Consider the following 112,871-nt stretch of genomic DNA (forward strand, 5'->3'; position numbering starts at 1 on the left):
CGAGGAGAAAAATCTCTGGCAGACTGTATGTAAAGGCACGATGAGGTCTCTTCTGTTTTGTTGGCGCAATCAGTAGATCACACTTCATCGTGCTTTTCATTTTTCTGGGGATTCCTCAGCCCTGTGGGAGAGGGCCGGGGCGAGGGCATCAGGCCGCACGTGCTCAACGATCGTAATCGTCTTCCAATCTGCGCTCATCTTCCTCTAACTGCCGCCGATCGTCGTCCAGCTGGCGCTGACGTTCGTCCAGACGGCGGCGTCTCTCCTCAAGCTGCCGACGACGATCGTCATACTGACGGCTGTCCGCGCGGCGATTATCGTCATAGCGGTCATCATCATCATTGCTGCGGCTGCTGCCGGGATTATAGGCATCGTTGATCGCCTGCTGGATGTTGCCGATGGCATCATCAACAATATCGGCGTGCGCCAGCTGGCTGGTGAGCGACAGCAGGCCAAATAACAGAGCGGTAGAGTAACGTTTCATAAAGCCAGTCTCACAGGGGGGCTGGCGTTACGGTAATAGAGGGTGAAATTGGGGTGTAGCGGAGAAATCTCAAATTTCCCGTCTCAGGATTCCGGCATCCATTGAACGAACCACGCATAAGATTGCCGGAAGCGCGGGGTTGCTGGGAAACGGCTGGAATTTACTCTGGAATGCCGCGAGAGCGTAATTCAGATCGGTCAATCAACGGTTCTAAGGTGTCCAGGTTATTCGTGGCGATTCACACCGTTGCAGTAGCTGTTCCGGATTTATTTCGTGCATCATCTTTCAGATAAACATAAATCGGCTTAATCCCGGAGTCCGCCGGGAACACCAGAATGTAATAGTTAAGATCCCTCTCTTCCGGCACCGGGAATAGCGGTGTCGTGTATTCATCTTTTCCGTCTGATATTGGCGTGACCAGAATTGTAGCCTGGTCAATGGGCCTGATATAGCTGCCCGTATGCGACGGAATGTTGCCGTTTTCCGGCCTTTCCGGCGTCCAGGTTATCAGCGGGCCATCAGTACCGTGAGCGGGGGTAAACTCATAGCGGCTATTTTTACCCACTTCATTTCAGCCGTGCGCACACCTTCATACGGCGTACCTTCACCCGTATGAACGCCGTAGACCCGCATGTTGCCCTGTTCGTCCTGCCGCCAGAAGAACCTGACCCGGGTCGTCGCTTTAGCCCCGGTTCCCGCTTTCTGCCGCAGTTCTTCCTCGTACCAGAATTCATCCCGTCCGGGCACATTGCCGCTGCCTTCACCCGCAGACGGGACATACAGCGCGGACATCATTGCCCCCACATACGGAATACCCCGGGCGGCGCCCAGTACGCCGGTTAAGGACCACTCTCCCCATACCTGCGTCATAACGCCAGTTGCCGCTCCCAGTGCAAGCGGTGCGGTGGATGCTTCGGCGGGGGCTTTTTCGCCTCCGGTGTCAGACTTACGTTTTTTGGCTGACTGGGCATGCTGAACAACTTCTTCATCTTCGGCAGGAGCATGCTGATGACCGTACCCACAGCAGTCATCTTCAACCGGCTGGGCAAAAATCGTCATCTGGCCGAAGTTTTCTACAGGCTCTTCTGTGGTACCGGCATCAGTACAGCCTTTCTCTTTCAGACAGGATTTTGCATAGACCGGCGTCACCCAGGGAGTCAGCGTTTCGGGGTTAAACTCCCGCATGGTGGCCGGAGGAGGGAGTGGGGAGGTCTGCGGTGGTGGAAAGCCATTCCAGGCTGGTGACGATGCCGTGAACGTTTTTGCCGTTGCGCATCCGGAAGGAGGCATACTTCATCAGCACCTGTTCCGGGGAAATATTCCCCTTCGGCGTGGTGAACTCGATATCCCGTCTGAACGGCTCGCTCAGCGCTTCCCGGCCGCGAAAGCGCAGGACGTCCGGCTTTACCGGGCTGTCATTAATTTCCAGAAAGTAGCGGGTCTGTCCGTCGAAAGCATTATACAAAAATTTAACTATCCACCAATTTTATATAAACACTCCCACCATCATCACGGTGTAAAAGACTCCATACCGCAGGAAGATGAATTTCTTCTGCATACATATTGCTCTGATATTTGGTTGCTTCTGGCATCAACTGCCCGGCCTGAATATCAATAAACTGCTGATGCCCTCCGGCTATGGTCGCCCAGTGGCCTGAATGCGGACAAGGCTCCCCGCTCGGGCAGGTAATGCGTTTGCCTGACGCGTCATCCAGAAAGTATTCTGATTCATCTGGAATAATGCCGTCACAGTAGCGAGTATCTTCCCAGACCAGACGCCAGTGAACATCCCGGTAACGGATTGGATCGTCAGGGATAACCATTTCTGTATCACTTTCAATTAATACGTCGTAATAGACCTGGCGGGGAGCATTCATTCCGCGAATAAAATAATTATAAGCGCCGAGGTTTTTAAATCCACTGATGCCGCCTTTAAAAATTAATAGTTTATGGTTGTAATGAATCTTTACCGGTTCCCAGATGCCGTCGCAGGGCACCGAGTCATCGGTTTTAATAATAATATCGCTGCGTTCTGGAACAGTAGAGAGATATTCTGGAAAAGTCGGATACACTAATTCATTAAAATTATATTCATAATTATCTAATTCTAATAAATATGCAGCATCGAAAAAGTTGCATACATTGTCATGTGGTGGATACATGATATAATCACCATGTATTTTTGCTGCAATCTTTAGTTTATTAAGTTTTTCCACTTCTGGCGGATAAGGTTCTTGCTGAGCTCCTCGTTCATGACAAAGAGGGTAAAAAAAGCTTTCGATCAATCCAACTGGACGGGCTAATTGATGAAATGCCCCTGTCTGACGCTGCCACACCTGTCGGTTTCCCATAGCCAGTTCAGCGAGTCCTTCGTCATAGAGACGCAGTGCATCGTAAGACCAGATAATGTTTTTCGGATGAAAGCCATCAGATTTATCTTCCGGCCATGTCTTTAACGCTTCTTCATACTTCTGCACAAAATAGGCCCAGGCATCCCGTTTACGCTGCCAAAGGGTATAGCTACTCAGTCGCTGTAACAGCCAGAACAGTTTGCGACGCACTCGTTCATCTGTCATTGGATACTTTGTTTTTTCAATAGTTATCATTGCTCATTCCCTGTAGTCGTCTGGTGTTCAATGCGGGCTGCATTAATCATCGCCCTCTCTTTCACCTTGCTGCGCAGTTCATCATCATGCAACTCTCGTGTGGTCGTGGCATAGGGTGGGTCTATTCCTTCTGGTTTGCTGTAGCCATGCACGCCATTAGCATCCTGCCAGTTTGTTGGATAAAATTCGGCCTTCACACCGTTAATTTCAACGCTAGTAGCCAGTCCGCTGGCTTTTACCTGATCACCAACATTGTTCAGCTCCTTTTTCAGCATCTCATCCAGATTAATAATTACCTGCTCGCCACCACCTTTCAGATATTGAGCTGGAATTGCGCTACCGAACTGTTCAGCTATTTTTCCGTGCCAGGCATTACTTCCCGGCATGCGTGTTGCCAGATCTTCCGGCAGATGCAGCACCACCAGAAAGCCGTTGCCGTTCCACTCATCCAGTACTGCCGATAACTGACGCCATTCCTCCGCACTCCCCGGTACTTTCTGATATCCCCAGAATCCTCCTGCAGCCAAGGAACCATTGGGTGCCAAATCTGTCGGATTACCAAAGGCGCGAAAAATGGTGCTGCCTGCCATCTCGCGGGCACTTCTGGCTGTAATATTTCCGCTGAAAGAAGCAATGTCTGTAAATACGTCCTTATCACCAAAAGCAGGACTTTTACCTTTATATCGCATTAAATTCGGATATCCACCCTTCGAATATTTTCGCTGCAATGTTGTTTTATGCCATTCCTCCGCATGCAGACTAGGATAGCGCCCGTGCCCGTCCAGGTGCGCGTAGATATCATTCTTCTCCCGGCTCTCAACGCGGGCAGGCAGGGTGCCGTGGATTTCAGGGCGCGGGATTTCCGTCGGGCGGAAGCACCAGCGTTCGGTGTAGGGCATGCCCCATACCGACACGTGCAGACGGGAATCCCGGGCTCCCCGAAAGGTCACGAGCGTGAGAAGGACCCCCTCCTTCAGGGCAGTAATAACGTCACCCTGCGGCTCCAGCACCTGTCCTGGCGTGAGGCCAGAGGCATTGCTGAACAGGTGCACACGGGCCGTCGCATCCATCGGCGTGGTGGCAGTGCGATAGTTGTAGTCTCTGGTGGCGACCGTACCGGTCACAACCTTGTGCCAGGTCCGCACGTCCCACACCGACTCTGCCGCGCCGTCGAACAGACCCGACGGCTCGCGGTACGGCAGGCGCACATCAAACCGGTAGTGAAGCTGGCTGTCGGCGAAGATGTAGGTATCCAGCTCGCGGCTGTTATCCATCTCCGTGCGCCAGTAGATACCCACCTCGGACAGAATGCGCCGGATGAACTGCAAATCCGTTTCCCGCCACTGAGTGATAATTTCATGCGGCGGATAGGTACGTTCCAGGCGAAACTCAAAGTCCGGCCCCTCCAGCCCGTGGCAGCGCAGCACCTGCTCCACCACCTCCGGCACTGACCGGTTCTGAAAAACACGGCACTGCCGCGTGTGCTCCAGCAGCGCCAGGCGGGAACTGAGCGTCAGCCGGTAGTGGGACTGGTCTGCGATGGTGGAGAGCCATTCCAGGCGGGTGACGATGCCGTGTACGTTTTTGCCGCTGCGCATGCGGAACGACGCATATTTCATCAGCACGTCTTCCGGAACGAGGTTACCCTTCGGCGTGGTGAACTCGATATCCCGTCTGAACGGCTCGCTCAGCGCTTCCCGGCCGCGAAAGCGCAGGACGTCCGGCTTTACCGGGCTGTCATTAATTTCCTGAAAGTAGCGGGTCTGTCCGTCGAAAGCATTATACAAAAATTTAACTATCCACCAATTTTATATAAACACTCCCACCATCATCACGGTGTAAAAGGCTCCATATCGCAGGAAGATGAAATTCATCTGCATAAATATTGCTCTGATATTTGGTTGCTTCTGGCATCAACTGCCCGGCCTGAATATCAATAAACTGCTGATGCCCTCCGGCTATGGTCGCCCAGTGGCCTGAATGCGGACAAGGCTCCCCGCTCGGGCAGGTAATGCGTTTGCCTGACGCGTCATCCAGAAAATATTCTGATTCATCGGGAATAATGCCGTCACAGTAGCGGGTATCTTCCCAGACCAGACGCCAGTGAACATCCCGGTAACGGATTGGATCGTCAGGGATAACCATTTCTGTGTCACTTTCAATTAATACGTCGTAATAATCCTGGCGGGGAGCATGCATTCCACGAATAAAATAATTATATGGCCCGAGATTTTTAAACCCACTAATATCGGTTTTTATCACCAGCAGTTTATGATTATACTGAATTTTTACCGGTTCCCAGATACCATCGCAGGGCACCGGGTCATCGGTTTTAATAATGATATCGCAACTTTCTGGAACAGGGGGGAGATCTTTAGGGAATACCGGATAAGGCAGCGTTCTGAAATGATGGCGATAATTTTCAGGGTTCAGTAAATATTCCGCGTCAAAAATATTACAAACATTATCATGCGGCGGATACAGCAGATTATCGCCTTTGAATTCTGCTGCGATTTTTAATTTATTCAATATTTCTATTTCAGGGGGGTAAGCTTCCTCTTGACCACCGCGCTCGTTATGGCAAGGATAATAAAAATAAGTTCTAATTAAACTCACTGGCCTAAAAAGCTGGTGAAAGGCTCCTGTCTGGCGTTGCCACACCTGCCGGTTGCCCACGGCCAATTCAGATAACCCTTCCTCATATAGACGTAATACTTCATATGCCCTAATAATTCCTTTTGAATAAAATCCCTTCGTTATCTCTTCCGGCCAGGTTTTCAGAGCCTGTTCATACTGCTGTGTAAAATACGCCCAGGTATCTCGTTTACGCTGCCAAAGGGTATAGCTACTCAGTCGCTGTAACAGCCAGAACAGTTTGCGACGCACTTGTTCATCTGTCATTGGATACTTTGTCTTTTCAATCGTAATCATTGCTCACTCCCTGTGGTCATCTGGTGTTCAATGCGTGCTGCGTTAAGTATCCCCCGGTCTGTAACTTTGCTGCGCAGTTCATCATCATGTAACTCTCTTGTGGTCGTGGCATAGGGTGGGTCTATTCCTTCTGATTTACTGTAGCCATGCACGCCGTTAGCATCCTGCCAGTTTGTGGAATAAAACTCGGCCTTCACACCGTTAATTTCAACGCTAGTAGCCAGTCCGGTAGCTTTGACCTGTTCCCCGATGCGGTTCAACTCTGTTTTCAACGTTTCGTCCAGATTTATAATCACCTGTTCGCCACCGCCCTGCAGATATTGGGCAGGAATTTCGTTTCCGAACTGCTCTGCAATATTACCGTGCCAGGCATTGCTACCCGGCATACGTGTTGCCAGGTCTTCCGGCAAATGCAGCACTACCAGAAAACCATTACCGTTCCACTCATCCAGTACAGCTGAAAGCTGACGCCATTCTTCAGCACTGCTTGGCACTTTTTGATACCCCCAGAATCCGCCAGCCGCCCAAGAACCGTTGGGCGCTAATTCTGTAGGATTACCAAAAGCGCGATAAATTGTACTTCCCCCCATATCACGGGCGCTTTTAGCGGTAATTTCACCGCTAAAAGAAGCGATATTGGCATAAACCAGCTTTGCCCCAAATGCCGGACTTTTCTCCGGAAGCCGCGCAAATAAATCCGGATAACCAGCTTTTGAATATTTCAAGCGTAATCTCTTTTTATAACGTTCCTCCGCATGAACACTCGGATACCGCGTCCCCTGCTTCGGTGCTTCCCTCAGAGGACGTTCAATCAAATACGCCTCAGCCTCACGTCGGACTTCAGCGCGTCCTGTTCCCGTCGCTATCGTATGAATTTCGCCTTTATACACCAGCGCCTGTAACACTCGCAGTTTCGCATCCAGCTCTTTCAGCGCCTGCGGGATCATTCTCGCCGCCAGCTGTTGCAGCGCCACAAAACCATCCCGTACCCGGAGTAAGTCCGCCTGCCATTTCTCCGGCAGCATCCGCCCGACCCGGGCTTTCAGGATTTGATTAATGGCGGTGATCATCGTGTTGCAGAAATCACTCATCTTTTCAATCAGCTGCGCCTGATACTCAACGACATTCAGCTTATTCAGCCACTTCACCGCATCGCCTTCGCCTATACGGTTCAGAAACTTAATCACATCTCCGAGGGTTTCCACATTCTCTGCTGCTTTTGTTGTCACACGCAGAGCCAGACGTCCGACGCCTTTTATCACGCCACCAATTACCGGGATTAGCGCAAACAACAGGATCACCAGGAATACCCATTCAGTGACGCTTTCCCGTTTCTTCGGTTCTTTTGCCAGTCCCATCGAAACAGCAATCAGATCGCGGACTGCCGTTACATCGCCGACCAGGGGGATCATGCCGATCGCCGCATCAACAATGATCTGCCCGAAGGTCTGTTTTTCATTAAATGCCCCCTGAAGCGTACCCCAGATCCATTCTCCGGTTTCCAGGCTGGTTTCCTTAAACCAGGCAACGCTCACCCCACTCATCCCACACCTCCGCTGTGCTTCGCTATCAATGAGTCAATGTCTGCATCGCTGAGCGATGCCCCAACAAACGACTGATTATCGGTCTTATTTTTACGTAAATAATTCCGGGTATCCGGCCCGAACTCAACCTGCACACTCCCCGGCGGGACGTTTTCCAGATGCAGATATCCCGCACCGTCAAGGTTACCTTTCCGGACAGTGCCATCAGCGAGAGTCGCGTTGAAAGGCGCGCCTACTACCGGCACATCGTCGTGATACAGATACTGCATCAGCGCACTGGCAGAGGATTTAACCGGGTCGGCAAGCCAGGGCATTTCCGGCTGCTGTGGCGTAGCTCCCGCCGCCATCGTCCTTTTCGTCCTGCGCAGATACATCGCCGTCGTACCATACTCGACCTTCCCCGCCTCCAGCCGCAGGTAGCTCCCGCCACCTATCAGCGTGATGCGTTTTTTCCCGGCAAAGGAGATGTCACTCGCCGAGCTCATCGTCAGCTTCTTTTCTGCAAACAGCCGCATATTTGCGTTCTGCGCCTGCAGCTCCACCGGGCCTTCACTTGCCTTCAGGCTCAGCTGGCCGGTACGCGCAAACAGCCCGAGCTTTTCTCCGGCCAGCGCGGTCATGTTGCCCATGACGCCTGCACTGATATCCCCGCCTGCATTGATGGCGACGTTTTTGCTGGCGGCCAGTTGCAGATGCTCCCCGCTGGTCAGCGCCATCCCTTCCGGAGCGGACATCAGCAGCGCCTCGTTGAGCGGCTTCAGCCGCTGCTCAAACATCGCTATCTGGCTGTCAACATCCGCCTTCAGCGCCTGCGCCTGTTCTGCCGCCATTTCCAGCTGCTGCAGCTGCTGGTTGAGCCGGTCGATTTCCTCCAGGGCAGCATCCATGTCCAGTGCCTCGCCCTGCGCTTTCGGCTGCGCATCCGCGCTGACAAACAGCCCCTTTCCGGCGCGGATAGCCCCGTGTTCATCAGTGCGCAGCTCGGCCCCCTGACCCCGACGCTGCCCCTGTGCGTCCACCAGGTGCCCGCTGTTGAGCTGCGTCTTGCCGTACTCCGCGGCGAGCTTGACGTGCCCCTCCCCGCGCTTATCCTCCATCCGCAGCTTGTTGTTCGCAGGCGTGCGCAGCACGTTGCGGGTGTGATTGTCGCGGCTCACGTGGTCCGGGTGCTCAGAATCGTGCAGCGCGTACGCGATGTACGGCAGGTCGATGTCGCCGTTGCTGTAGGCAATCGCCACTTCCGTCCCGTCGGTGAGCGGCGCGTGCCAGCCCAGCGTATCGCCTGCGGTCGGCTTCGCCATCCGCAGCCACAGATAGCCGTATCCGGGCTCCGTGCCTTCGCGGTCGAAGTCGAGCCTGACCCGGTAGCGCCCGTGTTCGTCCAGGTGCGCGTAAATATCGTTCTTCTCCCGGCTCTCAACGCGGGCAGGCTGGGTACCGTGGATTTCAGGGCGCGGGATTTCCGTCGGGCGGAAGCAGTAACGTTCGGTGTAGGGCATGCCCCATACCGACACGTGCAGACGGGAATCCCGGGCTCCCCGGAAGGTCACCAGCGTGATAAGCACGCCTTCCCTCAGGGCAGTAATGACGTTACCCTGCGGCTCCAGTACCTGCCCGGGCTCGAGGCCAGAGGCATTACTGAACAGGTGGATTCGGGCCGATTTGTTGAGCTCCCGCTCGTGATGAAGTCGCGCATAAAACGCGCCGGATTCGGTTTCCGGCTCCGGGCTGGTGTCGTCACCCGCCTCGCGGTATGGCGCGGCGTAGCGGTAGTGCTCCCCTGTGGTGACCGCATCACTGCGCACGCTGACAGTTGCATCCATCGGCGTCGAGGCGGTGCGGTAGTTGTAGTCCCGCGTGGCGACGGTGCCGGTCACAACGTTGTGCCAGGTCCGCACGTCCCACACCGATTCCGCCGCGCCGTCGAACAGGCCCGATGGCTCGCGGTACGGCAGGCGCGCGTCAAACCGGTAGTGAAGCTGGCTGTCGGCGAAGATGTACACGTCCAGCTCGCGGCTGTTATCCATCTCCGTGCGCCAGAAAATGCCCACCTCAGACAGAATGCGCCGGATAAATTCGAGGTCCGTTTCCCGCCACTGAGTGATAATTTCACGCGCCGGGTAGGTACGTTCCAGGCGAAACTCAAAGTCAGGCCCCTCCAGCCCGTGGCCGCGCATCACCTGCTCCACCACCTCCGGCACCGACCGGTTCTGAAAAACACGGCACTGCCGCGTGTGCTCCAGCAGCGCGAGGCGGGAGCTGAGCGTGAGCCGGTAGTGGGACTGGTCTGCGGTGGTGGAGAGCCATTCCAGGCGGGTGACGATGCCGTGTACGTTTTTGCCGCTGCGCATGCGAAACGATGCATACTTCATCAGCACGTCTTCCGGGACGATGTTGCCCTGCGGCGTGGTGAACTCGATATCCCACCTGAACGGCTCGCTCAGCGCTTCCCTGCCGCGAAAGCGCAGGACGTCCGGTTTCACCGGGCTGTCGTTGATATCCAGAAAATAGCGGATCTGTCCGTCGAAAAGCGCCAGCCAGTTATCCATAACAAAGACCAGAATAAATTTGAGGTTAATCAGGATGGTTGCATGGGGGCATAGCGCTGTAAATAGCTGAAACAGGAGTTAAATTCTGAAAAAAGCGGAGAAATCTCATATCCCCCTCACCTTACGCAGCGCCTGCGCCAGCTGCGCGCGGGTGAACGGTTTGCGCAGCAGCGCCACGTCCGGCAACCGGGAGTTAGGCGTCGGCCGTAAATCCTGGCCGCTGATCAGCAGCACCGGAAGCTGCGGGTAATGGCTGCGCACATGGTTAATCACCTCCGCGCCGCTGAGGCTGCCGGGGAGCATCAGGTCGCTGATCAACACGTGGATATCCGGGGACGCGGCCAGCAGGTTCAGCGCCTGCTCGCCGCTCCCGGCTTCCAGCGTCAGGTAGCCAAGCTGATGGAGCTGCTCGCACAGCGTCTGGCGAACGTCAGGCTCATCTTCCAGCACCAGCACAAGCTGTTCGCTCTCTGTAGACGCGGCCGCAGCCAGCGCCTCGTCGCGCGGGACGGGGAGCATCGTCGCGCGCGGCAGATGCAGCCGCACGGTGGTGCCCTGCCCCGGCGCGCTGTCGATTTCCACGCGCCCGCCGGACTGGCGCACAAAGCCATACACCATCGACAGGCCCAGCCCGCTGCCGCTGCCGGGCTGCTTGGTGGTGAAGAACGGTTCGAAGACCCGGGATTTCACCTCCTGCGTCATCCCGCTACCGCGATCGATGACCTCCAGCGCCACCATATCCTGCCTGCGCCCGTCGCTGCGGGTGACGCGCTGGTTCCAGGTGCGAATTTTAATCACGCCGCTTTGCCCTTCCATCGCGTCGCGGGCGTTCATCACCAGGTTGATAATCGCATTTTCCAGCTGGCTGACGTCAATCCACGCGGGCCACGCCGGGGACTGCGCCTCAATCTCCAGCGCAAGAGCCGCAGGTAAGGAGTGACGCATCAGCTCGCTGAGGTTTTCCAGCAGCGGCTTCATCTCCACGGCGTGCGGGTTCAGGGACTGCTTGCGGGAAAACGCCAGCAGGCGCTGGGTGAGCGTGGCGCCGCGCTCGGCGGCCTTGCGCGCGCGGGCAATGCGCGGCGCGTCCGGCGACTGCGGATCGGTAAGCTCCAGGCTGCCGATAATCACCGCCAGCAGGTTGTTAAAATCATGCGCCAGCCCGCCCGTCAGCTGGCCAACGGCCTTCATCTTCTGGCTGTGCAGCAGCGCCTCTTCCAGCCCCTGTCGCTCAACGCGGTCAATCTCCATCTGGGTGGTTTTTTGCTTCAGCAGCCGCGTGGTGTGTTCCAGCGAGGCGGTATTGCGGGCGAAAACGTTAAACGCGCGCGCCAGCTCGCCCAGCTCGTCGCGCCGCTGCAGCGCGGGCACCGAGACGTCCTGCTCCCCGTGGGCAAGGCGCGACATCGCCCGGGAAATGGCCGTCAGGTTGGTGCCGAGATTTCGGTAGATGTACCAGCAGGCGCAGCCGGTGATGATCAGCGCCAGCAGGGCAAATACGCTGATAAACACGCTGATGGAGCGCAGCTCCCGGTGGCTCTGGGCCATGCGAAGCCGTGAGGCCTGCGCCACCTGCTCAACGTACTGATTGATATCGCTGTTTAAAATCGCCACCAGCGCCTTGATGTGAAACATATACCAGCTAATCGCCAGCTCGCTCTCCTCCAGCCGGTTGGCCAGCGGCGCGAGCTTGCGCAGCTCGGTGATAAAATCAGGAAGCACCTCGCTCGCCGCCCGCTGGTCGGCGCGCGGGGGCAGCATCGCCGTGACCTCATCCAGCTGCTGGACCGTGGAACGTGGGGACGGCGTGCCAATCGCGGCAAGGATCAGCCGGTCCATCTCCGCAAGCTGGCGTCCGTCCGGCACGTTGCTGCCGTCGCGGCGGTTAATATCCTGCAAATGGCGCAGCTCGCTTTGGCTCTGGTAAAGCGAGCTGAGCAGCGCGTTGCGCTCAAGATGGCGCCGCTGCCCGCGCTCCAGCATCCCCGTGACGCTCTGCTGTAATTCATTGCTGCGGCGAATAATACGCGCCACCAGCGCCGGCTCCTGCTGCGCCAGCGGCGCGTCGGCGAGCTGCTCCAGCGAGCGGCGCAGCGCCGTCTGGGTCTCCTTCAGCCGCTCCGCTTCCCCCTTGTATTCCAGCGCACCGACCACCTGCGACAGGCGCACCGCCGAGGTTGCCACATTCGACGTATCGCGCGCGAGGTTCATGCTGCCGGTCATGTCATCCAGCGTTTGCTGCTGCACCTGCTCCTGAATGCGGCTGGCGTGACGAAAGCCGAGCACCGCCACGCCGCTGACCATCAGCGTGACCGCCACCACCAGCAGATTGAAGATCAGCAGGCGGCCGCGGGCGCTGGCGAAGAACGGGGGGCGTGCTGGCATGTGGTTGGGCTCCTGTGCGGTTGGGTGTCCCCTCACCCTGGCCCTCTCCCCAAAGGGGCGAGGGAATGATTTGCTCCCTCTCCCTTCCAGGGAGAGGGCTGGGGTGAGGGTAAAATGCGATCCGCGTTAGCTATTCATCACTATGACAAATATGAACGGCTTCTGACATTTTGCATTTACGCGCCTGTGATGAAGTGCAGATATCGACGTTCACAGGAGATCCGCCATGAGCAGAACCCCGGTTTTAGAGATGCGCGGCATAGCCAAAACCTTTGGCCATTTTCACGCGCTCAAGGGCGTGGATTTGACGGTTTTCCCCGGTGAGATCCACGCGCTGATGGGAGAAAACGGCGCGGGAAAGAGCACGCTGATGAAGATCCTCGCGGGCGCCTACACCGCCACCGGCGGCGAGATCCGCATCGACGGCCAGCTGTTTCACATCAGGGGGCCGAAGGACGCGCTGGCGGCGGGCATTACCCTGATCTACCAGGAGATGCAGCTCGCGCCCAACCTCACCGTTGCGGAGAACATTTTTCTCGGCAGCGAGCTGTCGCGCGGCGGGCTGGTGCAGCGCAAGGAGATGGCCGCTCAGGCGCAGGCGGTGATTGACCGGCTGGGCGCGCAGTTCAGCGCGACCGACCTGGTGATGAAGCTGACCATCGCCGAGCAGCAGCAGGTGGAAATTGCCCGCGCGCTGCACCGCAACAGCCGCATTCTGGTGATGGACGAACCCACCGCCGCCCTCTCCTCCCGCGAAACCCACCGCCTGTTTGAGCTGATCCTGCGCCTGCGCGACGAAGGCATGGCGATTATCTACATCAGCCACCGCATGGCGGAGGTGTATGAGCTTTCTGACCGCGTCAGCGTCCTGCGCGACGGGCAGTACGTCGGCAGCCTGACGCGCGACAGGCTCAACGCCTCCGAGCTGGTAAAAATGATGGTTGGCCGTCCGCTCAGCGACCTGTTCAACAAGGAGCGCGATATCCCGCTCGGCAGCCCGCGCCTTAACGTCCACCACCTCACCGACGGCAAAAAAGTGCAGCCGTGCAGCCTGCAGGTGCGCTCCGGCGAAATCGTCGGGCTGGCGGGGCTGGTCGGTGCCGGGCGCTCCGAGCTGGCGCAGCTGATTTTCGGCGTGCGCAAAGCCACCGGCGGGATGATTGAGGTCGACGGCGAGCCGGTGGTGATCCACTCCCCGCGCGCGGCGATTGAGAACGGAATCGGCTTTCTCACCGAGAACCGCAAGGAGCAGGGGCTGTTTCTCGAGCTGGCGGCGCAGGAGAACATCACCATGGCGACGCTCGAGCGTGACGCCACCTTCGGCATGCTCAATCGCAAAAAGGCGCAGTCGATTTCCGATGACGCCATCGCCCTGCTCAACATCCGCGTGCCGCATTCCCAGGTGCGCGCGGGCGGGCTCTCCGGCGGCAATCAACAAAAGCTGCTGATCTCCCGCTGGGTGGCGATTGGCCCGCGCATTCTGATTCTGGACGAACCGACGCGCGGCGTGGACGTCGGCGCGAAAAGCGAGATCTACCGCATCATGAACCAGATGGCGCGCAAGGGGGTGGCGATTTTGATGATCTCCAGCGAGCTGCCGGAAGTGGTGGGCATGAGCGACCGGGTGTACGTGATGCGCGAAGGCAGCATTGCGGGCGAGCTTCACGGCCGCGACATCTCTCAGGAAAGCATTATGACGCTGGCAACCGGCGTGAACGACACTCATCACCAGGCGGTATAACCATGACGCAGACAACCAACCCGCAGCAGGCGGCGAAATCCGCCTCGGCCAAAAAAATGCTGATGAGCGATCTGATGCAAACGGTCGGCATTTTGCCGATTCTGATCCTGATCGTGGCGGTATTTGGCTTCATCGCCCCTAACTTCTTCACCGAGAGCAACCTGCTTAATATCACCCGTCAGGCGTCGATCAACATCGTGCTGGCGGCGGGGATGACGTTCATCATCCTGACCGGCGGGATTGACCTCTCCGTCGGCTCGATTCTGGGCACCACGGCGGTCGCGGCGATGGTGGTGTCGCTCATTCCCGAGTTCGCGATGCTCTCTATTCCGGCGGCGCTGATGCTCGGCATGGTGCTGGGGCTGTTCAACGGGGCGCTGGTCGCCTTTGCCGGGCTGCCGCCGTTTATCGTCACGCTCGGCACGTACACCGCCCTGCGCGGCGCGGCCTACCTGCTGGCGGACGGCACCACGGTGATCAACTCCAATATCAGCTTCGAGTGGATCGGCAATAACTATCTCGGCCCGGTGCCGTGGCTGGTGGTCATCGCGCTGGCGGTGATTGCCCTCTGCTGGTTCATCCTGCGCCGCACCACGCTCGGCGTGCACATCTACGCGGTCGGCGGCAACATGCAGGCGGCGCGCCTGACGGGCATCAAGGTCTGGCTGGTGCTGCTGTTCGTTTACGGCATGAGCGGCCTGCTCTCCGGCCTGGGCGGCGTGATGAGCGCCTCGCGCCTCTACAGCGCCAACGGCAACCTCGGCACGGGCTACGAGCTGGACGCCATTGCGGCGGTGATCCTCGGCGGCACCAGCTTCGTCGGCGGGATCGGCACGATCACCGGCACGCTGGTGGGCGCGCTGATCATCGCCACCCTCAACAACGGCATGACGCTGATGGGCGTCTCCTACTTCTGGCAGCTGGTGATCAAAGGGGCGGTGATCATCATAGCGGTGCTGATCGACAAATACCGTACCCGACACCACCAAAGTGCATAACAACAATACCCTACGTGAGGAAGACAAGATGCGTTTAAAACCGTTAGTGACCGCGCTCTGTGCTGGCGCGCTGCTTGCCGCGACGCCGTTCGCGCAGGCGAAAGACCTGAAGTCCATCGGCGTCACGGTGGGCGATTTAGCCAACCCGTTCTTCGTGCAGATCACCAAGGGCGCGGAGCTGGAAGCGCGCAAGCTGGCGGGGGACAACGTGAAGGTGACGCTGGTCTCCAGCGGTTACGATCTGGGCCAGCAGGTCTCGCAGATCGATAACTTTATCGCCGCCAAGGTGGACATGATCATCCTGAACGCCGCGGATTCGAAGGGGATCGGCCCGGCGGTCAAGCGCGCGAAAGAGGCCGGGATCGTCGTCGTCGCGGTTGACGTCGCGGCGGAAGGCGCGGACGCCACCATCACCTCCGACAACACCCAGGCGGGTGAAATGGCCTGCAAGTACATCACCGACCGCCTGAAGGGCAAAGGCAGCGTGGTGATCATCAACGGGCCGCCGGTCTCTGCGGTGCAAAACCGCGTGGAAGGCTGCCAGACCGAGTTCAAGCGCCACCCGGACATTAAGGTGCTGTCGGACAACCAGAACGCCAAGGGCAGCCGCGAAGGCGGGCTGGAGGTGATGACCTCCCTGCTGGCCGCCAATCCGAAGATCGACGGCGTGTTTGCGATCAACGATCCGACGGCGATCGGCGCCGATCTGGCGGCGAAGCAGGCCCAGCGCAGCGAGTTCTTTATCGTCGGCGTGGACGGCTCGCCCGACGGCGAAGAGGCGCTGAAGCGCGAAAACTCCCTGTTCGTGGCCACCCCGGCGCAGGACCCGCAGGTGATGGCGGCGAAGGCGGTGGAGATCGGCTATGACATTCTCCAGGGCAAGCCCGCACCGAAAGAGCCGGTGCTGATCCCGGTGACGATGATCGATAAAAAGAACGTTGGCAGCTATAAGGGCTGGACGGTGAAGTAACGGCCGCACGCGGTTTTCATGCCCTCTCCCCTTTGGGGAGAGGGCCAGGGAAAGGAGAATAGGCGCCAACAAATTAACAATAATTGCGATTTTTTATTACAGTTCTATTAATTTTTCATCCCCGAACTACACTCTCTTCGTCTGGCATCTTCGGTACGCGCGGCGCGGTATGCGCTCGCTTTCCGGAATGAGAAAATCAATACAGGACAAGGGAAAAATGTTCGCAGCCATTATTATCGGTATTTTCATTATTAGCGTTATCTATGCGCATTCGCGCGGCAAAGAAAAACAAACGCTCTCGCGGCAGCTATTCGATCACTCCACGTTCATGGCGCCGATCAATATGTTCATGACCGCGTTTTCAACGCTTCCTGCAAAGCAGCCCTTCTTTGAAACGGAAAACTTTCCGGAGCTGAAAAAGCTCACCGACAGCTGGCCGGTTATTCGCGAAGAAGCCCTGCGCCTGCAGGATCATATTAAGGCGGCACAGAATAACAATGACGCCGGTTTTAATACGTTTTTTAAGCGCGGGTGGAAACGTTTTTATCTGAAGTGGTATGCCGACGCGCACCCGTCGGCACAGGCCCTGTGCCCCGTCACGACGAAGCTGGTTAATGAGATCCCCTCGGTGAAGGCCGCCATGTTTGCCGAGCTCCCGGCGGGCGCCTATCTGGGCAAGCATCGCGATCCTTACGCCGGCTCGGTGCGCTACCATCTGGGCCTGTTTACGCCGAACGACGACCGCTGTTTTATCGAGGTAGACCAGCAGCGACACAGCTGGCGCGACGGAGAGGCCGTCATTTTTGATGAGACCTACGTACACTGGGCGGAAAATAAAACGGATCGGACGCGCATCATCCTGTTCTGCGATATTGAACGGCCGATGAAATGGCGCTGGGCGCAGGCGGTTAACCACTGGGTGGGCACGACGCTGATGTCGGCAGCCAGCTCGCCCAATGATGACGGCGATCGTACCGGCGGCATAAATCGCCTATTCAAGTACGTTCACGCAGGGCGCGAGCGCGGACAGCGCCTGAAGAAGAAAAACCGGCGCCTCTATTACGCGCTGAAATATCTGGTCATCATTGCGATTTTCGCGGCAATTATCGTTCCAGCCGTGGTGTGATCGCCCTACGCCGCCCGCTCGGGAAGGTTAACGTCGGCGGCAAAAACGTACCCCAGCCCGCGGATGGTTTTGATCAGCGCGGGCTGGTGCGGGTTGGCCTCGATTTTACGCCGCAGGCGCATAATCAGCACGTCGATGGTGCGGTCAAAGACGTCGGCGCTTTCGCTGTGGGTCAGCTCCAGCAGCTGCTCGCGGCTCAGCACCCGGCGGGCGTTTTGCGCCAGCGCCAGCAGCAGGCCGTACTCGCCCTGGGTTAACGGCACGGCGTTGCGCTGCGGATCGCTCAGCTCGCAGCGGGCGGTATCAAGCGTCCAGCCGTTGAAGGTCACACCCGCCGCGCGCGGTGCCGGGGCGTCGGCCGCCAGCGCGCCGCTGCGGCGCAGCACGGCTTTCACCCGCGCCACCACCACGCGGGGGTTGAACGGCTTACCGATGTAATCGTCCGCCCCCATCTCCAGCCCGACCACCACGTCCGACTCGCTCCCCAGCCCCGTCAGCATCACCACCGGCAGCGCCGGGCGCTGCTTTTGCAGCTGCAGCAGCACCTGTAAGCCATTGATATCCGGCAGCATCATGTCCAGCAGCACCAGGGCGATGCCCGGCTCCTGCTGGATCCGGTCAAGGGCGTCCTGGCCGTTATGGCAGACCAGCACCGTAAAGACGTGCTCGTTAAGCACGTCTTTTAACAGCTCGCACACTGCCGTATCGTCATCTACCACCAGAATCGCCGGTTTCATCATCTGCTTCCGTCGGGAAATTATGTTAAGTCTGAACCATTCTGCCGATGGCTCCAGCCAATGTGTTTATTCAGTGACGGAATTACAACCCGCGTCACATCCGCTCCCTTTTCGACACGTCAATTTTGACGATTGCCTGTTTTTCGTCAGCGTTTTTTCCCGCAGGGAGCCGTAAAGTCAGCGAATACCCACATCAAAAACATGGCATAGAAGCTGCATAGTGGCTGCGTAAGAATTGACTAACGGGAGCAGACTGATGAAAAAAGTCGTCACGGTATGCCCGTATTGTGCCTCAGGTTGTAAGATCCACCTGGTGGTCGATAACGGCAAAATCATCCGGGCGGAAGCGGCACAGGGGAAAACCAACCAGGGAACCCTGTGCCTGAAAGGCTATTACGGCTGGGATTTTATTAACGATACGCAAATCCTCACCCCGCGCCTGAAAACCCCCATGATCCGTCGCGAGCGCGGCGGCAGGCTGGAAGCCGTCTCCTGGAGCGAGGCGCTGGACTACGTCGCGACCCGCCTCAGCGCCATCAAGGCCAAGTATGGCCCGGACGCGATCCAAACCACCGGCTCCTCGCGCGGAACGGGGAATGAAACCAACTATGTGATGCAAAAATTCGCGCGCGCCGTTATTGGCACCAATAACGTCGACTGCTGCGCACGCGTCTGACACGGCCCTTCGGTTGCAGGTCTGCACCAGTCGGTCGGTAACGGCGCAATGAGTAATGCGATCAACGAGATAGATAACACCGATCTCGTCTTTATCTTTGGCTACAACCCGGCGGATTCGCACCCTATCGTCGCGAACCACGTGATTCGCGCCAAACAGAACGGGGCGAAAATCATCGTCTGCGATCCGCGTAAAATCGAAACCGCGCGCATTGCGGATATGCACATCGCGTTGAAAAACGGCTCGAATATCGCGCTGCTGAATGCGATGGGTCACGTCATCATTGAGGAGAACCTCTACGATCAGGCCTTTATCGCCACGCGTACGGAAGGCTTTGAAGAGTATCGGAAAATTGTCGAAGGCTACACGCCGGAGTCGGTCGAAGCGATAACCGGCGTCAGCGCGCAGGAGATCCGCCAGGCCGCGCGGATGTACGCGGAGGCCAAAACCGCCGCCATTCTGTGGGGCATGGGCGTGACCCAGTTCTATCAGGGCGTGGAAACCGTGCGCTCCCTGACCAGCCTCGCCATGCTGACCGGCAATCTCGGGAAGCCGCACGTCGGCGTGAACCCGGTGCGCGGCCAGAACAACGTGCAGGGCGCGTGCGACATGGGGGCACTGCCGGATACCTATCCGGGCTATCAGTACGTCAAGTTCCCGGAAAACCGCGAGAAATTCGCGAAGGCCTGGGGCGTGGAGAGCCTGCCGGAGCACACCGGATACCGCATCAGCGAGCTGCCGCACCGCGCGGCGCACGGCGAGGTGCGGGCGGCCTACATCATGGGTGAAGATCCGCTCCAGACCGACGCCGAGCTTTCTGCGGTGCGTAAAGGGTTTGAGGATCTGGAACTGGTCATCGTCCAGGACATCTTTATGACCAAAACCGCGGCGGCGGCGGACGTGATTTTACCGTCGACGTCATGGGGCGAGCATGAAGGCGTCTACACGGCGGCGGACCGCGGCTTCCAGCGCTTCTTCAAAGCGGTCGAGCCGAAGTGGGACCTGAAAACGGACTGGCAGATCATCAGCGAAATCGCCACCCGCATGGGCTATCCGATGCACTACAACAACACCCAGGAGATCTGGGACGAGCTGCGGCACCTGTGTCCGGACTTCTACGGCGCGACCTATGAAAAAATGGGCGAGCTGGGATACATCCAGTGGCCGTGCCGCGAGGAGTCCGACGCCGACCAGGGCACGTCGTATCTCTTTAAGGAGAAGTTCGACACCCCGAACGGGCTGGCGCAGTTCTTCACCTGCGACTGGGTCGCGCCGATCGATAAGCTCACCGACGAGTATCCGATGGTGCTCTCCACCGTGCGTGAGGTGGGCCACTACTCGTGCCGTTCGATGACGGGCAACTGCGCCGCGCTGGCCGCGCTGGCGGATGAGCCGGGCTATGCGCAGATCAACACCGCCGACGCGGAGCGGCTTGGCATTGAGGATGAGGCGCTGATATGGGTGAACTCGCGTAAGGGCAGGATCATTACGCGCGCCCAGGTCAGCGACAGGCCCAACAAAGGGGCGGTCTATATGACCTACCAGTGGTGGATTGGCGCCTGTAACGAGCTGGTGACGGAGAACCTCAGCCCGATAACCAAAACGCCGGAGTATAAATACTGCGCCGTGCGCGTCGAGCCGATTGCCGATCAGCGCGCCGCGGAACAGTATGTGATCGACGAATATACGAAGCTGAAGGCCCGGCTGCGCGAAAGCGCAATGGGTTAAAGCCGTTAATTAAACGCTGAATAAAGGGGATGAGCTATTCATCCCCTTTTTATTTATAAATTTATCATTTATGAGTTTTATATTTATTCTGGAAGGCGTCTCGCAGGAAAAATGTAATTAGCGCGGAAAAGAATTACATCTTTGCATTTTACTTCAGAGGGATAAGATGTGCGGCGGGTGCTTAAGACTTTCTGTCTTGAGCATTGTTGAGGGACAGAAAGTGGAAAGCCCCGGGAAATTTGCATTCACCCGAGGCTACCCCCTCAACAACCAACAAGTTGAGGGTAGCCTCTTATTCTTTTTTTGACAAGGAGTAAAAGGCATGACGCCATTAAAAGCTGTGTTAGGCATAGTTTCAATTATATGTCTGACCATAGTGATATTCGCCTTTATTAATCGCGGGAAGTTATGCGAGCTCACAATAAAAAGCGAACATCAGGAGGTGGCGGCGAAATTAGCCTGTATTTCGGGCTAACCTCATCGGGCGGAACGGCCGTTCCGCCCGGCTTGTAGGATGCTGAGGTCTTAATGCACCCGTTTTTTTCTTCTGCGACCGCGATTATACTGCGCGGCACGTACCCTAATGATAAGAATCCATGAGACACATTTTACTGTTGTTGTTCGTTTTCACCTCGCTGGCGCGCGCCAACGCGATTGGCAGCCAGTATCAGGAACAGGCCGACGCGGGCGACGCGCGTGCGCAGTACTATCTGGCCGACACGTATTTTAGCTCCGGAGACAGCCAGAAGGCCGCGCAGTGGGCGGAGAAAGCGGCCAAAGGCGGCGACGTCGACGCAATGGCCCTGCTGTCGCAAATCCATTTTACGCAGGGTGATTACGTGCAGGCGAAAGCGCTTGCCCAGCAGGCGAACATTGCGGGCAGCAAGCGCGGTGCGATCATGCTGGCGCGCGTGCTGGTCAATACCGAGGCAGGCAGTACCGACTATCCAAAGGCCATTGCGCTGCTGCAAACCGCCACGGAGGATCTCGACAGCGATTCGGCGGTCGATGCGCAATCCCTGCTGGGGCTGATCTATGCCAACGGCGTTGGGGTTGCCCAGGACGATGCAAAAGCCGCCGCGTGGTTTAAGCGCAGCTCGTCGCTGTCGCGCACGGGATACGCGGAATATTGGGCGGGCATGCTGTTCCAGCAGGGTGAAAAAGGCTTTATCACGCCGAATAAGCAGAAGGCGCTGTACTGGTTGAACCTGAGCTGTACCGAAGGGTTTGATACGGGGTGTGAGGAGTTTGATGCGCTGAGCGGGGAGTAAAAATCCCCTCACCCTAACCCTCTCCCCAAAGGGGAGAGGGAATAGGCTTTTTACACTACTGGTCGGCCGTCTTATCAAAACGACCCAGCACCTCGCGCTCGTACGCCAGCGCTTTCTTGCGGTCGAACTTGTGCTCCCACTTGGCAATCACCAGCACCGCCAGCGCGTTACCCACCACGTTCAGCGCGGTACGCGCCATGTCGAGGATACGGTCTACGCCCGCGATAAATGCCAGCCCTTCCAGCGGAATGCCCACGCTGCCCAGCGTCGCCAGCAGCACCACGAACGACACGCCCGGCACGCCCGCGATCCCTTTCGAGGTCACCATCAGCGTCAGCACCAGCACGATTTCCTGCCACAGGGAGAGATCGATGCCGTACAGCTGGGCAATAAAGATGGCCGCAATACTCTGGTACAGCGTCGAGCCGTCGAGGTTAAAGGAGTAGCCGGTCGGCACCACGAAGCTGGTGATTGACGCAGGCGCCCCGTAGGCCTCCATCTTCTCGATAATACGCGGCAGCACGCTCTCAGAGCTTGCCGTCGAGTAGGCCAGAATCAGCTCGTCCTTCAGGATGCGGATCAGGATCCAGATGCTCAGCCCGCACAGACGCGCCACGAGGCCCAGCACCACCAGCGCGAAGAACAGGATCGCGAAGTGAACCAGGATAACCAGCTTCGCCAGCGGCCACAGGGAGGCAAAGCCGAAGTTAGCGACGGTTACCGCAATCAGCGCAAATACCCCGACCGGTGCGTAGCGCATCACCATGTGGGTCACTTTGAACATGGTTTCAGAGATAGAGCGGAACACGGTCACCAGCGGCTCGCGGTGGGTCGCCGGAAGGGAGGACAGGCCCAGGCCGAACAGCACCGAGAAGAAGATGATCGGCAGCATTTCGCCCTTCGCCATGGACGCGACGATGTTGGTCGGCACCAGCGAAAGAATCGTCCCCATCAGCCCGTGCGCATGGCTTTGCACGTCAGCGGTTGTGCTTTGGTATTTCGAAATATCCACCGTTGCCAGCTGCGACATATCGATCCCGGAACCGGGCTGGAACACGTTCGCCAGCGTGATGCCGAGAATGATGGCCACCGTAGTGATCACTTCGAAATAGATAATGGTTTTCGCGCCGATACGCCCGAGCTGCTTCGCATCGCCCACGCCGGCAATACCAACCACCAGCGTAGCAATCACGATCGGGACGACAATCATCTTGATAAGGTGAATAAAAATATCGCCTGCCGGAGAAAGCAGGTTCGCGATCAGCCATTCGCGGCTGTCGCTATGATAGTGGAGGTAACTGCCCAGTAAGATGCCCAGCACAAGGGCCAGCAGGATTTGCCAGGCCAGGCTGATTTTCAAATTTTTCATAAAAACTAACTTCCTCAATGAAATCTCCGCACCACCGAACTGCATGAATAGGGAGACATACTGAAAGGGTATGTATTGTGTTGCGTTGGTTTATGGGATTTTTTAACGCGGCGTATGAGTATCATTTGCACGGCATGCTGCGCAAGCCTTAAAGAACGAGGCATTTCACTGCCAAAAGGGGCTATGACACGAATTTGTAATAATTCTTATAAATAACCATTTGTTATAAAAACGCTTTTTTTCACCTAAATGTGAATAATCGTCCGCATAAATTATTTCCCTTCAAAGTTTCATTCGCTCATTTTTCAACCTGTTCAGACAATGCGTGATCTGCCGCCCAAAACCTAAACAAAGCTTGTAAAGCCCCTACTCTTAACGTTTTTGCGACATATTATTAACATCTTACAAGGAGAAAAAAAGCCATGAGCCAAATCCATAAACACGACATTCCCGCAAACATTGCGGACCGTTGCCTGATAAACCCGGAGCAGTATCACGAGAAGTATCAGCACTCCATCTCCAGCCCGGACGCCTTCTGGGGCGAGCAGGGACAGATCCTTGACTGGATCAAACCGTACCAGAAGGTGAAAAACACCTCCTTTGCGCCGGGCAACGTCTCCATTAAATGGTATGAAGACGGCACGCTGAACCTGGCCGCAAACTGTCTGGACCGCCATCTTGCCGAGCGCGGCAACGAAACGGCCATCATCTGGGAAGGCGACGACGCCTCTCTAAGCAAGCACATCACCTATAAAGATCTGCACCGCGACGTGTGCCGCTTCGCCAACGTCCTGCTGGAAAGAGGCATTAAAAAGGGCGACGTCGTCGCTATCTATATGCCGATGGTGCCGGAAGCCGCCGTGGCGATGCTGGCCTGCGCGCGCATCGGCGCCATTCACTCGGTGATTTTCGGCGGCTTTTCGCCGGAAGCGGTTGCCGGGCGAATCGTCGACTCCAGCTCGAAGCTGGTGATCACCGCCGACGAAGGCCTGCGCGCCGGGCGCGGCATTCCGCTGAAGAAAAACGTCGACGAAGCGCTGAAAAACCCGAACGTGAAGACCGTCAGCAACGTTATCGTCCTCAAGCGTACCGGCGGCAACGTTGACTGGCACGAGGGGCGCGACCTCTGGTGGAGCGACCTGATCGAAAAGGCCAGCGACCAGCACCAGCCGGAAGAGATGAACGCGGAAGATCCGCTGTTTATCCTTTATACCTCCGGCTCAACCGGCAAGCCCAAGGGCGTGCTGCACACCACCGGCGGCTATCTGGTCTACGCGGCGACCACGTTCAAATACGTGTTCGACTACCATCCGGGCGACATTTACTGGTGTACCGCCGACGTCGGCTGGGTCACCGGCCACAGCTACCTGCTGTATGGCCCGCTGGCCTGCGGCGCTACCACGCTGATGTTTGAGGGCGTGCCGAACTGGCCGACCCCGGCGCGCATGTGCCAGGTGGTCGATAAGCACCAGGTCAATATCCTCTACACCGCGCCGACCGCGATCCGCGCGCTGATGGCGGAAGGCGACAAGGCCATCGAAGGCACCGACCGTTCGTCCCTGCGCATCCTGGGGTCCGTGGGCGAGCCGATCAACCCGGAAGCGTGGGAGTGGTACTGGAAGAAGATCGGCAACGAAAAATGCCCGGTGATGGACACCTGGTGGCAGACCGAGACCGGCGGCTTCATGATCACCCCGATGCCGGGCGCGACGGAGCTGAAAGCCGGTTCGGCAACGCGTCCGTTCTTCGGCGTGCAGCCCGCGCTGGTGGATAACGAGGGCAATCCGCAGGAAGGCGCGACCGAAGGCAACCTGGTAATCGTGGATTCCTGGCCCGGACAGGCGCGCACGCTGTTTGGCGATCACGAGCGCTTCGAGCAGACCTACTTCTCGACCTTTAAGAACATGTACTTCAGCGGCGACGGCGCGCGTCGCGATGAGGACGGCTACTACTGGATCACCGGGCGCGTGGACGACGTGCTGAACGTCTCCGGCCACCGCCTGGGCACGGCGGAGATAGAATCCGCGCTGGTGTCCCATCCGAAGATTGCCGAAGCCGCCGTAGTCGGCATTCCGCACAACATCAAGGGCCAGGCGATTTACGCCTACGTCACGCTAAACCACGGCGAAGAGCCGTCGCCGGAGCTGTACGCGGACGTGCGAAACTGGGTGCGTAAGGAAATCGGCCCGCTCGCCACGCCGGACGTGCTGCACTGGACCGACTCGCTGCCGAAAACCCGCTCCGGCAAAATTATGCGCCGCATTCTGCGCAAAATTGCGGCGGGCGATACCAGCAACTTCGGCGATACCTCAACGCTCGCCGATCCTGGCGTGGTGGACAAACTGCTCGAAGAGAAGCAGGCCATCGCAATGCCTTCGTAATTTTTTCTCCCTCTCCCCGTGGGAGAGGGCCGGGGTGAGGGCATCAGACCGCTCCTTCCTTCACCCTCACCCTAACCCTCTCCCTCAGGGAGAGGGAATTAAAACAACCCTCCCCAAAGGATTTCGCGTTGCAGGAAGGCGGCAAGCGAGAACATCCCCAGGAGCATAGTTTACTATGTGACTGGGGTGGTCGAGTGCGGCCAACGCACCTGCGGCGTGAAAGACGAAGGGGAACTTCTGGAGACTCTGTGATGAATGACCATATTTGTCAGCAGATAGAGAACAGTGCGCACTACAGGGAGCTCGTCGAAAAACGGCAACGGTTTGCCTTCTTACTTTCCATCATCATGCTGGTCATCTACGTCGGCTTTATTCTGCTGATCGCCTTTGCCCCGCACTGGCTCGGCACGCCGCTGCACGCGGGAACCAGCGTCACGCGCGGCATCCCGATTGGGATCGGCGTGATTGTGATTTCGTTCGTGCTGACCGGCGTCTACGTCTGGCGCGCCAACGGCGAGTTCGATCGTCTTAACAGGGCCGTTCTGCAAGAGGTAAAAGCATCATGAAGCGAGTTCTGACGGCGCTTGCCGCCGCACTGCCTTTTGCAGCCAACGCTGCCGACGCCATTACAGGCGAGGTTCAGCGCCAGCCCACCAACTGGCAGGCGATCATCATGTTCCTGATTTTCGTCCTGCTGACGCTGTACATTACCTACTGGGCCTCGAAGCGCGTGCGCTCGCGCAACGATTACTACACCGCGGGCGGCAACATTACCGGCTTCCAGAACGGGCTGGCGATTGCGGGCGACTTTATGTCCGCGGCGTCGTTCCTCGGGATCTCCGCGCTGGTCTATACCTCCGGCTACGACGGCCTGATCTACTCTCTCGGCTTCCTCGTCGGCTGGCCGATCATCCTGTTCCTGATTGCCGAACGCCTGCGCAATCTGGGGCGCTATACCTTCGCGGACGTCGCCTCCTATCGCCTGAAGCAGGGGCCGATTCGCACCCTCTCCGCCTGCGGCTCGCTGGTGGTGGTGGCGCTGTACCTGATTGCGCAGATGGTCGGCGCGGGCAAGCTCATCGAGCTGCTGTTCGGCCTGAACTACCACGTTGCGGTGGTGCTGGTCGGCGTGCTGATGGTGATGTACGTCCTGTTCGGCGGCATGCTCGCCACCACGTGGGTGCAGATCATCAAGGCGGTGCTGCTGCTGTTCGGCGCGAGCTTTATGGCCTTTATGGTGATGAAGCACGTCGGCTTCAGCTTCAATAACCTGTTCACCGAAGCGATGGCGGTACACCCGAAAGGGGAAGCGATCATGAGCCCGGGCGGGCTGGTGAAAGACCCGATATCCGCGCTCTCGCTCGGCCTGGGGCTGATGTTCGGCACGGCGGGCCTGCCGCACATCCTGATGCGCTTCTTCACCGTGAGCGACGCGCGCGAAGCGCGGAAGAGCGTCTTCTACGCCACCGGGTTTATGGGCTACTTCTACATCCTGACCTTCATCATCGGCTTCGGCGCGATCATGCTGGTGGGGGCGAATCCGGCGTTCAAGGACGCGGCGGGCGCGCTGATTGGCGGTAACAACATGGCGGCGGTGCACCTGGCCGACGCGGTGGGCGGCAACCTGTTCCTCGGCTTTATCTCCGCCGTGGCCTTCGCCACCATCCTCGCGGTGGTCGCCGGGCTGACGCTGGCCGGGGCCTCTGCGGTCTCGCACGATCTCTACGCCAACGTGATCCGCAAAGGGGCGAGCGAGCGCGACGAGCTGAAGGTGTCCAAGATCACCGTGCTGGTGCTGGGCGTGGTGGCGATCCTGCTGGGGATATTGTTCGAGAAGCAGAACATCGCCTTTATGGTGGGGCTGGCCTTCTCGATTGCGGCGAGCTGCAACTTCCCAATCATCCTGCTTTCGATGTACTGGTCGAAGCTGACCACGCGCGGGGCGATGATTGGCGGCTGGCTGGGGCTGCTGACGGCGGTGATCCTGATGGTCCTCGGCCCGACGATTTGGGTGCAGATCCTCGGTCACGAGAACGCCATCTTCCCGTATGAATACCCGGCGCTGTTCTCCATTGCCGTGGCGTTCATCGGCATCTGGTTCTTCTCGGCCACCGACAACTCGCCGGAAGGTAATCTGGAGCGCGAGAAGTTCCGCGCCCAGTTTATCCGCTCGCAAACCGGCCTGGGCGTTGAGCAGGGCCGCGCGCACTAAGCATCACTCCCCGGCCGCAGGGCCGGGGAATTAAAACATCACCCACGCCACCAGCGGCGCAATCAGCACCATCACCACGCCCGAGAGCATCATCACCAGGCTGGCGACCACGCCCTCCTGCTGGCCGAGCTCGTACGAGCGCGCCGTGCCCGCCCCGTGCGACGCCGCGCCAAACCCCGCCCCTTTCGCCATCCCTTCGCGAATGGAGAGCCGCAGAAACAGCACGTCGCCCACCGCCATGCCAAACACCCCCGTCACCACCACAAACAGCGCCACCAGATCAGGCTGGCCGCCGAGCGGTTTTGCCGCCGCGAGGGCAAACGGCGTGGTGACCGAGCGCACCGCCAGGCTGCGCTGGATCTCATCGGAGAGGGTAAACAGCCGCGCCAGCCAGACCGAGCTGCACACCGCCACCACCGTGGCGGTCATGACGCCCGCGCTGAGCGACATCCAGTGGCGCCTGATGATTGCCAGGTTGTCGTAGACCGGCACCGCAAAGGCGATGGTCGCCGGGCCGAGCAGCCACAGCAGCCAGTGGGATTCACCGATGTAGTTCTGCCAGGAGATATGCCCGAAGACCAGCATCAGCACCAGCAGCACGGGCGTGAACACCAGCGGCATCAGCGGCAGGGCGTGAAAGCGGCGGTAAAGACGCTTGTTGGCAAAGTAGATCGCCAGCGTGGCGAGCAGGCACAGGACGCTAATCTGGAAGTTAGTCATGCTTCTGCCTGCTGATTTCAAACCGGTACACTTTATCCACCACCCAGGCGGTGGTGCCGAGCACCATCAGCGTGCTCAGGGCGATCACCGCGAAGATGCGCCAGCCGTCGACCATCAGCAGCTGGGCGTAATTCACCACCGCCACCACGGCGGGCACGAAAAACAGCAGCATCTCCGCCAGCAGCCAGCGCGCGCCCGCGCGCACCCAGCTCAGGGGAACGATGCGGCACAGGATGAGCGTGAGCATCAGCACCATCCCCACCAGGTTGGCGGGAAGCGGCAGGTGCAGCCAGCTAACGAGATATTCAGCGAAGACGAACAGCCCTGCATAGAGCAGAACCTGAACCGGGACCTGGAGTCGTTGCACAACGGCAGGCGTAACACGACCTAACGCCACGGCCATGGATGATTTCCTCAAAAGTGAGACGGAGCGCCAGTATAGAGAGCGCACGTCGGTGAAAGAAATGAATTAAAATCATCGAAGGTATAGTTCCGAGGAATAATCATGGACATAAGAACGCTGCGCTATTTTGTCGAGGTGGTTCGCCAGCAAAGTTTTACCCGCGCAGCGGAGAAGCTGTTTGTCACCCAGCCCACCATCAGCAAGATGCTGAAAAACCTCGAGGATGAACTGAACTGCACCCTGCTGATCCGCGACGGGCGCAAGCTGCTGCTGACCGATACCGGGCGCGTGGTGTTTGAGCGCGGCCTGGCGATTCTGGCGGAGTTTCGCCAGCTCGAGGCGGAGCTGGGCGACATCAACCACCTTAACAAAGGGCTGCTGCGGCTCGGCATTCCGCCGATGGTCGGCATGATGATGGCCGGGCCCATCAGCCTGTTTCGCCAGCGCTACCCCGGCGTTGAGCTGAAGATTTCCGAATTTGGCGGCCTGACCGTGCAGCAGGCGGTGATCAACGGCGAGCTGGACGTGGCGATGACCGCCCTGCCCGTCGAGGAGGAGAGCGGCCTGGCGACGCTGTCGCTGTTCAGCCATCCGCTTTGCGTGCTGGTGCCGCGCGCCGGCGACTGGATGCAGATCGACTCGGTGAAGCCGGAGGTGCTCGCCGGGCATCCCCTGCTGATCTACAACGAAGATTTTGCCCTCAGCCGCCAGCTGATGGCGCTGTTTAGCCAGCACAGCGTGAAGCCGCGCATTGCGGTGCGCAGCGGCCAATGGGATTTCCTTGCGGCGATGGTGCAGGCGGGCGTGGGTATCGCGATCCTGCCGCAGCCCATCTGCGAGCGGCTGGATAAAAACACGCTGCGCTGGATCCCGCTGGAGAGCGATTTGCGCTGGCAGCTCGGCATGATTTGGCGCGAAGGGGTCTATTTATCGCACAGCGCGCAGGCGTGGTTACAGTGTTGTGAGGGGTTTTGGGTGCGGCCTGAATAGCCGGGTGGCGGCTTCGCCTTACCCGGCCTACAGGTTTTGTAGGCCCGGTAAGCGCAGCGCCACCGGGCAAAAACAGCGCTACTGATTCTCTATCAACAGCGCTTCCAGCAGGTCCAGATCGTGCAGCAGCTTTTGCAGCGTTTCGTTGCTGATCTGGCGCGTGGCGCGCAGGTGATAAAGCTCGGCGCGCTCCGAGCGCAGCGCCGCCAGGCGGAAGCGGCGCTCGAGGTTCTCTTCCTGCAGCGAGCTTTCCGCGTCGTTACGCCCGTCGGCACGGCGGCGCAGGTTACCAATCACGCGGGAGCTGACTTCCTTCAGCAGCTGGTTATCGATGTTCTCTTCGGCATCCGCCGCCAGGCGCTCCTCCATCTTCTCGATCGCCACAATCGCCACTTCAGCCGTGGCGGCGCGGGCAATGCGCTCCTCCTTATGCTGCTGGGTGTGGTCGCCCACCTCCAGGTGCTGGAGCAGAATAGGCAGCATCACCACGCCGACAAACAGCGAGAACAGGATCACGCCCGCCGCCAGGAACACCAGCTCGTAGCGCGCCGGGAAGACGTCCCCGGTGGGCAGCAGCAGCGGAATCGAGAGCACACCGGCAAGGGTAATCGCCCCGCGCACGCCCGCGAAAGAGGCGATAAGCAGCTCGCGCGTGGTCCATGAACCAAACTCCATCGGCTTTTTCTTCAGGAAGCGTTGGCTCAGGTTTTTCATCGTCCACAGCCAGCCGAAGCGCATCAGCATCAGCGCCATGTAGATCAGCACGATGTCGGTGAACAGCATCCAGGTTTCCACGTTCGGGTCCGCTTCCGCCGCCACCAGCGAGGACTCCAGAATGCCCGGCAGCTGCAGGCCCAACAGCAGGAACACCATGCCGTTAAAGACAAATTCCAGCATCGCCCAGGTGCTGTTGGCGCGCAGGCGCATCGCCAGCGGCGCGGTGCGCATCACGCCGGAGCGGGTGATGGTCATCCCCGCCGCGACGGCCGCCAGGATGCCCGACACGCCGATGTGTTCGGCAATCAGGTACGAGGCAAACGGCAGCAGGAACAGCAGCACGATCTGCGTGGCGGGCTCATCGCCGCCCCAGCGGCTGAGGAAGCGCAGCGAACGGCCGTACAGCCAGCTGACCACAAACCCGGCCAGGATGCCGCCAATCGCGACCTTGAAAAATTCCAGCGTCGCGCCGCCAATGGTAAACACCATCGTTCCCATGGCGACCGCCACGGCAAACTTCAGGGCCACCAGGCCGGAGGCGTCGTTCATCAGCGCCTCGCCCTGCAAAATGCCCATGATTTTCTTCGGAATGCGCCCCTCGCCGACGATGCCGGAGAGCGCCACGGCGTCGGTTGGCGACAGCACGGCGGCCAGCGCGAAGGCGGGTATCAGCGGAATGCCCGGCACCGCCCAGTAGATCAGGTAGCCAATCCCGACCACGGTGACGATAACCAGCGCCAGCGCCAGGCCGAAGATCTCCCGGCCGTGCTCCAGGAACTCGCGGGTGGGCGTTTTCCAGCCGTCGGCAAACAGCAGCGGCGGAATGAACAGCACGAGGAACAGCTCGGGGTCGAACTCAACGTGCAGGCCAAACGTCGGCCACGCCAGCAGCGCGCCGATGGCAATTTGCATGAGCGGCAGGGGTAACTGAAAGGGCAGTACGCGTGTAACTACCCCGGATAATGAGACCACTAAGGTCATGATGAGTATTGTGAAGAAGATTTCCATGCGTTCCCTGTTTGCAGCGTTTCTTATGTACTTCGAAAGGCGTCGTGCCTTTGATTATATCTTCCTCAGAGTAACGCAAAAGGCAACCGGATGGGGGCTGAAAATAAAAAACGGGCGGCCTGAGCCACCCGTTTTCGCATTAATCGATAAGTTAAATCGCCCAGCCGCCCGCGTAGAACGCCACCAGCGCGACGGCAATCACCACCGTGCCAACGTTCAGCTTGCGCCACTCGCCGGACACCAGGCGGCCAATCACCAGCGAGGCAAAGCCGATCATGATGCCGGTCACGATGTTGCAGGTCAGCACGATAAAGACCGCCGTGATCAGGCCAGACATCGCGTCCACAAAATCGGCAAAGTCGATTTTCGCCACGTTGCTCAGCATCAGCAGGCCGACGTACATCAGCGCCGGGGCGGTTGCGTAGGCAGGCACCAGGTAGGAGAGCGGAGAGAGGAACAGGATCAGCAGGAACAGCACACCGACGGTGATCGCCGTCAGGCCAGTTTTGCCGCCTGCCGCCGTACCCGCCGCGGATTCAATGTAAACCGCGGCAGGCGCTGCGCCCACCAGGCCAGAGAACACGCTGCTCAGGGAGTCGGTGGTCAGCGCTTTGCCGCCGTCGATAATCTGGCCGTCTTTATCCAGCAGGTTGGCCTGACCGGCCACCGCGCGGATGGTGCCCGTTGCATCGAACACCGCCGTCATCACCAGCGCCAGCACGCTTGGCAGAACCACCGGGTTCAGCGCGCCGACGATATCCAGGCTGCCGATCAGGGAGTTGCCTTTGTCATCGCTCAGGGACGGCATGGCGAAAATGCCGGAGAAGTGGACGGTCGGGTCAAAAATCAGCCCCACGATCGAGACGCCGATGATGGTCAGCAAAATGCCGCCGGGCACCTTCAGCTTCTCGAGGCCGATAATCACCGCCAGGCCAATCAGCGACATGATCACCGGGAAGCTGGCAAAGTCGCCGAGCGCAACCGGCAGGCCGTCGAGCGGGTTCTTGATCACCAGGCCCACGCCGTTTGCGGCAATCAGCAGCAGGAACAGGCCGATACCGATGCCGGTGCCGTGCGCCACGCCCTGCGGCAGGTTGCGCAGGATCCAGCTGCGGATGCCGGTGGCGGAGATAATGGTAAACAGCACGCCCATCAGGAAGACCGCGCCGAGCGCGACCGGCACGCTGATGTGCTGCCCCAGCACCAGGCTGAACGCGGTGAAGGCGGTCAGCGAGATGGCGCAGCCAATCGCCAGCGGCAGGTTAGCCCACAGGCCCATTACGATGGAGCCGACGCCCGCCACCAGGCAGGTGGCCACGAAGACGGCCGCAGGCGGGAAGCCCGCCTTGCCCAGCATGCCCGGCACAACGATCACCGAGTAGACCATCGCCAGAAACGTTGTCAGACCGGCAACGACTTCCTGGCGCACGGTGCTGCCGCGAGCGGAAATTTTAAACATGGCGTCAAGCGAACCGCCGGTACGCGCAGATGGCGTAGACATAGAGAACATCCCCTGAGAGTTTTTATAGGTCGTTGGTAAGCGTGGTGGCGTCTCCGCTGCCAGCGAAACGTCAAATCCATGTACTGCGTTTGCGACGAAAAGGGCGTCACAAAAAAGCAAACGTTTAGCTCCGCGCTTACAAAACGGGTGGTCAATTTAAGGCAAACGATTATCTAGCCGAATCCCTGCCCTTTTCAACTTAACTTTCGCCTTTTTCGCCAAAATTCTCTCAGGGCGACGAAGAAATAATCAGAGGATGCGCAAACGTTATCGTCCCTGCGCAATTTCGTTGCATTTTGTGCTATCCAGGAATATTCAGCGGCCCGCCCTGCTCGAGGGTTCGCTGCCAGCCGGGACGCATTTCCACCTTTTTCTTCCAGGCGTGGGTATGGGGCAGGTTGTCAATGCCGCCCCGCGCCAGCAGCGCAAAAATCGGAAAGCTCATCTGGACGTCGGCCATGCTGAGCGTTTCGCCGGCAAACCAGGCGTTTTGCGCAAGATGCGATTCGATAAAGCGCGCGTGCGTTTCAAGCTGGCGATCGAGATACGCCTTCTGCACACCCTTGCCGAGCGCCTTGCCCAGCGTTCTCAGGCCGAACGGCACGGGCGGTTTTCCGAGGCTGTTAAACACCAGCTTCATTAACAGCAGCGGCATCAGCGAACCTTCGGCGTAGTGCAGCCAGAAGCGATACTGGATTTTATTGGCGGGGTCCTGCGGCTTGAGGTGAAAATCGGGATCGTAGTTTTCCTGTAAATACTCCAGAATCGCCCCGGATTCGGCGAGGATCAGCCCGTTATCCTCCACCACCGGCGATTTGCCCAGCGGATGCACTTTCTTGAGCGATTCGGGGGCGAGCATCGTTTTCTCGCGCTGGTAATGCACAATCTCATACGGCACGGAAAGTTCTTCCAGCGCCCAAATCGCGCGATGCGAGCGTGACTGGTTAAGGTGGTGGACCGTTATCATCGTTTTCTCCTGAGCTTCATCCTTTTAACTATAGAAAATCGAACAAGATCGCGAAAAAAATTTGGCGAAAAAGTAGCCTTCGCCGCTGGCGTAAAAACGGCCTTTGCATACACTTAAAGTGTCAGCACAATCCGGAACCTCATCAACCAGCTCGACACGAGGTGTGCGGACGTCGGGGGAAACCCTCCTGTGAACCAGCGGGATAGAGAGAAAGACAAAGACCGGGAAAAACTAAAGCGCCCAATTGTAGCGCTTTAGTTCTTTTTGCGGCATGGGTTTTGCCGGGTGGCGGCTGCGCCTTACCCGGCCTACGTTCGGGAATGTGGTTTTTTGTAGGTCGGGTAAGGCATAGCCGCCACCCGACGCGCGGGCCGCAGAGGGCTACTCTTCCTCCAGCAGCCGCGCCCCCGTTCCCTGCTCGCCGAGCCGGTCGCCCGGGTTACGCAGCGGGCATTCGCTGCGCGACAGGCAGCCGCAGCCGATGCATCCGTCAAGCTCGTCGCGCAGCGCCACCAGGGTATGAATGCGCCTGTCCAGCTCGTCGCGCCACTGGGAGGAGAGCTGCTTCCACTCTTTTGCGCTCAGCGTATGGCCTTCAGGCAGCACGCCGAACGCGTCGCTGATGGTGGCCAGCGGAATGCCGATCCGTTGCGCAATTTTGATGATCGCCACGTAGCGAAGCACGTCGCGGGTGTAGCGCCGCTGGTTCCCCGCGTTGCGGATGCTTTTAATCAGCCCTTTGCTTTCATAGAAGTGGAGCGCCGATACCGCCACGCCGCTGCGCTTCGCGACGTCTCCGGGCGTCAGGAGCGCTTTGATCCGCGGTAATCTCTTTTCCATAAAACCTCTTTACCTCAAGTTAACTTGAGGAATTATACTCCCCCGCAGAGAAAACGACGAATCAACAGAGACAGTTGTATGTAAAGAGGGGCAACCTTATGTCGCATCAGCAAATTATTCAGACGCTTATTGAATGGATTGATGAACATATCGACCAACCGTTGAACATCGATGTGGTCGCTAAGAAATCGGGCTATTCGAAATGGTATTTACAGAGAATGTTCCGCACCGTCATGCACCAGACGCTGGGCGAGTATATCCGCCAGCGCAGGCTGCTGATGGCGGCTCAGGCGCTACGCTCCACGCAGCGGCCTATTTTTGATATCGCCATGGATCTGGGCTACGTCTCACAGCAGACGTTTTCCCGGGTGTTCCGCCGCGAGTTTGACCGCACGCCGAGCGACTATCGCCACCAGCTTAACTAGTGCGCTGAGAGTAAAGGCTGCTGCTGCCAGGTCATAAACTCCTGCGGCGGCATCGCTTTCGCGAAGTGCCATCCCTGACAATACTGCACGCCGCGCTTCAACAGCCAGCTGACCTGCTCCGCCGTCTCTACCCCTTCCGCGATGGTTTTAAGCCGCAGGCTCTGGGCCATCTCGATGATGTGCTCGGCAATCAGGTGGCTGGTGCTGTTGGTGGTCAAGGTATCGACAAACGATTTGTCGATTTTCAGGATATCCACGTTCAGCGAGTAGAGGTTATGCAGGTTCGAATAGCCGGTGCCAAAGTCATCGATCGCCACCTCGTAGCCCGCCTGGCGAAACGCCTGGATCACCGGCGTGGTTTTCGGCACGTCGATAAACCCGCGCTCCGTCACCTCGATTTTGATCTGCTGCGCGCGCACGGCGAAGTGCCTGGCCTTGTCCGATATCATGGCGATCAGGCGCGAGGAGTGGAAATCGGAAGCCGAGAGGTTAATGGAGATATAGAGGTGCGGGTGAGCCGCCAGGAACTCCCCGAGATCGCTAAACACCTCTTCCACCACGTAATCCGTTATCCGCTCGATCATCCCCTCTTTTTCCGCCAGCGGAATAAACTCGGCCGGGCTCATGACTTGCCCGTTAAAACCGGGCCAGCGCAGGAGCGCCTCCGCCCCAACGCAGCGGTTGTTCTTGATGTCGATAATGGGCTGATAATGCACGCGCAGCTGGCGACGGGTAAGCGCCCGATGCAGCAGACGCCCCGGCGAGTTAAGCTCGCGGCGGGTGCGCGACCACACCAGCAGGATAATAATGCTGCAAATCATCCCCAGCGGCAGCGTCAGCGTGGCCTGATGATAAAGCGTTTCATAAAAGCGTTTATTCGACGTTGAGACGATGGCGGCAATAGGACGTTTATCCGATTTAACCACCGTGTAAAAACGGTCATCTATTTGAAATGACGCTTCCTTATCCCGAATCATCGAATTTAATAAGGGAACGTTGGCCTTTGAACTGACGGAGAAGAAGGCATTTGTCACCGTGTCGTAGACTCCCCACGACAGGGAATTATCCGAAGACATCACTTCGCTGTAGGAAAGTGGATTAACCACCACAACATAATTCCCGCGCTGCATATACGTCATTTTATAGCCGTTGAAAAAGGGCGTATCGCGATAATAATAGATAGCAACGTCGGGCTTACGCGTGTAATTGGCGGTGGGGATCGCGTAGGGATGTTCAGGGGTAAAAACAGTAGAGCAAAGAAAATTCTGACCTTCGGCGTAAATTAAATCAGCGATGAACAGGCGGCCACGAACAACGTTTAGCATATATTGACGGTGCGCGGGGGTGCACAGCTGCCCCTGATATTTTTCCGCATCATCCCGCGCTAAATCAACTTCTTGTATAACCAGTTCAGTTTTGTCTAAAGCCAGGTCGGCAAATGTGCGTAACGCCGCGCTGGTTTCCGATACGGCGCGCAGCTGGGCAAACCATAGCGCAAGCATCACGGGTAGCATAACTACCATGATAATCCCTAATCCCCCGAGCACCTTGCGCCGTGCGCTACGATTCATTTTACGCTCTATATCCCTGCAAGTTGTATGCCTGTAGTAATGAAGGCCGGGTGCTTCGATAAACAGGTGATTACGTTGCATGAATCATGCGAAGTTAGCAACTGACTTTTCGTATTAAAAATCTGATTTTTTGTTATGCCGATAATATTTTTCCGTAAGCTAAACTAAAAGTATTCATTCAGTTTCAATTAAGGAAAATAAATATCCAGCCCGCCCGTTGATTTAAAGATAATCTGCCGTTGAAATTTTCTTTATCGCCCGCCTCTCGCCGCCTGAAAAAAGTACAAGCGGCCCCCGCTAATTCGCGCGTTTGATTGCGCATATTTTCCGCGTTAATTTATTAATAATCCGCTGCGCTTTACCTCCCCCCTTCTCCCTTTGGGCGATAACGCGCTAACGGTGGGCGTGGCAAAGAGGGATACTTCGCCTGCGAAGATATATTCTTCTACCGAGCTTCGCCGCCCTTTCCCGAGGGTAAACCGGCCATTTTTCACCCCCTGACACTGGCGAATAAAAGAGCAATCGTGATATAGTTCACACTTATCATGTAACGAAAAACATTGTTTCATTGTAGTGCATCTGCTCTGTCGAGGATGGGTTTATGGCAACCATTACCACCAGCATGGTTCTTCTGCGCTGGCCGTTGTTGAGTGCGGTTTTGATGTTTTTAGCCAGCACGCTGAATATTCAATTTCGTAAATCTGACTATGCGGGTCTGGCGGTGATCAGCACCCTGCTGGGGCTCGGGGCCGCCTGCTGGTTCGCGACGGGCCTGCTGGGCATTACCCTGCTGGATATCGCCGCTATCTGGGAAAATATGAAAGTGGTGATGGTGGAAGCCATGAGCCATACCCCGCCGGACTGGCCGGTGGTCATTACCTGATCGGCCTTTCCCCTTGCGCAGCAAAGGGGAAGTGCGTCAAAAAATACCCTTCTGCCGGACCTTCTGCATTTTCTGCGTCGGCGCGTCCACGTCGCTGAGCGCCACCTCCTCCTGGCCGCTTCCGCGCTCCGGTGCAGGCGGGCTGGCGGTTTTCGCCGCCACGCGCAGCTGCTGAAGGGCGAGCTTTTGCTGTTCCATCAGCGGCCTGAGCGCGGCAATCTCTTCGCGGATCTTCTGCAGCTCCGCCAGCGGCTCCGGCGCGGCATCGCTCTGCGGCTGCGGCTGAACCTCCGCCAGCAGCGCCGCCAGCGTCAGGTTTTCACGCCCGAGCGATTCCGCCACGTGCCGACACAGCGTCGGGTCCAGCAGGTGCAGCTGAAGCCCCGCGAGATAGACGTTGCGGTGAAACGCGCGAATTTCCATATTCGTATCGTCGACGCTGTCGGACTGACTCATCGACTGGTGCCACGCCTGCAGCTGCTGCATCGCGCGCAGATCCGCGCGCGACTGGTCCGGCGTCAGGTGAAGGGAGAGATTGACGCGGCGGATTTGCCCCTTACGCATTCTCGCCCACCTCGGCCATCAGCGGCTCGTCGACCGCCTCCGCGCCCGACTCGGAATGATACAGGCAAATCTCGCGCGACAGCGCGCTCTGCGGGTTATCGATGCTGACCACGCGGTCGCCGAGGGTCGCGTAGGCCTCGCGGATCGCCCCTTCAATCAGGTGCGCGCCGCCGCCCACCAGGTACACGCGGTTCGGGTTTTTGGCGAATTTTTTCGCCTCGTAGGCCACCTGGTCGCCCAGCTCCTGAATCTTGATCTCAATCTTTGCGAGGATCTCGTCGATGCGCGATTCGTCGTTCACCACGCTGCGCACGAAATCGGCGTCGTGGCGGCGCTTGATAAGCTCATTCGCCACCAGATAGCTGGAGTCGCTGTCCGCCGCCGCCAGCAGCTTGCGCGTGGCGTCGGTGACCATCGCCACGCCGATCTCGTTGTTGCCGTAAATCGCCGACACGTCGTCAAACTCGCCAACCACCACGCCCATATCCAGCGTCGTGCCGCCGCAGTCGATCACCAGCGATTTGGTAAATTCGTTGACGCTGGAGTTCAGAAGATGCGACAGCGCGGCGGGCAGGCTCTCCGGCATCACCTGAACGTCGACGATGCGGAACAGCTCGCCCTTGTTGAGGCTGATGTCGCGCATCAGGTTCTGGCGCTTCGCGTCGATACGCTCTTCGTTGCGCTGGCAGTCGTCCGGGTTGTAGAACTGGGTGATCGGCAGGGTGACAATCACCTCCACGTCGCACGGCGCAACGCCGGTTTGCAGCAGCGCGTGGTGCACCGCCAGCAGGTTTAAATCGTCGTACTGATAGTCAATGTGCGTGGTGGAGAGCGCCTTGTCGGAGGTGGCGTCGTAGGTGTATTTGGTGGTGCCGATGGTGTAGTTATGCACCGCCTGGCCGCGCAGCAGCGCCGCGCTTTTCCAGTCCTTGCGGAAGGAGTTAGGCGAGACCACGGTTTTCAGCGTGCCGTTCTCAATCCAGCTGATTTTGACGTTGGTGGAGCCATCGTCGATGGCAAATTTTTTACGCATCTGGTTCATAAAAGGTTTCTCAGTCACTCTTTTAAAAATAAGGGGGCCATCCCTGGCGGCGCATACCTTGAGGGGGTATTCAGCGTCAGGCCGTTACAGCACGGCCTCTTCTGTTAATATCCGGCGGGCACCGAGGTAGTGGTCCTGCCAGAAGCTGTCTGAAAGCTGGCTCACGCGGATGTTCAGGCCGGTTCGCGGCGCTTCGATAAATTGTCCGTCGCCGAGGTAAACGCCAACGTGGTCGGCTCCCGGGCGCGCGTTGATGTTGAAAAAGACCAGGTCGCCGCGGCGGAGCTTTTCCTGCCGGACGGGGCGCAGCGTGCGGTCCTGGAACATGCCGTTAGCGGTGCGCGGCAGGCTGCGGCTCAGCACCGGGTTAAAGGCATAAAACACCAGGCCGCTGCAGTCGAACCCCTGCTCGGGCGTCTGGCCGCCCCAGACGTAGGGCCTGCCGATCTGCTCCTGCAGCAGGCGAATAACCTGCTTGAGCGAGGCCTGAAGGCGCGGGCTGATCCGCTCGCCCGGCAGCGGCGCCCAGATCATGTCCGTGGAGAGCGCTCCCGGCTGCCAGCGCTTGTGCATCGCCAGCAGCTCGCGGTTTTCCGCCCGCTCAAGGCGGCGCTTTTCGCTGTCGCGCCGCTTCTGCTCCGGCGTCACGGGCACCACGGCGAGGCGGGTACGCGACGTCTTAAGCAGCAGCTCCCGGTTGCGCATCCTGGCCTTTGCCGCGCGCTCCTTCTCCGCGGCGGTCATGTTTTCGGCGCGCGGCGCGGCTTGCGCGGGCACGCTTGCCATCACGAGCGCGGCGGCAAGCGCGAGTCCCGCGGCTTTCTGAAAGTGGGTAAGGATGAACATCGTAAAACCGTTTATTTCTTCTGCGAGAGTTTATCCACGATCGGCTTAATGACCTTTTCACCGTGCTGGCCAAAGAACTGATACAGCGAGTCGCTGGCCGAGTGGGTCAGCACCATGATCTCAATGCGCCTGTTCGACGAGCTGAGCGGGTTAGCCGGATCGAGCAGCATCTGGTCCGCCATGCCGCTAACCTGCAGCACCTTGTCCTGCGCCAGCCCGGCGTTGGTCAGCACCTTCCGCGCCTGCATCGCGCGCTCGCCCGAGAGGTTGTAGTTGTTGTACAGATCCTGATCGCGAAAGCGGGTGGCGTCGGTGTGGCCGGTAATGATGATCTTGTTGTCGATCTTGTTCAGCGCCGGGGCAAATTCCGTGAGCAGCCGCTTGAAGAACGGCGTCAGGATCGCGCTGCTGCGCTGGAACATTTCGCGCTTTTGATCGTCGGTGATCAGGATGCGCAGCCCCTGCGGCACAATCTCAATTTTCAGGTTCGACTGCGCGTCGTAGGCCGAGGTGATTTTCATGATGATCCGCGCCAGATCCTCAATTTCACGCTGCGAGCGCGTGTTGACGTCGTCCAGGCTTTCGCCCTTCGCGACCGCGGTCTCGATGTTTGCCGCCTCCTGCTTCGACGACGGCGCCTTATGATCCCCGCGATCGCGCTTTTCGGTCACCGCAATTTTGCCGCCCACGCCGTTCGGCTGGGTAACAGGCGATAGCGACTGGCCGTCGAAAATCGACTCGCCGTTGAGCTGAGAAACGATCTCTTTTCGCTCCTCTTCCGTCACCGCGCCCATGATCCACAGCACCATAAACAGCGCCATCATCGCCAGCGTAAAGTCGGCAAAGGCCACCTTCCACGCGCCGCCGTGAAACGCGTCGTGGCTTTTGCGCGATGATCGCTTGATGATGGTGGTATGTTCTTTCCCACGAGCGTTGCGCATCAGGACTCACCCGTCATCTGGTTCACCCAGCCGTCCAGCGTCGCGAAGGTCGGCTTTGAGTCCAGCGGCAGCATTTTGCGCCCGGCGTCCACCGCCAGCAGCGTAGGCTTACCGGCCACGTGGTTGACCAGCACGGTGCGCACGCACTCGATCACCGCCATCTGCTTCTTGGTGCGCTGCTCCATGGCGTTCGCCACCGGATCCATCAGGCAGTAGCAGAAGAATACGCCGAGGAACGTCCCCACCAGCGCGGCCGCGACCTTCACGCCGATCACCGCAATCGAGCCGTCGATCGACTGCATGGTGATGATGATCCCCAGCACCGCCGCGCAGATCCCGAAGCCCGGCATCGCTTCCGCGGTACGCTGCAGCGAGCGGGACGGCTGAAGCAAGTTCTCTTCCATCGCCACCAGCTCCTGCTCGAGAATGCCTTCCAGCTCGTGCTCGTTGATTTTGCCCATCGCCATCAGGCGGAAGTTATCCGCGATAAAGGTGATGATGGCTTTGTTCTGCAAAATCAGCGGATATTTCTGGAACAGCGGGCTGCTCTCCGGCACTTCGATATGCTCGTCGAGCACCTTCAGGCCGCCGTCCTGCACCAGCTCAAGCAGCTCGTACAGCAGCATCAGCAGCTGGCGCTGATACTCGTCGGTGTACTCGTTTTTACGCATGATGCCGCGAAACTGGCGGTACATCTCTGCCAGCACCGGCTTCGGGTTCGCCAGCACCATCGCGCCCAGGCCCGCGCCCAGAATGATAATAATTTCGCCAGGCTGCCAGAACGACGCCAGCCGCCCGCCGGACATAAGAAAACCGCCGACTACGCAGGCGAAGATGATGAAAATACCGAGAAACTTTTGCATATACCTTTCACTTCTGGAAAAAACACTGGATCTTTTGAGCGATCTTTTTATTGAGCTGACACACGCGCGCCTCGGTTAAATCGAGGACGAGCGCGATCTCTTTCAGGCTCATTTCCTGCTGGTAATAGAGGGTGAGAATCATCTGCTCACGCTCATCAAGGCTTGCCAGCGCAGCCCTTAACGTCCCGCTGGTGACCATTTCGTCTTCCAGCGAACGGCTGTTCAGCGTTCCGTTCAGGGCATCCCCGCCCAGCAAATCATCGAGACTCTCCAGCGATTTGGCGCAATCCAGCAGTAAATATTCGTGATACTCCTCCGCGGTGATGGAGAGATGGTGGTTGAGATCCTCAAAGCTCGGCGTTCTGCCAAGCTTGCGCGTGACGTCCCGTATCGCGTCGTTGATCTTGTGGCTCTTCTGGCGCAGCCTGCGCGGACGCCAGTCCAGCTCGCGCAGTTCGTCCAGCACCGCGCCGCGGATGCGCTGGGCGGCGTAGGCGCCAAACTGCTCGTCCGGGTGCCCGTAGCGGCGCAGAGAGGTGAGCAGCCCCATCAGGGCAATCTGCTCCATATCTTCTCTGTCCATGACGCTGCTGGTCTGCCAGGCGAGCTGCTTAACGACTTTGTGCACCAGCGGCAGATAGGCGTTAACGTATTTCGCCTCGTCTGCCGGCGTGAGGGCGTCGTCAGCGATAAAATCCATCATGTCCTTCAGCGACCGTCACTTACTGGAAGACCATCTTGCTGATGATCACGTCCTTGAAAGGCATCCGCGTTTTCAGGCTCTCGAACCGAGCGGCGTAGGCGCCCATCAGCTGTTCGCGCAGCGCCTCGACGCTCATTTCGCGCACCGCGTCGTAGTCCTTCGACGACAGCAGGTTGACGGTGGCGCCGCGAATGGCGGGAGACATCTCTTCCGCGCGGCGCGTGTCGGCCGCGGAGTTGGTCGCCAGCGCCAGTTCGAGCAGCAGGTAACGCTCAGAATCACCGCGGCTTTTTAACGTCACGACCACGTTTTTGATTTCAACGAACTCCACGACGTTCTCTTCCGACGAGGAGAACAGGTCGCGGATAACCGAGCTTTTATGCTCGTCCTGGCTCAAAAACTGGGTGCCGACGACGGTGAGTACGGCGGCAAATACCGCGGCAATGAGGGCAATCACCAGCCCTAAGGAGAAAGTCTTAATGGTCATAATGGGTGTGTTTTAAACCGTAAGTAGTACTGAATCGTCTCTGTCAGCGGTCGACAGGGTGTTCTCGGGGGCAATTTCCGCCCCGGCTGCCGGGCCGTCGTCCGGAGCAAACATGCTGCGCGGCTGCCCCTGCTGCTGCTGTTGGCCGGACTGGGAAGAGACCTGCACGTTTACCTGCATCACGTTTTGCTCGGTCAGGCTCTGGCGCAGCTCGCTGCTGATCTGCTGAAGCGCGCGGTAGGTTTCCCCGCTGCTGGCGCTGATGTGCACCTGCATGCGCCCGTTTTCTATTTGCAGCGAAATCTCCACCTTGCCCATCTCCGGCGGATCGAGGCGGATGGTGGCGTGCTGCACCTGGTTGCGGACCTGAAGCTGCAGGCGATCGTTTAGCGCGCCGTGCAGCTGCTGGGCCCACTTCGCCTCGTCGGCGTCCATCTTGATCGGCGGCAGGTTCACCGTCTGCTTATCCATCGCGGCGGCAAACGTCGGGCCGCCCGCAGGCGCTGCCGTACCCGGCAGCGTCGCCACCAGCGGCTTAACGAGATCGTGCAGCTCCGGTTTTACCGGCTCCGCGACGGGCGCTGGCGCCACGTTCAGCAGCTGCGGCTGCGGTCCCCGGTTGAGCGTTTCGGCCATCGGCTGCGGGCCTGCGCTGAGGTTTTTCATCTGCAGCGCGTCGCCCGCCAGCGGCGCGGCCGCCTGGGTGACGTTCAGCGTTTTCACCGGCATCTGGCTTGCCGCCAGCAGCGCGTCCAGAAGGCGCTCTGGCGAACCGATGATGCTGTTCGCCAGCGCCTGCGGATCGTCGCGCTGCGCGTTGTGCTCGTCGCTATCGTCTTTGGCGCTAACGCCCGCCAGCACCACAGGGGTCTCGCGCGGCAGCTCGACGCCCATCAGGGTGTTGATCGTGTGTAACAGCGCATCGTTAAACGCCGGGGTCGCCTGGTCAGCATCGTCCGTCGCCGCGGGCGTCGCGCTGTCGCCCGCAATAGCGGAAGGCAGCGGCGCGGCGTCGACTGGATCGGCGGCAACGGGAAGCTGCGTCAGCTGTGAAAGCACCAGATTCATCGGCCTGCGTCCTCCGCCTCGGTAAACAGCGCATAGGCGGTCGCGCCTTCCCGGTTGCGGCGGGCCTTCGCCATCTTCTGTTCAAGCTCCTCGCTCTGCGCCTGGCAGAACAGGCTGACCTTCGCGTGCGTCTGCTGCAGCTCGGCCAGCGCCTCGCGCGCGGCGTCGCCCAGCGTCTGGCCTTTGAGGGCGGTCAGCAGGGCGGCAATCTGCGCGTCAACGTCCTGAAGCGTCGGCCAGTCGTGCTGGCTGGCCGAATGGGCCAGGGAGCGCGCCAGGAAACGCATCACCTGTACGTCATCCATGCTGCTGCGTTCCCATTTTTTCCCAGCCGTCCTGCAGGTTGGCCAGAATCACCTCAACCTCTTCGATATGCGTCACCGAAAGCTTGTGGCTGGCATCGTAGAGGCGATAGACGCAGTAGTCGTAAAGGTTGGCGAGGCTCAGCGCCAGCTCGCCGCCCTTTTCGAAATCCAGCGAGCTGGTGAGCGCGTTGAGAATATCGATGCACTTGTTGATGCTTTGCGCCTTGCGGTCAAAGCGGCGCGCGGCGATATGGCTCTTTGCCCGCACCAGTTCGTCCATCAGGCCGTTAAACAGCATGAGCACCAGCTGGTGCGGATTGGCTGCCGCGGCCTGAATCGCCAGGTCGGACTCCTGATAGTGGCCGAAGCCGTGCTGCTCGTTCCCGTACATAAACGCGGTTATTTCCTTAAGCTAAACCAAACATACTCATGGTGTTGTTCATTTGCGACATCGCCTTCTGCAGCTGCGTGAACTGCTTCAGATAGCGGTTATACGAGCTCTCGTAGCGCGCGTTCATCGCTTCAGTTTTGGTGTCAATATCGCTCTGCTGACGATCCAGCACGTCCTGACGGCCCTTCAGTAAGCCGTTGGTCGAGTTCAGATAACGGTCGAGGGACTTGTCCATTTTGCTCAGCATCCCGTCCTTGCCGTTGAACAGGTCGTTGAGCTTTTGCGGGTCGGCCTTCAGCGCGGCGTCCAGCTTTTTGTTATCAACTTCAAGCTTGCCGTCTTTGTCCGCGGTGATGCCAAAATCGGACATCCGCATGCCGCCGAACACCTGGCGCATCACGTCGTTCAGCTCGCGGTCGAGCGAAGACATGGTGGCATCACCGGCAAAGGCGCCGCGGGTTTCATCGTCACCGCTGCCGCTTTTCGTCAGGTTGCTGAGTGTGTCCTGCAGCGTGTTGTAGGCATTTATGAAGGTTTGCAGCTGCTCTTTGGTGCCTTCGCTGTCGGTGCCCACGGAGAGGGTCAGCGGTTTCCCGGCCTCGGTTAAGGACGTCAGCTCAATGGTCACCCCATCAATCAGCTTATCCAGCGTGTTGGAGCTGTTGGTGAAGGTCATGTCGCCCATCTTGATTTCAGAGTCAGAGGCGTCAGAAATCTTCTTCGCGTTTTTCGAGTCAAAGCCGGCCGTACCGCCCACGGTGATGGTGTTTTTCGCGCCGCTTTCATCGCTGCTTAACATCAGCGTCACGCTGCCGTCGGTGCGGATCAGGGACGCCGTCACGCCGGGGTTATCTTTATCGCCGTTGATCGCCTTGGTCAGATCGCTCAGGCTTTCCATATCGTCGAGGTTAACGGAAATGGTTTTACCGCCCAGATCGATGTCCATGGTGCCGGTGGCATTTTTGATGCTCTCGTCGGTCATGCCTTCGAAACCGATCTGGTGGGCAGACGCGAGCTTCGTCACCTCAATGTTGTAGGTGCCCTTCAGCGCGTTGGAGTTCGCGGTAACGTTCGCAATCCCCTCCCGGTTCATGCTGACGGCGTTTTTCAGCATGCCGCTGCTGGTGCCGTTGAGCCCGGACATCGCGGTGCGGAAATCGCCCAGCGCGGTTTTCAGCGCGTCGAGGGCCTTCTTCTGCGCGTTCATGGTCGACGATTTGGTTTTCAACTGGTTTTGCAAAGACATGATGTCGTATGTCGCCAGCTGCTGAGCCAGAGTCTGGGGATCAATGCTGCTAAAATCTGCCATGTTGAGGTTCTCCGTTCGCACCTGTTGCTAAACCATGCCCGTTTAATGCAACCATCGTGCCAATTTTTAAGTTATTAAATTTCAGGTAGTTAACATCAGGAAGGAAGGCATTCTTCCCCTGAAAGGAAATAGAAAGGGAAGCGCCGCAAACAAAAACACCGCCTTACAGCGGTGTTTTTTGCAACGGTGAGATGGATTAGCCCAGCAGGGACATCACCATACCGGACATGCTGTTGGATTGCTTCAGCATGGACATGCTGGTTTGCGCCAGCATCTGGTTGCGGGTCATGCTTGACGCTTCGGATGCAAAGTCAGCGTCGCGGATGTTGCCCAGCGCCAGGTCGGTGTTGTCTTTCATGTTCGCCAGGTTCGCCGCGGTGTGGCCCAGACGGTTGATGTTCGCACCCAGTTTAGAACGCAGGGTACCAACCTGAGAGATGGCATTTTCAACTTTGGTGATCATGCCCTGAGCGCCGGACACGGTCAGCAGCGCGCCGGATGCGCCGGAAGCGGTCTGCAGGCCCTTCAGGCCGCTTGCGCCTTTCACAGCAGTCAGATCTTTGCTGACGTCAACCTTCAGGCTTTCACCTTCGGATGCACCGATCTGGAAGTTCATCGCTTTGGTGAACTTGCCGCCGCTCGCGAACAGGCTCTCACCCGCATACTTGGTGTTACCCATGATGTTGTCCAGCTCGCTGTTCAGCTCATCCATTTCGGACTGCAGCGCCTGACGATCTTCCGGGCCGTTGGTGTCGTTCGCCGCCTGGGATGCGAGGTCTTTCATGCGGTACATGATGTTGCTTACTTCATCAAACGCGCCTTCAGCGGTCTGCAGCAGCGCGGTGGCGTCGGAGATGTTGCGCTGGGCAACGGTCATACCGTTAGACTGGCCCTGAAGGCGGGTTGCGATCTGCAGGCCCGCGGCGTCATCTGCCGCAGAGTTAATGCGCTTACCGGTGCCCAGACGCTCCATCGCGGTGGACAGCATGCTGTTGGATTTATTCAGCGCGTTAACGGAAGCCATGGAAGAGGCGTTGGTAAAAATAGAAAGTGCCATGTTCGAATTCTCCTTTTGAACCTGTCTGTCAGGTTCTTCTCTCTGGTACTCAGGTAAAACGACACGTCACGACGAAGAATTAAATCGAAAATGAAAAAAAAATGAATTTCCACAGCGGAAATAAAATGACGGTTAATAGTCACCGCGGTCATTAAATGCAGAATAAAAAAGAACATAAAGCGACACGGCGACATTCAAACTTAAGCATCCATTACATTTGCTTACGTTTTTTATCTCTCACCTGAAAAGAGTCTCATTTACCCGGCGCCGAATGAAAACATCCCTGCTACATCCCTAAACAAATTATAAATAAAACGATCAAAAACCGATGTGCATTAACGTTTAACGAAAAGCGTTAATACGACCGGGGTGAGATCGTTCAATAATTTGTTGCATATCACACTTTTATCGCGTAAAAATGTGCCACGGAAGAGAAACTTCCTAAACACGTCTAAGAAAAGACCTATAACGCCGGATGAAACTTCCCGTCCCTAAGTGGGATTTTTTCGCATTTTTCATCTTCGCGACGCGTCTTTTTGCATATTTCCGCAGGCAAGCGGCAATTCTCAGTGAATTTTAAACGGAATTAATGATTAATTTACATTAAGCGTTTTGCACACATATTGTGCAGCGCCTGAAAATTTAATCTTTATGGAGTGGGTAACCACCATCACTTGCCATGAATAAAACATATTATGCGGTAAACAACTGGCTCGTTGATTTACCCTCGGGCTCAATCATTAGCCTCATATCGGGTGAAAGAAAGCGCCTTGGTGAGTATCAATTAAAACTGCTGGACGTCCTGGTCACAAATGCCGGGAAAATACTTACCCGTGAAGAACTTACTAATCTCGTCTGGGAACGCCGCGTTATTGGCAATAATAGTTTGCCGAATGCAATTCATGCATTACGCACGGCGCTGGAAGACGATGGAAAAACGCAGAAAATAATCAAAACCATCCCTAAAAAGGGTTATCTCCTGGAGCAGGCCTGGTGCCGTTCCGTGGAGCGCGAAAGCGAAGAGATCGATCTCCCGGCCACGCTGCCCGCAGCCCAGCCGGAAGACGAGGTGGCCGACACCGCGGAGCTCCTCCCGGCTCCCGCGCAGGAGCTGATTCAGGCCAAAGCGGACGCCATTCACGCCCGCGCGTTTCCCCACCCGAAAGCCCCGCGCTTCAGGCTGCCGCCATCGCTGGTGGCCCTGTTGCTGCTCATTGTGGTGGTCATCGTCAGCGGCACCGCTGGCTGGCAGTACGCCAACTCCAGGGGATCGCGGCTGGTTGCGACAGAGCAGGAGGCGGGCGTTTACAGCAACATCCGCATCTATGAGATCTCTGAAGCGAACCGCCCGACGATGAATAAAGAGGACTTTTACAGCAAGATCAAAGACACCCTGTATGCCGTCAACCAGCAGATCAAAACCCAGTCGATCGACATGTCGGTCTACTACCAGAGCGTTGACCAAACGCTTAACTACACCTTTGCGCTGAAAAGCCGCTGCGATAAAAAGCAGCTGGTGATGGCGATTTACCACTGGCGCATTGATACCACCCAGCTGAACAACCTGATACTTCGAGAGACGAGGAGGAAAATCAGTGAGATGGAAACCTGTGCTTAACGTGAAATGGCTGCTGGCCTGTGTTCTGGTCGTCGCTGCCGCGCTGGCCGCCGTGCCTATCATTCAGACGCAAACGTCTCCGCAGACCCGGGTTGAGGGATTTTTGCAGCTCGGCTTTTACGATCTGATGTCGCAGCGAAAGGAAGTCTACGATTCGCACATGCAGACCGCGAACAACGCGATCCTGACGACCATCACCAACCCGAACGACAATCGCTTCGTGCTGAAGGGGAAGTTCACGGAGATTAACCAGCAAAACGGCAAGCAGTTCTTTTCCTACACGCCGATTTACTACAGCACGATGCAGAAAGGGCTGATGATTGATGGCCTGGTGGACATGCTGATGCACGTCGATTTCTGGATGCAGCCGATTTTTGTGGATGCGCAGCCGCTGGTGGTAGGGCAAAGCGGGGCAATATTTTTATATCCGTTGAGGAAGTAGCCTTGCAGGCTGAGGGAATACTCCCTCTCCCTTGAGGGCTGAGGGATCCCCACAAATTTCAGACAGGCACAGATTACTCCCTCTCCATTCAGGGAGAGGGCTGGGGTGAGGGGGAACATACGGCTGTGGTGGTAATTCCGTTCACCTTAAGTTCTGCACTTCTCTGTATGCAGCGTTACCCGTGAACGTGTGAAGGGGGCTCGCCGCCGCCCCCTTCACAATCCCGGCTCCCGGCAAAGAAAATCGCCGCTTCGCGGTGCCTTCGGCTTATTCCCTTCGGCTATCGGGTCGGGCGTGATCCTACATCCATGTAGGTCACGCCCTCTCGGCGCATCCGTGCGCCTCGCCCCGGCCTACGGTCAACGCCTCAGCGATTTTCAGCCGGACCAGGGGACCGCTGTAAGTCTTTTATTATCCTGTAATTTTTTCATTGCTTTAAGAGCAAAAAAATTACTGGGGATCCCTCAATCATTCAGAACGCTAGCCCAGCAAATTCTTCACCGTCGTCAGCGACACGTTCCCCTGCGCGGACAGCGCTTTCGCCAGCACGCCGTACTGCGTTCCGCTGTTGGCTAACGCGCTGCCCAGCGCCCGCGCCGTCTCCAGCGCCTCGCCCGGCGTATAGGCCGCCGACATATCCTGAATCCGCGCCGACACGCGCTCCTGGTGCTGGTGCAGCTTGCCGCGTTCGCGGGTGATTTGCTCCAGCGTTTGCTGCATCCTGCCGCTCGCGCCGGGCGTCCACTGGCTGGCGAGCTGGCCCACCTCATCTTCGCGGCTCGGCTCCGCCGCCGGTGCCAGCAGGGTAAAGGCGTCCGCCGGGAACTGCTGGCCTTCGCCGCGCACGCTGAAATTCTGGCTCACCCGCGTCCAGCGGTCTTCCGCCACCTGAAAACGCACCTGGCCTTCACCGCTCAGCGCCGCGTGAATGCCGAGCTTGCCCAGCCCGACGTTCAGCTGCATCAGCGCCTGACGCGGCGTTGCCTGCGGCGGAATGGCCACCGCGGTAAGCTCGCGCCTGCCGCCGCCGAGGGCAAACACCAGCGTCTCGCCGGATGACGGCTCAAGGATTTTTTCCATGCCCGGCAGCGTGAAGCTCACCTGGCTTTTCTGCTGCAGCGTCACGTTGAAGTTGCGATCGACCGTCCCGCCGGAGAGCGCGCCGCGCTGCTGAAGCATCGTGTTCACGGCCTTCGCGCGCTCCGCGCCGCTGCCGCGCGTCGCCTGGTGGCGCAGCATCAGCAGCTGCGTCTCCGCTTCGCTGAGGTAGCTCTCGGCTTTCTGCACCGACGTCAGCTGCTGGTTAAGCTGAACGTTATAGCGCAGCGGCCGCCGGGAAAGCAGCGCCGATTCCGGAAACGGCGGCGCGGCGGGCCGGGCGTTTGCCAGCGCGTCAGGACGCGCAACGGATGTTGCCGCCCCCGGCGCGGTTCTGACGGGCGCGGGCGTGGTCGCAAGCGACGTTGTTTTTAAACCAACCTGCATGGCGATTACATCATGCTAAAGAGCGAAAGCTGACTGATCATGCTGTACGCTTTGTTGGTGATCTGCACGGAGTTGGTGAACAGCTGCAGGTTAATGCTGGTGGTTGCCCAGTCGGTGTCGGACAGATCGCGCACCACCTGATCGTTCGCCATGCTGACGTCGGTGTGCGCGTCGCTCAGCATCGTCAGGCGGTTCTGACGGCCGCCGAGATCGGTAAAGATGGCGGCGACCTTATCGCGAGCGTTGCCGGAGAGCGAAATCATCTCGTTAAGCTCGTCCTGGTAATCGCCCGCGGGAACGTTCGGATCCTGCATTTTATCGCTCAGCGCCTTCAGCTTGTTCAGCATCTCCAGATCGTCGCCGCTGCCGGAGAACGCGCCCACCACGTGGGTGTTTTCGGTCACGTTCACGCCGTTAGCCACCGTGGTTTCGCGCGAGCCGCTGTTGCCCTGATAGACATATTTCCCCTGCGTCTCGTCCCAGACCACCGGCTTGGTGTCGGTTTTGGTGCCGGAGAAAAGGTAGCCGCCGCTCTCGTTCTGGGCGTTGATCGACGCCACCAGCGAATCGAGCATTGAGGAAAGCTCGGCCCCGAAACCAGCCATATCCTCGGTGCTGTGGGTGCCGTTTGCCGCCGCCAGCAGCTTGTCGTTCATCGACAGCAGCTGGTTGCTCATGGCGGTCACGTGCGCCTCCTGGCTGGAGAGCGCGCCGCTCAGCCCGGTGATGTTGCTCTGATACTGCTTAATCGCCGCCTGCTCGCGGTTAAGCTGGACCAGGCGCGTCGCGGCGACCGGATCGTCAGACGGCACGTTGATCCGCTTCTGGGTGGACATCTGCTCCATGAGCTTGCTCATTCGGGTGCCGTTGACCCCGAGCTGCGCCAGCATGGCGTCGGAATTATAAAGACTACTGATTCGCATAACTTTTCCTTAGCGCCGGTTAAAACATACTTAACAGGTCGCTGAAAATCTGGTTGCCGGTGGCAATCACCTTGACGTTGGCCTGGTAGGACTGCATGTAAATCTGCAGGTTCATGGCCTCTTCGTCCTGGTTGACCGCGCTGAGGTTGTTGCGCTGCAGCTGCGCCTGATCGTAAACGCCCTGCGCCGCCTCAAGCTCGCTCTGGGATTTTTTACTGGCGATACCGATATTCGAGATAATCGCCGCCGCCCCTTCGTTCAGGCTCATGTTGCCCATGCCGCCGATATCGACCTTTTTATTCTTGAGGTCGATCAGCGCCTGCAGGTTGCCGCCGTTCCCCTGCTCGCCCGCGGTGTCGGACAGCGCAAGATCGTTCGGTTCCAGATCGTTGACCTGCAAAATCCCGGCGGGGTTTTTAAGGTCAAAGCTGAACAGCGGCTTGCCCGGGTTGCCGTTCTTATCAAAGCCCTTCGCCAGCTGGTCGTTGAAGAGCGTCGCCACCGCTTCCGCCATCCCCTGCACCGAGGCCTGCATATCCGCCAGCTCGCCGGTTTCATAGTCGTACAGCGCGCCGAGCTGCCCGCCCGTGGACGGGTTCAGGGAGAAGGTGGTGTTGGAAAAGTTCAGGCTTAACACCGGGTTGCCGCTGCCGTCCAGGCTGCTGCTCAGCTCGCCCGCCACCTTTCCGCTCACCAGCGGCTGGCCGTTTTTCATGGCGACGGAGTAGCTGCCGTTGCTGTCTTCCGTCACCTTCACGTCGGCGTAGGTGCTGAGCTGCTTCACCAGCTCGTCGCGCTGATCGCGCAGCACGTTGCTGTTGCCGCCCGTGGAGTCCATCTCCATGATTTTCTTGTTGTAGTCGGCAATGCCCGCCGTCAGGCTGTTGATCTGCCCGACCATGGTGTCGCGCTGGTTCGCCACCGACGTCTTCTGGCCGTTGATGAAGTCGTTCATGTTGTTAAAGCGCGTCGCCAGCGAGTCGGCCTGGTTCAGCAGCTGCTTGCGGGTGGCTTCGCTTTCCGGCTCTTTGGTCAGGGCGTTCAGCGCCGAGAAGAAATCGTCCAGCCCGGTGCCCAGGCTCGTAGAGTCGGTGCCGATGACCTTCTCCAGCGAGCTCAGGTACTGGTTGTTGATGCCGTAGTAGTTCGCCTTGCTGTTGCTCTGCCACACCTGGTTGGTCAGGTACTGATCCGAGACGCGGCGAATGCTGTCAACCTGCACGCCCGCGCCCGCCGACATGCCGCCCTGCCCCAGAGTGGCAACCGAGCTCTGGATAATGCCCTGGCGGCTGTAGCCCGGCGTCAGCACGTTGGAGATGTTCATGGAGGTCACGCTCATCCCAAACTGCGCCGCCTGCAAACCGCTCCAGGCAATGTTGAACATATTCATGGTTTACTCCTGCCCGCGACGCATGACCGGCACGACGGGGGTGTTTAATTCCTGTGGATGTTCATTTAAAGCGGCCACAGGCTGCGCATTCTTAAGCGCGGCGCTCTCCTGCGGCCCCAGCTGGGCGATAATCATCTGCGCCAGCCCCGTGCTGCGCTGCGAGGCCAGCTGAGAGGTGAGCTTATCGTCGTAGAACTCCTGCATCATGCGCTGCTGCTTGCTGTCGAACGGGTTATCGTCCACCAGCGCCTGCGACGCTTTGCGCATCTGCTTCATCAGCGAGCGCAGAAACATCGCCTCAAACTGCTCCGCCGCCTGCTCAAGGTTTTGCGGTTTCACCTGCCCGGTCACGTCGCCGGGCATGATGCTGGTGCGGGAGTGAATCGCGTCTACCATCGTCATTGCTTAAATCACCACCAGTTCGGCATCGAGCGCGCCCGCTTCGTGCAGCGCCTGGAGGATCGCCATGGTGTCGTCCGGCGCGGCGCCCAGGCTGTTGAGCGTGTTGACGATGCTGCGCAGGCTGGTGCCCGCCGAAATCGTCACCATCTGGCCCCGCCCGCGGTCGACGTTGACGTCGCTTTCCGGCGTGACCACGGTTTGCCCCTGGCTAAACGCGCCCGGCTGGCTGACGTTGGAAGATTCGCGGATGGTCACGGTCAGATTGCCGTGCGACACCGCCGCCGCGCGGACCACCACGCCGTCGCCGATCACCACCGTGCCGGTGCGGGCGTTAAACACCACGCGCGGCGGCTGCTTCGCGGCGCTCACCTGCACGTCTTCCAGCATCGACATAAAGGCCACGCGCTCGCCCGCCGACAGCGGGGCGTTGACCACCACGTTGGTGGCGCTCTGCGCCGTGGCGGTGCCGGAGCCAAAGGCGCTGTTGAGCGCCACCGCCACGCTGTTGGCGGTTTTAAAGCTCGGGCGCTTGAGGTTGAGGATCACCTGCTGGTTCTGCTGAAAATCGGAGGGAATTTCGCGCTCGACCGACCCGCCGTTCGGCACGCGGCCCACGGTCGGGGTGTTGATCGTCACGCTCGACCCGCTGTTGCCCTCGGCCTTTACGCCGCCGACCACCACGTTCCCCTGCGCCAGGGCGTAGACTTCGCCGTCGGCTCCGCGCAGCTGGGTCAGCAGCAGCGTGCCGCCGCGCAGGCTTTTGGCATCGCCAATCGACGAGACGGTGACGTCAATCGCCTGGCCGCGCGCGTAGCCCGGCGGCAGCGTGGCGCTGATCGCCACCGCGGCGACGTTTTTCACCTTCGGATCGATTTTGGCCGGCAGCTGCACGCCGAACTGGCGCAGCATGTTGGTCACCGACTGGCTGGTGAATTTCACCTGGTTTTTATCGCCCGTCCCGTCGAGACCGACGACGAGGCTGTAGCCCACCAGCTGGTTGCCACGCACGCCCTGGATATCCACCACGTTGCCCAGCCGCTCGGCCGACGCGCCCGCGGTCCACAGCAGCATCAGAAAAAGCATTGCCTTACGCATCACGGACTCCATTAAATCGGGAACAGCGGATGGTTGAAGAAGCGGGTCAGCCAGCCGGCGGAGTTGGCATCGCTGAGCGCGCCGCGTCCGGCGTAGGAGATCCGCGCGTTGGCGATGCGCTGCGAGGAGATCGAGTTGTCGCGCTCGATATCTTCGGCACGTACCAGCCCGGTCACGCGCATGTACTCATCGCCCTGGTTGAGGGTCAGCCATTTTTCGCCGCGGATCGCCAGCACGCCGTTCGGCAGCACCTTGTAGACCGCAACGGTGATGGCGCCGCGCAGGCTGTTCTGCTGCTGCGAGGTGGCATTGCCGTTGAAGTTGCGGTTGCCGTCTATCGAGCCGGACAGCTTATCGACCGAGTGGCCAAAGGCCTCCGGCACGCCGATGGAGACATCGTTTTTCTTGCCGAAGTTGGTGCGCGCCTGCTTGCTCGCCTGCGTGGACTCGTCCAGCTTGACGGTCAGAATATCGCCCACGCGGTAGGCGCGGCGATCCTGCGTTAACGACCAGTTGTAGTTGGTGTTGTACAGCCCGCCGCCCTGAACCTGCGTCGGCGGCAAGGAGAAATCTTCTGGCGGCGCGTAGGCCGCATCGTCTTTATGCACCAGCAGGGCCGGGCTTTCACACCCGGCCAGCAGCAGCGCAAAAAAGCCGATAACTAACTGCTTTTTCATTTTTCGTTCACTTCGCTTCACGCGTTACATCGACTGCGTGACAAACTTCAGCATGTCATCTGCCGCAGAGACCATTTTGGCGTTCATCTCGTAGGCGCGCTGAACGGTGATCATGTCGACCATCTCTTCAACCACCTGCACGTTAGACCCCTCCAGCGATCCCTGCTCCAGCTGACCAAAGGCTTCCTCACCGGCCACGCCCTCCACCGCTTCGCCGCTGGCCGCGGTTTCGCGATACAGGTTGCCGCCGATGGCCTCCAGCCCGGCCGGATTGACGAAGTTCACCAGCGTGATTTGCCCCAGCTCGACCGGTTCGGTTTCGCCCGCGACCGTGGCGGTGACGGTGCCGTCTTTGCCGATCTGGATATCCTTCACGTTGTCCGGCAGCTCGATCTGCGGCACCAGCGGCAGGCCCTGCGCGTTGGTCAGCAGGCCGTCCGGGTTTTTCTGGAAGTTACCGGCGCGGGTGTAGGCGATATCGCCGTCGCTGGTTTCTACCTGGAAAAAGCCCTGGCCGGTAATCGCCACGTCCATGTTCTGCCCGGTGTTCTGAATGTTGCCGGTCGAGAACTCCTTCTGGGTGCCGAGGATCTTCACGCCGGTCCCGAACTGAATGCCGGTCGGCGAGGTGTTGTTCTGGTCAAGCTGGCCGCCCGGCGTGCGCTGGTTTTGATAGAACAGATCGGCGAACATCACGCGGTCGCGCTTGAAGCCGGTGGTGTTCACGTTCGCCAGGTTGTTGGAGATCGCGCTCATCTTCGCGTCTTGCGCGGCGAGGCCGGTTTTACTGATCCATAAAGCGGGATTCATCGTTATTCCTTACTCAATCAGGTGTTGCGCAGCAGGCGGTTGCCCGCCGTCGCCAGGTCTTCCGCCGCCTTCATCATTTTGATTTGGGCTTCGAACTGGCGGTTTAGCGCGATGCTGGAGACCATTTCGCTGATAGCCGACACGTTGGAGCTTTCGAGATGTCCGGAAACCAGCTCCACCTCCTCCGTGCGCGGGTTGACGTTGGCGGAGGTGACCATAAATCCGGCAGCGTTTTTGCTCAGCTGCGACGCGGGAATGTCCACCAGCTTGATGCGGTCGACGTCCATCGGCGCGGCCACGTTGCCGTCGTCCGGCACGATGGAGATCACGCCGTCGTCAGCGATGCTGATGGACGAAAACGGCGGCAGCACGATCGGGCCGTTATCGCCGGAGACCGGCAGGCCGTCGATGGTCAAATCCCCCTCCGGGCCGACCTGGATCTGGCCGTTGCGGGTGTAGACCTCGCGGTTGCCGCTCACCAGCGCAATCAGCCCGCTGCCCTTGATGGCCACGTCGAGATCGCGCCCGGTGTCGCGGGTGGCGCCCGGCGTCAGGTCAACGCCGCCCTGCTGCGGCTGAACCAGGAAACGGGAGGCGTAGCCCTCCCCCTGGATCTGCTGCGACATGGCGTTATCCAGGTCGTGACGAAAGCCCTGCGTATTGACGTTCGCCAGGTTGTTCGCGTGGATTTGCTGCTGGACGAGGCTGCGCGACGCCCCGCTCACGGCGGTATAAATTAAGTGGTCCATTACACCGCCTGGAACAGCGCCGTCATCATGCTGTCGTTGGTGCTGATCACCTTGGTGTTGGCCTGATAGTTACGCTGGGCGGTCATCAGCCCCACCAGCTCTGCCGTCAGGTCAACGTTCGAGCCTTCCAGGGTGTTGGAGGTCAGCGCGCCCAGCAGCCCGGTGCCCGGGGTGCCGGTCAGCGGCGCGCCGGAGCTGGCGGTCTGCGTCCAGGTGGTGCCGTTCTGCGATGAAAGACCGTTCGGGTTGGCGAAGGTCGCCAGGATCACCTGGCCCTGCAGCAGGCGCTGGCCGTTTGAGAAGGTGGCGTAGACGCTGCCGTCCTTATCGATGGTCTGCCCGGTGCGCTCGCCGGAGGCATAGCCGTTGCCGTTGTTTTTGCTGACGGAGAACTCCGAGCCGAACTGGGTGGTGCCGCTGTAGTTCAGCTCCAGCTCAATGCCGTCCGCGCCGGGAATATCCGCGTTAAGCTTGACCGCGCCGTTTGGCGTCAGCAGTACGCCCTGCTCGGTAAAGGTCATCTCCTGCGGCGCGGTGCCCACCTGCTTGTCGTCCATGTAGTAGTGCACTTCCCAGGCGTTATCGTCGGTTTTGACGAAGTACTGCTTCAGGGTGTGCTCGCGGCCCAGCGAGTCGTACACCTGGGTGGCGTAGGTGTGGTTGTAGGAGTTTTCGTCGGTCGGATCGAACGTGGCCGTCTTCGGCTTTTCCTCATTGGCGTTGAGGTTGGCCGTGAAGTCGAGCGAGCTGGTCGCCTTCGCCGGAATCGAGCCGCTGCTGATGGTCAGGTTGCCGACGGTACCGGTCTGGATCACGCCGTTGGCGTCCACCGGGTAGCCCTGCAGGTACATGCCCTGGTTGTTGATCAGGTTGCCGAGGCTGTCGGTGCGCATATAGCCCGCGCGGGTATAGGCGGTGGTGCCCGCGCTGTCGCGCATCACGAAAAAGCCGTCGCCGTTTATGGCGAGATCGAGACTGTTGGCAGAGGAAAAAATGCTTCCGTTTTTGGAAATACTCTGGGCAATGCTGGTAACGCCCACGCCCAGCGGCTGGCCCTCGGCGTACAGCGAGGCGAACTCGGCGCGGCCCGACTTAAAGCCGACGGTCCCGGAGTTAGCGATGTTGTTGGAGATGGCGCCCAGCTGCTCGTTAATGGCGTTTAAGCCCGAAATTGCAATGTCAAAGCTCATAGTTGTTCCTGATTAACTCATCATTTTTTTTGCGCTGTCGTTGTTCGAGGGCGACTGCCCAAACTGCGTAATCTGGTGATAAGGCACGTCGCCAATGCCCGGAATGTTGAGCACGATCGCGCTGCCGTCCATCGGGATGCGCACGTTATTCACCACGCCGCTCACCTCGATCGGCACCGTCGCATCGTCGACGTCGGTAACCACGGACATGGTGTATTTCCCCTCTTTGAGCCCCAGCTCCGTCGGGTTCACCGTGAAGTCCACCTCGCCGGCCTCCTGCTTGCCGAGCTCCACCTTGGTTTCCTTGCCGGTCTCATCCTTCAGGATGACGGTCACCGTGTTGGCGGTGTGCTCCAGCGTCAGGCGGCCGTCGACGTTGGTGCTGCCGTCGGTCTGAATGGTGTCGGTTTTGACCATGACCTTCTGGCCCACAAGGTTGCCCGTCGACAGGGTTTGCAGGTTGTCCATCAGCACGCCGATGTTCTGCATTCCGGCCATCATGTTTTCCATCGACTGCACCTGCGTCAGCTGCGCAAGCTGGCTGACGTATTCGGTGCCGTCTGTAGGGTTCAGCGGGTCCTGGTTCTGGATTTGCGCCACCAGCAGCTGCATAAACAGGTTGTTCATCCCTGCGGCGGTGTTGTCGTTCGGGGATACGCCACCGTCTCGGGTGGTGGTGGTATCGCCGGACTGGGTGGAAACGCCATTCACGCTCATCTATTACGCCTCGCCAAGCCGCAGCAGGCTCTGCTGCATGCTTTTCACATTGTTAAGAACATCGACGTTGGTTTCGAAGTTACGCGACGCCGACATCATGTCCGCCATCTCTTCCACCACGTTGATATCGGGATACCAGACGTAGCCGTCCGGGTTCGCCATCGGGTGGTGCGGCTCGTAGCGCTGCACCGCGTTACCCGATTCCACCACGTCCAGCACCTGTACACGGGCGCCGGAGATCGCGTCGCGGTTGGTCAGCTCGTCGTTCTGGTAAACCGCCGCAAACACCGGGCGGCGCGCTTTATACACATTGCCCTCGTCCACCGCCGGGGTTTCGGCGTTGGCGAGGTTACTGGCGATGGTGTTCAGCCGGACGGTTTGCGCCGTCATCGCGGAACCCGACACGCGGTAAATATCGCTAAAAGCCATTCTTTGTTACCTGATTCAATTACTTACCTTCAATTGCCTTCTTCAGGCCGGTGAATTTCATGTTCAAAAACGCGAGGCTCATCTGGTAGTCCTGCACGTTTTTTGAAAACTCGGCCTGCTCCACGTCCAGCGCAACGGTGTTGCCGTCCGAGGAGGGTTGATACGGCACGCGGTACATCTCCTGCGGCGCGGAGCCGGGAAAGAAATCGCGCTGCGAGCGTTGCATCTCTGCGGCAAAATCAATATCTTTAGCCTGGAAGTTGGGGGTATCGACGTTAGCCAGATTTGCTGAAAGCAGTTCCGCCCTGGAAAGTCGAAGTGCTACAGCCTGCGGATGAACGCCCAATGCCTTGTCAAAAGTAATACTCACAACTCGCTCCTTTCTGTGGTGGACGCCTGCAAGAGTCCATGTTGCTGCAACCTATAAAGCAACTATCGTGCCAGGTTTTTAACGCCATGAATTTAATAGACTTATCAGTTACCACTGCCGCATGCAGGAAGCCTTTTTTCCGCTGGTCCATTCCGGCGGCAATGCTGTGCCTGTTCGCGCTTCCGGCGGCGGCGCAGCCTCAGGCCACCACCGCGCGCAAGCAGGTGTACGCCCGCGTGCAGCAGCAGGCCGCAGACGCCATCCGCCATGAGGCGCAGCGCAGCCGCTGGGAGGATTACCAGGCGAAGCTGAACCTGTTTATCCCGTCTGAAATTTCGCAATACGCCCCCTGCCCCACGCCGCTTGCCGTGAGCATGCCCGGCGGCGAGCGCCTCGACCTGCGCCGCCTGCGCTTTGACGTGCGCTGCGAGTCCGGCAGCGGCTGGGACGTGGCGGTCACGGTAAAGCCGGACATCTACCTGCAGGTGCTGATGCCGACGCGCACGCTGGAGCGCGGCCACGTGCTGGCGGCGTCTGACCTGACGCGCAAAAAATTCAACGTCAGCAACCTGCGCAGCGGCTATCTCACCCGCCCGGACGACGCGGTGGGCCTGACCCTCAAGCGCCGCGTGCGCGAGATGCAGCCCCTGAGCCAGAGCCAGCTGGATTCGCCGGTGATGGTGGAGCGCGGGCAGCGCGTGCTGATGATTGCCGACCAGGACGGCGTGGAGGCGCGCACCATGGGGATCGCCGCTAAAAAAGGGCGCAAGGGCGAGATGATCAAGGTGAAAAACGAGAGCAGCGAGCGGGAAGTCACCGCGATGGTGATCGACATGGGCGTGGTCAGAACCGGCTTTGCGGCCGCGAAATAAAAATGTCACGCCGGGCTTAAGTTTTCCCGCCGGTGGGCCGCTTTATCCCGGTAAGGCGCCGGGAAACGATCTTTCCGCCCTGGCGAAAACGACGAATAACTATCCGTAGATGGAGTAATGCGATGAAAGTGACATCCACCCAGTACGCAATGACAAGCGCGATTAACCAGGCCAGCAGCACGGCCACGGCCCGCACGTCCGGCGCTGACGAGATGAAAACAGCCAAAACCGCAGCCATCGATCCCGTTCTTGGCGATGCGCAGTCCCAGCTGGCAGCCCTGCCAGAGGTGGATATGGCGCGCGTGGCCAGCATGAAAGACGCCATTGCGAGCGGAAAAATCAGCATCGACGTTGATTCGCTGGCAGGCGCGATTGAGAAATATTATCAGAGGTAACAATGAGTAACGCCGCACAGTGCGTCAAAACCCTGGTCCAGGGCATGGTGGAAGACCGTGAAACCTACGGCAGCCTGAAGGCCCTGCTTTCCGACCAGCGTCAGTGGCTTATCGCACGCGATACGGCAAAGCTGGAGCAGCTCAACCCGCAGCTTATCGCCTGCTACGAGCAGCTTTCACACAACAGCAGGCAGCGCTACCAGCTGCTGACTCAGCTGGGCATCCCGGTCGGCACGCCGGGCCTGCGCACGCTGTTCTCCCGCCTTCCCGCCACGCATCAACGCCAGCTCAACGGCCTCTGGGACGCGCTTGAGCAGGTCGCCGCCGAGTGCAAAGCGCTCAACGACAGCAACATCACCGTGCTGTCGATGCAGCAGGAGATCCTGCAAAACCTGCTGAACATCAGCGAGCCGGAAAACTGGCTGTACGAGCAGGGCTGATCCAGAGCGCAGAGCATGAAGACGATTATCACCTTTGGCACCTTCGACGTTTTTCACGTCGGCCACCTGAACATTTTGCAGCGCGCCAGCGCGCTGGGAGACCGGCTGATCGTGGGCGTCTCGTCGGACGAACTTAACGTGCGCAAAAAGGGTCGCTACCCCGTGTACGATCAGGACGACAGAATGGCCATCGTGGCGGGCATCAAGTATGTGGACGCCATTTTTCTGGAAGAGTCGCTGGAGCGTAAGGCGGAGTATATCCACGAGTACCAGGCCGACGTGCTGGTGATGGGGGATGACTGGAGGGGGAGATTCGACCACTTCGCGCGCCAGCTTGACGTAGTTTACCTGGCGCGAACCCCGAGCGTGTCCACGACCTCCCTGATTGAAGTGATCAAGAAACGCTAAGCGCGCGGGCGTCCCTGCCCGCGCCGACCCTACGCCATAGACTGCATAATCACCTCGGCGGCGCGGCGTCCGGCGCTGCCGTCGTTAAAGGCGTCGCAATAGTCGGTTTTAATCTCCTGCAAACGCGCCGCGTGCGTCTCCCACGGCCAGTCGTCCGACAGGCAGGCGCGCAGGTCCGCCATGTCGCGCGCCACGGGTAAAAACTGGCGCACCTGCTGCTCGGGGCTGTCCGGGTTGCTGAACGAGCGGTTGCCGCTGAGCAGCGTTTCCATTCCGTCCCATTCGAGCAGGATCACCTTTTTATCCGCGTTGATCGCGTCAAAAATAAAGCCGCTGTTGTCGCTGATGACGTAATCCGCGTGCGCCAGCAGCGTGAACACCGAGTCGCCCGGCTGCACGCTGCGCTTCAAAAACCGCCGCGCGAGCTTAAGCGACGCGCGCTCGCCGGGGCGATACAGCGTGCCGTGGTGCAGCTTCGTGATGATGTGGTATTCCGATCCCAGGCGGCTGAGCTTCTCCGCCCAGTGCGGCAGCGAGCTGAGCTCACCGTAGGTCGGGGCATACAGCAGAACCGGCTTTCCGCCCGCGCCGTCGAGATGCGCGGGCAGTTCGGCGGGATAGCGCCGGTTGTGCCAGTCGTCGAAGCGCGGGTTGCCCACCACTTTCGCCTTCTCACCCAGCGCCAGCGCGCGCTGGGTATAGCGGCTGTAGCAGAGAATATGGCGATAGCGGGCGTTCCAGGCCGCATGGTTCCAGTCGTTTTTCGCCAGCCCGTACACCGTGCGAACGGCGTTGTCGGAGAGCGCGTCCAGGCCCGGAACGTAGTAAGGACTTACCAGACAGCCGTAACGCCGCCCGGCCTTGAGCGCCCCCGACAGCAGGCGGCAGCCCAGCCCCGGCACGCTGAGGGTCGCCAGAAACGAGGTCATGTCGTTGACGAACGCGTCTTCAATCAGGTCGTTGATCAGCAGCTCGCAGGGCCTGTTCTCCTCGAGCAGGGCGGAAATAATGCTGCGGTAGACCTCAAAGTGAAATGACGTCTCCATAAAAAAGCCGATGCGGCCCGCGTGGTCAGTGTTCGCACTCATGGTGTTGGCCCCTTCTTAAATCAGCGACAGCCCGCAGAGCAGCGTGTAGTCCGCCCCGTTTTCCCCGTCGCCGGCGCGCGGTTTCTGCGACTGCCAGCCGTACCAGGCGCTGAACAGCGCGCTAAACTCATCGGCGGTGATCTGCGCATTGTCCTCAAGCCACATCGCGCACAGCATCCGGAGCTGGAAGAACTGGCCGGTGAGCGACTTCAGCGCCACGCCGTAGTTACCCGCGTCACGGCACGGGAAGCTGTCGCCGTACAGGCGGTACAGCAGCACGTTGCGGGTGATAAACGGCTGCTCAGCGAACAGCGGAATCGCCCTGCCGTCCAGCTCGCGCAGCCGCTCCTGCAGGCGCGCGGGCTGCATGATCGCCAGCTCGCTGAGCTTAAACATCAGCATCATTTTCTGCATCGCGGGCACGTTCAGGCTGAGGCGCATCGCGCCCATCTCGCCCAGCGCCTCGACGCGGTTAACCTCAATCGGCGGCAGCAGGGCGAGCTGCTCGCTCAACACGCCCGCTTCCGCCAGCTGCGCCAGCTGCTCGCCCATGGCGGTCAGGTTCTGCGGATCGCGCTGGTTATCCTCCACGTAGCGCTGCGCCTTGCTGAGCAGCACGCCGATGGCATACAGGCTGCCCTCCAGCGTCAGCGCCGGATGCACGGCAATATTGATGCACTGCTGGTTTAAGGCTTCATCCCAGGCGTTGCGCTCGAGGGCGTCGGCCTCAACCTCACCGGCGTGCAGCATAAAGGCCTCCGGGTTGAGGAGGATTTCACGCGCGGCGCTTTCGCATTGCGCATTCAGGCTTTCCCGCTGCTGGTTTCCCACCGTCAGACGCGTTTTTGGCCAGTCGCCAGCGGCGTCCTGACAGGCCGGGCATTCGCACGCCGCGTCGCGAGCGTTAAACCGGATCACGTATTCAGGCTGGTAGTGTTCTGTCAGTTCCATACTTGCTGCTCCTGCCGCGGCAAAGGCGGCGATACTCATTGAAAGTTTTTGCGAAAAAACCAGTGGGTACAGTCGATAAGGTCGCCGCTGGCGGGGTCTTTTATCTCGGGTAAAAAAGCGAAGCTGGGCTGTAGCCCCAGCCAGCAGTGGGCCTGCATCAGCAGCGGCCAGCAGGCGTCCAGGCCCGCGCCCTGCCGATGCGCCTGGCGGTAGACGTCAAGCAGCGTGGGGATGTAGTCGCCCTTCACCGCATAGGCGCATCCGCAGCCGCCCTTCAGCACGCGCGCCACGCCGGGCAGGGCCTTGAGCGCGGAAATGTTGTCGTAGCGCCCGCCGAGCAGCACAACCTGCCAGTCGATGTGCGGCAGGCGCTCCAGCAGCCGGTTCACCGTTTTGAGGGAGTTCTCTTTACGCACGTATTTCACCGCCGCGTCCACCAGCGCCACGCTGTGCCACTGCTCGCGCTGCGCCTGCTCGAGCACCGCGCAGTGCGTCTCCAGCTCGCTGTGGTCAGGGTCGCGGGCAAAGGCCACCAGCCGCGCGTCCTCTAACCCGAGCGAAGCGAGGCTCTGCCGCTGGGCCTCCAGCAGGTCCGGCCGTTCGGGATCGTAGATCACCGCCACCTTGCCAAACGCCTGCCACTGCACGGCGGCGCTCAGCGGCGCGGCGCTCAGGCGGCGGTAGTGGCTCAGCAGGTTGCGGTCGGTGACGAAATCCTCCAGCGTCAGATCGACGGGCGTGCAGGAGCCGAGCACAAAGTCTTTGTCGTAGGTATTGGCGCTGTGCGAGATGCACAGAATCGCGTCGCGCGGATCGATCTGCTGCACCGGCGCGGTGAAGTTGTTGAGAAACGCCTGCTCTTCCGCCAGCGTGGCGGCGTCTTCATAGCGGTGGTTTTTCAGGAAGTTGCGGTGATAGCCAAAGGTGCCGTTCAGCGCGTGGCGCTCCCCGAACGAATGGGTACGGTAAATTTTATCGAGGTGGCTGTACCAGATGTAGATGGTGTCGCTGCCGGAAAACAGCGCGTTGTTGCGCTGCATCGCCGCCACCTGAATGCTGATTTTGTTCGGCGCATAGTAGTCGTCATCGTCGAAGCAGATGATGTACTCGCCCTTCGCCATCTCGTTGAGCATGTTGCGCTTTTTGCCCAGATCGAGCCGTTCCGGGCTGTGAACGTAGCGCACGCTGCACGCCGCGGGGTCGACCATCATGGCGACCAGGTCTTCGTTGCTCTGCGCCGAGTCGTCCAGAATAATCAGCTCGCGCCTGTCGGCCGGGTAGTCCTGATACTGGAAGATGTAGAGCAGGTAGGGCAAAAACGCCCGGCGGTTCCAGGTGGGGCACACCACGCTGACGAACGGGGTGCCGTACTCTTTTTTCTGCTGCTGGCGTTTCAGCAGCGTCTGCATCAGGTTGCTCATACTATCGCTGCCGCTGCGCCTGCTGTTGACGCAGCCAGCACTGCGCCGACACCGCGTCAGTGGTTTTCTGATCGCGTCGCTCCTGCTCGAGGCGCAGGTCTTCCCGGCGCGAGGCCAGCACCAGCTCCAGGCTTTTTTCCCGGCGGGACTCCGCCAGCAGGTTGCCCTGCAGCTTCTGCGCCTCCACGCTCGCCAGCGCCTGCTCCTGCTTTTGCCAGTCGATCACGCGCTGAATGTGGCGCTTGTAGACGGACTGGTTGCTGAGCATGGTCGCGCCGCCCTGCAGCTCCTGCACGGTGTTGTTGACCAGGTTCGACAGGGCGTGAATGTTCTTTTCCAGCCGCTGGCACAGCTGCTGCTGCGAGGCCAGCCGGGCGCTGAGATCCTGCACCGCGCGGTTGCGCAGCAGGTGCAGCTGTTCAAGGGTGTTAATCAGTTTGCTCATCGGTAGTTATCCTGCCTGCGCCAGCGCGCTCAGGTCGGCAATGGTTTTCTCCAGCGGCGCGGCATCCTGAACCTCCTGCTGCAGAAAACGGGTGATGGCCGGGGAGAGGTTGACCGCTTTATCGGCCAGCGGGTCGGCCCCCGCCACGTAGCCGCCGAGCGGGATCAGCGGCTTGATGCTTTGGTATTCGGCGTAAAGCTGCTTCAGCGTGCGCGCGGCGCGCTGGTGCGCCTGCTGCGTCACCTGGCTCATGCAGCGGCTGATGGACTGGCCGATGTCGATCGCCGGATAGTGCCCGGCCTCCGCGAGGTGGCGCGACAGCACGATGTGGCCGTCGAGCACGGCGCGCGCGCAGTCGACGATCGGGTCCTGCTGATCGTCGCCCTCCGCCAGCACCGTATAAATGGCGGTCATCGAGCCGTGGCTTTCGCTGTTGCCCGCGCTTTCAACCAGCTTCGGGATCAGGCCAAACGCCGACGGCGGATAGCCTTTGGTGGCGGGCGGTTCGCCCAGCGAGAGGGCAATCTCACGCTGCGCCATGGCGTAGCGCGTCAGGGAGTCCACCAGCAGCAGCACGTCTTTGCCTTTGTCGCGATAGTAGCTGGCGATGGTGTGGCACAGCTCGGTGGCCTTGATGCGCATCAGCGGCGATTCGTCCGCGGGCGCGGCGACAATCACCGACTTGCGCCGCCCCTCTTCGCCTAGCGAATGGTCGATAAACTCTTTCACCTCGCGCCCGCGCTCGCCGATCAGCCCCACCACCACGACCTCCGCCTGGGTGTAGCGGGTGATCATGCCGAGCAGCACGCTTTTGCCCACGCCGCTGCCCGCCATCAGCCCGACGCGCTGGCCTTTGCCGATGGTCAGCAGGCCGTTAATCGCCCGCACGCCCACGTCGAGCGGCGCGTCCACCGGCTGGCGCCTGAGCGGATGCACCTGCGGCAATTGCTGCGGCAGCACGGCGTCGCCGGTCAGCTTGCCTTTATCGTCGATCGGCTCGCCGAGGCCGTTGACCACGCGGCCCAGCCACTGGTCGCCAATCAGCACGCCGTGCTGTTTGTCCAGAGGGTAAACGCGCGCGCCCGCCATTAGCCCGGCGGGCTGCTTGAAGGGCATCAGGAAGGTGACTTCGCGGTCAAAGCCGACCACCTGCGCCTCGATCAGCTCGCCCTCCGCGCCTTCAACCTGGCACATCTGGCCCACGGCAAGGCGGCAGCCGACGCACTCCAGCAGAATGCCCGCCACGCGCACCAGCCTTCCGGCCACGCGGGCGAGGTTAATGTTCTCCAGCGAGCGTAAAACCTGCTCGAAGTCGTGATCACTCATCGTGCGATTCCGGCAGCAGGTTCGCCTTCAGGGCGTCCATGCACTGGTCGAGACGGTGCTGGCAGCCCACGTCCATTTCGGTGGTGTTGGTGATCACCCGGCACTCGCCCGGCGGCAGGTCCGGGTCGGCGGTGAGCCCCCAGTGCGCCACTTTCTCCGGCTCGGCCTCGCTGATGCGGCGGTGCTCCTCGCTGTTCAGCATCACTTTGACCTGCTCCGGCTGCTGCGGCAGCGCGGCCAGCGCCTCTTCCACCAGGGTGAGTATTTGCGTGGGATGGAGCGTCAGCTCGCAGCGGATCACCTGGCGGGTCACTTTCTCCACCAGCTGCAACAGCTCTTCGCGGCGGCGCTGCTCGTAGTTGGCCATGAAGGTTTCCATCGACGCGATAATGCTGTCCAGCGGGTGCGCGGCCTCAAGAAACTGCTGGCGCGCCTGGGTTTTGCCCTCGGAGCGGCCCTTGCGCACGCCCTCTTCAAATCCCAGCCGCAGTCCTTCCTGATAGCCCTCTTCTTTGCCCTCTTCCATGCCCTGCGCAAAGCCGCTGTTCAGGCCATCCTGAAAGCCCTGCTGCAGCTGCGACTGCAGCGCGGCGTCGTCCAGCACCGGACGGGCGTCGTCGGGCAGCGCCGGTGCCGCGCGGCGCTTGCGCAGCGGCGGGAATTTGTGCAGGCGCGGTTTCACCACCGCCTGGCGGCTGGCGGTCAGGGCGCTCAGCGGTAAGCTCTGTTTCTTGTACATGGGTTACTCCATGGTCTGCTCGGTGAAGAGCTGAACCTGAATTTCGCCCTCTTCCGCCAGCTGGCGCACCGTCGCCATGATCTCTTTGCGCACGTGCTCGATGCGGCTCACCGGCACCGGCCCCAGGCGGGTGGTGGTGGATTGCAGCAGCGTCACCTGGCGCTTCGGCATGACGTTGAAAATGGCCTGACGCAGCACCGGCTCGGTGCCCTTGAGCGCAACCGCCCACTCCTCGATAGAAATCTCTTCCATCAGGCGCTGCAGGGTCGCCGGGGTCTGGCGGCTGAGGATGAAGAACTCGTACATCTCCTCTTCCAGCTCGTCCACCACGTCGGCATCGCGCTCGCGCAGCTGGTTGAGCAGCTGCTGCTGGTTGCTTGAAATGCGGTTAACAATGTTGGCCGCGTGCTTGATGCCGACCACTTTTGAACCGTGCTCCGACAGCACCGACACGCCGCGCTCGATCAGGCGGTCCAGCTCGTTGATCACGTCGCGGTTGACGTCGTCCAGCCGGGCGATGCGCCAGACGATTTCGTCCTGACGCTCCTGCGAGAGGGCGCTGAGCACGCCCGCCGCCACGTCCGGCGGCAGAAACGCGAGGAATACCGCCTGCAGCTGCAGGTGCTCCTGCTCGATCAGCGCCGCAAGCTGCGGGATGTCCACCCACTGCAGCCGCGCCATGCGGTGGCGAATTTCGTCGCCGTAGATGCCGTTGATCACGCTGCCGGCAATTTCGCCGCCCAGCGCTTTCTCAAGAATGCCGCGCAGGTAGCTGCGCGACGCGCCGTTGATGCCGCTCTGCTCGCGGTAGTCGTCAAAAAAGTTGTTCATGGCGTGGCGCGCGTGGTCGACCTTCACGCCGTGCAGGCGCGCCATGGTGTCGCTCAGCAGGATCACCTCGTCGCGGTTCATCTTCTGCATCACCTTCGCCGCCGCCTCTTCGCCCACGCTGAGCAACAAAATGGCGGCCTGCTCCAGTCGGCTGCGCCCCGTCGCGGTGCTGCCCTTACTGCTGCTTGTTATCAGTTCGCTCATTGCTGTTGATCCATTGTTTCAAGACTTCTGCCATACGTTCAGTTTCGTTTTCCGCCAGCATCTGCAGGTATTCGACCTTGGTCTCAAGGCCCGAGCTCTGCGGCGGCAGTTCCGTATCCTGGTTGAATGCCGGTCCTGGCAGCCCCGTCAGGCCAGATTCGGTAGTGACCATGCTGTTCTCAATCGCCTCGGCCTGCGCGCTGCCCTCGATTGCCGCCCGTTCGTCCGGTTCACGACGCCCGTAGCGCTGGGCCAGCGGACGCAGGCCGAACAGCAGGGTGAGCAGGATCAGCATGCCAATGCCGCCGTTTTGCCCCCAGTACTGGATGTTCGGGTCCTGCCACCATTTCAGATCCGGCAGGCCGTCCGGCGTCCGGTCGATAAAGGCCAGCCGGTCGAGGGTCAGCGAGTCGCCGCGCGCTTTTTCAATGCCCGCCGCGTCTTCGACCAGCTTCGTCAGCGCGGTGAGCTGCTCCGGCGTCATGCTGGCAAGCGGCGCCGCGGCCTGGTTAAGCGCCACCGCCACGCGCAGCTTTTCCAGCCTGTAGCCGGGGTGACGAATGTGGCGGATATCGCGGTCAAACGCGTACTTGCGCTGCTCCTGGCTGCGGTTCGACAGCGAGCTGGGACTGCTGGTCTGCGTCTGGGCTTGCGCCGCCTGCGGATTGGCCGCCATCGGCGGCGTCACGGCGGTCGGCTGGTTGACCGGACGGTTGCTCAGCGAGCCGGGTATCCCCAGCGCCAGCTCGTTGGTGGTGTTTTCGCGGGAGATGCTTTCGTCGCTGATCTGCGGCTCTTTGCCCAGGCGCTCCTGCGTCTCTTCCACGCTGCTCATGTCGACGGTTGGCGTCACGCTGATGCGGAAGTTTTCGCTGCCGAACAGCGGCGCGAGCAGCCCGGCAATGTTGTTGGTGGTTTCGTTTTTGATGCGGTCGATCACGTCGCGGCTCTGGCGAATGCTCGCCATGCTGGTGCCGCCCTGCTGGGCGTTTTCCGACAGCAGCGTGCCCGCCTGATCCACCACGCGCACGCTGGCCGCCTGCATGCCGGGCACGCTGCCCGCCACGAGCTGGACGATCGCCGACACCTGCTGTTCGTCCAGGTGCTTGCCGTAGCGCAGCTGGAGCATGACCGACGCGCTGCTCTGCGGCTTGTTGGTCATCACGAACGAGCTGGACTCGCTCAGCCCCAGATGCACGCGCGCGTTTTCAACCGGGTCCAGCGCCATGATGCTGCGCGCCAGCTCGCCTTCCAGGCTGCGCTTGTAGCGCACGTTCTGCACAAACTGGCTGCTGCCGAGCATCTCGTCTTTATCCATCAGCTCGTAGCCGTCCGGCATCACGGCGGTAATGCCCTTCGCCGCCAGCGCCATGCGCGCGCGCGGGAGCTTGTCCTCCGGGATCAGGATCTGGCCGCTGTCGGGGTTGATGCGGTAGGCGATGGATTCCGCCCCCAGCACTTCAACCACCTGCGCCACGGGCAGCTTTTCCTCGCTGCCGTACAGCGCCACGTAGCCCTGATTGCTGCGCCACAGGGAAAACACGATTGCCGCAACCAGCGCCACGCCGCCCGCGGCCATCAGCCACTGCGGTTTAATGCGCCCGGTCGGGAGGGGTAAGGCAGAAAATCTATCTTTTAACTTAGTCAGCACGGGAAAACCTTACAGCGGAGTATTCATCACTTCGTCGAGCGCAGTGGTGAGCTTGTTACGGACCTGCATCATGGCGGAGAAGGCGACGCTGGCTTTTTGCGATTCAATCATCGCCCCGGCCAGATCGTCGCTCTGCCCAAGCTCAATCGCCTTTTGCTTCGCCCCTGCGGAATGCTGCATGGCGTCGACATTGTCGATGGCGTTGTTCAGTACCTGCGAAAAAGAGAGATCGCGCGCGCCGGTGACGCCGGAAAGGGAAGCGCCCGGCGCAATGAACGCCGCGTCGCCGGTTGAGCCAGAGGCGGCCACGGCGGCGGCGTTGTGCATCCTGTCCAGCATCGCCTGCTGGCTGGCGTGCAGGCCGATAGCGGTAATTTTGTCCATGGTATTAGTCTCGGGCGCGCGTTATGAGTAGCATTCGATATCGATACCTTCTTCGCGCATGGAGGCGAGCCGGTAGCGCAGCGCGCGCGGCGTAATGCCTAAAAACGCGGCGGTTTTAGATTTGTTGCCGTTGTGGCGCTTCAGCAGTTCGATGATGTATTGATATTCCGCCATCCGGCCGTGCAGCTTGACGTTGCTGATGGCCGCTGGCGCGGCCTGCTGCTCGCGGTAGGCGGGCATCACGTCCACGCCGTCTAAGGTCGCGAGCGGCGCGAGCGCCGGCAGGCCAAAGTCTTTGGCAGTAATCTCTTCGCCGTTGCTCAGGATCATCCCGCGCTGGATGACGTTCTCCAGCTCGCGCACGTTGCCCGGCCAGTCGTAGGTCAGCAGCGCGTGGCGCGCCTCTTCGCTCAGGCGAACGTTGCCCTTGTGGAACGCTTTGTATTTGGCGATAAAGCGCATCGCCATCGGAATAATGTCCAGACGACGCTCGCGCAGCGGCGTGATGTGAATCGGCACTACCGAAATACGGTAGAACAGATCCTGGCGAAAGCGGCCTTCGGCAATTTCCTGCTGCAAATCTTTATTGGTGGAGGCCACGAGGCGAATATCCAGCGGGATTTTTTTATGGCTGCCGAGGCGCTCAACTTCCTGCTCCTGCAATACGCGGAGTAATTTCGCCTGCAGCGCCAGCGGCATATCGCCAATTTCATCCAGCAGTAATGTACCGCCGTTTGCCTGTTCGAATTTCCCGGCAACGCTGGTTACCGCGCCGGTAAACGCGCCCTTTTCGTAGCCGAATAATATGGCTTCGAGCATGCTTTCAGGAATAGCGGCGCAGTTAACGCCAACGTATGGCGCATCGGCCCCGAGGGCATTTTCATGAATGTAGCGGGAAACACACTCTTTCCCCGTCCCCGTTTCGCCCGTAATGAGTACCGACACATTATATTTCGCAACACGACGTGCTAATGAAAATACATTTATGCTTTCTGGCGCGCTGGCAATAAATCCATTTTCATTACGGGCTTCATGTTCAATAACAATACTCATAACAACTCACCAACATTTAAGCTAATTGTTAACTCCGGGCGTATACGAGCCTTATGCGCCATTCCGGCACATATCAATAAGGCGTGTATTCGAATAGAGATAATATGAATGAATCCGGTATTTAAATGCCGGAGACTCATGACTGACGCGCAGTATAGCGCCCCGTTAAGAATTGTCTTGTTTTTAATGGGTATTAAAACTTTAATCTTCTAATATCATGCACTTACATGAAAAATTAATGCGTATTAATTGCCCTGAAATAAAGAATTAATAATGAAAGGCATCTTGATTATGAAAGGGTATCAGCGTCTAATGCCTATCCCTAATAAAGCCTCCGCGTAACCGGCCTTAACAGGGAAAGAGACCGACTCACTGATAAAGCGACACGGTTGCCAGAAACTTAAATATTTATTATGCCGATAAGCCTTATAGCGCTTACGGCGTTTGTTATCCGGAAGACCTATGCCAGCAGCTCCTCAGAGAATCAGAATCTACCAGCGTCAGGCGCTCCCCGATATGGTAAAACTCGACGTGAGCAAGCTTGGGCGTCCGTGGCATAAGCTGCCGAAGATGATGAACGACAGCTTCGATATTTTCGACGCGCGCCTGAGCATTTATTTCCTGAAAAAACTGCGCGTCAACGTGGCGTTAAAATCGATGACCTACGCCATCGATAAACATTATAAAAACACGCAAATCTTTTCAACGCCGTTAGGTTCGATTGCTTTTAATATTGAGCGGACGCTGTTATTACAAATTCTTCACGATTATTACGGCCTGGGAAAAGAGAGCCGCACTAAATCGTTGGATGTCGATCAGCCCGTCACCAAAACCGAAGACCGCTTAAAAAATAAAATCGGCCTCGACCTCACCCGGCTGTTAATCGACAAAGAGATCTTCGGCGAAGCGTTTGACGTCAAAAGCGATAACACCACGGTGATCAACCAGTGGTCCTGGTGCGTGACGTTCACGCTGGAGGGCTACGACGAGGGCAGCTTTACGCTGCTGTTCGACAACGCGCACGTCGACAGGATGCTGGCGCGGCTGCGTTCCCCCGACGCGGAGAGCGCAGCGGGCCGCCAGCAGCCGCCCACCCGGGCGCAGATCGAGAAGATGTTTTACGGCCTGCCGCTGAAGTTTAGCGGCCACGTTGCCAGCCTTAACCTCACCGTGGCCCAGCTGGCCAAAATCCAGCCCGGAGACATTATCCCGGTCAACATTAACAGCAGCGTTCCGGTATATATCGGCAAAGAACAGATTTTTGACGCCAAAATCGCTGAAGATAGCGGCAAGTTATTCCTCTGTGAATTAAACGACAGAACCATCGAGAAGCATTATGAGTGATCTGCAACAAGACCTGAGCCAGTCCCTGGATTTTGGCGATCTGAACCTGGGCGACGTGCCGCGAGAAGAGACCGTCGAAGGCAATATTCGCATGGATATTCAGGCCGAGCCTGAGTCGCCCGCGGCCATTGACGACCTGCGCAAAATGGCGCTGTTTAGCCGCATTCCCGTCACCCTGACGCTGGAGGTGGCCTCCGTGGAGGTGTCGCTGGCCGAGCTGATGACCGTGGGCCACGACTCGGTGGTGGAGCTGGACAAAATGGCGGGCGAGCCGCTGGATATCAAGGTAAACGGCATTCTGTTCGGCAAGGCGGAAGCGGTAGTGCTGAACGACAAGTACGGCCTGCGCATTCTGGAGTTCAACAGCAAAGAGCTGGGCGAGTTAACGCGATGAAAGCCCCACTTCGCGCCGCGCTGCCGTGGCTGCTGCTGGGCGGGCTGCTGGTTTCCCCGCAGCTGCTGGCGGCCAACGGCGATATCACGCTGTTCAGCTCGGCGACGACGGAAGGCGGCCAGGATTACAACGTCAAAATTGAAATCCTGATACTGATGACGCTGCTGGGCCTGCTCCCGGTGATGCTGATGATGATGACCTGCTTCACGCGGTTCATCATCGTGCTGGCGATCCTTCGCCAGGCGCTCGGGCTGCAGCAAAGCCCGCCGAACAAGATCCTGACCGGCATCGCGCTGGCCCTGACGCTGCTGGTGATGCGCCCGGTATGGACCACGATTTACCAGGACGCCGTGGTGCCGTTTCAGAATGACGAAATCACCATGAAGCAGGCGTTCAGCAAGGCGGAGGTGCCGCTAAAGCACTTTATGCTGGCGCAGACCAGCAATAAGGCGATGTCGCAGATGATGTCGATTGCCGGTGTGACGGGCGATCCGAAGGAGCAGGACCTCACGGTCGTGACCCCGGCCTATCTGCTGAGCGAGCTGAAAACTGCGTTCCAGATTGGCTTTATGATCTACATTCCCTTCCTGGTCATTGACCTGATTGTCGCCAGCATCCTGATGGCGATGGGGATGATGATGCTGTCACCGCTGATCGTGTCCCTGCCCTTCAAGCTGATGCTGTTCGTGCTGTGCGACGGCTGGACGCTGATAGTCGGCACGCTCACCTCCAGCGTGCAGGGGCTTTAGCGATGGTGACGATGGATATCGCCGGTGACATCATGGCGTCCGGCATCAAGCTGGTGCTGATTATCTCCGCCGTGGCGATTGTGCCGAGCCTGATCGTCGGCCTGTGCGTCAGTATTTTCCAGGCGACCACGCAAATTAACGAACAAACGCTGAGCTTCCTGCCGCGCCTTCTGGTGACGCTGGCGGTGCTGATTATTGGCGGTAAATGGATGCTTACCCAGCTGGTGGATTTCACCGTCAATATCTTTCAGCAGGCGGCGGCGCTGGTGGGCTAGCGGCCATGGGTATTGATATTCATACGCTGATTAACCCGCTGCTGGCGCTGGTCTTCCCCTTCTTTCGCGTTCTCGCGTTTCTGCACTTCTGCCCGGTGCTGGACAACCGCGCCTTTAGCCGACGCATCAAAACCGTCCTCGCCCTTGCGCTGGCCGTCATCATCACGCCGATGCTGCCGGAAAAAGTGCTGATAACCGAGCTGATGTCGATGCGCACGATCCTGCTCACGGGCGAACAGCTGCTGTGGGGGATGCTATTCGGCATGGCGATGCAGCTGGTTTTCGTGGCGCTGCAAACCGCCGGGCATATTCTCTCTATGAATATGGGCCTCGGCATGGCGATGATGAACGACCCGGTGAACGGCAGCTCGACCACCGTGATTTCGCAGATGATTTACACCTTCTGCGGCCTGCTGTTTTTCGTGATGGACGGGCACCTGCTGGTGGTGACCATTCTCTACAAGGGCTTCGTCTGGTGGCCTATCGGCCAGGCGATTAACAGGCCGACGCTGCTGCTTATCGTTCAGAGCCTCGGCTGGATTATGTCGTCGGCGACGCTTATCGCCCTTCCCACCACCTTTGTGATGCTGATCGTCCAGGGCGGCTTCGGGCTGCTGAACCGCGTATCGCCCACGCTCAACCTGTTCTCGCTCGGCTTTCCGATCAGCATGCTATTTGGCCTGCTCTGTATTTCGATGATGATGACCAATATTCCCGACCACTATCTCAACCTGACCAACGACATTCTGGCCAGGCTTGAAGCCGTGAGGACGCACTGATGTCCGGCGGCGGCGATAAGAGCGAAAAACCCACAGCGCAAAAGCTGCGCAAGGCGCGTGAAAAAGGGGATTTGCCGCGCTCGAAGGATCTCACCATGGCGGTGGGGCTGCTGGCCTCGTTTATCACCATGAGCGTCTTTTTTCCCTACTACAAGCAGCTGGTGGGCGAGTCCTTTAGCGCGGTCGGCATGATGGCCGGACGCATTGACGACGAAGGGGCGCTGAGCCAGTTTTTGCTGCTCAACGTGTGGGTGATTATCCGCTTTATCGGCACGCTGGTGCCGATCCCCGTCGCCTGCATCGTGGCAAGCCTGGTGCCCGGCGGCTGGATGTTTACCGTTTCCAAACTCAAGCCTGACTTCAAAAAGCTCAGCCCGATTAGCGGCGTGAAGCGCATGTTCTCCAGCAGCCACTACGTGGACGTCGGCAAGATGATGCTCAAGTGCGGCATCATTCTGGCGGTGCTTTACAGCATGGTTCACAGCTCGCTGAACCCGCTGCTGCACCTGCAGCGCCTGAACCTGAATCAGGCCATTCATCAGGGGTTCGGCATCCTCCACCACGTGCTGGTCTACTTCATCACCGTGATCGTGATTTTTGCCCTGCTCGACGTGCCGCTGGCGAAATTTATGTTCACCAAAAAAATGCGCATGACCAAGCAGGAGGTCAAGGAGGAGCATAAGAACAACGACGGTAACCCGCAGGTGAAGGGGCGTATCCGCCAGCTGCAGCGCCAGATGGCGATGGGGCAAATCAACCGCACCGTGCCGGATGCGGACGTGATTATCACCAACCCGACGCACTACGCGGTGGCGCTAAAATACGATCCGAATAAGGCCGAGGCGCCCTACATCGTGGCGAAGGGGATGGACGATATTGCCCTGCACATCCGCGACGTGGCGCGCACCCATCAGATCGAAATCGTGGAGTTTCCGCCGCTGGCGCGCGCGGTCTACCACACCACGCGGGTTAACCAGCAAATCCCCGCGCAGCTTTTTCGCGCCATTGCGCACGTGCTGACCTACGTCATGCAGCTTAAGTCCTGGCGCACCGGCCAGCTTGAACAAAAACCCCGCCTGAACAGGCAGATCAACATTCCAAAAGAGGTCTTAAAAGCCGATGGCGAACAGTAAGTTACATCAGACGCTTGCCATACTCCGCAACGGGCGCGTAGGCGTTCCGATACTGCTTCTCAGCGTTCTGGCCATGGTGATGCTGCCGCTGTCGCCGCTGATGCTGGATATCCTATTCACCTTCAACATCGCGCTGGCGGTGGTGGTGCTGCTGGTGGCGGTCAACATGCAGCGCCCGCTGGACTTCGCCGTCTTCCCAACGCTGCTGCTGATCACCACCCTGATGCGCTTGACCCTGAACGTGGCCTCCACCCGCGTGGTGCTGCTCCACGGCCACGAGGGCGAAGGGGCGGCCGGTAAGGTGATCGAAGCCTTTGGCCAGGTGGTGATCGGCGGCGATTTCGTCGTCGGCTTCGTGGTCTTTATCATCCTGATGATCATCAACTTCGTGGTGGTGACCAAAGGGGCTGAGCGTATTTCGGAGGTGTCGGCGCGCTTCACGCTGGACGCCCTGCCGGGCAAGCAGATGGCGATCGACGCCGACCTTAACGCCGGGCTGATTAACCAGAACCAGGCGCGGGACCGCCGTAAAGAGGTGGCGAAAGAGGCCGACTTCTACGGCGCGATGGACGGGGCGTCGAAGTTTGTGCGCGGGGACGCCATCGCCGGGATTATGGTGCTGGTGATCAACGTCATCGGCGGGATTTGCATCGGGATTTTCAAATACGATCTCGACGCCAGCCACGCCTTCCAGCAGTACGTGCTGCTGACCATCGGTGACGGCCTGGCGGCGCAGATCCCTTCCCTGCTGCTGGCCACCGCGGCGGCGATTATCGTCACGCGCGTCAGCGACGGTGACGACGTAAGCGATGAGATCAAAACCCAGCTGCTGGCGAAGCCGAAGGTGCTGTATACCGCCGCGTTCGTCATGTTCGTGCTGGCGATTGTGCCCGGCATGCCGCACGTCGCCTTCCTGTGCTTTACCGGGCTGCTGCTGTTTGCCGCCTGGCGGCAGAGCAAGGCCGTTGCGCCCGCCAGCGAAGAGACCGACTATGACGCCATCAGCGATGCGCTGGCGACCGACGCCGCGCCGACCATCGGCTGGGAGAATATTCCGCTGGTCGAGCCGATTGGCCTGAACCTCGGCTATAAGCTGGTGACGCTGATCGACACGGCAAAAGGCAGCCCGCTCTCCCAGCGCATACGCGGGGTGCGGCAGGTGGTCTCCGAGCAGTGTGGCGTGCTGCTGCCGGAAATCCGCGTGCGCGAGAACTTCCGCCTGAAGCCCGCCCAGTACGCGATTTACATCAACGGCATCCGCACCGCGCTCGGCGAAGTGTATGCCGAAAAGCTGATGGCGATCCCCGGCGCGGAGCTGTACGGCGAAATTGACGGCGTGCTGGATACCGATCCGGCCTACGGGATGGCGATCGTCTGGATCGACCCCGAGCAGAAGGCCAGCGCGCTGAACTTTGGCTATCAGGTAGTGGATTGCGCCAGCGTGGTGGCGACGCACGTGAACAAGGTGGCGCGCGAGCATCTGCCGGACCTGTTTAACTATGACGACATTACGCACCTGCACGCGCGCCTGGCCCAGCAGGCGCCGAAGCTGGCGGAAGATCTCTCCAGCGCGCTCAGCTTTAGCCTGCTGCTTCGCGTCTATCGCCAGCTGCTGCTGGAGCAGGTTTCGCTGAAGGACATTGTGACCATCGCCTCGACGCTGCTTGAAAGCTCGGCGGTGACCAAAGATCCGATCCTGCTGACCTCCGACGTTCGCTACGCGCTGCGCCGGGCGATTATTCACGCCATCAACGGCGACCGCCAGAAGCTGTCGGCCTACACCATCGATAACGCGCTGGAAAATATCCTGCTCGGGGCGCTCAACCAGTCGCAGCAGGCGGGCAAAGTCGCGCTCGACAGCTTTGCCGTCGATCCGAACATCCTGACGCAGTTGCAGAACACCATGCCGGTGATTCAGGAACAGATGAAAGCGAAGGGATTGCCGCCGCTGCTGCTGGTGACGCCGCAGCTGCGGCCGCTGATTTCGCGCTATGGGCGGCTGTTTGCCAGCAACCTGCACGTGCTTTCCTATAACGAAGTGCCTGACGACAGCGATTTAACCATCGTGGGCACGCTGGCGTAACGCCCCGGCGGCGTTAGTCTTCGAGAAAGCGCAGTTTCCAGGCGGCCAGCGTGCGCGGCATTTTGCGCTGGTCGTTACCGTCGGTGCTGTAGTAGTGCAGCTCCAAACCGCCGCCCTTGACGGGTGAAATGCGTCCCGCCCAGATTTCGCCTTTTGGCGTGTACATGATTATCGCGGTGCGGCTGTTTGCCGCCCCCTGAACCCACATTGAGAGCACGCGGGCGCCGATATTGTCGATGTCATTCTGGTAGATGTAGACGTTGGCGCTGTCGACGAAGTTTTGATAGTCCGCGCCGACCAGGCCGCGAAATTTTGCATCCAGCTCGCCGTCGGGGAAGATCCCCAGCGTCAGCAGCGTGGCCTTTGGCCGCGGATCGGTGTCAGAGAGCTTATAGGCACCGTCGAGGAAAACGCCCGTCGGCATGGACAAGCGGCAGCCCCAGTCGGAATTACTGTACACCTGCAAAGAGTTGTCCTTGCGCGGGATCAGCAGCACCTTGCAGTTGCTGGTATCGACCACCTTTTCCACCACCAGCATGCCGTACAGGCGGCGCGCTTCCGCGGTAAATTCATCGTGGTTTAGCCCCGCCCAGGCGCGGATGTCGAGCGTTACGCTCCACTGCGCGTTTCGGCTGAACTGGATCACGCCGCCGCTCATGTTCGGCGACAGCATGTTCCACCACTTACCTTCCCATTTAAAGTCGCGGTTGGTGTCCGAGATGGCGCTGATCCCGGCGTAGTACGCGCGCTCGATGCAGGCGTCCGAGGTGCATTTCTCCAGCAGCTTTTCCCACTCGTAGTACTTTTTGTCGATGTGCTCGACGTTCTCCCGCAGGATCGCCTGGTTGTAAATGACCGACAGCGTGCTGTCCAGCCAGTGCAGGTTGTCGTTATTGCAAATCGTGTTTTCCAGAGGCGAAACGGCCCGCTGGCAATTTACCGCCATGGCGCTGCCGCAGAAAAATAATGTCAGGAAAAACAGGCTGCTAAGAATACGACGGATCATTTCTGTTCAAGTTTTATTCGAAAGGGCGGCTATTGTGGCGAAGGCGACGCCGCTTTGCAATATAAACCATTCACCAAACTTATATGAATAAGGAATGAAAAGAAGATGTTAAGTTATGTTCCGATTTTGTCGCTTTTTAATACGGAATGGTTTAACTCTGGACATATTGCGATGAAAATAGACAGCAGCAACCTCACGATGGCAACGGTATCCGCCTGGCATTCACTGACAGAACCCTCGCGCCGCCCGCTGGGAATTAAACGCTCCAGCGGGAATATTTGCCCGCAAAGCGGCTACTGGCAAATGGATCATTCTGTTGTGAACAATGTCGTGAATGTTAAAAAGGGAGAAACATTACCCTGGCAAAATGGTTATCCCGTTAACTGGACGCTTATTGAATACGATTTAAGAAACGAAAAATTAACATAACGGCCTTTTCCGGGAAATACTTTTACCTCACCGCAGGAAGCGTCATTTCCCGCCTTTCGCTCGGCGCTTATTTTTAGTTTCCTCACGGAAATATCGCACTTCTTTTAGTCTCCCGCCTGTCGCATTTATTACAGCAACCGCCTGATTAAAAACACTTAATAATCTTTTATTTACTTTACAGATCGTTTTCACCAATCAATGATAATTTATCGATCGATAATATTGATAAATTTACCGCACCCTCAACACGATTGATTTTATCGATCGATATTTATTATTCGATCGACTTTGACAATCGAAAAACGAGCGGGTACTCTTTATTTTCTGCATTATTTTTGGGTGTTGTTAATTAATTGTTTTAAAAAATACGCCTGTAGATTACAAGCCTAAACACGTCCTCAATGAGTAACACGTTATTCATACCTCATGCTGGGTACATACAGAGCGATCCGGAGTTTTCAGTGATTGAAAGTTTGAATTTCAGAAAGCCGTTGAATATTTGTTTTTCGGTAATAGCGGCGACGTTTATTTTTATTGGCATCGTGGTGGGTCTTTCGCAATGGTCTGCCGTTCAGGAAGCCAATAAAAGCCAGAACCGCCTTTATCTCGGCAACGTCGCCTCATTCCTGGATAAGTACCTGGACGGCTACGAAAGTATTGTCAGGGAAATGACGCGCATCGCCGCGGACAGGCATACCTTTGATAAGAAAAATGAAAATGACCTGACGCTGCGTAACTGGATGATTGAGCGGCTCAGGATCATGCCGGACGCGCTTTCAATCATTCACGTGGACAATAATGGCCACTATATCCGCCTGCCCTACGTGCCGCTCAGCAGCGACGAGAAAAACCGGTGGGACCCGCGCAAGGAGCCGTGGTTTACGATCTCCGTCGAGGATTCAGACGAAGCGCATTACAGCATCAGCCGCGATCCGTTCGCCAACCGAGAGCACGTTATTACCATCTCGCTGCCCATTATCAACGGAACGGACGGCTCGAACACGGGCGTTCTGGCGCTGAACCTCGATCTGGAAAAAAGCACCGAGATCCTCAACACCGCGCTTCCGCCGGTGAAAAGCCGGACCTTCGTGATGAACAGACAGGGCGAGCTGGTCATTAACCCGGGATACCAGTTCGATCCTAAGGTGCTCAAGGCCATCGCGCTGAACGCCAGAGAGTATCGCGGCGATTTTGTGATGAACAACCGCTACTACGCGTACCGCACGATCGGCTCTCAGTCCTGGCTGGTGGTACACGAAGTGGAGGAGAGCGTGCTGGGCGACATCGCCTTTCGCCAGTGCATGAGCACCGTGCTGGGCACGCTGGCTGCCCTTATCGTGCTGCTTTTCTGCTGGTGGTCGACCCGCGCCGCGCTCAACGCCATCTTTATGCGCATCGCGACCAGCATCCGCAGCGGCGCGATCAATCCCGCCAGCGTGGAAGAGCTGATCTTCGAAGAGATCCACAGCTCGCAGCAGCGGCAGTCCAGCATTGCGCATGAGGCCTTAACCGACGGCCTTACCGGGCTCAACAATCGTCGCGCGTTTGATGCCGATGCCGCGCGCCTGAGCGCCGATCCGCACGCCCAGCTCGCCATGATTGATATCGATAACTTCAAAAAAATTAACGACACCTGGGGCCATACGGTCGGCGATATGGTGCTGAAAACCGTGGCCGAGCTGGGCCTGCGGCTGCGCGGCCTGGAGAACATCTCTCTCTATCGCTACGGCGGAGAGGAGATCGCGGTGATCTTTCAGGGGATCTCCGCTGAAAAAGCGCAAAGCTACCTCGAAAAATGGCGGATCACGGTGAATACGCGAACCTTCAGGGAGAAAGATCTCAAAGTCTCCTTTAGCGCGGGGCTGTGCAAAATGGGCGGCGCCCCGCTGTCGGAGACCCTTGCCTGCGCCGACCGCCGGCTTTATCAGGCCAAGAAAAACGGTAAAAACAGGATCGTTGCCGCGTAGCGCCATTTAAGTTTGATGAGGGTTGTGTCGTTTTACGCTTTATGGGTGTGGCTACGAGGGTGGCATGGAAAAGAGTACGCATTTTGTCGTGCAGTGTGTCGAAAAGAACCGGCTCGATTCGGGCATTGATTTTGTTATCCAGCCGATTTTCGATCTCTCGCGGTTTGCCTGCATCGGCGGTGAAGTTCTGGTGCGCGGCACGCACCGGCGCAATATCGTGCCGCCGCATCTGTTTATCAGCGAGCTGGAGAAAAGCGGCGGGATCCTGCCGATGGGCGATTACCTGCTCGCGCAGGCCTTTACGTTTTTAGCCAGCCAGCCGCGCGAGCGTCTTGAAAACCAGCTCTTTACGTTCAACATCTCCTGGGTTCAGCTTCAGGATGCCCGTTTCGCCGAGCGCACCCTGTCGCTGATGAGCGCGCACGCGCTCGCGCCGCGCAGTCTGGTGTTCGAGATCACCGACGCCGCGGAGCGGCTCGACGAGACGGCGAAGCGCAATCTCGACGCGCTGCGCGACGCGGGGCTGAACCTCGCATGGGATGGCATTGACGGCCTGGAGAAGCTTCAGTCCCGGCTTGCCCTTTATCTGCCTGACTACGTTAAGCTCGACAGAAGCTGCCTGGCGGCAGACAGCCTCGACGATACGTTCGCCATGCTGGCGTACCTGGACGCTTTCGATGTGGACGTGGTGATTGAGGGGATCGAAAATTATACCCACGTCTCTACCATGCTGCGCCGCGGCGTGAAGTATGGTCAGGGATACCTCTTCTCCCGCCCGGTGAGCAAGGAAGCTTTCCATTTACACTATATGCAGCCGGAACGCGCCTAGGCGCCCATCATGTATCAGCAAAACTTTTTACGTAAAAAGAGAAACCGGCTTCTCGCCGCCGGCATCGCGTTTGTATTGACGCTGATCGTCACCACCACGCTGGTGACGATTAACGGGCTAAACAATCACCAAAGGCGGGTCGCGGAACAGGCGCAGCTCGTGCAGTCGAGCCTGAACAGCATGCTCAGCGACGCCCATGAAGCCACGCAGAAAGCGTCCCGGCTGCTGGGCGGCGCGTGTGATTTCAACGTGGAGAAAGCGCTGAATATGCTGCCCGGCCGGTACAGGCATATTTACTCGATTAACGTGGTTCACAATCAGCACATCAGCTGTTCCTCGCTGCTGGCCAACAAGCATGCCGATATCGGGTTCGTTCTGCCGCTGGATAAAGCGCTCTGGATGTCGCGCACCGTCCGCTCGCCGGATATTTACGTTATCTCGCTGATCACCCATCTTCCGCAGGGCACCCTTTACGTCGCGTCCGACCTGCGCTTCCTGTATGAAATGCTGGGAAGCGATCTGGTCATTCAGGTTTCGGGCAAAACGCTGACCGCGGCGGGGCTGGTGAAGGACTCGCTCGCCGCGGCGCAGTTCAGCCACTACGAGGCGCTGCCCGCCCACTCGCCGCTGTACACCCTGGCGTGGCGAAAGCCGGAGATGAGCGAAATTATCGGCTTTACCCTTAACTCGTGGCTTTCGATGGGCTTTATCCTGTCGATGTCGGCCATCATGGCGGCGCTGACCTGGCTGCTGGCGATACGCCGCCACTCGCTTTATACCCAGCTGGCGAATGCCATCAGGCAGCATCAGATCCACCCTCACTACCAGCCGATTATCTGCGCCAAAACTAACGCCGTGTCCGGCGCGGAGATCCTCGCCAGGTGGCATCACGACGAGCTGGGCTTTGTGCCTCCCGACGTCTTTATTCCGGTGGCGGAAAGCACCGGGCTGATTATCGACCTGACAGAAAGCCTGCTTGAGCAGGTGGTTGACGATCTCCAGCAGGGTATCGCCGCCTTCCAGCCGGGCTTTAAGCTCAACCTGAACATCAGCCACGCGCACGTGGTCGACAGCACCTTCGATCTGTTTATCGACTACTGGTCCCCCATCTTTCGCGCGCTGGGCATTACGCTGGTCTTCGAAATTACGGAACGGGAAAATATTGATATCTGCGACGCCCTGACGCGCAAAATTGACCACATCAAGCGCAGCGGCATCCGGATCGCGCTGGATGACTTTGGCACCGGCTTTTCAAACCTCGCGTTTATCAGCAACCTTAGCCCCGACAGCATTAAGATTGACCGGATGTTTACCCGCCAGATTTCGCAGGAGGCGGCCACGCCGCTGATCGACTGCGTGATTGATATGGCAAAGCGGATGAACATCCTGACGACGGCGGAAGGGGTCGAGTACGGCTACCAGGTGGATTACCTGAAAGCAAACCAGATAGATTATTTGCAGGGGTATTTTTTCTCAAAACCGCTCTGCTTTAGCGATTTCGCCGGATATTTGAAGCGCTATCGCGACTGAATAATAAAAAAGCCCCGTAAGGGGCTTTTTTGTCGCTTAAGCGAAGGCTTAGAACGGGATGTCGTCGTCGAAGTCCATTGGCGGCTCGTTAGACGGTGCCGGAGCGGACTGCTGCTGCGGACGAGACTGCGCGCCGCCGCTGAACTGGTTGCCGCCCTGCGGCTGCTGAGGCTGACCCCAACCGCCCTGCTGCTGGTTCTGACCGCCGCCTGCCGGTGCGCCGCCGCCCTGACGGCCACCCAGCATCTGCATGGTGCCGCCAACGTTCACCACCACTTCCGTGGTGTATTTTTCCTGACCGGACTGGTCGGTCCATTTACGGGTGCGCAGCTGGCCTTCGATATAGACCTGAGAACCTTTACGCAGGTACTCACCGGCCACTTCCGCCAGCTTGCCAAACAGCACAACGCGGTGCCATTCGGTCTGCTCTTTCATTTCGCCGGTCGCTTTATCACGCCAGGATTCGGAAGTAGCCAGCGTAATGTTGGCAACTGCGCCACCACTCGGCATGTAGCGTACTTCCGGGTCCTGGCCCAGATTACCGACGAGAATCACCTTGTTTACGCCTCTGCTGGCCATGTTCGTGTCTCCTGAATACGTTTCTTAATAGTGTAAACGCGCGAGTGTACCATTTCCACGCATCAATTTGCATAGTTGCGTAGCAGGTTCAGAAATCTCCCGCGAACTCGACATTGTTACACAGTGAATCAGAAATTGCATTCCAATACTGTATATTCAAACAGGTCAAATTGTGTCATAATTAGCCGTTTCTGACAGCCGGTTGTCCTTCAAACAAACCAGGCAATCCGTGTTCCAACCGGGAAAGGTGAATGGATAAGATCGAAGTACGGGGCGCACGCACCCACAATCTCAAAAATATCAACCTCGTCATCCCTCGCGACAAGCTCATCGTCGTGACCGGGCTTTCCGGGTCTGGCAAATCCTCACTGGCTTTCGACACGCTGTATGCCGAAGGGCAGCGTCGCTACGTTGAGTCGCTCTCGGCGTACGCGCGTCAGTTCCTGTCGCTGATGGAAAAACCGGATGTTGACCACATTGAAGGGTTATCCCCTGCGATTTCCATTGAGCAGAAATCCACGTCGCACAACCCGCGCTCCACGGTGGGTACGATTACCGAAATTCACGACTACCTGCGCCTGCTGTACGCCCGCGTCGGCGAGCCGCGCTGCCCGGACCACGACGTCCCGCTGGCGGCGCAAACCGTCAGCCAGATGGTGGATAACGTGCTGTCGCAGCCGGAAGGCAAGCGCCTGATGCTGCTGGCCCCCATCATTAAAGAGCGCAAAGGCGAGCACACCAAAACGCTGGAAAACCTGGCAAGCCAGGGCTATATCCGCGCCCGTATTGACGGCGAAGTGTGCGACCTTTCCGATCCGCCGAAGCTGGAGCTGCAAAAGAAACACACCATCGAAGTGGTGATTGACCGCTTCAAGGTCCGCGAAGATATGGCAACGCGCCTCGCGGAATCGTTTGAAACCGCGCTGGAGCTTTCCGGCGGCACGGCGGTGGTCGCCGATATGGACGACGCCAAAGCGGAAGAGCTGCTGTTCTCCGCCAACTTTGCCTGTCCGATTTGCGGCTACAGCATGCGCGAGCTGGAACCGCGCCTGTTCTCGTTCAACAACCCGGCGGGCGCGTGCCCGACCTGTGACGGACTGGGCGTGCAGCAATACTTTGACCCGGACCGCGTGATCCAGAACCCGGAGCTGTCGCTGGCGGGCGGCGCGATCCGCGGCTGGGACAAGCGTAACTTCTACTACTTCCAGATGCTGAAATCGCTGGCGGAGCACTACAAGTTCGACGTGGAAGCCCCCTGGGCGAGCCTGAGCGCGAGCGTGCACAAAGTGATCCTGTTCGGCTCCGGCAAAGAGAACATTGAGTTCAAGTACATGAACGATCGCGGCGACACCTCCGTGCGCCGCCACCCGTTCGAAGGCGTGCTGCACAACATGGAGCGCCGCTACAAAGAGACCGAATCCAGCGCGGTGCGCGAGGAGCTGGCGAAGTTCATCAGCAACCGCTCCTGCGCCACCTGTGAAGGGACGCGCCTGCGCCGCGAAGCGCGCCACGTGTTTGTGGAAAACACCGCCCTGCCGACCATCTCAGACATGAGCATCGGCCACGCGATGGACTTCTTCAACAACCTGAAGCTCTCCGGCCAGCGCGCGAAAATCGCCGAAAAAGTGCTGAAAGAGATCGGCGATCGCCTGAAGTTCCTGGTCAACGTGGGTCTGAACTACCTGACGCTTTCCCGCTCGGCGGAAACCCTCTCCGGCGGCGAAGCCCAGCGTATCCGCCTGGCAAGCCAGATTGGCGCGGGCCTGGTCGGCGTTATGTACGTGCTGGATGAGCCGTCCATCGGCCTGCACCAGCGCGACAACGAGCGCCTGCTCGGCACGCTGGTCCACCTGCGCAACCTCGGCAACACGGTGATTGTGGTAGAGCACGACGAAGACGCGATTCGCGCCGCTGACCACGTTATCGACATCGGGCCGGGCGCGGGCGTTCACGGCGGCCAGGTGGTCGCAGAAGGCCCGCTGGATGCGATCATGGCGGTGCCCGAGTCCCTGACCGGCCAGTACATGAGCGGCAAGCGCAAGATTGAAGTGCCGAAGCAGCGCGTTCCGGCAGACCCGGAAAAAGTGCTGAAGCTCACCGGCGCGCGCGGCAACAACCTGAAGGACGTCACGCTGACGCTGCCCGTCGGGCTGTTTACCTGCATCACCGGCGTGTCCGGCTCCGGTAAATCGACGCTGATCAACGATACGCTGTTCCCGATTGCCCAGACGCAGCTGAACGGTGCGACGCTGGCCGAGCCTGCGCCGTACCGCGACATTAACGGGCTGGAGCATTTCGACAAGGTTATCGACATCGACCAAAGCCCGATTGGACGCACGCCGCGCTCTAACCCGGCGACCTACACCGGCGTGTTTACGCCCGTGCGCGAGCTGTTTGCCGGCGTGCCGGAATCCCGCTCGCGCGGCTATACGCCGGGGCGTTTCAGCTTTAACGTGCGCGGCGGGCGCTGTGAGGCCTGTCAGGGCGACGGCGTGATCAAGGTGGAGATGCACTTCCTGCCGGATATCTACGTGCCGTGCGACCAGTGCAAGGGCAAGCGCTATAACCGCGAAACGCTGGAGATTAAGTACAAGGGCAAAACCATCCACGAAGTGCTGGACATGACCATCGAAGAGGCGCGCGAGTTCTTTGACGCCGTCCCTGCGCTGGCGCGTAAGCTGCAAACCCTGATGGACGTGGGTCTGACCTACATCCGCCTGGGGCAGTCAGCCACCACGCTCTCCGGCGGCGAGGCGCAGCGCGTCAAGCTGGCCCGCGAGCTGTCCAAGCGCGGCACCGGCCAGACGCTCTACATCCTCGACGAGCCGACCACCGGCCTGCACTTTGCGGATATCCAGCAGCTGCTGGACGTGCTGCACCAGCTGCGCGATCAGGGCAACACCATCGTGGTGATTGAGCACAACCTGGACGTGATTAAAACCGCGGACTGGATTGTCGATCTCGGTCCGGAAGGCGGCAGCGGCGGCGGTGAAATTCTCGTCGCCGGTACGCCGGAAACCGTCGCGGAATGCGAAGCCTCGCACACCGCGCGCTTCCTTAAGCCGCTTCTGAAGTAGTTATACCGACAGCTGCTGTCTGACCTGTTCAGGCAGCAGCTCAACCGCCTGCTGATAAGAGGCGTCCACCAGGTAGTAAATCTGCGAATCCGGGATTGAGCCGTCAAGATAGACGGTGCTCCAGTGCGCCTTGTTGAGATGCTTGCTCGGGCGAACGTCGCTGTGCTGCTGGCGCAGCAGCTCCGCCAGCTCCGGGCTGGTTTTCAGCGATGCGGCCGGGCGACCCTCCACCTCCTTCACCATCGCAAACAGCACGTCAGCCACTTTTATCTGCGTGGCCTTCCAGTCGCTGTGGACGCTTTGCTCCGCGCCCGTCTTGCTCATGCAGTACTGAAGTATCTCCGAAATTGTCATCTTTATTCCCCTTGTAGCGTTGCGATAATGTGACGCGACCCGCCGTGAATGCGATGCTCTCCGAGCCAGATCCCCTGCAACGTTCCCAGCTGCAGCCGCCCGTTGCGCACCGGCAGCGTGAGCGATACGCCGAGCAGAGAAGATTTGATATGCGAAGGCATGTCGTCCGGCCCCTCGTAGTCATGCTCATAGGGCGCGTCGTCCGGAACGGCGTTCAGAAAATGGCGCTCCATATCGGCGCGCACGGTGGGATCGCAATTTTCATTGAGCGTGAGAGAGGCGGAAGTGTGCTGAAGCAGCAGATGGAGCAAACCCGTTTTGATGCGCGACAGATCGCGTATCTGGCCGACGACGTCATCCGTCACCAGGTGAAATCCGCGCGGCTTCGCGCTTAAGGTCAGGGTCTGTTGATACCACATGGGCTGCTCCGTTTTGAAAGATGAATCTTTCTAAGTGTGCAGCAAGAAAACGAAAGGGAAAACCCGAAGCGGCGAGATTTGAATAAAAAAGAATCAGTCTCGCCGCACGCGGCTTAATACTCCGAGTTGACAATCACCTCTTCGCCAAACTTTCCGGCCATCGGCAGCGGTCGATAGGTGGAGTTGGAAGCGCGCAGCACCCTTATGGCTCTGGCCCCCACGTCGTGCGCGGCGGTGATGTCGTTATCCGAATCGCCGTAGAAGACTTTGATATTTTTCTGCTCCAGCCACTGGATTTTGGTGTTTTGCCCCTCTTTATCCCCGGCGAAAATCACCGGATTCATGCTGGCCGCGGGGATCAGGAAATCGTCCTGCAGGGTTTTCGTCACCGTCTCGGTTTTGGTCTGGCTGCGCCCCGTGACGAAGTAGATGCTGTCGCCGCGCTTGACGTGCATGGCGATGAGCGCGCGGCCCACCTCTTTTGGAATGCTGAACTCGTCCCAGCCGTTGTTCATCTTTTCCCAGAATTCCGGGTTCTTCAGATAGTCTTCGCTGTCCGGCGAGTACGTTTTTTTGCCGCGCCAGAAGCCGGGGCTTGAGAACAGCACGGTATCGTCGATGTCGAAACCGACGGCCATCGGCGGACGCCCCATCAGGCTGTTTTCAATTTGCGCGACGGAGACCCAGTGAATGGGTGCCTGTTCAGCGAGGATGGCGGCGGTGGTGCCGGTGTAGAGCGGCGTCGGCGCGGAGGCGCGGGCAACAACGGCGCTATTAAGCGAGAACAATAAGCAGGCGGCGCTGAGCGCCAGTGTGATCTTGCGCATATTTTCCCCTGAATATTCAGATCGTTATCTTTTTATTTTGAGCGGATGGTCAAAAAACTCTCAGACCATAACCCCAGCGGGAGGTGAAGGGAAGGAGTTTTTGCTTATGAAGTTGAATAAAAAGAAGAAGATCACAAAGTGCCGGGTGGTGTTTTGTGCGGCCTGATGCCCTCACCCCGGCCCTCTCCCACAGGGAGAGGGAGAGAGAAGTAGTAAGTACTTACATTACCGCTGCAAACGCCTGCGCCACGCGCTGAACGTTGCTGGCGTTAAGCCCCGCGACGCACATGCGGCCGCTGGCAATCAGGTAAACGCCGAACTCGTCGCGCAATCTATCAACCTGGGCGGCGCTCAGGCCGGTGTAGCTAAACATGCCGCGCTGCTTGAGCAGATAGTCAAAGCTGTGCCCCGGCACGGCCTCTTTCAGCACGTTAACCAATTCCTGGCGCATCGACAGGATGCGCTTGCGCATCGCTTCCACTTCCGCAAGCCAGGCGGCTTTCAGCTGCTCATCGCCCAGCACCGTCGCTACCACCTGCGCACCAAATGCTGGCGGGCTGGAGTAGATGCGGCGAACCGTGGCCTTTAGCTGGCCCAGCACGCGACCCGCCGCTTCGGCGTCTTCACACACCACGGACAGGCCGCCCACGCGCTCGCCGTACAGGGAGAAAATTTTGGAGAACGAGTTGCTGACCAGCGCAGGCAGGCCCGCGCTCGCAATCGCGCGGATCGCGTAGGCATCTTCTTCCATGCCCGCGCCAAAGCCCTGATAGGCGATGTCGAGGAACGGGATCAGGTTACGCGCCTTCAGCACCTCAATGACCGCATCCCACTGGGCGTTGGTAAGGTCGGCGCCGGTTGGGTTATGGCAGCACGGGTGTAGCAGCACGATGCTGCGCGCCGGCAGGGTATTCAGTTTTTCCAGCAGCGCGTCAACGCGCACGCCGTTGGTTTCGCTATCGAACCACGGGTAGGTCGCCACCTTAAAGCCCGCGCCCTCGAAGATCGCCACGTGGTTTTCCCACGTCGGGTCGCTGACCCACACGCCGGAGTCCGGGAAGTATTTTTTCAGGAAGTCCGCGCCCACCTTCAGCGCGCCCGAGCCGCCCAGCGTCTGGATCGTCGCCACGCGTTTTTGCGCGAGCACCGCGTGATCGGCACCAAACAGCAGCGGCGCAATCGTGCTGCGGTAGGTGTTTAACCCTTCCATCGGCAGATAGAGCGAAGCGCCGTGCGGCTGCGCATTAAGGCGCGCTTCGGCCTGGGCCACCGCGTTCAGCTGGGGAATAATGCCGTCCTCGTTGTAATAAAGGCCGATGCTCAGGTTCACTTTATCGCTGCGGGGATCTTCTTTAAAACGCTCCATCAAGGAGAGAATGGGGTCGCCAGCGTAGGCGTCTACTTTCTGAAACACGCGATGGTTCTCCGGGTTATTATGAGGCAGGAAATTCAACAATAAACCGGAAGTGGGAGAAGATCGAGCGTTTAACACGACCGGGCGAAGAGCGATATCACCCGGCCAGCCGTTCGTCTTAGTCGACGTACTTCATCGCCACGCGCGACGTCAGGCGGGTAATAAGTTCGTAAGCACTTACGCCCGTCATTTCAGCGATGCGCTCAACGGGAAGCCCTTCCCCCCACATCACCACCGGATCGCCCGCCTTATCCTGCGCCTCTGGCCCCAGGTCAACGCAGATCATGTCCATCGCCACGCGGCCAACAATCTTCGCTTCGCGGCCGTTGACCAGCAACGGCGTGCCGGACGGTGCCGCGCGCGGATAGCCATCGCCGTAGCCCATCGCCACCACGCCGAGCCGCGTATCTCGCTCGCTGGTCCAGGTGCCGCCGTAGCCCACCGGCTCGCCCGCCTTGTGGTCGCGCACGGCGATCAGGTTCGACACCAGCGACATCACCGGCTGGAAGCCGAAGTCTGGCCCCCACGGCTTATGCTCCAGCGGCGATACGCCGTAAAGAATAATGCCCGGGCGCGCCCAGTCGAAGTGCGACTGCGGCCACAGCAGAATGCCGCCGGACGCCGCAATGGAGCGCTCGCCGGGCTTGCCTTCGCAGAAGGTGTTAAAGGTGTCGAGCTGCTGCTCGGTCGCCCCGCACTCGGGCTCGTCCGCGCGGGCAAAATGGCTGACGATATTCACCGGCTGGCGCACGTTTTTGCACTGGCACAGGCGCTGATAAAACGCCTCTGCCTTTTCCGGGCGCACGCCCAGGCGGTGCATGCCGGTGTCGAGCTTCATCCAGACGGTCACCGGCTCGCTCAGTTCGGCGGTTTCCAGCGCGGCCAGCTGCTCTTCGTTGTGCACCGCGGTGTGCAGATGCTGGTCGGCGATGGTCGGCAGGTCCGAGGCTTCAAAAAAGCCTTCGAGCAGCAGGATCGGCTGGGTTATTCCACCCGCGCGCAGGCGCAGGGCTTCTTCAAGACGGGCGACGCCAAAGGCGTCGGCATCGGGGAGCGTTCGCGCGGTCTCCAGAAGACCGTGTCCGTAAGCGTTCGCTTTCACGACTGCAACGAGCCTGCTGGCGGGCGCCAGTTCTCGCAGACGTTGCAGGTTGTGTCGCAGAGCGCGGCGGTTAATGACAACAGTTGCCGCTTGCATGTGAATTCCTTAGAAATTACTCATCATCATATTGAGGACCGGCGTAGTTGTCGAAACGCGACCACTGTCCGTTAAAGGTCAGACGTACCGTCCCGATCGGGCCGTTACGCTGTTTACCAATGATAATTTCAGCGATCCCTTTCAGGTCGCTGTTCTCGTGATAAACCTCATCACGGTAGATAAACATGATTAAGTCGGCATCCTGCTCGATGGAGCCGGATTCACGCAGGTCAGAGTTGACCGGGCGCTTGTCCGCGCGCTGCTCCAGGGAGCGGTTAAGCTGGGAGAGCGCCACCACCGGCACGTGCAGCTCTTTTGCCAGCGCCTTGAGCGAGCGGGAAATCTCGGCGATTTCCAGCGTACGGTTGTCGGACAGCGACGGCACGCGCATTAGCTGCAGGTAGTCGATCATGATCAGGCCGATGCCGCCGTGCTCGCGGGCGATGCGGCGCGCGCGGGAGCGCACTTCCGTCGGCGTCAGGCCGGAGGAGTCATCGATGTAGATGTTACGTTTTTCCAGCAGGATGCCCATGGTGCCGGAGATGCGCGCCCAGTCCTCGTCGTCGAGCTGGCCGGTACGGATGCGGGTCTGGTCCACGCGCGACAGCGACGCCAGAGAACGCATCATGATCTGCTCCGATGGCATCTCAAGACTGAAAATCAGCACCGGCTTATCCTGCAGCATCGCCGCGTTTTCAACGAGGTTCATCGCAAAGGTGGTTTTACCCATCGACGGACGCGCGGCGACGATAATCAAATCCGACGGCTGGAGGCCCGCGGTTTTCTTGTTGAGATCGTCATAGCCGGTGTTGACGCCGGTGACGCCGTCGTGCGGCTGCTGGAACAGCTGTTCGATACGCGCAACGGTGGCGTCGAGCACGTCGGCGATGTTTTTCGGGCCTTCATCTTTATTGGCGCGGCTTTCGGCGATTTTAAAGACGCGGGACTCGGCGAGATCGAGCAGATCTTCGCTGGAGCGCCCCTGCGGATCGAAGCCCGCTTCGGCGATCTCATTCGCCACCGAGATCATCTCACGCACCACCGCGCGTTCGCGCACGATGTCGGCATAGGCGCTGATGTTCGCCGCACTTGGCGTGTTTTTCGACAGTTCTGCCAGATAGGCGAAGCCACCGCAGCTGTCGAGCTGGCCCAGACGCTCCAGCGATTCCGCGAGCGTGATCAGGTCAATCGGGCTGCCGGACTCCTGCAGGCGCGCCATTTCGGTAAAAATGTGGCGATGCGGACGGGTGTAAAAATCTTCCGCCACGACGCGCTCGGCGACGTCGTCCCAGCGTTCGTTATCCAGCATTAAACCGCCCAACACCGACTGTTCCGCTTCAATCGAGTGCGGCGGGACTTTTAGCCCGGCAACCTGGAAATCGCGGTCGCGTGGCTCAGTCTGTTTGTTGAAGGGTTTGTTTCCTGCCATAGTGAATGGAGTTACCGAGATAAAGAGTGGGTCGAAAGATTACCATATTTTTCTTACGGAGGGAGCATGGCAACGCGCATTGAATTTCAGAAGCATGGTGGGCCAGACGTACTGAAAGCGGTGGAGTTTACCCCCGCCGCGCCTGGCGAAAACGAGGTTCAGGTCGAAAACAAAGCTATCGGCATTAATTACATCGATACCTACATTCGCAGCGGGCTCTATCCGCCGCCGTCGATGCCGAGCGGGCTGGGCACCGAGGCCGCGGGCGTGGTGACGAAGGTGGGCAGCGCCGTGAAGCACATTAAAGAAGGCGATCGCGTGGTATATGCGCAGTCCGCGCTCGGGGCTTACAGCACGATACACAACGTGCCGGCCGACAAAGCCGCCCTCCTGCCCAACGCCATTTCCTTTGAGCAGGCCGCGGCCTCGTTCCTGAAAGGGCTGACGGTCTATTACCTGCTGCGCAAAACCTACGAAATCAAACCCGACGAGCAGTTCCTGTTCCACGCGGCCGCGGGCGGCGTCGGGCTGATCGCCTGCCAGTGGGCGAAAGCGCTGGGCGCGAAGCTGATCGGCACCGTGGGCAGCGCGCAGAAGGCGCAGCGCGCGCGGGATGCTGGCGCATGGCAGGTGATTAACTATCGCGAGGAGAGCATCGTCGAGCGCCTGAAGGAGATCACCGGCGGGAAGAAGGTGCGGGTGGTGTATGACTCGGTGGGTAAAGACACCTGGGAAGCGTCCCTAGACTGCCTGCAGCGCCGCGGCCTGATGGTGAGCTTCGGCAACGCGTCGGGCGCGGTGACCGGCGTGAATCTGGGCATCTCAACCAGAAGGGATCGCTGTACGTTACGCGCCCTTCCCTGCAGGGCTACGTCACCAGTCGGGAAGAGCTGGAGGAAGCCAGCAACGAGCTGTTCTCGCTGATCGCCAGCGGCGTGATAAAAGTTGACGTGGCGGACGCGCAGAAGTACGCGCTGACCGACGCGCAGCGCGCGCACGAGGTACTGGAAAGCCGGGCGACGCAGGGCTCAAGCCTGTTGATCCCCTAGGCCCTAAAAAGAAATTGGGCTTCCCGTGGGAAGCCCTTTCTTTTTTTAGTTCGGCTGTATGTAGGGTACAGCTCGATGAATTCTGTAGCGGCAGCCATAGTGACAGATTCGATAAGTAAATCCTATTCCGTTCTAAGCCACGCTGCCGGAAAAGTTGCAGGTATGTGACGAACCCCTCAATACCTTAGTAACGGAATCGGTTATTACGCTGATAAGTGGGCAGTTTTGGCGATTTAATCGCCCGTATTACCCACACCACGGCAACCGCCAGCAGGAGCCACGGCAGCAGCTTAATCGTCAGGGCAAACAGGCCGCCGATAAACATCACCACCGTCGCCACGACGAGTGCAGCCAGAATGCCGAGCAGCGAAACGCCCGTCACCATCAGCATCATAAAAAAGCCAATCACAAAAAGCAGTTCTAACATGGTTCTCTCCCACGCGTTCCCGAATATTACCGTCATCATTACAAGAAACGTGCCAAAACTAACCCATTGTTCTAAAAGCAAAACGCCCCGCAACGTTGTGCAGGGCGTGGTGAATTTGACGAACTTTTAGCGAAATTTAGCGCTTATCGGCAACCAGGCGCAGCGCGTGTTCAAGCACCTCGATGTCCGCGCCCGCCTTGTGCGCGTTCTCGCTGAGGTAGCGACGCCACTGGCGCGCGCCGGGAATGCCCTGGAACAGGCCGAGCATGTGGCGGGTGATATGGCCGAGATAGGTGCCGCCGCTCAGCTCGCGCTCAATGTACGGGTACATGGCGCGCACCACGGATACGGGGTCAGTATCAGCGCCCTCGACGCCATAGATTTCGCGATCGACCGTCGCCAGAATGCCCGGGTTTTGATACGCCTCGCGGCCCACCATCACGCCGTCCATGTGCGCCAGGTGCGCTTTGGCCTCTTCAAGCGATTTAATGCCGCCGTTAATCGACATCGTCAGATGCGGGAAGTCGCGCTTCAGCTGATACACGCGCGGGTAGTCCAGCGGCGGGATCTCGCGGTTCTCTTTCGGGCTCAGGCCAGAAAGCCAGGCTTTACGCGCGTGGATGATGAACATCTCGCACTCGCCCTTCCCTGAAACCGTGTTGATGAAATCACACAGAAACGCGTAGCTGTCCTGGTCGTCAATTCCGATGCGGGTTTTCACCGTCACCGGAATGGACACCACGTCGCGCATGGCTTTGATGCAGTCTGCCACCAGCTGCGCGTTCCCCATCAGGCACGCGCCGAACATGCCGTTTTGCACGCGGTCGGACGGACAGCCGACGTTAAGGTTGATCTCGTCATAGCCGCGCGCTTCCGCCAGCTTCGCGCACTGCGCCAGGGCCGCCGGATCGCTGCCGCCGAGCTGCAGCGCAACCGGATGCTCTTCTTCGCTATATGCCAGATAGTCGCCCTTACCGTGAATAATCGCCCCGGTGGTCACCATTTCGGTGTACAGCAGCGTGTGGCGGGAGAGCTGGCGCAGGAAATAGCGGCAGTGTCTGTCCGTCCAGTCGAGCATCGGCGCAATGGAGAAACGGTGTGCAGGGAAAGCGATCTGGGATTCTGACGACATGGCGAAGTTTTAAGCATCTGGTGGAAAAGGGGCGCTACTATAGCACAGGCTCAAAAAGGATACGATTCGGCTTGATGTGATATCAAAAAATGATATCATCACGTTTAACTTTGGCGGGGAAGAAAATTTAAATGGAAGCTATCAAAAATGAAAACACTGAACGCCCGCCACCACAAAACATTGCAGCTCATTTTTTCGTTACCAACACCCAGCTCGCTTGAATGGCGAAAAATCGAAGCGCTTTTTGTCGCGCTGGGCGCGAAAGTCTCTGAAGGGAATGGTTCAAGGGTCAGGTTTGAAATTAATGAGGTTGTGGCTTCGTTTCATCGCCCCCATCCGGATAAAGAAGCGAAGGTTTATCAGGTTCGCGACGCGATGGCGTTTCTCATCGCCGTAGGAGTATCACCATGATTAACACCATGACTTATAAAGGCTATGCCGCAAAAATTGATTACAGCGATGAAGATCTGTGCTTCGTGGGGCATGTTGCGGGCATAAGGGATGTTATCGGTTTTCACGCCGATAACGTCGCTGAACTGCGTAAAGCGTTTGAGGAAGCGGTAGATGATTATCTCACTTACTGCGCTGAGCAGGGTCGAGAACCTCTTCGTCCGGCAAGCGGAAAAATCAGCCTGCGCATCTCACCCGAAATACATTCCGCGATTAACATTGCGGCTGAAGTTTCCGGTAAAAGCGTAAACCAATGGATAAGCGATACGCTGACCAAAGCAGCGCATGGATAAGAAAAGGGCACCCAAGATGGTGCCCTAAATAGTTAAAACGTCATGCTGAGCTGCGCGCCTGCGCCCCAGGTTTCGTCTTCCCCGTACAGGCCCATCAGGTCTACGTGAACCGTGTTAAACGGCGCGAAGCCGAGGCCGCCGGTAAAGACGTTGCTGTCGTTTCCTTTCATATCCGCACGGAAACCGGCGCGCACGGCCAGCCAGCTAAGCGGCGTGATCTCGGCACCGACGCCCGCGTACTGCGAGGTATCTTCGCTCTTGAAGCCTTTGGTTTCGGTGAGATCGCCGTCGGCGGTTAAGGTGACGAGATCGTTGTGCCAGGCCGCACCGGCGGTCACCAGCGGACGGATCTGATAGGTATCTTTATAGCTCACCACCTCGCCCGTGCGCCCGTTGCGGATACGGACATCTTTTGTATCGATATCGCGCGACATCAGGTTTTGCCCGCTCACGCCCACCGTCCAGTGTTCACCGAAATCAGCAGCGATACCGGCGTCAACGTTAAAGCCCGTATCGTCAGTGCGGTAGCGACTGTCGTTCCATTTATTGCTGTCGTAATCGTAAATGGACGTGGTGTAGTTGTAGACCCAGGTTTTCTGCAGCTTCGGCGTCACGCCCACGGATACCGGCACGCCCCCCAGGTCAAACTGACGGGCAACGGCAATGCCGTAGTCGGAGACAATCGCCGCCCGGCCAGACGCCGTTGAGTTGAGGTTTTTGGTAATTTGGTCCGTGCCGTTGAGCGCAGCATCCAGCGCCACGCCGGCCGCCACAAGATCGCTGTTTTGAATACCGCGCAGGTAATCAATATCCTGCGGATCGATTGAGGAGCTGACTCGCCCGTGGGCATAGCCTTTCGCCATAAAGGCCACGGACAGCACATCGTTAGGGATACTCACCGCAATGCCCGCGCCCGCCGTGGCGCGTGCGGTCTTGCCTTTAAGATAGTCCAGTTCATCAGCGAGATCTTTCGCCGCGCCCTGGAACTGGTTTATTGACCCCAGCGGATTGGTAATAATTTCGCCGGGCGTGAGCCCGTCAATCACATCCTGATAGTGATTGATTTTGTCGTTGATATTATCAATCTCGTCCTGAAGATTATCCTTGTCGGTTATCTGAGCGCCGACTGAAGGCAAAATTACCGTCACATCATCATCAGGCTTCGCCTTAGCCAGCAGCGCCGGGTTGATTAACGCCCCGCTGCCGTAGCTGCCCGCCGCAACGCCCGTGCCGCCCATCGCGTCGCTGCGCGCTTCCGTCCAGGTATTGGCCGCTCCCGCCTGATTTGCCATAAACAGGGAGACAGCAATGCTAACCACCGAAAATTTAAAATGTTTTTTCACAGTATGCTCGTCATAAATTTTGTTATGAAATTACCCCTGTCTGTTATCACCCAGACAGGGACGAACTATTGCTGTGAATAAGAACGAAAAGACCCGCTATTTCCCTAAGTTAAATTTCCCGTGTGGCCTGTTGTAATATGTGACGGCCCTCAATATTTATAGAAGAGGAAATTATTTTCGCCCAGGTTTTCCGTCGTGCGGGCCAAAAAACTGGGGAGGATGGTCTACCCAGCGGTCCTCACGCGTTGCCGCGTACACCGGGTTCAGCGGGTAGTAAATACGGTTGTGTTTTTTGTTCGCTTCGCCAACCACCAGCAGGCGAACCTCTTCGTCGGTGTTATTGATAAAGGTGTGGCAAACGCCCGTTCCGGCAGGAAATCCTACGCTATCGCCCGGCTCCAGCTTCCACAGATAGCCGTTGATCCAGGCTTCGGGATAGCCCTCCAGCACGTAGATAAATTCCTCTTCATCGCTTTCGGCATGAGGATAAGAGGTGCGTCGGCCGGGCGGAAGACGTTCGTGATGGATACCCATTCGCCTCAGCCCGAGCTGGCGCGCCAGCGGTGCGCCAATGGCAAAACGCTCGTTGCTGTCTGGATAGGTGGAATCATCTGCGCCTTCTACGTCGCGCCAGTGTCGAATACAGTCAGGTCTTTTCATCGTTCGCTTCCCGGAATGTGATGCGTCAGGTATAGCACAGCCCGGCGGATCTCGGCGTTTTAAGCAGAACATGATAAAGTGAGACTTTCTCACTTACGTCATCCGAGGTGCTTAATGGATAAGACCACAACGCAGGAGCTGTTAGCGCAAGCGGAAAAGCTCTGTGCGCAACGCAATGTGCGCCTGACCCCGCAGCGCCTTGAGGTGCTGCGTCTGATGAGCCTGCAGCAGGGGGCCATCAGCGCCTACGATCTGCTCGACCTGCTGCGCGAGAGCGAGCCGCAGGCGAAACCGCCGACCGTTTATCGGGCGCTGGATTTTCTTCTGGAACAAGGGTTTGTGCATAAAGTTGAATCGACGAACAGCTACGTCCTGTGCCACCTGTTCGATCAGCCAACCCATACGTCGGCGATGTTTATCTGCGACCGCTGCGGCGCGGTTAAGGAAGAAGGTGCGGAAGGCGTGGAAGACATTATGCAATCGCTGGCGGCAAAAATGGGCTTTGCCCTGCGGCATAACGTGATTGAAGCGCACGGCCTGTGTTCGGCCTGCGTGGAGGTGGAGTCCTGTAAGCATCAGGATGCCTGCCAGCACGACCACACAATCCTGGTAAAGAAAAAGCCGCGCTAAGGCAAAAGAAAAGGCGGCTTAGCGCCGCCCTCTGCCAGTACATCCTTGTACCTGCGGGTTTACCGGGTTACCAACGGTAGTCGTTGCGGGTTTCCCAGTCTTTCACTTCGGTTTCAGCCTGATCTTTCTCGTAGCCGTAACGTTCCTGAATTTTGCCGACAAGCTGATCGCGCTTACCTTCGATGACGGTCATGTCGTCGTCGGTCAGTTTGCCCCACTGTTCTTTCGCTTTACCTTTAAACTGCTTCCAGTTGCCGCCGATTTCGTCTTTATTCATAATCGTGTCCTCGTGTTAAGCGTCAATGAGTTTCGTCCGTCACGTACTTTCTGCTGGACGTATTAATTATTGTAGTTAAGGATTCGGAGGTCATTTTCATATTCAGAATCTTTAACCATCGCGACGATTACGAAGACACAAACCAGGTGTCGTTACGCCAGTGGCGATGCCAGATAAAGGCCAGCGACAGCCCGCGCAGAGAGAGGAAAACGGCCAGCGCGAGCCACAGCCCGTGGTTGCCCAGATACGGAACGGTGAGCAAGGTCAGGCCAAACCCGACGGCCGCCACCGCCATGCTGTTGCGCATTTCAGCCCCGCGCGTTGCCCCGATGAACATGCCGTCCAGCAGATAACACCACACCCCCACTACCGGCAGCACCGCCTGCCAGATCAGGTAATGACCGGCAAGCTCGCGCAGCGCGGGCAGCGAGGTAAGTAAGGCAACGATTGACTGGCCGAAACCGGCGTAAATCACGGCGAACGCGAGTGCGACAAGGCCTGCCTGACGACAGGCGGCGCGCCAGACGTCGCGTAGCTGGCCGCTTTTTCCTGCGCCATAGGCCTGACCGGAGTGCGCCTCAACGGCGTAGGCAAAGCCGTCCAGCGCATAGGCGGTAAAGGTCAGCAGCGTCATCAGAACCGCATTGACCGCGACAATCTCAGGCCCAAGCCGCGCGCCGTAAACGGTCAGCGCGCCAAAGCACAGCTGTAGCAGAAGCGAGCGCAGCATGATGTCGCGGTTTAGGGCCAGCAGCCTGCGAATATTGCCGCGCCAGGCCTTTTTCAGCAGCGCAACCGGGATCCCGCGCATCGCCAGCACGCGCCAGACCATCCCTAATCCGATGAGAAGCGTGCCATACTCCGCCACCACCGTTGCCAGCGCCGCCCCCTGCACGTTCATGTGCAGGCCGATGACCAGCCACAGGTCGAGGACGATATTAAGCAGGTTGCCCACCACCAGCAGGATCACCGGAGCGCGGGCGTACTGAACGCCCAGCAGCCACCCAAGCAGAACCAGATTGGCCAGCGACGCGGGCGCGCTGAGCCAGCGGATCGCCAGAAAACGCCTGGCCTGCTCCAGCACCGCCTCGCTGCCGCCCACGATATGCAGCGCCAAATCGATGAGCGGTGTACGCAAGAGGACGATCGCTATTCCCGCGCCCAGCGCCAGGATTAACGGCTGCACCAGCGCGCGCGCCAGCCGCAGCGGGTCTTTCGCGCCATACGCCTGCGCCGTCAGCCCGGTGGTGCTCATGCGCAAAAAGAGCAGCAGCATAAAGAGGAAGCTGGTCGCCGTTGCGCCAATCGCGACGCCGCCCAGATACACGGGCGAGTCAAGATGGCCAATCACCGCCGTATCAACAAGCCCCAGGAGAGGAACGGTGATATTGGAGAAGATCATCGGCAGCGCAAGACGCCACAATGCTTTATCGGAAGCCGTCAGCAGAGACATGGGAAAATACCGGGGACGATAATACGAAACGGGCCGCGGAGAAACCGCAGCCCGTCAGGAAGAGATTACAGCCATTCGCCGTTGCGGATAACGCCAACCGCCAGGCCTTCGATCGAGAAGCTCTGCTCGCGCAGGTCTACCACAATCGGCGTGAATTCGTTGTTTTCCGGCAGAAGCTGCACGGTGTTGCCCTGTTTTTTCAGGCGCTTAACGGTCACTTCGTCATCAATACGCGCCACAACAACCTGCCCGTTGCGCACGTCCTGCGTCTTGTGAACGGCCAGCAGATCGCCGTCAAGAATGCCGATGTCTTTCATCGACATCCCGCTAACGCGCAGCAGGAAATCAGCGCTTGGCTTAAACATACCCGGGTCGACCTGATAATGGCCTTCAATATGCTGCTGCGCCAGAAGCGGCTCACCTGCCGCAACGCGGCCAACCAGCGGAATACCCGTCTCTTCTTCGACGAGCAGACGAATACCGCGAGACGCGCCGGAGACGATCTCAATCACGCCTTTACGTGCCAGCGCTTTCAGGTGTTCCTCGGCAGCGTTTGGAGAACGGAAGCCCAGACGCTGCGCGATTTCCGCACGCGTGGGTGGCATACCCGTCTGGCCGATATGATCCCGGATGAGATCAAACACCTCTTGCTGCCTGGTCGTTAACGCTTTCATTCCGCCCCCTGGGTGTATATACAGTTATGCTGTGAGTATATACAGTCAAAGGCGAATTTGGAACCAAAAACTGCACAAAAAACCAGGGACTTAATTATTCCTCGAGGCTCATCGGAAATGCGACCAAAGCAGCGTGACCCAGGTTATCGCCGCAACGATAATCGCCAGCAGTACGGCAGCGGATCCCATGTCTTTTGCGCGTCCGGAAAGCTCGTGGAAATCGGAACCGATGCGGTCAACCACCGCCTCAATAGCGCTATTGAGAATTTCCACTATCATCACCAAAAGCACCGAACCGATGAGAAGTACGCGGGTTATCGCATCAACGTCAAGGAAACAGGCGACAATAACCGCGACGATAGCGGCAATGCCCTCCTGGCGGAAAGCAGCTTCATTGATCCACGCGGCACGGAAACCTTTCCATGAATAGCCCGCGGCTTTGATGATTCGGGTGAACCCAGTGGTATTATTGGCCATTAAAAGAACCTTTTATTGGAAAGAGCGTCAGTCACTATACACAAGATCGTCCATGCCGCTTTCATGCAGCATGCAGGATGAAGTATATGTAGCCGCAGCCACTATGCTGCCGCCTGAAGTCTGACGGGTAACAACAGAAATTTTGCGCGCTTTCTGTTATCCTTGCGCCGCAATTGCATTATTAACCAGAGGCTTTACATCGTTTATGTCCGGCTGGCCACGAATTTACTACAAATTACTTAATTTACCATTAAGCGTACTGGTAAAAAGTAAGTCTATCCCAGCAGAACCCGCGCTGGAATTAGGGCTCGATACCTCGCGCCCGATTATGTACGTTTTGCCTTATAACTCGAAGGCTGACCTGTTGACGCTTCGCGCGCAGTGTCTGGCGCACGATCTGCCCGACCCGCTTGAACCGCTGGAAGTCGACGGTACGCTGCTACCGCGCTACGTGTTCATCCACGGCGGGCCGCGCGTGTTCACCTATTACACGCCGAAAGAAGAGTCCATCAAGCTGTTCCACGACTATCTCGATCTGCACCGCAGCAATCCCGATCTGGACGTGCAGATGGTGCCGGTCTCCGTGATGTTTGGCCGCCGACCGGGCCGCGAAAAAGGCGAAGAGAATCCGCCACTGCGCATGCTTAACGGCATCCAAAAATTCTTCGCCGTCTCCTGGCTGGGGCGCGACAGCTTCGTGCGTTTCTCCCCGTCCGTTTCGCTGCGCCGTATGGCGGACGAGCACGGCACGGACAAGATCATCGCGCAAAAGCTCGCGCGCGTGGCGCGCATGCACTTCGCGCGTCAGCGTCTCGCCGCGGTGGGCCCTCGCCTGCCTGCGCGCCAGGATCTGTTCAACAAGCTGCTGGCCTCTAAGGCGATTGCCCGCGCCGTCGAAGACGAAGCGCGCAGCAAGAAAATTTCCCACGAGAAGGCCCAGCAGAACGCTATCGCGCTGATGGAAGAGATCGCCGCGAACTTCTCCTACGAGATGATTCGCCTGTCTGACCGCATTCTGGGCTTCACCTGGAACCGGCTCTATCAGGGGATCAACGTCCATAACGCCGAGCGCGTGCGCCAGCTGGCACACGACGGCCATGAGATTGTCTACGTGCCTTGCCACCGCAGCCACATGGACTACCTGCTTCTCTCCTACGTGCTTTACCACCAGGGGCTGGTGCCGCCGCACATCGCTGCCGGTATTAACCTGAACTTCTGGCCAGCAGGCCCGATCTTCCGCCGCCTGGGCGCGTTCTTTATTCGTCGAACCTTCAAGGGCAACAAGCTCTACTCGACCGTCTTCCGCGAATACCTTGGCGAGCTGTTCAGCCGCGGCTATTCCGTAGAATACTTCGTCGAAGGTGGCCGCTCGCGTACGGGTCGTCTGCTCGATCCGAAGACCGGCACGCTGTCGATGACCATTCAGGCGATGCTGCGCGGCGGTACGCGGCCCATCACGCTGGTGCCAATCTACATTGGCTATGAGCACGTGATGGAAGTGGGCACCTATGCGAAAGAGCTGCGCGGAGCCACAAAAGAGAAAGAGAGCCTGCCGCAGATGCTGCGCGGCCTCAGCAAGCTGCGCAACCTGGGCGAGGGCTACGTGAACTTCGGCGAGCCGATGCCGCTGATGACGTACCTGAATACCCACGTGCCCGAGTGGCGTGAATCCATCGATCCCATCGAGGCGGTGCGTCCAGCGTGGCTGACGCCGACCGTCAACGGCATTGCGTCAGAGCTGATGGTGCGTATCAACAGCGCCGGTGCGGCCAACGCCATGAACCTGTGCTGCACGGCGCTTCTGGCCTCTCGCCAGCGCTCGCTCACACGCGAGCAGCTGACCGAGCAGCTCGATTGCTACCTGGACATCATGCGCAACGTGCCGTACTCCGTCGATTCAACCGTTCCTTCTGCCACCGCCAGCGAGCTTATCGACCATGCGCTGCAGATGAACAAGTTTGAAGTCGAGAAAGATACGATCGGTGACATCATCATTCTGCCGCGCGAGCAGGCGGTGCTGATGACCTACTACCGCAACAACATCACGCATATGCTGATGCTGCCGTCCCTGATGGCCGCCATTCTGACCCAGCACCGCCGCATTTCGCATCAGGAGCTGTTACGCCACATTGAAGCCATCTATCCGATGCTGAAAGCGGAGCTGTTCCTGCGCTGGAGCAAGGACGAGCTGGCCGTCGAGCTGGCGAAGATGACGGAAGAGATGTGTCGTCAGGGGCTGATTACGGTTAATGAGAACGAGCTGCTCATCAACCCGTCACGCTCCCGCACTCTGCAGCTGCTGGCCGCCGGGGCGCGCGAAACGCTGCAACGTTACGCCATTACCTTCTGGCTGCTGAGCGCGAATCCGTCCATCAACCGCGGCACGCTGGAAAAAGAGAGCCGGACGCTGGCGCAGCGCCTCTCCGTTCTGCACGGTATCAATGCTCCTGAGTTCTTTGATAAGGCGGTGTTCAGCTCGCTGGTGCTGACGCTGCGTGACGAAGGGTTCATTAGCGACACGGGCGACGCCGAGCCGGAAGAGACGATGAAGATCTACCAGATGCTGGCAGAGCTGATTACCGCCGACGTGCGTTTAACGATTGAGAGTTCGACGCAGGGCGAGTGATGCCCTCACCCCGGCCCTCTCCCACGGGGAGAGGGAGAAAACAAAACGGCAGCCATTCGGCTGCCGTACTTTTATGAAAAGTAGCTCATCGCCAGCCCCAAGAACAGCACCAGGCCCACGTAGTTATTGTTCATAAACGCCTTGAAGCACGCTTCGCGATCCCGCTTCGCAATCAGCTTTTGCTGGTACGCAAACAGCAGCCCCGCCACCAGCACGGACCAGTAAAACTCCCAGTTCAGGCCGTTAAGGCGACCGATGGCCACCATCAGCGCCAGCACCGCCACCTGCAGAATACCGATGATCAGCTTGTCCTGACGCCCGAACAAAATCGCCGTCGACTTGATTCCAATCTTCAGATCGTCGTCGCGGTCAACCATCGCATATTGCGTATCGTACGCCACGGCCCAGAGAATGTTGGCCAGGAACATCAGCCAGCAGCTCAGCGGCACGGACTCGCTCACCGCGGCGAACGCCATTGGGATCGACCAGCCAAACGCGGCACCCAGCACCACCTGCGGCAGATGGGTGTAGCGCTTCATGAACGGGTAGACCCAGGCCAGCGCCAGCGCGGCTATCGAAAGCAGAATGGTCATGGTGTTAAGCGTTAACACCAGCAGGAAGGAGAGCAGCACCAGCACCACAAACAGCGTGCGGGCCTCTTTCTCGGAAACCTGACCGCTCGGCAGCGGTCGATGGGCCGTGCGCTTCACGTGCCCGTCAAACTTGCGGTCCGCGTAGTCATTGACCACGCAGCCCGCCGCGCGCATCAGCCAGACGCCCGCAACAAACACCGCCAGGATCCACAGCGGCGGTACACCCGGCGTGGCAACCCACAGCGCCCACAGGGTCGGCCAGAGCAGCAGCAGCGCGCCGATCGGTTTATCCGTGCGCATCAGGCGGTGAAAGGCCAGCAGCTTGTTCTGCGTCAGACTCCACTCCATTTTATCTTCCTCTTAGTACAGCGGCGATGCCGGTAAAAACAGTTCCGTCAGAATGAGCGGCTTGCCGCTCAGGCGAAGGCAGGAACGGCGCCCCCACAGATCGGCATCGCGACCAATCTCAATAAAATCTCGGGTAAGCTCGGATGAGGTGAAAAGATAGCGCCCCAGCGGCGTTTTTCCCAGCCGCTGCAGGGCAAGCTCGGGTCCGGAAAGGGTGGACTCAGGCACCACCGTCCGTCCGGCAAGCCACGGCTCGCCGTCGGCACAGAGCAGGATCTCGCGCAGCCAGTAGCGTTCTTCAGACGGCAGCAGCGGCAGCTCGCTGGCAATCTCATCGGACGTGACAAACCCTTCGCGGATCATCGTCACCGTGACCGTTTTGCCCTGTTGCTCAAAACGTTTTGTCATGGAATCTTCCAGCAGCAGCCAGTCGAGCTGCGCCGGGTCAAGCGCGGGTATGTGGTCTAAATAGCGCAGCGCACGCAATTGCGTTAGCGCGGGGTGTGACATGCCAGACTCTCCGATACATAACGTAATGGCATTGTATCGCAGAAACGCGGCTTGGGGGCGGTCAAACGTTATTTAACGATCACTATCGCAACAACGGTGCAACACGCACGGACGGCAGGAAAAAAAGTGCGCCCACTCAGGCGCACTAAAACTAACAAATCAGCACTGCGGGGAGACGATCACCCCTTGCCTTTTACACTGCTGATAAAGGTGGAACGGGCAGTGGTTGAACCTAAACGTTCGGCTTCATCAAGCAGCTTCAGCGCCTTATCGACATCGCCACGCTTCACGGCCTGCTTAATCGCGTTGTTGAAGTATGCTTCGGTATCGTTCAGTACCGGCTCCGCTTTCTTCGCCGGGGCTGCGGCTGGCGCGGCGGCGGCCGGTGCAGCAGCCGGTGCGGCGTAAACCGGTGCGGCAGTGTTGCCCACGGTCACAGGGCCATTGCCGGAGGAGCCAAACAGCGGGCCAACCAGCACGCTGGAGCCGCTGTTGGTTTTCACCTTCAGCTTCAGCGTCCCGTCGGTCACGTGGCGGGCAATCGGGTCCGGAATGTCAGGCACGGCGTTGCCGGTGCCCTTCGCGTAGGCTTTTGCCGGATCGAGCAATGTGGTGGTTTTCTGCAGATCCTGCTCGGTGGTAAAGACCAGCACGTAGAGCTTTTGCTGTCCCAGCGCAGGCGTCAGGCGCATCACCCCTTCCAGGCGGTCAGCGCTCATCACGCCCGGCTCTTGGTAGGTAAAGTATTCGCTCGGGAAAAACGCCGATGGCGTCATGTTCTGATCGAGAATCAGCACGTTCGGCGCAAACACGCTGGTTTGTTTGTTCACTTCGCTGGTAAGTGTTATAGCCAGTTCACCAATGTTGGCCGGAACGCTATAGGCGGCAACCGGACCGGTGATGCCCGGCACGTTCAGCTGCTGGCCGCCCGTTGAAAGCTGGGTGGTCTGCGTTTTGGACTGATCCACCGGCGTCCAGGCGAGCTGCTGCAGTGCCGCGGCAGGAATAGCCGGTGCGGAGGTCGTGTTTTGCGGAACGAAGTTCACGTCAGCCAGCGTCACGGCAGGTGCGCTCGCCAGCAGGCCAGCGGACAGGCAAAGGGCAAGGAGAGTCTTGTTCATTTTCATTGTTATCACCTCAGAAAGCACGGGTTCAGCGGTAGCCAGGCAATAGCGCGCTGCCCCAAGGATTGAGGGGCTTTCGCCCCTCAGTTTGGTCATTACGTCAGGTTAAGACGGGATTACCACCAGATTTCCATCTGGGCGCCGAAGGACCACTCGTCGCTGTCGCCGCGGCCGAAGGAACCGCCGTTGAAGCCATCTTTAACCGCTTTACCGAAGTTAGGGTTATTTCCTGGGTTGCCGTTGTAGTCGTAGCCCCACTTCTCATCCCACTTCGCGTAGGTTGCGAAGACGCGGATAGCCGGACGAGACCAGATGCTGTCGCCAGCCTGCCACTGTTGTGCCAGGGTGATTTTGTACTGGTTGTTGGTATCGCCAGTTTCCTGGGATTTCACGTTGTCGTAGCCCACTTCCAGCAGGGTGCTCATGATTGGCGTCCATTTGTACATTGGACGTACGCCCACGGTCCACCACTTGGTGCCGTTGTTGTTATCCCAGTCGATGTCCTGATACATACCGACGTACATCAGGTCCCAGCTATCGCCCAGGGAGATTGCACCGTGGTCGAGGATACGCAGCAGGCTGCCGTTGTTGTTGATGTCATACGCAAAGCCGCTATTGCCATCGATGCCTACGCCAGAACCCTGAGACAGGCCTTTACCCTGAGAGGTCATGGAGTCGGTGGCGTACTGCACCACAAACTTGTTGTAGCCTTTCAGCATGCTCTGGGTGTGTTCAGCGGTGAACATCCAGCCGTCTTTAGACGCGCCGTCAACCAGACGATAGTCGTCACGCGGGTTGGCACGGCCGTAGTCAACGCCCAGCTCCAGGGTGCCGCCCGGGTTCACTTCCATCTGCGCTAAACGCACGTCAAAGACGTCGTTCGCGGTGCGCGTGGTGTAATCATAAATGCTGTTGCTGGCGAAGGAGGAAGAGCCGCCCGCTTCAGAAGAACGGGTTGCTGCCAGAGAGAGTTTACCGAAGCCGACGTCGATGTTTTCCAGACCCGCACCAGGACCAGAGATATCCCAGTAGTAGAAGTCGATCATGTGAACGTCGTGACGCTGATAGAAGCGCTTACCGGCCCAGATGGTGGAGCCCGGCAGCCATTCAATCAGGTTTTTACCCTGCACGTTAGCTTCACGGAACGCGGGATCGGTCGCTTCCCAGTCATTCTGCTGCGCCACGGAGTACGCGACGTTAGTATCGAAGTAGAAGCTCTTATCGCCTTCTTTCCATACTTCCTGGCCCAGCTTCAGTTCTGCATAGGTTTCACATTCGTTACCGAGACGGTATTTACTTTGTGCACCCGTTGCCTGGAAACATTGTTGTTCGCCGCCACTTCCCGTCCAGCCAATGCCGGAACGAGCGTAACCGTGGAAATCAACTGCCAGCGCCTGAGCAGACATTACGCCCGCTGCGACGGCAACTGCCAGTGGAAGTTTGCGCAGAGTAATCATCATTCTATCTCCTGAGATCATTGCTTTTCTTTGAACACTTCACCTGTCGGCTTCGTGTTTTCTTTTGGGATTGCTTAAACGCCTGGCTCTATATGCAGCCGACGACATGCGGTGCCATCCTCACGGAACAGATGGCAGCGCTCTGGCGGCAAGCCGATAGCGAATTTGGCACCCTCTTCTACCAACACCACGTCATTCTGGCGGTAGACCAGGTTCTGACGGATGGCGGGGATCTGGATATGAATCTGTGTTTCGTGACCAAGCTGTTCGACGACCTGAACTTCACCTTCGAGGGTCACATCCGCGATGTGGCTCGGCAGCAGGTGTTCCGGACGAATGCCGAGGGACATATTTGCCCCGACCTGCACGTTCGCGCTGTCCACCGGGAGCCAGACCTGCTGGCGGTTTGGCAGCTCGACCTGCACCTGTTCAATCGCCGTTGCGGTCACTTTGACGGGCAGGAAGTTCATTTTCGGCGAGCCAATGAAGCCCGCAACGAAGCGGTCTGCCGGGTAGTGATACAGCTCCAGCGGTTTGCCGACCTGCGCCACGCGGCCGGCGTCCAGCACCACAATTTTGTCGGCCAGGGTCATCGCCTCGACCTGATCGTGGGTGACGTAAATCATCGTGCGGCCAAGACGCTTGTGCAGACGGGAAATTTCGATACGCATCTGGACGCGCAGGGCGGCATCCAGGTTGGAAAGGGGTTCATCGAGCAGGAACACGCGCGGCTCTGCCACCAGCGTACGGCCAATCGCCACGCGCTGTCGCTGGCCACCGGAGAGCGCTTTCGGCTTGCGCTCCAGCAGATGCGCCAGCTGTAACACCTCGGCGACCTGGGTCACGCGCTGGTTGATAACCTCTTTCTTCGCACCGGCCAGCTTGAGGCCAAAAGACATGTTTTCGGAAACGGACAGGTGGGGATAAAGCGCATAAGACTGGAACACCATGCCCACGCCGCGCTCGGCAGGCGGGATGTCGTTCATACGGGTTTCACCAATAAACAAATCACCGCTGGTGATCGTTTCAAGACCGGCAATCATACGCAGCAGAGTAGATTTACCACAGCCTGAAGGACCGACGAACACCACGAACTCACCTTCGTGGATGTCCAGATTGATGTCTTTCGACACCACTACGTCGCCCCAGGCTTTCGTTACATTACGCAGCTGTACGCTCGCCATGCCCTTCTCCCTCGTTACAACCTGTCACCGACAGAAACATTCAACATAAGTTCACTATGCGTCTTCCATTACTTTCGTGAATCCTCCACCCCCTGGCTTTTTCATGGGGGAGGAGGCGGGAGGATGAGAGATGACGCTCTGCGACCGCAGCGGGCGGGCTGAGGCGAAAATCGTGAAGCGGCCTGCAAAATTCAGTGGGGTTTTATGTGCGCCACCACTCATAACTTAAATTTATGTTACAGAGATCACACAAACGGGGGGTGGGGCGTAGGGGCCGGGAGGATGGAAAGAGGATGTCAAATAAGGAGACTGAGCCACGTTGAACCACCTCATGTATCCACGAGCACATCACCAAAAAGGATGGCAGATATGAAGATCAAGACTGGCGCACGCGTTTTCGCATTGTCCGCCCTGGCAGCAATGATGATTTCCGCACCGGCTCTCGCCAAAATTGAAGAAGGTAAGCTGGTTGTCTGGATTAACGGCGACAAAGGCTATAACGGCCTGGCCGAAGTGGGCAAAAAATTCGAGAAAGACACCGGTATCAAGGTCACCGTTGAGCACCCTGACAAGCTGGAAGAGAAGTTCCCGCAGGTCGCGGCAACGGGCGACGGCCCGGACATCATCTTCTGGGCGCATGACCGTTTCGGCGGCTACGCGCAGTCTGGCCTGCTGGCAGAAGTCACGCCGGATAAAGCCTTCCAGGACAAGCTGTTCCCGTTCACCTGGGACGCCGTTCGCTATAACGGCAAGCTGATTGCTTATCCAATTGCCGTTGAAGCGCTGTCGCTGATTTACAACAAAGACCTGGTGCCTAACCCGCCGAAAACCTGGGAAGAGATCCCGGCGCTGGACAAAACGCTGAAGGCGAAAGGCAAATCGGCCCTGATGTTCAACCTGCAGGAACCGTACTTCACCTGGCCGCTGATTGCTGCCGACGGCGGTTACGCCTTCAAGTTTGAAAACGGCAAATACGACGTGAAGGACGTCGGCGTGGACAGCGCGGGCGCGAAAGCGGGCCTGACCTTCCTGGTAGACCTGATCAAGAACAAACACATGAACGCGGATACCGATTACTCCATCGCGGAAGCGGCGTTCAACAAGGGCGAAACCGCGATGACCATCAACGGTCCGTGGGCCTGGACCAACATCGACAAGAGCAAAATCAACTACGGCGTGACGCTGCTGCCAACCTTCAACGGCAAGCCGTCTAAACCGTTCGTGGGCGTGCTGAGCGCGGGCATCAACGCCGCCAGCCCGAACAAAGAGCTGGCGAAAGAGTTCCTCGAAAACTACCTGCTGACCGATCAGGGTCTGGATGAAGTGAACAAGGACAAGCCGCTGGGCGCCGTGGCGCTGAAATCCTTCCAGGATCAGCTGGCGAAAGATCCGCGCATTGCGGCGACCATGGATAACGCCCAGAAAGGCGAAATCATGCCGAACATCCCTCAGATGGCCGCGTTCTGGTACGCCACCCGTACCGCGGTAATCAACGCTGCCAGCGGTCGTCAGACCGTCGACGCCGCGCTGAAAGATGCACAGGGTCGTATTACCAAGTAATGCCGTAGTTCCCTCTCCCTTTGGGAGAGGGTTAGGGTGAGGGTTGTCGCGATCCGCACGCCCTCACCCCGGCCCTCTCCCCCAGGAGAGGGAGAAAAGATCACACGTTGTAGAGGAAGAACCCCATGGATGTCATTAAAAAGAAACGCTGGTGGCAAAGCGACGCGCTGAAGTGGTCAGTGATTGGTCTGCTGTGTCTGCTGGTGGGTTACCTTGTTGTTTTAATGTACGTACAGGGGGAATATCTGTTCGCCATCATGACGCTGATTTTAAGCTCTGCTGGCCTGTATATTTTCGCTAACCGCAAGGCCTACGCCTGGCGCTATGTCTATCCGGGCGTGGCCGGGATGGGGCTGTTTGTCCTGTTCCCGCTGATCTGCACCATCGCCATTGCGTTCACCAACTACAGCAGCACCAACCAGCTCGCGCAGGAGCGCGCCACCCAGGTGCTTCTCGACCGGTCCTATCAGGCGGGCAAAACGTTTAACTTCGGCCTCTACCCTGCGGGTGACGCGTGGACGCTGGCGCTCACGGACCAGGAGACGCAGAAGGTGTTTATTTCTGACGCGTTTAAATTCGGCGGCGAGCAGAAGCTGGCCTTAAAAGAGGCGACCGCCCTGCCGGAAGGCGAACGCGCTAACCTGCGCGTCATTACCCAGAACCGTCAGGCGCTGACTCAGGTTACCGCCGTGCTGCCGGACGAGAGCAAAGTGACCATGAGCTCGCTGCGCCAGTTCTCCGGCACGCAGCCGCTCTACACCCTGGCGGATGACGGCACGCTCACCAACAACCAGAGCGGCGTGAAGTACCGTCCGAACAACGATATCGGCTTCTATCAGTCCATCACTGCCGACGGCAAATGGGGCGATGACAAGCTCAGCCCGGGCTACACCGTCACCATCGGCTGGGACAACTTTACCCGCGTGTTTACCGACGAAGGCATCCAGAAGCCGTTCTTCGCCATCTTCGTCTGGA

Annotated in this window: 108 protein-coding genes and 3 pseudogenes (1 of these 111 running past the window's edge); 38 read left to right on the top strand and 73 right to left on the bottom strand. The window is 58.8% G+C overall.

Going from position 1 to position 112,871, the window contains the following annotated elements; all coding sequences use genetic code 11:
- Positions 1-163 precede the first annotated feature (163 nt).
- From yjdP to AB8804_RS13105, 9 genes and pseudogenes are all read right to left on the bottom strand, one after another.
- Positions 164-484, bottom strand: coding sequence for a DDRRRQL repeat protein YjdP (gene yjdP, locus AB8804_RS13065; protein WP_371186762.1), 321 nt, complete (start codon positions 482-484; stop codon positions 164-166).
- Between the two features lie 238 nt (positions 485-722).
- A pseudogene (locus tag AB8804_RS13070) lies at positions 723-1,720 on the bottom strand (S-type pyocin domain-containing protein); the annotation flags it as partial.
- Positions 1,695-1,949: pseudogene (locus tag AB8804_RS13075) on the bottom strand (type VI secretion system tip protein VgrG); the annotation flags it as partial. The pseudogenes AB8804_RS13075 and AB8804_RS13070, both read right to left, overlap by 26 nt.
- A 4-nt stretch (positions 1,950-1,953) precedes the next feature.
- The gene (locus AB8804_RS13080; RefSeq protein WP_371186764.1) at positions 1,954-3,090 is read right to left on the bottom strand and encodes an Imm72 family immunity protein; all 1,137 of its coding nucleotides are present in this window, start codon (positions 3,088-3,090) and stop codon (positions 1,954-1,956) included.
- On the bottom strand, positions 3,087-4,877 hold the full coding sequence (locus AB8804_RS13085) for a type VI secretion system Vgr family protein (RefSeq protein WP_371186766.1): 1,791 nt from the start codon (positions 4,875-4,877) through the stop codon (positions 3,087-3,089). The genes AB8804_RS13080 and AB8804_RS13085 overlap by 4 nt, the downstream gene beginning before the upstream one ends.
- Positions 4,878-4,881: 4 nt before the next feature.
- Positions 4,882-6,021, bottom strand: coding sequence for an Imm72 family immunity protein (locus AB8804_RS13090; protein WP_371186768.1), 1,140 nt, complete (start codon positions 6,019-6,021; stop codon positions 4,882-4,884).
- Complete coding sequence (locus AB8804_RS13095; RefSeq protein ID WP_371186770.1) at positions 6,018-7,565, bottom strand: hypothetical protein; 1,548 nt, start codon at positions 7,563-7,565, stop codon at positions 6,018-6,020. The genes AB8804_RS13090 and AB8804_RS13095 overlap by 4 nt, the downstream gene beginning before the upstream one ends.
- Positions 7,562-10,114, bottom strand: coding sequence for a type VI secretion system Vgr family protein (locus AB8804_RS13100; RefSeq protein ID WP_371186772.1), 2,553 nt, complete (start codon positions 10,112-10,114; stop codon positions 7,562-7,564). The genes AB8804_RS13095 and AB8804_RS13100 overlap by 4 nt, the downstream gene beginning before the upstream one ends.
- Before the next feature lie 105 nt (positions 10,115-10,219).
- Positions 10,220-12,499, bottom strand: coding sequence for an ATP-binding protein (locus AB8804_RS13105; RefSeq protein WP_371186774.1), 2,280 nt, complete (start codon positions 12,497-12,499; stop codon positions 10,220-10,222).
- A 226-nt stretch (positions 12,500-12,725) separates the two neighbouring features.
- Between AB8804_RS13105 and AB8804_RS13110 the strand changes: the two genes are divergently transcribed.
- The 4 genes from AB8804_RS13110 (at position 12,726) to lpxO (ending at position 17,334) form a co-directional block, all read left to right on the top strand.
- Positions 12,726-14,240 (top strand): sugar ABC transporter ATP-binding protein, encoded by a 1,515-nt coding sequence (locus AB8804_RS13110; RefSeq protein ID WP_371186776.1) that lies wholly within the window; start codon positions 12,726-12,728, stop codon positions 14,238-14,240.
- A 2-nt stretch (positions 14,241-14,242) separates the two neighbouring features.
- The gene (locus AB8804_RS13115; protein WP_371186778.1) at positions 14,243-15,238 is read left to right on the top strand and encodes a ribose ABC transporter permease; all 996 of its coding nucleotides are present in this window, start codon (positions 14,243-14,245) and stop codon (positions 15,236-15,238) included.
- A gap of 28 nt (positions 15,239-15,266) precedes the next feature.
- Positions 15,267-16,208 (top strand): ABC transporter substrate-binding protein, encoded by a 942-nt coding sequence (locus AB8804_RS13120; RefSeq protein WP_112013219.1) that lies wholly within the window; start codon positions 15,267-15,269, stop codon positions 16,206-16,208.
- 217 nt (positions 16,209-16,425) lie between these two features.
- Positions 16,426-17,334, top strand: a complete 909-nt coding sequence (lpxO, locus tag AB8804_RS13125) for a lipid A hydroxylase LpxO (RefSeq protein ID WP_371186780.1) — start codon at positions 16,426-16,428, stop codon at positions 17,332-17,334.
- Between the two features lie 5 nt (positions 17,335-17,339).
- On the opposite strand, the gene AB8804_RS13130 is transcribed toward lpxO, so the two are convergent.
- Positions 17,340-18,071 carry a response regulator gene (locus AB8804_RS13130; RefSeq protein WP_371187029.1) on the bottom strand — a complete coding sequence of 244 codons (732 nt, stop codon included), beginning with the start codon at positions 18,069-18,071 and terminating at the stop codon, positions 17,340-17,342.
- 256 nt (positions 18,072-18,327) lie between these two features.
- Between AB8804_RS13130 and fdhF the strand changes: the two genes are divergently transcribed.
- The 3 genes from fdhF (at position 18,328) to AB8804_RS13145 (ending at position 21,746) form a co-directional block, all read left to right on the top strand.
- Positions 18,328-20,475, top strand: coding sequence for a formate dehydrogenase subunit alpha (fdhF, locus tag AB8804_RS13135; protein WP_371186782.1), 2,148 nt, complete (start codon positions 18,328-18,330; stop codon positions 20,473-20,475).
- Positions 20,476-20,797: 322 nt separating this feature from the next.
- Positions 20,798-20,950 carry a Hok/Gef family protein gene (locus tag AB8804_RS13140; RefSeq protein ID WP_371186784.1) on the top strand — a complete coding sequence of 51 codons (153 nt, stop codon included), beginning with the start codon at positions 20,798-20,800 and terminating at the stop codon, positions 20,948-20,950.
- A 121-nt stretch (positions 20,951-21,071) separates the two neighbouring features.
- Positions 21,072-21,746, top strand: a complete 675-nt coding sequence (locus AB8804_RS13145; RefSeq protein ID WP_371186786.1) for a tetratricopeptide repeat protein — start codon at positions 21,072-21,074, stop codon at positions 21,744-21,746.
- 55 nt (positions 21,747-21,801) lie between these two features.
- On the opposite strand, the gene gltP is transcribed toward AB8804_RS13145, so the two are convergent.
- Complete coding sequence (gltP, locus tag AB8804_RS13150; protein ID WP_371186788.1) at positions 21,802-23,115, bottom strand: glutamate/aspartate:proton symporter GltP; 1,314 nt, start codon at positions 23,113-23,115, stop codon at positions 21,802-21,804.
- A 422-nt stretch (positions 23,116-23,537) separates the two neighbouring features.
- On the opposite strand from gltP, the gene acs reads away from it, so the two are divergent.
- The 3 genes from acs to actP all read left to right on the top strand — a co-directional run bounded on the left by acs (position 23,538) and on the right by actP (position 27,708).
- Complete coding sequence (acs, locus tag AB8804_RS13155) at positions 23,538-25,496, top strand: acetate--CoA ligase (protein ID WP_371186790.1); 1,959 nt, start codon at positions 23,538-23,540, stop codon at positions 25,494-25,496.
- A gap of 251 nt (positions 25,497-25,747) precedes the next feature.
- Positions 25,748-26,062: a DUF485 domain-containing protein gene (locus tag AB8804_RS13160; protein WP_371186792.1), complete on the top strand. Its 315-nt coding sequence runs from the start codon at positions 25,748-25,750 to the stop codon at positions 26,060-26,062.
- Positions 26,059-27,708, top strand: coding sequence for a cation/acetate symporter ActP (gene actP / locus AB8804_RS13165; protein ID WP_371186794.1), 1,650 nt, complete (start codon positions 26,059-26,061; stop codon positions 27,706-27,708). The genes AB8804_RS13160 and actP overlap by 4 nt, the downstream gene beginning before the upstream one ends.
- A 30-nt stretch (positions 27,709-27,738) precedes the next feature.
- Here actP and AB8804_RS13170 read toward each other — a convergent pair whose 3' ends face one another.
- Positions 27,739-28,428, bottom strand: a complete 690-nt coding sequence (locus AB8804_RS13170; RefSeq protein ID WP_371186796.1) for an LrgB family protein — start codon at positions 28,426-28,428, stop codon at positions 27,739-27,741.
- The gene (locus AB8804_RS13175) at positions 28,421-28,831 is read right to left on the bottom strand and encodes a CidA/LrgA family protein (protein ID WP_112013230.1); all 411 of its coding nucleotides are present in this window, start codon (positions 28,829-28,831) and stop codon (positions 28,421-28,423) included. Before AB8804_RS13175 ends, AB8804_RS13170 begins: the two co-directional genes overlap by 8 nt.
- Positions 28,832-28,933: 102 nt before the next feature.
- Between AB8804_RS13175 and AB8804_RS13180 the strand changes: the two genes are divergently transcribed.
- A complete protein-coding gene (locus AB8804_RS13180; RefSeq protein WP_371186798.1) occupies positions 28,934-29,821 on the top strand; it encodes a LysR family transcriptional regulator in 888 nt (295 codons plus the stop codon).
- Positions 29,822-29,899: 78 nt separating this feature from the next.
- On the opposite strand, the gene AB8804_RS13185 is transcribed toward AB8804_RS13180, so the two are convergent.
- The 4 genes from AB8804_RS13185 to soxR form a co-directional block, all read right to left on the bottom strand.
- The gene (locus tag AB8804_RS13185; RefSeq protein WP_371186800.1) at positions 29,900-31,546 is read right to left on the bottom strand and encodes a Na+/H+ antiporter; all 1,647 of its coding nucleotides are present in this window, start codon (positions 31,544-31,546) and stop codon (positions 29,900-29,902) included.
- A 151-nt stretch (positions 31,547-31,697) separates the two neighbouring features.
- A complete protein-coding gene (gene ghxP / locus AB8804_RS13190) occupies positions 31,698-33,047 on the bottom strand; it encodes a guanine/hypoxanthine transporter GhxP (protein ID WP_371186802.1) in 1,350 nt (449 codons plus the stop codon).
- Positions 33,048-33,348: 301 nt separating this feature from the next.
- Positions 33,349-34,014, bottom strand: coding sequence for a glutathione S-transferase family protein (locus AB8804_RS13195; RefSeq protein WP_371186804.1), 666 nt, complete (start codon positions 34,012-34,014; stop codon positions 33,349-33,351).
- A 381-nt stretch (positions 34,015-34,395) separates the two neighbouring features.
- Complete coding sequence (gene soxR / locus AB8804_RS13200; protein ID WP_371186806.1) at positions 34,396-34,854, bottom strand: redox-sensitive transcriptional activator SoxR; 459 nt, start codon at positions 34,852-34,854, stop codon at positions 34,396-34,398.
- Between the two features lie 98 nt (positions 34,855-34,952).
- Between soxR and soxS the strand changes: the two genes are divergently transcribed.
- Positions 34,953-35,279, top strand: coding sequence for a superoxide response transcriptional regulator SoxS (gene soxS / locus AB8804_RS13205; protein WP_371186808.1), 327 nt, complete (start codon positions 34,953-34,955; stop codon positions 35,277-35,279).
- On the opposite strand, the gene AB8804_RS13210 is transcribed toward soxS, so the two are convergent.
- The gene (locus tag AB8804_RS13210; protein ID WP_371186810.1) at positions 35,276-36,850 is read right to left on the bottom strand and encodes an EAL domain-containing protein; all 1,575 of its coding nucleotides are present in this window, start codon (positions 36,848-36,850) and stop codon (positions 35,276-35,278) included. The genes soxS and AB8804_RS13210 overlap by 4 nt on opposite strands.
- A gap of 601 nt (positions 36,851-37,451) precedes the next feature.
- Between AB8804_RS13210 and AB8804_RS13215 the strand changes: the two genes are divergently transcribed.
- Positions 37,452-37,733 (top strand): YjcB family protein, encoded by a 282-nt coding sequence (locus AB8804_RS13215; protein ID WP_371186812.1) that lies wholly within the window; start codon positions 37,452-37,454, stop codon positions 37,731-37,733.
- A gap of 36 nt (positions 37,734-37,769) precedes the next feature.
- Here AB8804_RS13215 and AB8804_RS13220 read toward each other — a convergent pair whose 3' ends face one another.
- From AB8804_RS13220 to AB8804_RS13275, 12 genes are all read right to left on the bottom strand, one after another.
- Positions 37,770-38,297, bottom strand: coding sequence for a hypothetical protein (locus tag AB8804_RS13220; protein ID WP_371186814.1), 528 nt, complete (start codon positions 38,295-38,297; stop codon positions 37,770-37,772).
- A complete protein-coding gene (gene parM, locus AB8804_RS13225; RefSeq protein WP_371186816.1) occupies positions 38,290-39,339 on the bottom strand; it encodes a plasmid segregation protein ParM domain-containing protein in 1,050 nt (349 codons plus the stop codon). The genes AB8804_RS13220 and parM overlap by 8 nt, the downstream gene beginning before the upstream one ends.
- Positions 39,340-39,423: 84 nt before the next feature.
- A complete protein-coding gene (locus AB8804_RS13230; RefSeq protein WP_371186818.1) occupies positions 39,424-40,185 on the bottom strand; it encodes a C40 family peptidase in 762 nt (253 codons plus the stop codon).
- A gap of 11 nt (positions 40,186-40,196) precedes the next feature.
- Positions 40,197-41,126, bottom strand: coding sequence for a putative lateral flagellar export/assembly protein LafU (gene lafU / locus AB8804_RS13235; RefSeq protein WP_371186820.1), 930 nt, complete (start codon positions 41,124-41,126; stop codon positions 40,197-40,199).
- Positions 41,126-41,989, bottom strand: a complete 864-nt coding sequence (gene motA, locus AB8804_RS13240) for a flagellar motor stator protein MotA (RefSeq protein ID WP_112012183.1) — start codon at positions 41,987-41,989, stop codon at positions 41,126-41,128. Before motA ends, lafU begins: the two co-directional genes overlap by 1 nt.
- A gap of 7 nt (positions 41,990-41,996) precedes the next feature.
- Entirely contained in the window at positions 41,997-42,689 is a 693-nt protein-coding gene (locus AB8804_RS13245; protein WP_371187031.1) for a FliA/WhiG family RNA polymerase sigma factor, read from the bottom strand.
- A 22-nt stretch (positions 42,690-42,711) separates the two neighbouring features.
- Positions 42,712-43,179, bottom strand: a complete 468-nt coding sequence (gene fliL / locus AB8804_RS13250) for a flagellar basal body-associated protein FliL (RefSeq protein WP_371186822.1) — start codon at positions 43,177-43,179, stop codon at positions 42,712-42,714.
- Positions 43,180-43,191: 12 nt separating this feature from the next.
- A complete protein-coding gene (locus AB8804_RS13255) occupies positions 43,192-44,247 on the bottom strand; it encodes a flagellar hook-length control protein FliK (protein WP_371186824.1) in 1,056 nt (351 codons plus the stop codon).
- Complete coding sequence (locus tag AB8804_RS13260) at positions 44,244-44,552, bottom strand: hypothetical protein (protein ID WP_371186826.1); 309 nt, start codon at positions 44,550-44,552, stop codon at positions 44,244-44,246. Before AB8804_RS13260 ends, AB8804_RS13255 begins: the two co-directional genes overlap by 4 nt.
- Entirely contained in the window at positions 44,545-44,943 is a 399-nt protein-coding gene (gene fliS, locus AB8804_RS13265) for a flagellar export chaperone FliS (protein ID WP_371186828.1), read from the bottom strand. The genes AB8804_RS13260 and fliS overlap by 8 nt, the downstream gene beginning before the upstream one ends.
- Before the next feature lie 16 nt (positions 44,944-44,959).
- Positions 44,960-46,252 carry a flagellar filament capping protein FliD gene (gene fliD, locus AB8804_RS13270; protein ID WP_371186830.1) on the bottom strand — a complete coding sequence of 431 codons (1,293 nt, stop codon included), beginning with the start codon at positions 46,250-46,252 and terminating at the stop codon, positions 44,960-44,962.
- 196 nt (positions 46,253-46,448) lie between these two features.
- Positions 46,449-47,309, bottom strand: a complete 861-nt coding sequence (locus AB8804_RS13275) for a flagellin (protein ID WP_371186832.1) — start codon at positions 47,307-47,309, stop codon at positions 46,449-46,451.
- A gap of 679 nt (positions 47,310-47,988) precedes the next feature.
- Between AB8804_RS13275 and AB8804_RS13280 the strand changes: the two genes are divergently transcribed.
- Both AB8804_RS13280 and AB8804_RS13285 read left to right on the top strand, forming a co-directional pair.
- Positions 47,989-48,927: a transcriptional regulator gene (locus AB8804_RS13280; RefSeq protein WP_371186834.1), complete on the top strand. Its 939-nt coding sequence runs from the start codon at positions 47,989-47,991 to the stop codon at positions 48,925-48,927.
- Complete coding sequence (locus AB8804_RS13285) at positions 48,905-49,369, top strand: hypothetical protein (protein ID WP_371186836.1); 465 nt, start codon at positions 48,905-48,907, stop codon at positions 49,367-49,369. Before AB8804_RS13280 ends, AB8804_RS13285 begins: the two co-directional genes overlap by 23 nt.
- Positions 49,370-49,849: 480 nt before the next feature.
- Here AB8804_RS13285 and AB8804_RS13290 read toward each other — a convergent pair whose 3' ends face one another.
- Genes AB8804_RS13290 through flgB form a run of 12 tightly spaced genes read right to left on the bottom strand, consistent with a single transcriptional unit; the run spans position 49,850 to position 59,606 of the window.
- Positions 49,850-50,854: a hypothetical protein gene (locus AB8804_RS13290; RefSeq protein ID WP_371186838.1), complete on the bottom strand. Its 1,005-nt coding sequence runs from the start codon at positions 50,852-50,854 to the stop codon at positions 49,850-49,852.
- Positions 50,855-50,859: 5 nt separating this feature from the next.
- Positions 50,860-51,777 carry a flagellar hook-associated protein FlgL gene (gene flgL / locus AB8804_RS13295; protein ID WP_371186840.1) on the bottom strand — a complete coding sequence of 306 codons (918 nt, stop codon included), beginning with the start codon at positions 51,775-51,777 and terminating at the stop codon, positions 50,860-50,862.
- A gap of 19 nt (positions 51,778-51,796) precedes the next feature.
- Positions 51,797-53,167, bottom strand: coding sequence for a flagellar hook-associated protein FlgK (flgK, locus tag AB8804_RS13300; RefSeq protein ID WP_371186842.1), 1,371 nt, complete (start codon positions 53,165-53,167; stop codon positions 51,797-51,799).
- A gap of 3 nt (positions 53,168-53,170) precedes the next feature.
- Positions 53,171-53,563: a rod-binding protein gene (locus tag AB8804_RS13305; RefSeq protein WP_371187033.1), complete on the bottom strand. Its 393-nt coding sequence runs from the start codon at positions 53,561-53,563 to the stop codon at positions 53,171-53,173.
- A gap of 9 nt (positions 53,564-53,572) precedes the next feature.
- Positions 53,573-54,664, bottom strand: a complete 1,092-nt coding sequence (locus AB8804_RS13310; RefSeq protein ID WP_371186844.1) for a flagellar basal body P-ring protein FlgI — start codon at positions 54,662-54,664, stop codon at positions 53,573-53,575.
- An 11-nt stretch (positions 54,665-54,675) separates the two neighbouring features.
- Entirely contained in the window at positions 54,676-55,341 is a 666-nt protein-coding gene (flgH, locus tag AB8804_RS13315; RefSeq protein WP_371186846.1) for a flagellar basal body L-ring protein FlgH, read from the bottom strand.
- 24 nt (positions 55,342-55,365) lie between these two features.
- The gene (gene flgG, locus AB8804_RS13320) at positions 55,366-56,151 is read right to left on the bottom strand and encodes a flagellar basal-body rod protein FlgG (RefSeq protein ID WP_371186848.1); all 786 of its coding nucleotides are present in this window, start codon (positions 56,149-56,151) and stop codon (positions 55,366-55,368) included.
- Between the two features lie 17 nt (positions 56,152-56,168).
- On the bottom strand, positions 56,169-56,900 hold the full coding sequence (locus tag AB8804_RS13325; protein ID WP_371186850.1) for a flagellar basal body rod protein FlgF: 732 nt from the start codon (positions 56,898-56,900) through the stop codon (positions 56,169-56,171).
- The gene (gene flgE / locus AB8804_RS13330) at positions 56,900-58,090 is read right to left on the bottom strand and encodes a flagellar hook protein FlgE (RefSeq protein ID WP_371186852.1); all 1,191 of its coding nucleotides are present in this window, start codon (positions 58,088-58,090) and stop codon (positions 56,900-56,902) included. The genes AB8804_RS13325 and flgE overlap by 1 nt, the downstream gene beginning before the upstream one ends.
- A 12-nt stretch (positions 58,091-58,102) precedes the next feature.
- Positions 58,103-58,807, bottom strand: coding sequence for a flagellar hook assembly protein FlgD (gene flgD / locus AB8804_RS13335; protein ID WP_371186854.1), 705 nt, complete (start codon positions 58,805-58,807; stop codon positions 58,103-58,105).
- Positions 58,808-58,810: 3 nt separating this feature from the next.
- Complete coding sequence (flgC, locus tag AB8804_RS13340; protein ID WP_371186856.1) at positions 58,811-59,236, bottom strand: flagellar basal body rod protein FlgC; 426 nt, start codon at positions 59,234-59,236, stop codon at positions 58,811-58,813.
- Between the two features lie 19 nt (positions 59,237-59,255).
- Positions 59,256-59,606 (bottom strand): hypothetical protein, encoded by a 351-nt coding sequence (gene flgB / locus AB8804_RS13345; protein ID WP_006177433.1) that lies wholly within the window; start codon positions 59,604-59,606, stop codon positions 59,256-59,258.
- An 86-nt stretch (positions 59,607-59,692) separates the two neighbouring features.
- On the opposite strand from flgB, the gene flgA reads away from it, so the two are divergent.
- The 4 genes from flgA (at position 59,693) to AB8804_RS13365 (ending at position 61,721) form a co-directional block, all read left to right on the top strand.
- On the top strand, positions 59,693-60,478 hold the full coding sequence (gene flgA / locus AB8804_RS13350; protein WP_371186859.1) for a flagellar basal body P-ring formation chaperone FlgA: 786 nt from the start codon (positions 59,693-59,695) through the stop codon (positions 60,476-60,478).
- A 122-nt stretch (positions 60,479-60,600) separates the two neighbouring features.
- The gene (gene flgM, locus AB8804_RS13355; RefSeq protein WP_371186861.1) at positions 60,601-60,873 is read left to right on the top strand and encodes a flagellar biosynthesis anti-sigma factor FlgM; all 273 of its coding nucleotides are present in this window, start codon (positions 60,601-60,603) and stop codon (positions 60,871-60,873) included.
- Positions 60,874-60,875: 2 nt separating this feature from the next.
- Entirely contained in the window at positions 60,876-61,313 is a 438-nt protein-coding gene (locus AB8804_RS13360; RefSeq protein ID WP_371186863.1) for a flagellar protein FlgN, read from the top strand.
- A 15-nt stretch (positions 61,314-61,328) separates the two neighbouring features.
- Positions 61,329-61,721: an adenylyltransferase/cytidyltransferase family protein gene (locus AB8804_RS13365; RefSeq protein WP_371186865.1), complete on the top strand. Its 393-nt coding sequence runs from the start codon at positions 61,329-61,331 to the stop codon at positions 61,719-61,721.
- 29 nt (positions 61,722-61,750) lie between these two features.
- On the opposite strand, the gene AB8804_RS13370 is transcribed toward AB8804_RS13365, so the two are convergent.
- The 10 genes from AB8804_RS13370 to AB8804_RS13415 are packed head-to-tail and all read right to left on the bottom strand — an operon-like array spanning position 61,751 to position 71,814.
- Positions 61,751-62,809 carry a CDP-glycerol glycerophosphotransferase family protein gene (locus tag AB8804_RS13370; RefSeq protein ID WP_371186867.1) on the bottom strand — a complete coding sequence of 353 codons (1,059 nt, stop codon included), beginning with the start codon at positions 62,807-62,809 and terminating at the stop codon, positions 61,751-61,753.
- 15 nt (positions 62,810-62,824) lie between these two features.
- A complete protein-coding gene (locus tag AB8804_RS13375; RefSeq protein WP_371186869.1) occupies positions 62,825-63,760 on the bottom strand; it encodes a hypothetical protein in 936 nt (311 codons plus the stop codon).
- 35 nt (positions 63,761-63,795) lie between these two features.
- Positions 63,796-65,181 (bottom strand): glycosyltransferase family 2 protein, encoded by a 1,386-nt coding sequence (locus AB8804_RS13380; RefSeq protein ID WP_371186871.1) that lies wholly within the window; start codon positions 65,179-65,181, stop codon positions 63,796-63,798.
- A gap of 1 nt (position 65,182) precedes the next feature.
- The gene (gene fliJ / locus AB8804_RS13385) at positions 65,183-65,626 is read right to left on the bottom strand and encodes a flagellar export protein FliJ (RefSeq protein WP_371186873.1); all 444 of its coding nucleotides are present in this window, start codon (positions 65,624-65,626) and stop codon (positions 65,183-65,185) included.
- 6 nt (positions 65,627-65,632) lie between these two features.
- On the bottom strand, positions 65,633-66,952 hold the full coding sequence (gene fliI, locus AB8804_RS13390; RefSeq protein WP_371186875.1) for a flagellar protein export ATPase FliI: 1,320 nt from the start codon (positions 66,950-66,952) through the stop codon (positions 65,633-65,635).
- Positions 66,945-67,691, bottom strand: a complete 747-nt coding sequence (gene fliH, locus AB8804_RS13395) for a flagellar assembly protein FliH (protein WP_371186877.1) — start codon at positions 67,689-67,691, stop codon at positions 66,945-66,947. Before fliH ends, fliI begins: the two co-directional genes overlap by 8 nt.
- Positions 67,692-67,694: 3 nt before the next feature.
- Positions 67,695-68,726 (bottom strand): flagellar motor switch protein FliG, encoded by a 1,032-nt coding sequence (locus tag AB8804_RS13400; RefSeq protein ID WP_371186879.1) that lies wholly within the window; start codon positions 68,724-68,726, stop codon positions 67,695-67,697.
- Positions 68,698-70,377 (bottom strand): flagellar basal-body MS-ring/collar protein FliF, encoded by a 1,680-nt coding sequence (fliF, locus tag AB8804_RS13405; protein ID WP_371186881.1) that lies wholly within the window; start codon positions 70,375-70,377, stop codon positions 68,698-68,700. The genes AB8804_RS13400 and fliF overlap by 29 nt, the downstream gene beginning before the upstream one ends.
- 9 nt (positions 70,378-70,386) lie before the next feature.
- Positions 70,387-70,761: a flagellar hook-basal body complex protein FliE gene (gene fliE, locus AB8804_RS13410; protein ID WP_371186883.1), complete on the bottom strand. Its 375-nt coding sequence runs from the start codon at positions 70,759-70,761 to the stop codon at positions 70,387-70,389.
- A gap of 21 nt (positions 70,762-70,782) precedes the next feature.
- Complete coding sequence (locus tag AB8804_RS13415) at positions 70,783-71,814, bottom strand: sigma-54 interaction domain-containing protein (RefSeq protein ID WP_371186885.1); 1,032 nt, start codon at positions 71,812-71,814, stop codon at positions 70,783-70,785.
- Between the two features lie 516 nt (positions 71,815-72,330).
- Here AB8804_RS13415 and AB8804_RS13420 point away from each other — a divergent pair.
- Genes AB8804_RS13420 through AB8804_RS13450 form a run of 7 tightly spaced genes read left to right on the top strand, consistent with a single transcriptional unit; the run spans position 72,331 to position 78,571 of the window.
- The gene (locus AB8804_RS13420; protein ID WP_371186887.1) at positions 72,331-73,158 is read left to right on the top strand and encodes a FliM/FliN family flagellar motor switch protein; all 828 of its coding nucleotides are present in this window, start codon (positions 72,331-72,333) and stop codon (positions 73,156-73,158) included.
- Positions 73,151-73,552 (top strand): FliM/FliN family flagellar motor switch protein, encoded by a 402-nt coding sequence (locus AB8804_RS13425; RefSeq protein ID WP_371186889.1) that lies wholly within the window; start codon positions 73,151-73,153, stop codon positions 73,550-73,552. Before AB8804_RS13420 ends, AB8804_RS13425 begins: the two co-directional genes overlap by 8 nt.
- Complete coding sequence (gene fliP / locus AB8804_RS13430) at positions 73,549-74,301, top strand: flagellar type III secretion system pore protein FliP (protein WP_371186891.1); 753 nt, start codon at positions 73,549-73,551, stop codon at positions 74,299-74,301. Before AB8804_RS13425 ends, fliP begins: the two co-directional genes overlap by 4 nt.
- 2 nt (positions 74,302-74,303) lie before the next feature.
- On the top strand, positions 74,304-74,576 hold the full coding sequence (fliQ, locus tag AB8804_RS13435; RefSeq protein WP_371186893.1) for a flagellar biosynthesis protein FliQ: 273 nt from the start codon (positions 74,304-74,306) through the stop codon (positions 74,574-74,576).
- 5 nt (positions 74,577-74,581) lie between these two features.
- Positions 74,582-75,355 carry a flagellar biosynthetic protein FliR gene (gene fliR, locus AB8804_RS13440; RefSeq protein ID WP_371186895.1) on the top strand — a complete coding sequence of 258 codons (774 nt, stop codon included), beginning with the start codon at positions 74,582-74,584 and terminating at the stop codon, positions 75,353-75,355.
- Entirely contained in the window at positions 75,352-76,488 is a 1,137-nt protein-coding gene (gene flhB / locus AB8804_RS13445) for a flagellar biosynthesis protein FlhB (RefSeq protein WP_371187035.1), read from the top strand. The genes fliR and flhB overlap by 4 nt, the downstream gene beginning before the upstream one ends.
- Positions 76,475-78,571 (top strand): flagellar biosynthesis protein FlhA, encoded by a 2,097-nt coding sequence (locus AB8804_RS13450; RefSeq protein ID WP_371186897.1) that lies wholly within the window; start codon positions 76,475-76,477, stop codon positions 78,569-78,571. Before flhB ends, AB8804_RS13450 begins: the two co-directional genes overlap by 14 nt.
- A gap of 13 nt (positions 78,572-78,584) precedes the next feature.
- Here the strand turns inward: AB8804_RS13450 and AB8804_RS13455 are convergent, their stop codons facing one another.
- Positions 78,585-79,577, bottom strand: coding sequence for a lysozyme inhibitor LprI family protein (locus tag AB8804_RS13455; protein WP_371186899.1), 993 nt, complete (start codon positions 79,575-79,577; stop codon positions 78,585-78,587).
- A 105-nt stretch (positions 79,578-79,682) separates the two neighbouring features.
- Between AB8804_RS13455 and AB8804_RS13460 the strand changes: the two genes are divergently transcribed.
- From AB8804_RS13460 to AB8804_RS13475, 4 genes are all read left to right on the top strand, one after another.
- Entirely contained in the window at positions 79,683-80,006 is a 324-nt protein-coding gene (locus tag AB8804_RS13460) for a hypothetical protein (protein ID WP_371186901.1), read from the top strand.
- Positions 80,007-80,497: 491 nt separating this feature from the next.
- Positions 80,498-81,973 carry a diguanylate cyclase gene (locus AB8804_RS13465; protein ID WP_371186903.1) on the top strand — a complete coding sequence of 492 codons (1,476 nt, stop codon included), beginning with the start codon at positions 80,498-80,500 and terminating at the stop codon, positions 81,971-81,973.
- A gap of 64 nt (positions 81,974-82,037) precedes the next feature.
- Positions 82,038-82,802: an EAL domain-containing protein gene (locus AB8804_RS13470; RefSeq protein ID WP_371186905.1), complete on the top strand. Its 765-nt coding sequence runs from the start codon at positions 82,038-82,040 to the stop codon at positions 82,800-82,802.
- 9 nt (positions 82,803-82,811) lie between these two features.
- A complete protein-coding gene (locus AB8804_RS13475) occupies positions 82,812-84,332 on the top strand; it encodes an EAL domain-containing protein (protein ID WP_371186907.1) in 1,521 nt (506 codons plus the stop codon).
- A gap of 48 nt (positions 84,333-84,380) precedes the next feature.
- Here the strand turns inward: AB8804_RS13475 and ssb1 are convergent, their stop codons facing one another.
- On the bottom strand, positions 84,381-84,911 hold the full coding sequence (gene ssb1 / locus AB8804_RS13480) for a single-stranded DNA-binding protein SSB1 (RefSeq protein ID WP_006810470.1): 531 nt from the start codon (positions 84,909-84,911) through the stop codon (positions 84,381-84,383).
- Between the two features lie 251 nt (positions 84,912-85,162).
- Here ssb1 and uvrA point away from each other — a divergent pair, with 251 nt between their 5' ends.
- Positions 85,163-87,988: an excinuclease ABC subunit UvrA gene (uvrA, locus tag AB8804_RS13485; RefSeq protein ID WP_371186910.1), complete on the top strand. Its 2,826-nt coding sequence runs from the start codon at positions 85,163-85,165 to the stop codon at positions 87,986-87,988.
- On the opposite strand, the gene AB8804_RS13490 is transcribed toward uvrA, so the two are convergent.
- The 6 genes from AB8804_RS13490 to dnaB all read right to left on the bottom strand — a co-directional run bounded on the left by AB8804_RS13490 (position 87,989) and on the right by dnaB (position 93,629).
- A complete protein-coding gene (locus AB8804_RS13490) occupies positions 87,989-88,342 on the bottom strand; it encodes an MmcQ/YjbR family DNA-binding protein (RefSeq protein ID WP_112012139.1) in 354 nt (117 codons plus the stop codon).
- A 2-nt stretch (positions 88,343-88,344) separates the two neighbouring features.
- Positions 88,345-88,761, bottom strand: a complete 417-nt coding sequence (locus AB8804_RS13495; RefSeq protein ID WP_371186913.1) for a secondary thiamine-phosphate synthase enzyme YjbQ — start codon at positions 88,759-88,761, stop codon at positions 88,345-88,347.
- A 113-nt stretch (positions 88,762-88,874) separates the two neighbouring features.
- Positions 88,875-89,588, bottom strand: a complete 714-nt coding sequence (gene aphA, locus AB8804_RS13500; RefSeq protein WP_371186915.1) for an acid phosphatase AphA — start codon at positions 89,586-89,588, stop codon at positions 88,875-88,877.
- 220 nt (positions 89,589-89,808) lie between these two features.
- Positions 89,809-91,002 carry an aromatic amino acid transaminase gene (gene tyrB / locus AB8804_RS13505; protein ID WP_371186917.1) on the bottom strand — a complete coding sequence of 398 codons (1,194 nt, stop codon included), beginning with the start codon at positions 91,000-91,002 and terminating at the stop codon, positions 89,809-89,811.
- Between the two features lie 118 nt (positions 91,003-91,120).
- Positions 91,121-92,200 (bottom strand): alanine racemase, encoded by a 1,080-nt coding sequence (gene alr / locus AB8804_RS13510; RefSeq protein WP_371186919.1) that lies wholly within the window; start codon positions 92,198-92,200, stop codon positions 91,121-91,123.
- A gap of 16 nt (positions 92,201-92,216) precedes the next feature.
- Positions 92,217-93,629 carry a replicative DNA helicase gene (gene dnaB / locus AB8804_RS13515; protein WP_371186921.1) on the bottom strand — a complete coding sequence of 471 codons (1,413 nt, stop codon included), beginning with the start codon at positions 93,627-93,629 and terminating at the stop codon, positions 92,217-92,219.
- A 66-nt stretch (positions 93,630-93,695) separates the two neighbouring features.
- On the opposite strand from dnaB, the pseudogene AB8804_RS13520 reads away from it, so the two are divergent.
- A pseudogene (locus tag AB8804_RS13520) lies at positions 93,696-94,678 on the top strand (quinone oxidoreductase).
- A 184-nt stretch (positions 94,679-94,862) separates the two neighbouring features.
- Here the strand turns inward: AB8804_RS13520 and pspG are convergent.
- Both pspG and dusA read right to left on the bottom strand, forming a co-directional pair.
- Positions 94,863-95,105, bottom strand: a complete 243-nt coding sequence (gene pspG / locus AB8804_RS13525) for an envelope stress response protein PspG (protein WP_371186923.1) — start codon at positions 95,103-95,105, stop codon at positions 94,863-94,865.
- A 136-nt stretch (positions 95,106-95,241) separates the two neighbouring features.
- Positions 95,242-96,237: a tRNA dihydrouridine(20/20a) synthase DusA gene (gene dusA, locus AB8804_RS13530; RefSeq protein WP_371186925.1), complete on the bottom strand. Its 996-nt coding sequence runs from the start codon at positions 96,235-96,237 to the stop codon at positions 95,242-95,244.
- 147 nt (positions 96,238-96,384) lie between these two features.
- Between dusA and AB8804_RS13535 the strand changes: the two genes are divergently transcribed.
- Together AB8804_RS13535 and AB8804_RS13540 are read left to right on the top strand one after the other, a co-directional pair.
- Entirely contained in the window at positions 96,385-96,648 is a 264-nt protein-coding gene (locus AB8804_RS13535) for a type II toxin-antitoxin system HicA family toxin (RefSeq protein WP_371186927.1), read from the top strand.
- Positions 96,645-96,980, top strand: coding sequence for a type II toxin-antitoxin system HicB family antitoxin (locus tag AB8804_RS13540; protein ID WP_371186929.1), 336 nt, complete (start codon positions 96,645-96,647; stop codon positions 96,978-96,980). The genes AB8804_RS13535 and AB8804_RS13540 overlap by 4 nt, the downstream gene beginning before the upstream one ends.
- 32 nt (positions 96,981-97,012) lie before the next feature.
- On the opposite strand, the gene AB8804_RS13545 is transcribed toward AB8804_RS13540, so the two are convergent.
- The gene (locus AB8804_RS13545; protein WP_371187037.1) at positions 97,013-98,272 is read right to left on the bottom strand and encodes a conjugal transfer protein TraF; all 1,260 of its coding nucleotides are present in this window, start codon (positions 98,270-98,272) and stop codon (positions 97,013-97,015) included.
- A 222-nt stretch (positions 98,273-98,494) separates the two neighbouring features.
- The gene (locus tag AB8804_RS13550; protein WP_371186931.1) at positions 98,495-98,983 is read right to left on the bottom strand and encodes a cupin domain-containing protein; all 489 of its coding nucleotides are present in this window, start codon (positions 98,981-98,983) and stop codon (positions 98,495-98,497) included.
- A gap of 114 nt (positions 98,984-99,097) precedes the next feature.
- On the opposite strand from AB8804_RS13550, the gene zur reads away from it, so the two are divergent.
- Positions 99,098-99,613, top strand: coding sequence for a zinc uptake transcriptional repressor Zur (zur, locus tag AB8804_RS13555; RefSeq protein ID WP_371186933.1), 516 nt, complete (start codon positions 99,098-99,100; stop codon positions 99,611-99,613).
- 67 nt (positions 99,614-99,680) lie between these two features.
- On the opposite strand, the gene AB8804_RS13560 is transcribed toward zur, so the two are convergent.
- The 4 genes from AB8804_RS13560 to AB8804_RS13575 form a co-directional block, all read right to left on the bottom strand.
- Positions 99,681-99,890 (bottom strand): CsbD family protein, encoded by a 210-nt coding sequence (locus tag AB8804_RS13560; RefSeq protein WP_042321172.1) that lies wholly within the window; start codon positions 99,888-99,890, stop codon positions 99,681-99,683.
- 127 nt (positions 99,891-100,017) lie between these two features.
- The gene (gene dinF, locus AB8804_RS13565) at positions 100,018-101,343 is read right to left on the bottom strand and encodes an MATE family efflux transporter DinF (protein WP_371186936.1); all 1,326 of its coding nucleotides are present in this window, start codon (positions 101,341-101,343) and stop codon (positions 100,018-100,020) included.
- A 65-nt stretch (positions 101,344-101,408) separates the two neighbouring features.
- Complete coding sequence (gene lexA / locus AB8804_RS13570) at positions 101,409-102,017, bottom strand: transcriptional repressor LexA (RefSeq protein WP_112012118.1); 609 nt, start codon at positions 102,015-102,017, stop codon at positions 101,409-101,411.
- Between the two features lie 108 nt (positions 102,018-102,125).
- Positions 102,126-102,494 carry a diacylglycerol kinase gene (locus AB8804_RS13575; protein ID WP_371186939.1) on the bottom strand — a complete coding sequence of 123 codons (369 nt, stop codon included), beginning with the start codon at positions 102,492-102,494 and terminating at the stop codon, positions 102,126-102,128.
- Between the two features lie 205 nt (positions 102,495-102,699).
- Between AB8804_RS13575 and plsB the strand changes: the two genes are divergently transcribed.
- Positions 102,700-105,120, top strand: coding sequence for a glycerol-3-phosphate 1-O-acyltransferase PlsB (gene plsB, locus AB8804_RS13580; protein WP_371186941.1), 2,421 nt, complete (start codon positions 102,700-102,702; stop codon positions 105,118-105,120).
- 71 nt (positions 105,121-105,191) lie between these two features.
- Here the strand turns inward: plsB and ubiA are convergent, their stop codons facing one another.
- The 5 genes from ubiA to malK all read right to left on the bottom strand — a co-directional run bounded on the left by ubiA (position 105,192) and on the right by malK (position 110,336).
- On the bottom strand, positions 105,192-106,061 hold the full coding sequence (gene ubiA / locus AB8804_RS13585) for a 4-hydroxybenzoate octaprenyltransferase (protein ID WP_371186943.1): 870 nt from the start codon (positions 106,059-106,061) through the stop codon (positions 105,192-105,194).
- 12 nt (positions 106,062-106,073) lie between these two features.
- Complete coding sequence (ubiC, locus tag AB8804_RS13590) at positions 106,074-106,571, bottom strand: chorismate lyase (protein ID WP_371186945.1); 498 nt, start codon at positions 106,569-106,571, stop codon at positions 106,074-106,076.
- Positions 106,572-106,750: 179 nt separating this feature from the next.
- Complete coding sequence (malM, locus tag AB8804_RS13595) at positions 106,751-107,698, bottom strand: maltose operon protein MalM (RefSeq protein WP_371186947.1); 948 nt, start codon at positions 107,696-107,698, stop codon at positions 106,751-106,753.
- Positions 107,699-107,811: 113 nt separating this feature from the next.
- Entirely contained in the window at positions 107,812-109,155 is a 1,344-nt protein-coding gene (locus AB8804_RS13600) for a maltoporin (protein WP_371186949.1), read from the bottom strand.
- A 71-nt stretch (positions 109,156-109,226) separates the two neighbouring features.
- On the bottom strand, positions 109,227-110,336 hold the full coding sequence (malK, locus tag AB8804_RS13605; protein WP_371186951.1) for a maltose/maltodextrin ABC transporter ATP-binding protein MalK: 1,110 nt from the start codon (positions 110,334-110,336) through the stop codon (positions 109,227-109,229).
- A gap of 369 nt (positions 110,337-110,705) precedes the next feature.
- Here malK and malE point away from each other — a divergent pair, with 369 nt between their 5' ends.
- Positions 110,706-111,896 carry a maltose/maltodextrin ABC transporter substrate-binding protein MalE gene (gene malE, locus AB8804_RS13610; protein ID WP_371186953.1) on the top strand — a complete coding sequence of 397 codons (1,191 nt, stop codon included), beginning with the start codon at positions 110,706-110,708 and terminating at the stop codon, positions 111,894-111,896.
- A 125-nt stretch (positions 111,897-112,021) separates the two neighbouring features.
- Positions 112,022-112,871 carry the 5' portion of a maltose ABC transporter permease MalF gene (gene malF / locus AB8804_RS13615; RefSeq protein ID WP_371186956.1) on the top strand. The gene runs 695 nt beyond the window's last position, so only the first 850 of its 1,545 coding nucleotides appear in the window; its start codon is at positions 112,022-112,024; its stop codon lies off the right edge, out of view.

Source organism: Enterobacter sp. KBR-315C3_2022, from assembly GCF_041399425.1.
GTDB lineage: Bacteria > Pseudomonadota > Gammaproteobacteria > Enterobacterales > Enterobacteriaceae > Enterobacter.

Excerpts from the sequence above, each read along its gene's own strand:
- flgG (WP_371186848.1), bottom strand. The coding sequence starts at position 56,151 with ATGAATCCCGCTTTATGGATCAGTAAAACCGGCCTCGCCGCGCAAGAC.
- gltP (WP_371186788.1), bottom strand. The coding sequence starts at position 23,115 with ATGAAAAATTTGAAAATCAGCCTGGCCTGGCAAATCCTGCTGGCCCTT.
- soxS (WP_371186808.1), top strand. The coding sequence starts at position 34,953 with ATGTCGCATCAGCAAATTATTCAGACGCTTATTGAATGGATTGATGAA.
- AB8804_RS13400 (WP_371186879.1), bottom strand. The coding sequence starts at position 68,726 with ATGAGCGAACTGATAACAAGCAGCAGTAAGGGCAGCACCGCGACGGGG.
- AB8804_RS13550 (WP_371186931.1), bottom strand. The coding sequence starts at position 98,983 with ATGAAAAGACCTGACTGTATTCGACACTGGCGCGACGTAGAAGGCGCA.
- AB8804_RS13495 (WP_371186913.1), bottom strand. The coding sequence starts at position 88,761 with ATGTGGTATCAACAGACCCTGACCTTAAGCGCGAAGCCGCGCGGATTT.
- AB8804_RS13560 (WP_042321172.1), bottom strand. The coding sequence starts at position 99,890 with ATGAATAAAGACGAAATCGGCGGCAACTGGAAGCAGTTTAAAGGTAAA.
- AB8804_RS13090 (WP_371186768.1), bottom strand. The coding sequence starts at position 6,021 with ATGATTACGATTGAAAAGACAAAGTATCCAATGACAGATGAACAAGTG.
- AB8804_RS13290 (WP_371186838.1), bottom strand. The coding sequence starts at position 50,854 with ATGCAGGTTGGTTTAAAAACAACGTCGCTTGCGACCACGCCCGCGCCC.
- actP (WP_371186794.1), top strand. The coding sequence starts at position 26,059 with ATGAAGCGAGTTCTGACGGCGCTTGCCGCCGCACTGCCTTTTGCAGCC.
- plsB (WP_371186941.1), top strand. The coding sequence starts at position 102,700 with ATGTCCGGCTGGCCACGAATTTACTACAAATTACTTAATTTACCATTA.
- AB8804_RS13475 (WP_371186907.1), top strand. The coding sequence starts at position 82,812 with ATGTATCAGCAAAACTTTTTACGTAAAAAGAGAAACCGGCTTCTCGCC.
- acs (WP_371186790.1), top strand. The coding sequence starts at position 23,538 with ATGAGCCAAATCCATAAACACGACATTCCCGCAAACATTGCGGACCGT.
- AB8804_RS13575 (WP_371186939.1), bottom strand. The coding sequence starts at position 102,494 with ATGGCCAATAATACCACTGGGTTCACCCGAATCATCAAAGCCGCGGGC.
- fliE (WP_371186883.1), bottom strand. The coding sequence starts at position 70,761 with ATGGACAAAATTACCGCTATCGGCCTGCACGCCAGCCAGCAGGCGATG.
- AB8804_RS13195 (WP_371186804.1), bottom strand. The coding sequence starts at position 34,014 with ATGATAACGGTCCACCACCTTAACCAGTCACGCTCGCATCGCGCGATT.
- aphA (WP_371186915.1), bottom strand. The coding sequence starts at position 89,588 with ATGCGCAAGATCACACTGGCGCTCAGCGCCGCCTGCTTATTGTTCTCG.
- AB8804_RS13120 (WP_112013219.1), top strand. The coding sequence starts at position 15,267 with ATGCGTTTAAAACCGTTAGTGACCGCGCTCTGTGCTGGCGCGCTGCTT.
- fliL (WP_371186822.1), bottom strand. The coding sequence starts at position 43,179 with ATGACCATTAAGACTTTCTCCTTAGGGCTGGTGATTGCCCTCATTGCC.
- AB8804_RS13305 (WP_371187033.1), bottom strand. The coding sequence starts at position 53,563 with ATGGTAGACGCGATTCACTCCCGCACCAGCATCATGCCCGGCGACGTG.
- dinF (WP_371186936.1), bottom strand. The coding sequence starts at position 101,343 with ATGTCTCTGCTGACGGCTTCCGATAAAGCATTGTGGCGTCTTGCGCTG.
- dnaB (WP_371186921.1), bottom strand. The coding sequence starts at position 93,629 with ATGGCAGGAAACAAACCCTTCAACAAACAGACTGAGCCACGCGACCGC.
- AB8804_RS13210 (WP_371186810.1), bottom strand. The coding sequence starts at position 36,850 with ATGAATCGTAGCGCACGGCGCAAGGTGCTCGGGGGATTAGGGATTATC.
- malM (WP_371186947.1), bottom strand. The coding sequence starts at position 107,698 with ATGAAAATGAACAAGACTCTCCTTGCCCTTTGCCTGTCCGCTGGCCTG.
- AB8804_RS13175 (WP_112013230.1), bottom strand. The coding sequence starts at position 28,831 with ATGGCCGTGGCGTTAGGTCGTGTTACGCCTGCCGTTGTGCAACGACTC.
- AB8804_RS13275 (WP_371186832.1), bottom strand. The coding sequence starts at position 47,309 with ATGGCACTTTCTATTTTTACCAACGCCTCTTCCATGGCTTCCGTTAAC.
- AB8804_RS13600 (WP_371186949.1), bottom strand. The coding sequence starts at position 109,155 with ATGATGATTACTCTGCGCAAACTTCCACTGGCAGTTGCCGTCGCAGCG.
- AB8804_RS13310 (WP_371186844.1), bottom strand. The coding sequence starts at position 54,664 with ATGCGTAAGGCAATGCTTTTTCTGATGCTGCTGTGGACCGCGGGCGCG.
- yjdP (WP_371186762.1), bottom strand. The coding sequence starts at position 484 with ATGAAACGTTACTCTACCGCTCTGTTATTTGGCCTGCTGTCGCTCACC.
- AB8804_RS13180 (WP_371186798.1), top strand. The coding sequence starts at position 28,934 with ATGGACATAAGAACGCTGCGCTATTTTGTCGAGGTGGTTCGCCAGCAA.
- AB8804_RS13380 (WP_371186871.1), bottom strand. The coding sequence starts at position 65,181 with ATGAGCAACCTGATGCAGACGCTGCTGAAACGCCAGCAGCAGAAAAAA.
- fliD (WP_371186830.1), bottom strand. The coding sequence starts at position 46,252 with ATGGCAGATTTTAGCAGCATTGATCCCCAGACTCTGGCTCAGCAGCTG.
- flgC (WP_371186856.1), bottom strand. The coding sequence starts at position 59,236 with ATGGCTTTTAGCGATATTTACCGCGTGTCGGGTTCCGCGATGACGGCG.
- fliH (WP_371186877.1), bottom strand. The coding sequence starts at position 67,691 with ATGTACAAGAAACAGAGCTTACCGCTGAGCGCCCTGACCGCCAGCCGC.
- AB8804_RS13095 (WP_371186770.1), bottom strand. The coding sequence starts at position 7,565 with ATGAGTGGGGTGAGCGTTGCCTGGTTTAAGGAAACCAGCCTGGAAACC.
- AB8804_RS13455 (WP_371186899.1), bottom strand. The coding sequence starts at position 79,577 with ATGATCCGTCGTATTCTTAGCAGCCTGTTTTTCCTGACATTATTTTTC.
- AB8804_RS13460 (WP_371186901.1), top strand. The coding sequence starts at position 79,683 with ATGTTAAGTTATGTTCCGATTTTGTCGCTTTTTAATACGGAATGGTTT.
- AB8804_RS13145 (WP_371186786.1), top strand. The coding sequence starts at position 21,072 with ATGAGACACATTTTACTGTTGTTGTTCGTTTTCACCTCGCTGGCGCGC.
- flgM (WP_371186861.1), top strand. The coding sequence starts at position 60,601 with ATGAAAGTGACATCCACCCAGTACGCAATGACAAGCGCGATTAACCAG.
- AB8804_RS13360 (WP_371186863.1), top strand. The coding sequence starts at position 60,876 with ATGAGTAACGCCGCACAGTGCGTCAAAACCCTGGTCCAGGGCATGGTG.
- parM (WP_371186816.1), bottom strand. The coding sequence starts at position 39,339 with ATGAACCAGATGCGTAAAAAATTTGCCATCGACGATGGCTCCACCAAC.
- AB8804_RS13545 (WP_371187037.1), bottom strand. The coding sequence starts at position 98,272 with ATGGCAAATCAGGCGGGAGCGGCCAATACCTGGACGGAAGCGCGCAGC.
- fliI (WP_371186875.1), bottom strand. The coding sequence starts at position 66,952 with ATGAGTGATCACGACTTCGAGCAGGTTTTACGCTCGCTGGAGAACATT.
- AB8804_RS13450 (WP_371186897.1), top strand. The coding sequence starts at position 76,475 with ATGGCGAACAGTAAGTTACATCAGACGCTTGCCATACTCCGCAACGGG.
- AB8804_RS13100 (WP_371186772.1), bottom strand. The coding sequence starts at position 10,114 with ATGGATAACTGGCTGGCGCTTTTCGACGGACAGATCCGCTATTTTCTG.
- AB8804_RS13280 (WP_371186834.1), top strand. The coding sequence starts at position 47,989 with ATGAATAAAACATATTATGCGGTAAACAACTGGCTCGTTGATTTACCC.
- flgD (WP_371186854.1), bottom strand. The coding sequence starts at position 58,807 with ATGAGCGTGAATGGCGTTTCCACCCAGTCCGGCGATACCACCACCACC.
- AB8804_RS13220 (WP_371186814.1), bottom strand. The coding sequence starts at position 38,297 with ATGCGTAAGGGGCAAATCCGCCGCGTCAATCTCTCCCTTCACCTGACG.
- AB8804_RS13365 (WP_371186865.1), top strand. The coding sequence starts at position 61,329 with ATGAAGACGATTATCACCTTTGGCACCTTCGACGTTTTTCACGTCGGC.
- flgA (WP_371186859.1), top strand. The coding sequence starts at position 59,693 with ATGAATTTAATAGACTTATCAGTTACCACTGCCGCATGCAGGAAGCCT.
- ghxP (WP_371186802.1), bottom strand. The coding sequence starts at position 33,047 with ATGTCTACGCCATCTGCGCGTACCGGCGGTTCGCTTGACGCCATGTTT.
- AB8804_RS13370 (WP_371186867.1), bottom strand. The coding sequence starts at position 62,809 with ATGAGTGCGAACACTGACCACGCGGGCCGCATCGGCTTTTTTATGGAG.
- AB8804_RS13215 (WP_371186812.1), top strand. The coding sequence starts at position 37,452 with ATGGCAACCATTACCACCAGCATGGTTCTTCTGCGCTGGCCGTTGTTG.
- AB8804_RS13420 (WP_371186887.1), top strand. The coding sequence starts at position 72,331 with ATGGTAAAACTCGACGTGAGCAAGCTTGGGCGTCCGTGGCATAAGCTG.
- malE (WP_371186953.1), top strand. The coding sequence starts at position 110,706 with ATGAAGATCAAGACTGGCGCACGCGTTTTCGCATTGTCCGCCCTGGCA.
- alr (WP_371186919.1), bottom strand. The coding sequence starts at position 92,200 with ATGCAAGCGGCAACTGTTGTCATTAACCGCCGCGCTCTGCGACACAAC.
- AB8804_RS13170 (WP_371186796.1), bottom strand. The coding sequence starts at position 28,428 with ATGACTAACTTCCAGATTAGCGTCCTGTGCCTGCTCGCCACGCTGGCG.
- AB8804_RS13245 (WP_371187031.1), bottom strand. The coding sequence starts at position 42,689 with ATGGATTTTATCGCTGACGACGCCCTCACGCCGGCAGACGAGGCGAAA.
- fliQ (WP_371186893.1), top strand. The coding sequence starts at position 74,304 with ATGGTGACGATGGATATCGCCGGTGACATCATGGCGTCCGGCATCAAG.
- ubiC (WP_371186945.1), bottom strand. The coding sequence starts at position 106,571 with ATGTCACACCCCGCGCTAACGCAATTGCGTGCGCTGCGCTATTTAGAC.
- AB8804_RS13160 (WP_371186792.1), top strand. The coding sequence starts at position 25,748 with ATGAATGACCATATTTGTCAGCAGATAGAGAACAGTGCGCACTACAGG.
- soxR (WP_371186806.1), bottom strand. The coding sequence starts at position 34,854 with ATGGAAAAGAGATTACCGCGGATCAAAGCGCTCCTGACGCCCGGAGAC.
- uvrA (WP_371186910.1), top strand. The coding sequence starts at position 85,163 with ATGGATAAGATCGAAGTACGGGGCGCACGCACCCACAATCTCAAAAAT.
- lafU (WP_371186820.1), bottom strand. The coding sequence starts at position 41,126 with ATGCGCAACGCTCGTGGGAAAGAACATACCACCATCATCAAGCGATCA.
- AB8804_RS13470 (WP_371186905.1), top strand. The coding sequence starts at position 82,038 with ATGGAAAAGAGTACGCATTTTGTCGTGCAGTGTGTCGAAAAGAACCGG.
- ubiA (WP_371186943.1), bottom strand. The coding sequence starts at position 106,061 with ATGGAGTGGAGTCTGACGCAGAACAAGCTGCTGGCCTTTCACCGCCTG.
- AB8804_RS13115 (WP_371186778.1), top strand. The coding sequence starts at position 14,243 with ATGACGCAGACAACCAACCCGCAGCAGGCGGCGAAATCCGCCTCGGCC.
- AB8804_RS13490 (WP_112012139.1), bottom strand. The coding sequence starts at position 88,342 with ATGACAATTTCGGAGATACTTCAGTACTGCATGAGCAAGACGGGCGCG.
- AB8804_RS13260 (WP_371186826.1), bottom strand. The coding sequence starts at position 44,552 with ATGGATGACGTACAGGTGATGCGTTTCCTGGCGCGCTCCCTGGCCCAT.
- AB8804_RS13080 (WP_371186764.1), bottom strand. The coding sequence starts at position 3,090 with ATGATAACTATTGAAAAAACAAAGTATCCAATGACAGATGAACGAGTG.
- dusA (WP_371186925.1), bottom strand. The coding sequence starts at position 96,237 with ATGTCGTCAGAATCCCAGATCGCTTTCCCTGCACACCGTTTCTCCATT.
- flgL (WP_371186840.1), bottom strand. The coding sequence starts at position 51,777 with ATGCGAATCAGTAGTCTTTATAATTCCGACGCCATGCTGGCGCAGCTC.
- pspG (WP_371186923.1), bottom strand. The coding sequence starts at position 95,105 with ATGTTAGAACTGCTTTTTGTGATTGGCTTTTTTATGATGCTGATGGTG.
- AB8804_RS13255 (WP_371186824.1), bottom strand. The coding sequence starts at position 44,247 with ATGAATCTGGTGCTTTCACAGCTGACGCAGCTTCCCGTTGCCGCCGAT.
- AB8804_RS13325 (WP_371186850.1), bottom strand. The coding sequence starts at position 56,900 with ATGGACCACTTAATTTATACCGCCGTGAGCGGGGCGTCGCGCAGCCTC.
- motA (WP_112012183.1), bottom strand. The coding sequence starts at position 41,989 with ATGCAAAAGTTTCTCGGTATTTTCATCATCTTCGCCTGCGTAGTCGGC.
- AB8804_RS13540 (WP_371186929.1), top strand. The coding sequence starts at position 96,645 with ATGATTAACACCATGACTTATAAAGGCTATGCCGCAAAAATTGATTAC.
- fliR (WP_371186895.1), top strand. The coding sequence starts at position 74,582 with ATGGGTATTGATATTCATACGCTGATTAACCCGCTGCTGGCGCTGGTC.
- AB8804_RS13230 (WP_371186818.1), bottom strand. The coding sequence starts at position 40,185 with ATGTTCATCCTTACCCACTTTCAGAAAGCCGCGGGACTCGCGCTTGCC.
- AB8804_RS13185 (WP_371186800.1), bottom strand. The coding sequence starts at position 31,546 with ATGGAAATCTTCTTCACAATACTCATCATGACCTTAGTGGTCTCATTA.
- AB8804_RS13130 (WP_371187029.1), bottom strand. The coding sequence starts at position 18,071 with ATGAAACCGGCGATTCTGGTGGTAGATGACGATACGGCAGTGTGCGAG.
- AB8804_RS13425 (WP_371186889.1), top strand. The coding sequence starts at position 73,151 with ATGAGTGATCTGCAACAAGACCTGAGCCAGTCCCTGGATTTTGGCGAT.
- malK (WP_371186951.1), bottom strand. The coding sequence starts at position 110,336 with ATGGCGAGCGTACAGCTGCGTAATGTAACGAAAGCCTGGGGCGACGTA.
- AB8804_RS13105 (WP_371186774.1), bottom strand. The coding sequence starts at position 12,499 with ATGCCAGCACGCCCCCCGTTCTTCGCCAGCGCCCGCGGCCGCCTGCTG.
- AB8804_RS13535 (WP_371186927.1), top strand. The coding sequence starts at position 96,385 with ATGAAAACACTGAACGCCCGCCACCACAAAACATTGCAGCTCATTTTT.
- fliJ (WP_371186873.1), bottom strand. The coding sequence starts at position 65,626 with ATGAGCAAACTGATTAACACCCTTGAACAGCTGCACCTGCTGCGCAAC.
- ssb1 (WP_006810470.1), bottom strand. The coding sequence starts at position 84,911 with ATGGCCAGCAGAGGCGTAAACAAGGTGATTCTCGTCGGTAATCTGGGC.
- AB8804_RS13140 (WP_371186784.1), top strand. The coding sequence starts at position 20,798 with ATGACGCCATTAAAAGCTGTGTTAGGCATAGTTTCAATTATATGTCTG.
- AB8804_RS13110 (WP_371186776.1), top strand. The coding sequence starts at position 12,726 with ATGAGCAGAACCCCGGTTTTAGAGATGCGCGGCATAGCCAAAACCTTT.
- AB8804_RS13375 (WP_371186869.1), bottom strand. The coding sequence starts at position 63,760 with ATGGAACTGACAGAACACTACCAGCCTGAATACGTGATCCGGTTTAAC.
- flgE (WP_371186852.1), bottom strand. The coding sequence starts at position 58,090 with ATGAGCTTTGACATTGCAATTTCGGGCTTAAACGCCATTAACGAGCAG.
- AB8804_RS13415 (WP_371186885.1), bottom strand. The coding sequence starts at position 71,814 with ATGAGTATTGTTATTGAACATGAAGCCCGTAATGAAAATGGATTTATT.
- lpxO (WP_371186780.1), top strand. The coding sequence starts at position 16,426 with ATGTTCGCAGCCATTATTATCGGTATTTTCATTATTAGCGTTATCTAT.
- flgH (WP_371186846.1), bottom strand. The coding sequence starts at position 55,341 with ATGAAAAAGCAGTTAGTTATCGGCTTTTTTGCGCTGCTGCTGGCCGGG.
- zur (WP_371186933.1), top strand. The coding sequence starts at position 99,098 with ATGGATAAGACCACAACGCAGGAGCTGTTAGCGCAAGCGGAAAAGCTC.
- fliS (WP_371186828.1), bottom strand. The coding sequence starts at position 44,943 with ATGTACGGGAACGAGCAGCACGGCTTCGGCCACTATCAGGAGTCCGAC.
- lexA (WP_112012118.1), bottom strand. The coding sequence starts at position 102,017 with ATGAAAGCGTTAACGACCAGGCAGCAAGAGGTGTTTGATCTCATCCGG.
- fliP (WP_371186891.1), top strand. The coding sequence starts at position 73,549 with ATGAAAGCCCCACTTCGCGCCGCGCTGCCGTGGCTGCTGCTGGGCGGG.
- flgK (WP_371186842.1), bottom strand. The coding sequence starts at position 53,167 with ATGAATATGTTCAACATTGCCTGGAGCGGTTTGCAGGCGGCGCAGTTT.